Below are 114251 nucleotides of genomic sequence, written 5' to 3'. Positions count from 1 at the left end.
TCGCCGGAGCCGCCGCCCGCGGCCGGTCGTGCGGTGACCGTGGTGGTGGCTCTGACGGTCTTGGTGGCGGTGACCGTGGGAGCGGGTTCCGGCTTCTTCGCGAGCGGTGTCGCGGTAGCGGTGGCGGTGGTGGTCGCGGTGACCGTGACGGTCGGCTGCGGCTTGGCGGCCGCGGGCTTCGCGTCGGCCGTCGTGTCGCCGGAGGCGCCGATGCCGACGCCGATGAACCAGGCCAGACCGAGGGCGGGCAGCACGTAGCGCTTGCGGGCCCAGCGGGGCGCCGGGCGTGCGGGCTGCGGTGCGGGCGGGATGGGCGGCCCGGGATACGGGTTGGCGTTCGGGCCGGTGTACGGGTTGGTCATGGTCGTCCCCCCAGTGGTGACACGTGAGGGGACGACCGTAGGTCCGGGCGGCTCCGGATGGCGGAGGAGTGACTATTTTGTGATGGTCACGTGAAGCCTGGCGTGGCGGTTACGCGCGGAACGGGCCCTTCACCTCGTAGGTGATGCCCCCCGAGGAGCTGCCGCTGGTGCCGCGCTGGCTGGAGAAGTACAGGCGGGTGCCGTCCGGGGAGAAGGCAGGGCCCGTGATCTCCGAGCCGGACTGGCCGTCGATGCGGAGGAACGAGGCGACGACATCGGCGGGGGTGATGACGCAGATCTCCATGGTGCCGCCGTCCTCGGCGACGAAGAGGTCGCCGGAGGAGGCGCCGGTGATGTTGTCGACGCCGGTGAGGGGGGCCGTGCCGTTGACGAGGGAGTCGTCGTAGGCCAGTTCGTACGTGTTGTTCAGCAGGTTGAGCTGCCAGACCCGGTTGTCGCCCTTGGTGGTGAACCAGACCGTGTCGTTGGCGTAGTGGCAGCCCTCGCCACCGTTGAAGGACTTCGAACCGGAGACCTGGGAGCGGGTGGTGGTGGGCGAGCCGTCCGGGTCGGGGACGTCGGCCCAGGTGAACGAGCCGCTCGTGGCGCTGCCCGCGACCATCACCTGGAGCTTGCCGGAGGACAGGTTGCCCCAGGTCGTCGGGACGAAGCGGTAGAAGCGGCCATTCGTCTCGTCCTCGGTCAGGTAGATCACCTTGCGTACCGGGTCGGCGGCCGCCGCCTCGTGCTTGAAGCGGCCCATCGCCGCACGCTGCACCGCCGCGTTCGTGCCCCACGGGTCGGTCTCGTAGACGTAGCCGAGGGACACCTCCTCGCAGGACAGCCAGGTGTTCCACGGCGTCTTGCCGCCGGCGCAGTTCTGGCGGGTATTGGACAGGATGCGGTACGCGCCGGTGATCGCGCCGGTCGAGGAGAACCTGACCGCGCTCGCGCCGCCCGAGGGATTGACTTCGGAGTTGGAGACGTAGATCCACCCCGTGCCATCGGCGTAACAGGCGCCGCCGTCCGGGGCGTTGTGCCAGGTGTACGACGTGGTCCCGACCCGCTGGCCCGACCGGGCGATGACCCGGCTGGTGAAGCCGCTGGGGAGTCTGATGCCGTTGGCGTCCGGGGAGCCCAGCGGCCCGTAGGGGCCGGTGCCGGGCTGGGCCGGGGCCGCGTACGCGGCGCCGCGCCACAGGGTTCCGCCGAGGGCGGCCGAAGTGCCGCCGAGGACGGCCGCACGCAGGAGGCTACGACGTTCCACTCTCACTCCAAGAGGTGCCGTACCGCCCTGCCGCCGGTCGACGGCAGGGTTGTGCGTGGGGGGAGGCGGGAGGGACGCTAAACGGGCAGGGTTGACGGGGCATGGACAACTCGTGGCCGCGGGGCGGCGGGCTCACGCGGGCAGCGCCGGGGCCTCCCGTCTCCGGCCGCCCCTCGGCCGGTCCGTGCCCGGTCCGTGCCCCTCGGCCGGCGGTCGTACGGACGGCAGCCGGATCACCACGTCCAGGCCGCCCGTCGCCGCCGCGTGCAGGGTCGCCTCGCCGCCGCTGGCGTGGGCGAGGCGCTGCACCAGGGCGAGGCCGAGTCCCGAGCCGCCCTTGGGGGCGCCCGGGGCGCGCCAGAAACGGTCGAAGGCGCGGGCCCGCTGCTCCTCCGTCATGCCGGGGCCCTCGTCGGTGACGTGCAGGTCGACCCAGCGGGGGCGGCTGTCGCGCAGCGCGCGGCGGGGCGGGGCCGGCATCCGCAGCTCGATCGTGACGGTGCTGCCGGGCGGGGACGCCCGCAGGGCGTTGGACAGCAGGTTGTCCATGATCTGCTCGACGGCTCCCGGCACCGCCAGCACCGGGCCGACGCTGCCCGCGAAGAGCACGAGGGAGACGTCCTCCCGGGCGAACAGCGGCTGCCAGGTGCGGTGCCGTTCCGCGCAGACCGCGCCCAGGTCGACGGTGGCGGGGATCGCCGCGTGCTCCTCCAGCCGGGCCATCGCCAGCAGGTGCTCGACCATCCGGGCGAGCCGGTCCGTCTCCGTCATGGCCGCGGTGAGGCTGCCCCGGGCCCGGGCGGCGACGTCCGGCTCCATGTTCTCCAGGCGCAGCCGCAGCGCCGCGAGCGGGGTCTTCAGCTGGTGCGAGGCCTCGCCGGCGAACGCCCGCTGGGAGGCGAGCAGATGGGCGAAGCGGGCCGCGGTGCGGTTGAACGCCGCGGCCAGGCTCCGTACTTCCGGCGGGCCCTTCGTGATCGTCACCGGGGTGAACCGGCCGCCGCCCTCCGCCAGCTCGTGCGTCGCCCGCTCCAGTTCACGGATGGGGCGGCCGGCCCACCGGGCGAAGGCGAAGGCGACCACGGCCACCGCCGTCAGCACGGCCAGTCCGCCCAGGGCGAGCAGCAGCCACACGTGGTGGACCCGCTCGTGCACCGTCCGCGTGGGCACCGTCAGCCACACGGCACCCACCGGCCGCGCCTCCTGGCCGACCGGCGCGGCCACCGACAGGTACTCGACCCCGCCGATCGTGGAGGTGCGCACGTCGACCGTCGAGGTGCCCCGCAGCGCGGCTGCGATGCCCGGCCGGTCGGCCAGGGCGCCGGACACCGAGGGGTCCATGGGGTGCGAGGTGGCGAGCGGCGCGCCAGAGGTGCCGACGATCACCACCTTCCCGCCGATGCGCTGGGCGCAGTGCTCCACCCGTGCGGGCAGGTCCTGCTCGGCCCGCCCCGCCGCGAGGGACAGCGCGGCGTACGCGGAGACCGACTCGGCCTCGTCCTTCGCCGCGTTGACGACCTGCTCCCGCTCCCCGCGCGAGTAGACGAAGCCCAGCGGGATCTCCAGGCAGAGCAGCACCAGCGCGGCGAGACTGAGGTAGCTGAGCAGCAGCCGACGGGTCATGGAGAGGCCACCTGCGGGGCGTTCGGCCCCGTGTGCACCGCCAGCCGGAAGCCCACGCCCCGCAGTGTCCTGATCCACGCCGGGTGCCCCAACTTGCGGCGCAGTGCGGCCACATGGACGTCCAGCGTCTTGGTCGGGCCGTCGTAGTGCGGATCCCAGACCCGGTCGAGGATCTGCTGGCGCGAGTAGACCGCGCCCGGGTCCTCGCTGAGGAGCGCCAGCAGGTCGAACTCCTTGGGGGTGAGCGGCACGGGGGAGTCGCCCACCCAGACCTGGCGGGTACGGCGGTCCACCACGAGCGGGCCCGGGTCGTGCGGGGGATCGGGGGCCGGATCGTACGACGGTGTGGCAGGGGGGTCGTAGGAGAGGGCCGGGGCCGGCTCGTACGTGGGGGAGGGGGCCGCTTCGTAGGGCGGCGGTGGCTCGGAGGTGCCGGGCGCGGCCGGCGAGTTCGATGTGCCCGGGGTCTCGGGGAACGGCTGCTGGGTGCGCTGCGTGCGGCGGGTCACCGCCCGGACCCGGGCCACCAGCTCCCGCACGCTGAAAGGTTTCGCCAGGTAGTCGTCGGCGCCCAGCTCCAGGCCCAGTACGCGGTCGGCCTCCTCGCCGCGGGCGCTGAGGATGACGATGGGTACGTCCGAGACCTGCCGGATACCGCGGCAGACGTCGATGCCGTCCATGTCCGGCAGGCCCAGGTCGAGCAGCACGACGTCGTTGTACGGGCCTCTCAGTCCGTCCGCGCCGGTGGCGACGTGGTCGACCGTCAGTCCGAAGTGGCCGAGCCCTTCGGTGAGCGGCTCCGCGATCGTCTCGTCGTCCTCGATGAGCAGCACTCGTAGGCCCATACGTCCTGTCTCTCCGTGAGCCGGCATGAATCCGGGCAGCGTGAATTCGCGTTATCTGCCCTGGAGTTCACACGCTACAAGATGACCGTTGGTAAGGGTATCCCGACAAAGAATGTTCAATTCCTGGCCGGGCTCTGGAGTTCGCTTAACCTTCCGCTGTAGGTCGTCCGTCTACGGTGGGGCGCATCGAAGGAAACCGCAGCTCAGGAGGGTAAGTTGAAGGCATTGCTGGACCGTGCCCGCACATTCAGGACGCGCGTCGATTTCGATAGCGGCGAATACCGGAAACTGGCCGAAGGGCAATATCCGGAGGCGCTGTTCATCACCTGCTCGGACTCCCGGGTCATACCGGCACTGATCACCGGAGCCCGGCCCGGTGAGATATTCGAGCTGCGTAACGCGGGCAATATCGTGCCGCCCTACGGACGGCCCGGGGCCTCGGGAGAGGCGGCCACCATCGAGTACGCACTGGAGGTGCTCGGGGTTCAGGACATCGTGGTGTGCGGTCACTCACACTGCGGCGCGATGGGCGCGCTGAAGTCCGGCGACGACCTGTCCGCCCTGCCCGGCGTGGACGCCTGGCTCCACATCGCCCGCCCCGGACTGGCCCCCGTCCTCGCATCCGCACCGGACGACCCGTCGCTGCCGGAGGTGTCCCAGGGCAACGTCGTCAACCAGCTTGCCGCCCTGCGGAGTTACCCGGTCGTGAGGCAACGGCTCGACGCGGGCCGGCTGCGCCTGCACGGCTGGTACTACGAGGTCGACACGGCGTTCGTCTACGAACTCGGTGACGACGGCGCCTTCCGGGTGCATGCCGCGTGAGCGGGGCGCATGCGCGGGGGCGGGTACGGGGTGGCGCCGCGCGGGGTGGCCGGGCGGCCGGCCCGGCGGGAGACGCGGCGGCGGGCCGGGGCACGGCTGGTTCCGGCGGGGGTGCCGCGGAATGGGGCTCGGGCGGCTCCGCTGAGGGCTCGGGCGACTGGGGAGCGGATGGCTTCGCAGGGGGCTCGGGGGACTGGGGAGCGGGCGGTCGCGGTGAGGGCGCGGCGGGTTGGGGGTCGGCTGGTTCCGAGGGAGGTGCTTCGGCCCGGGGGTCGGGCGGCTCCGCGGAGGGCTCGGGGGGCTGGGAGTCGGGCGGCTTCCCAGGGGGCTCGGGGGACTGGGGGCCGGGCGGTCGTGGTGAGGGCGCGGCGGGTTGGGGGTCGGCTGGTTCCGGCGGGGGTGCTGCGGAGTGGCGGACGGGCGGCTCCGGGGAGGGTGCGGCGGACTGGGACTCCGGCGGCTTCGCGCGGAGCTCGGGGGACTGGCAGGCGGGTGGGCCGGTGGGTGGTTCGGCCGAAGGTGCCGCGGGCCGGGGGCCGGGCGGACCGCGGGACGGTCTCATGGAGAGCCGGTCGGGCGGTCCCGGCGGTGGCCTGGTCGGGGACCGGCCGGGGGGCGCTGCGGGCCGGCGATCGGGCGGACCGCCGGGCGGTTTCATGGGCGGCCGGGCGGGTGGCCCGGGTGACGGCCTGGCGGGGGGCCCGGCGGGAGGTGCTGCGCGTCGGTGGTCGGATGGACCGGCGGGCGGTTTCATGGGCGGCCGGTCGGGCGGCCCGGCGGGGACTGCTAGTGGGCGATCGGCCGGCCCGTCCGGCGAACCGGCCGGCGGTTCGGCCGGAGGTGCCGCGGCCGGTGTGCTGGGCGGGCTGATGAGCCGTGTGACGGGTGGTGCCAAGGGCGGCGGGGGTGGCAAGGCCCGGACCAAGGCTGACCTCGTCACCGACATCACCGCCTCGCTCGTCGTCTTCCTCGTCGCCCTGCCACTGTGCATCGGTGTCGCCGTCGCCTCCGGCGTGCCCGCCGAGCTCGGGATCATCTCCGGGGTGATCGGCGGTCTGGTCGTCGGCGCGGCCCGCGGCAGTACGCTCCAGGTCAGCGGGCCGGCCGCCGGTCTCGCCGCGCTCGTCGCGGAGACCGTCGCCGAGGTCGGCGTGGCCATGCTCGGCGTGATCGTGCTGTTCGCCGGCCTCCTCCAGATCATCCTGGGACTGGTGCGGCTCGGCCGGATGTTCCAGGCCATCTCGGTCGCCGTCGTCCAGGGCATGCTGGCCGGCATCGGCGTGCCGCTGATGTTCAGCCAGGCCTATCCGATGGCCGACGCCAAGGCCCCCGGCACGGCGATCGAGAACATGGCCGGCATCCCCGGACTGCTGGCCGGGATCCTGACCGACCCTCAGGCGATGATCGCCACGCTGCTCGGCGTCGTCACGGTCGTGCTCAGCTTCGTGTGGAAGAAGGTGCCGGGCCCGGCCGGGAAGATACCGGCCGCGCTGGTCGCCGTGGGCATCGGCATCGTGGTCGCCGCGCTGCCGGGCGTGGACGTGAAGACGCTCCAGGTGGGCAACCTGCTCGCGTCCGTGTCGGTGCCCGGGCCCGAGCAGTTCGCCCGGCTCGCGGACGGGGCGATCATCACCGCCATCCTCACCTTCACGGTCATCGCGTCCGCCGAGAGCCTGTTCACGGCCGCCGCGGTGGATCGTATGCACAGCGGCCCGCGCACCCGCTACAACACCGAGCTGATCGCCCAGGGCGCCGGGAACACCGTCGCCGGCCTCCTCGGCGCGCTCCCGATCACCGCGGTCGTGGCCCGCAGTTCGGCCAACGTCCAGGCGGGGGCCAAGACCCGGCTCTCCCGCACCCTGCACGGCCTGTGGCTGCTCGCCTTCGCGCTGCTGCTGCCGCAGGTGCTCGCGCTGATCCCGATCTCGGTGCTCGCCGGTGTCCTCGTGCACAGCGGCTGGAAGCTGTTCGGGCCCGCCGAGTTCCCGAAGATGTGGCGGCAGGACAAGGGCGAGTTCGCGGTGATGACGCTGACCACGCTGGTCATCGTGGTGACCGCGCTGCTCGAGGGCGTGCTGATCGGCCTCGCCGCGGGGATCGTGCTGGCCGCGCTGCGGATGTCCCAGACCGCGATCCGCCAGCACGTCGAGGACGACACGGCGAAGGTCGTCATGGCCGGCAACGCGACGTTCCTGCGGCTGCCGAAGGTGATCGAGGCGCTGGAGGCCGCCGCCGCGGCCGGGAAGCCGAGGATCCGGCTCGACCTGACCGGCGTGACCCACCTGGACCATGCCTGCCGCAACCAGGTCGAGGAGTTCACCGCCCAGCAACGGGGGTTGGGGCTGCGGGTGGAGCTGCTGATGCCGGGAGAGCCGAAGCAGGCCGGTGGGCGGGCCGCGGCGCCCGTGGGAGAGGCCCAGGCACTGCTGCCCAAGCGGCCGGTCACGGCCATGGCCGAGGAACCGTGGGGCGAAGCGGTGGCGGAGCCCACCCCCTGGCCCACCGCCGACGCCGAGTGGTTCTACCTCGACACCCGGCCCCTCCCGGACGACCAGCGGTCGAGCCCGGTGGGCTGACGGCGGCCCCGGGTCCAGCGGCCCGGGGCCTCCTCGCCGTACCTGGCCGGGGGCGTGCACGCCCGAGTACGCGTGCACGCCCCCCGTTCGCTCAGGCGGCGCGCGGCCCCTCGTAGGGTGGATCGCGGCCACCGACGGAGGGAGCCTGCCATGCCAGGCTGGAACACACAGGACATCCCGGACCAGAGCGGCCGCGTCGCCGTCGTCACCGGCGCGAACAGCGGGATCGGGCTCGTCACGGCACGGGAACTCGCCCGCAAGGGCGCGCGGGTGGTGCTCGCGTGCCGCAGCGAGGCCCGGGGCAAGGCGGCCCTGGACCGGCTCCGTGCGGAACTGCCGGGCGCCCGGGTCGAGCTGGGCCGGCTCGACCTCGGCGACCTCGCCTCCGTACGCGAGTTCGCGGCCGGGTTCCCGTACGAGCGGCTGGACGTGCTCGTCGACAACGCCGGGGTGATGGCGCTGCCGTACGGGACGACGGCGGACGGCTTCGAGACGCAGTTCGGGGTCAACCACCTGGGGCACTTCGCGCTCACCGGCCTGCTGCTGCCCGCGCTGCTGGCGGCGCCGGAGGCCCGGGTCGTGGTCGTCTCCAGCGGGATGCACGCTCTCGCCAACATCGACATCAACGACCTCAACAGCGAGCGGCGCTACCGGCGCTGGATCGCCTACGCCCGTTCCAAGACGGCCAACCTGCTGTTCACGCACGAGCTGGCGCGCCGGGCGGCGGGCCACGGCTCGGACCTGGTGGTGGCCGCGGCCCACCCCGGGTACGCGGCCACCAACCTCCAGACCACCGGACCGCTCGCCGAGGGGCGCCCGGCCGCCGAGCGGCTCGTACGGATCGCCAACCGGGTCGTCGCGCAGCCGGCCGAGGCGGGCGCGCTGCCGATCCTGTACGCCGCGACAGAACCCGGCGTACGGCCCGACTCCTTCACCGGCCCGCACATCGCCATGTGGCGCGGCGCCCCCGCACCGTCCTGGCGGGCGCCCTGGACCCTCAACGACGCGGCGGGGCAGCGGCTGTGGGCCGCGTCCGAGGAGCTGACCGGGGTGACGTACGGCGCGCTGAAGGCATGACGCTCACAGGGAGACGGCCACCGCGTTGAACGTCGTCTGAGGCGTCTGCGGGCTGGTGAAGCGGGCGTTGACCAGATAGAGGCGGTCGCCGTAGCGGGCGGCGGTGGTGGGGACGTCGAAGCGGGGGTCGGTGATCGTCCTGGTCAGGGTGGCGCTGGTGGCCTTCCTGCCGAGGTCCCAGACGGTGATCTTGTTGAGGCGGTTCTGGACGACGTACAGGGTGCGGCCGAGACGGACCAGGCCGTCGCCGCCCGCCACGTCCGACGCGCCCTTCAGTGTGACCTTGGTTGCGTGGCCGGACCTGAGGTCCACGGTGTACAGCTGACCCGCGTTGACGACGATCAGACCGCGGCCGTCGGGGGTGGCGACCAGGCCGTTGGCGCTGTTGGTCCCGGCGGGAGCCTGCACCCACTCGCCGGTGAGCGGGAGGGCGCGGACCTCGCCGCGCCGGCCGCGCGGGACGCCGTGGAGGACCGCGGCACGGGAGTCGGTGAACCAGGCGCGGTCCTCGTGCAGGACGACGTCGTTGATGAACGGGGCTGCGTCCCGGGTGAGCTGATAGGTGGTGAGGAGCTCGCCGGTGCGCGCGTCGACGATCCTCGCGGTGCCTCCGGCGCCGCCGGCCATGTACAGCAGGCCGTCCCGGTCAAGTTTCAGGCCGATGGACGCGAGACCGGCGGTGCCCTCGTGCAGGACACCGCCCCTGCCGGTGCGCAGGTCGGTGCGGTAGATCGCGCCGTCGGCGCGCGAGCCCATGTACGCGTACGGCCTGCTGCCTATGGTGATTCCCTCGGGGAGCCAGCCGTCGGGCAGCGGGAACTCGGTCGGCCAGCCGCTGGCGGGAGCGGCCTGCGCCGTGCCGGTGCCGGCGGCCACCGCGAGCGCCGCGACCGCCCCGCCGAGCACGGTCCGCCGGGACGGCTGGGGGTGGTTCCGAGTCATGGTGGGCCTCCGTGGAAGGAAGGGGGGATGTGACTCGACAAAACGCTGTGACTCGATGAAATGCTGTGACTCGATGAAACGCGAAGTACCCCCGGCACGGCAGCCGAGTCGGCGAACTCGACAGCAACTCGACAGCCCCGCCCGTCAGTTGATCAGTAGACGATCGAAACGATCCGGCACACGGCCTCGGCGAACCGCCGGTCCCCGTCGACCCGGGCCCGGGCGAGAGCGCCGGCCGGCTGGACACCCCGCGTGCACAGCCGCCAGGCGGTCTCCGTGTCCAGCTCCACGATGGCTGCCGGCCGGCCGTCGGAGCCCTCTGCCAGAGACCACCCCTCCGGCCCGGCGGTCACGGTCCAGGTGCCCCCTCCGGGGCCGGTGACCGTCAGCGTCACCCGTGTGCCGGCCGGCGCGGCGGTGTCCCGCAAGGTGTGGGGCAGGGCCCGCATGAACGTGTCCAGGACCACGGACAGGGCCCCCGGCTCGGGGTCGGTGTCCAGCCCGGCCGCGTGCCGGATCTGCTGGCGGTGCGTCCAGTACTCGGTGAACTCCCGGGCGCAGTCCAGCCACATCGGCGCCGGGTCCACCCCGGCCCAGGACACGCCCAGGGACGGCGCGTCCAGGTGGGCGCGCGCGAAGCGGCGGGCCAGTTCGGTGCCGGCCTCTTCCAGGGCGTCGACGAGCGAGGGAGGGTCCATGTCCCGGTGGCGGTCGACCCACTCCTGGTTGGCGCGGTGGATGAACGCCTCCAGGGTCTCTCCCGGCGCGAAGGGGCCGAACTCCCGGCGGCCGAGGCGGGCGTTGTAGTCACCGAGGACGTGAGCGGCGACGTCGTGCACGGTCCAGCCCGGCACGGCCGTCTCGTTCCACTGGCCGGGCCGCAGGCGCCGCAACAGCCCCAGCAGCGCTTCGAGTTCCGGTTCGAACCGCGGACGGGCGTCGATCGGAGGGCCGAGCCAGGAGAGGCCGGCCCTGTCGTTCGGCTGCGCAACCATGACCCCAGTTTGCCGGGCGCAACGGAAACACCCCTCCGGGGAGGGGTGTTTCCGAGCCGGGCGTTCGCCTCGTTGCTACGCGGTGCGCACCTTGTACGTCGCCACCTGTACCTCCTCGTCGTCCAGGCACTGCCCGGACGCCAGGTCGAAGCGCTGCTTGAGCAGGGGCGAGGCGACGAACGGGCGGCCCTGGTGGGTGCCGGTCAGGCCGCGGGAGAGGACCGCCGCGCCGGTGAACGGGTCGCGGTTGTCGACGGCGAACAGCTCACCGGAGCGGTCCCGGAAGATCGCCGCCTGGCGGCCGTCCGGCAGGAGTGCCGCCACCCCGCGGCCCGGGAGCAGCATGCTCAGGTCGCAGACCGCGAACCAGTCGCCGTCCAGAGCGAGTTCGACCTTCAGATCAGTGGTCTCGGGTGCCAGGGTCATCGCTGGGCGCTTCCTTCCAGTACGTCTTCGGCGGGTCGCATACCGATGGACAGCAGCGGCAGGTCGGGCTTCATCTGGTCGCGCTCGGGCACGAACGCGACGACCGGGTCGGGGGTGTCCGGCGCGTTCACGAAGGACACGAACCGGGCCAGCTTCTCGGGGTCGTTGATGGTCTCGGCCCACTCGTCGCGGTAGTGCGCGACGTGCGCCTGCATCAGCTTCTCCAGCTCGTCGCAGATGCCGAGCGAGTCATGGACGACGACGTCCCGTACGTGCTCCAGGCCGCCGGGGATCCGCTCCAGCCAGGTCGAGGTGCGCTCCAGGCGGTCGGCCGTACGGATGTAGAACATCAGGAACCGGTCGATCAGGCGGACCAGTTCGGCGTCCGACAGGTCCTGCGCGAGCAGGTCCGCGTGGCGCGGCGTGGCGCCGCCGTTGCCGCCGACGTACAGGTTCCAGCCGTTGGCGGTGGCGATCACGCCGAAGTCCTTCGACTGGGCCTCGGCGCACTCGCGCTGGCAGCCGGAGACGGCCGACTTCAGCTTGTGCGGGGAGCGCAGGCCCCGGTAGCGCAGCTCCAGGTCGATCGCCATGCGGACGGAGTCCTGGACGCCGTAGCGGCACCAGGTCTGGCCGACGCAGGACTTCACCGTGCGCAGCGACTTGCCGTAGGCGTGGCCGGACTCGAAGCCGGCGTCGACCAGGCGGGCCCAGATCAGGGGCAACTGCTCGACGCGGGCGCCGAACATGTCGATCCGCTGGCCACCGGTGATCTTCGTGTAGAGGCCGAAGTCGCGGGCGATCTCGCCGATCACGATCAGCTTCTCCGGGGCGATCTCACCGCCGGGGATGCGCGGGACGACCGAGTACGAGCCGTTCTTCTGGAGGTTGGCCAGGAAGTGGTCGTTGGTGTCCTGGAGGGCGGCCTGCTCACCGTCGAGGACGTAGCCGCTCGCGCCGATCGTCGGAGCGAGGGAGGCGATGATCGAGCCGACGGCCGGCTTGCAGATCTCGCAGCCGTTGCCGCCCCTGGCCTCCTCGCGGCCGTGGCGGTCCAGCAGGTCCTGGTAGGTGTTGATGCGAAGGGCGAGGACGATCTCGTACAGCTCCTCGCGGGTCTGCGAGAAGCAGCCGCACAGGCCCTTGTCGACCTCGACGCCGCTGGCCTCCAGCTCGGCGGTGACGAGCTGGCCGAGGACCTTGACGCAGGAGCCGCAGCCGGTGCCGGCCTTGGTGCACTTCTTCACCTCGGGCACGGTCGTGCACTGGTGGTCGGTGACCGCGCCGCGGATCGTGCCCTTGGAGACGTTGTGGCAGGAGCAGATGATCGCGTCGTCCGGCAGCGCGGACGGGCCGAGCTGCGCCGGGGCGCCCGCACCGGCGGGCAGGACGAGGGCCTCGGGCGCGACCGGCGGGACCGAGCCGGTGAACGCCTTCAGCGTGCCGTAGGCCTCCGCGTCGCCGACCAGGATGCCGCCGAGCAGCGTGCCGTCGCGGCCGATGACCAGCTTCTTGTACAGGCCGGCGCGGGAGTCGGAGTAGACGACGTCGAGGCAGTCCTCGGCGGTGCCGTGCGCGTCGCCGAAGGACGCCACGTCCACGCCGAGCAGCTTCAGCTTGGTGGACAGGTCGGCGCCGGTGAAGGCGGCCTCGTCCGCCGCGATCGTCGCGGCCGCGGTCTCGGCCTGCTCGTAACCGGGCGCGACCAGGCCGTACACCCGGCCGTCGGCGGCCAGCGCGCACTCGCCGATCGCGAACACGTGCGGGTCGTTCACCGTGCGGCACTGCTCGTCGACCGCGATGCCGCCGCGCTCGCCGACCGTCAGGCCGCAGTCGCGGGCGAGCTGGTCGCGGGGGCGGACACCGGCGGAGAACACCACCAGGTCGGTGGAGAGTTCGGAGCCGTCGGACAGCTTCATGCCGGTCACGGCGCCGTCCTCGCCGACGACGATCTCCTGCGTGCCGACGCCCGTGTGGACGCTCAGGCCCATCTCCTCGATGGTGCGCAGCAGTGCGGCGCCGCCGCCCTCGTCGACCTGGACGGGCATCAGGCGGGGCGCGAACTCCACGATGTGGGAGGTGAGTCCGAGACCCTTCAGCGCGCCCGCGGCCTCCAGACCGAGCAGACCGCCGCCGACCACGGCACCCGTCGTCGCCTTCTTGGCGTACTCCTCGATGGCGAGGAGGTCCTCGATCGTGCGGTAGACGAAGCAGCCCTCGGCGTCCTTGTTGGGGACCGGCGGCACGAAGGGGTACGAGCCGGTGGCCAGGACGAGCACGTCGTAGTCGACGACGAGACCGGAGCGGGCGGTCACCCTGCGCGCCTCGCGGTCGATCGTCTCCGCCGGGTCACCGACGCGCAGCTCGATGCCGTGGTCCTCGATGAACCGCAGGTCCGTCATGGACAGGTCCTCGGGCGTCTTGCCCGAGAAGTACGAGGTGAGCTGCACGCGGTCGTAGGCAGGACGCGGCTCCTCACAGAGCACGACCACGCGGTGCGTGGCGGTCAGGCCGCGCTCGGCGAGCGCTTCGAGGAAGCGCTGGCCGACCATGCCATGGCCGACGAGCACGATCGTGGGGGTGTCCGTGGACATCAGGAGCCTCCATCATTGGTAAGCAGGTGGAGCAGGGGGCCACCGTCGGAGGGGAGCGGCTCTGCTCCCTCCCAGGCGCGCGCCAGCGCGCCGACGGTGCCGAGTTCGCCGACGAGGACCCCGCCGACCAGGCGGTCGTCGCGGACGACGACCTTGCGGTACGTGCCGCGGGTGGCGTCGGCGAGCTGGACGACGTCGTCGCCCGGGAGCGCCTCCGTCTCGCCGAACGCGGCGAGGTCGAAGGGGCTGTCGTGCCCGTTCAGGGTGAGTCGCGTCAGGGAGCGGGTGCCGGTGTAGCGGGCGTCCGCGTCGCCGGCGAGCAGCTCCGCGAGCGCGTCGGCCTGTTCGAGTGCGGGAGCGGCGAGGCCGTAGAGGACGCCGTCGTGCTGGGCGCAGTCCCCGATGGCGTGGATGTACGGGTCGGAGGTGCGCAGCTCGTCGTCGACGACGACGCCCTTGCGGACGTCGAGGCCGGCGGCCTGCGCGAGACCCACCCGGGGGCGGACCCCGCAGGCCACGACGACGAGGTCGGCGTCGAGCGCGAACCCGTCGGCCATCTCCACGGAGCGGACGGCGCCGCCGACGCAGCGCACGTCCCGGACGCGGCACTCGGTGTGCACCTCGACGCCCAGGTCGGTCAGGTGCCGCTTGACCAGCTTGGAGGCGGCCGGGTCGAGCTGGCGCTCCATCAGCCGCTCGGACTGCTGGGCGAGGACGACCTGGGCGCCGCGCAGGGCGAGCGCGCGGGCCGCGGAGACCCCGAGGAGCCCGCCGCCGATGACGACCGCCTTCGCCCCCGGCCGGACCGCCTTGGACAGGCCCAGGCAGTCGTCCATGGTCCGGAAGGCGTGGACGCCCTCCGGCAGCACGTGGTCGGGGGTGAACAGGCCCCGCAGGGGCGGCAGGACGGGGTTGGATCCGGTGGCGAGGACGAGCCGGTCGTATGCGATCACCGTGCCGTCGTCGCACTCGACGGTCCGTCCGTCGCGGTCGATGCCGACGACCCGGCCGCGCGTGGCCTGCGCGGGCGCGGGCAGGGCGATCACCTCGGGGCTGTAACGTCCGGCCAGCACCTCGGCGAGCAGCACCCGGTTGTAGGGCCGGTGCTCCTCCTCGCCGATCAGCAACGCGGGCGTGCCGAGCTCACCGAGCCGCCGGGCGAGCCGTACGCCCGCGAGGCCGGTGCCGATCACCACCACACGCTCATTCGAGGTCATGTACTCGAGCGTGCGGTGCCGGTGTTACCCGGCAGCATCACGACTGTTTCCCACGGGGAACGCTGCCCTCAGCGGGGGCCGGGGCCGGATGTGAGGGTTCCTGGAGTGCGGCGACGGCGGCCTGTGAGGACAGGGTCGCACAGCCGTCGCATAAGCTCCCGATCATGCCCGACATATCGCTGACCATGATCGCCGTGCTCTGCGTCGCGGCTCTCGCCGCCGGGTGGATCGACGCCGTGGTCGGCGGCGGCGGGCTCCTGCTGCTGCCGGTGCTGCTGCTCGGGCTGCCGTCGCACACCCCCGCCGCGCACGCCCTGGGCACCAACAAGGCGGTGGCCATCGTCGGCACGACGGGCGCGGCGGTGACATACGCCCGCAAGGCCCCGGTGGATGTCCGTACGGCGGTGCGCATCGGGCTGGCCGCGCTCGCCGGATCGTCCGCCGGGGCCTTCTTCGCCGCCGGGATGAGCACCGACGTCCTCAAGCCGGTGATCATGGTGGTGCTGCTCGGGGTCGCCGCGTTCGTGATCCTGCGGCCCGCCTTCGGCACGGCCCCCGCGACCGGCCCGGCCTCCCGGCGCCGGATCCTCGCGGCGATCGGCCTCGCGGGCCTCGGCATCGGCTTCTACGACGGTCTCATCGGCCCCGGCACCGGCACCTTCCTGGTCCTCGCCCTGACCGCCGTGCTCCACCTCGACCTCGTCACGGCCTCCGCCACCGCCAAGATCGTCAACTGCTGCACCAACGCCGGCGCCCTCGCGACCTTCGCCTGGCAGGGCGCGGTCCTGTGGCAACTGGCCGCCCTGATGGCCGTGTTCAACCTGGCGGGCGGCACCCTCGGCGCCCACACCGCCCTGAAGCGGGGCAGCGGCTTCGTCCGCGTCGTGCTGCTGACGGTGGTGTTCGCGCTGGTGGCGAACCTGGCGTACGAGCAGTGGCTGGCCTAGTGCCGCGGTACTAGGGCGTGTCCGCAAAGTCCCGCCTGCCCCGCGACGCCCGGCACGCACTCTCGCCGCACCGGTCGAACACCCGCGTACAACCAGTACGCGGGCGTCCGCCCGGCACGCCGAGAGCACGCACCGGACGCCGCGGGGCCCGCCCTCCGGGCGAACGACGGGACTTTACGGACACGCCCTAGGCGGTACTAGGAGGACGCCCCCGCCCGCAGGTCCAGCAGCTCGATGATCCCCGTGCCGTCCTCGTCGCCGCGTCCCTGGGCGAGGCGCCGCTCCATCAGCGCCATGTACGGCGTCAGCAGCTCCGGGCTCACCCGCTGCTCCCCGGCCGTGCGCAGCAGCGTGGCGTTGCCCGCGACCTGCATGGCGAGGTTGGAGACGACGTTCCTGGTGTAGTCGCCGCTCTGGAGCTGGTCGGCGGTCTGGTGCACGGCGGGGGCCATCGCGGTCAGCCAGTCCACGAGCAGCGGCGCGAAGTCCTTCGGGGCGATGTCCTCCGGGCGGATCAGCGCGAAGGCGTGCGTGACACCCGCGAACATGCCGCTCATCGCGCTGAGCAGCGCCACGTCGTGCAGCGCGGCGAAGCCCGGGTCGGCCCCGACGTACCGGGTGCCGGCCGGGACGGCGAGGGTGTCCCGGTGCTCCTCGAACAGCTCGGGGGAGCCGCTGTAGAACACGTACCCGCCGGACTCCGGGGCTCCGATCATCGGCGGGACGGCCATGATCCCGCCGTCCAGGAAGCGGGCGCCGCGCGCTTCGGCCCAGGCGGCGCGGCTGCGGCCCTCGCCGGGCGTGCCCGTGGTGAGGTTCACCAGGTCCCGCCCCGCGAGAGCGGCCCCGTCGAGGGCCTCGCCCACGGAGACGTCGTCGAGCAGACAGACGACCACGAGCCGGTTCGCGGCCACCGCCTCAGCTGCTGTCCGGGCGAGGGTGGCGCCCTCGGCGGCGAGGGGTTCGGCCCGGGAGGCGGTGCGGTTCCAGACGGTCACCGGGTGTCCTGCGGCCAGCCAGGCGCGGGCCAGGGCCGTGCCCATGTCGCCGGTGCCGAGGACGGTGAGAGGGGTGCGGGAAACAACTGCGTTGTCGGTCATGGCGTTTAGGCTCGTCCGAGGGGAGCGCCCGCTCAAGTACGTACTTGGAAGTGGGTGGTTACCCCGGGGGAAGGGTCCAGGCAGGAGAAGGGGAGGGTTCGGGCATGGAGACGACGGGGCGGCGGCCGGGGGCGTACGTCTGCGGGATCGACGCGGCGATGGACGTGATCGGCGGCAAGTGGAAGGTGCTGATCCTCTGGGCGCTGAACGAACGGCCGTGCCGCTTCGGCGAGCTGCGCCGAGAGCTGCCGGGGATCACCGAGAAGGTGCTCGCCTCGCACCTGCGGGAGATGGAGGCCGACGGGCTGGTGCACCGCGAGGCGTACGACGAGGTGCCGCCCCGCGTGGAGTACTCGCTGACACCCCGGGGCGTCTCCCTGAACGAGGCACTGGAACCGCTGGGGGCCTGGGGGAGGGGCAACGTCCTGGGAGGATCACCGGCTGCCGGTCAGATGCGCGAAGACCACGACGTTCCCCTGGTATCCGGAGCCGCGTGAGTAGCCGCCGCCGCAGGTGATGACCCGCAGTTCGGGGCGGTGGGCGGCGCCGTAGACCTTCTCGTCGGGGAAGTCCTTCGCCGCGTACACCTCGACGGCGTCCACGGTGAACACCGCGACGCTGCCGTCCCGCCGGTCCACCTCGATCGTGCGGCCCTTGGTCAGGGAGCCGAGGCGGTAGAAGACGGCCGGGCCGTCGGCGTTGTCGACGTGGCCGGCGACGATCGCGGTGCCCCGCTCGCCGGGCGTGGTGCCGGCCTCGTACCAGCCGGCGAGGTTCTTCCGCTCGGCGGGCGGTACGTCGAGACTGCCGGTCCTCGTCAGACCGAGCCCGGTCAGGGGCGCGTCCACCCGGATCGCCGGGATGCGGATGCGGTCGGGCGGCGAGGGCGGCAGCGCGGGCACGCCGGGCCGCTCACGGGCCCGGCCGTCCTGTCCCGCCCGGCCGTCCTGTCCCGCCCGGCCGTCCTGCCCGGCGCGGGCCTGCGCGGCGGAGGGCTGCGGCGGGGCGGGCGTCTCGGCGCCGTTGCGCAGCAGCCATGTCCCGGAGCACAGGGCGAACACCGTGACGGCCGCCATGGCGGCGTCGGCCGGATTGCCGAACCAGCCGCCGCCGTACCTGGGGAACCTGCGCATGCCCGACCCTTTCCTGATCCCCGATAGCCGTCCGGTTTCCGGCCCCCGACCCCCGACCCCCGACCCCCGACCTCCGACCCCTGACCCCCGATCCCCGATCCCATCGGTCCCGGAGGCCGCCCCGTACCCCCCTCCGGGCCGCGAGGGGCGTCGGACCCGGAGGGGGAGGGGACATGCGGTACCGGCGACGGACAGCGGAGGGTGTCCGTCAGATCCCGTCGCCTCTCGCCCGGCGATGCAGGAGCCAGGTACCGCCCGCGGCGGCGACGGCGAGAGCCGCCACACCGGCCGCGGTCTGCACGGGATCGGGGCCAAGGGCACCGCCGACCCCCGTCTTCACACTCCCTCTGGGATGGACCTGCCGGCCTTCGGACGTCAGCGTGACCACCAGGTCACCGGTGATCCGCCGGCCGCTCCCGGTGCACGTCGCCGTGATCTCGTACGTCCCCGGCTGCGCGCTCGGCGGCACCCTGAACCGCCCTGTCGCGTCCTGTTCGTGCGGGCCCGGCGCGAGGCTGAGGGAACCGGCCCCGACCGCGCTGGCGTCGCCCGTCGCCGTGCCGCCGTCGCCGCAGGCCGCCGTGCGCAGTGTGACCTGTCCGCCCGGGACGACCGAGGCCGGGGACACCTCCACGTCACCGGTGGGCGCGCCGTACGCGGGTGCGGCGGCGAGAGCCGCGGCGGCGACGGCGAGCGCGGTACCGGTCAGCGGCCGGGCGGTACGTCGCATCGGTGCTCCTCCGAGCTGTTCGTTCGTGCACCTGCCCTTCCGAGGTAACGGGCAGCGGGGCGACCGCGCTTTCTGATGGGGCGTCAGAATTGGGGTGAATGGGTGTCAGGGGGAGGCGGACGGGCTGCTCATGAGAGGCGTTTGGGCAGGTCACGGGCGTTCCGTGGACGGGGTGCGGAAAAGCCCGGGACGCGCGTGTGAACGGGTGACCCGGATGCCGCGCCCCTCGGCGCTTGACCTCAAGAAAGGTTGAGGTATGAGGCTGTGCCGCATGAACACAGCCGTTACGAACGCACCCGCCCCTGCCCAGCCCGCGACCGAGCCCCTCCGGGTGACCCTCGTCGTCGGCAGCAACCGCCACGGCCGCTTCGGCCCGGTCGTCGCCGACTGGCTCCTCGACCGTCTCCGGGACCGGGACGACCTGGTCGCCGAGGTCGTGGACGTCGCCGACGTCGATCTGCCGACGACCTTCGAACCGACCCCCGAGGCGACCGCCGCGCTGTCCGGCGTCACCCCGAAGCTGGCCCGCGCGGACGCCTTCGTGGTCCTCACGCCCGAGTACAACCACTCCTTCCCGGCGGGCCTGAAGAACCTCGTCGACTGGCACTTCGGCGAGTGGCGGGCCAAGCCCGTCGCCCTCGTCTCCTACGGCGGACTGGCCGGCGGCCTGCGCGCCGTCGAGCACCTGCGTCAGGTCTTCGCCGAGCTCCACGCCGTGACGGTCCGCGACACCGTCTCCTTCCACAACGCCGGCGCCTCCTTCGACGACGCGGGCGCCCTGCACGACCCGTCCGGCCCGGACGCGGCGGCCAAGACCATGCTGGACCAACTGGTGTGGTGGGGCCGGGCGTTGCGCGAGGCGAGGGTGAAGACGCCGTACGCGGGCTGAGCCCCGGCCGCACCCTGCCCGACCCCTCTCACCCCCGCACCCGCCAGTCCCCGCCCGCGATCGGCCTCCCCCGGGTCCGCAGCCGTGCGGCGACGGCGGGTGCGGCGACGTACACCCAGGCCCGGACAGCCGCCCCGTCCGCCTCGCGCACGACCTTCCGCTCGACGCGTTCGTACAGGCTGCGCGGGTCGCCCGGCACGTAGTCCTCAAGCCGGTCCAGCTCGGCGAGAAGCTCCGCGTAGGTCTCCGGATGCGCGGTCACCAGTTCCCCGCACACGACCCCGCCGCCCGGCTCCTCGACCGCGTAGGGATAGCCCGGCCCCTCGTACAGCACCGCGCCCGAGAGTCGCCCTGGTACCTCGGAGCGGGTGCGGCCGCGCAGGAAGAGGTCGTGGTTGACCTCACCGGGGCGGAGGGTGCCGTAGACGAAGAAGGGGAGGGTCACAGGAACGATTCTCCACCCTCACACTCCTGCACAGCGGGCCTATGGACATGACATGTCCGGCCCGACTTGACTCGCGGTCAACATCAACGCCGCACCCGGTCGACCCCACGCGACCGGGTGCGCCCGTATGAGGAGACCGATGAGCCGGATACGTCACGTCCGAGGGTCCCGTCCCGTCATCGCAGGGGTGGCCGTCACCGGCACCGCCGCCCTGCTGGCCGCCGCGCTCTCGCCCACCGCCCTGGCGGAGGACCGGCCGACCCGGTCCGACGCGATCGAGAGTGCCGGGACGGTCCTCTCCGAGCGGTCCGCGGAACTGGGCCTCACCACAGCCCAGGAGACGAAGGTCCGGGACGTGGTCGTCGACGAGGACGGCACCCGGCACGTCCGCTACGACCGCACGTACCACCGACTCCCGGTCCTGGGCGGCGACTTCGTACTCCACCTGAACCCGGACGGCACCTACCGCGGCGCGAGCCGGGCATCGAAGTCCGCGCTCTCCCTGTCGAGCGTCACTCCGAAGGTGACCGCCCCCAAGGCCGCCGACCTCGCCGCGAGCCTGCTGCGCGCCGCGCACCTCGGCGAGACCCTGAAGAAGCTGACCGCCAAGCCGCGACTGGTCGTCGACGCCCTGCACGGCGCCCCGAAGCTGGCCTGGCAGACCGACGCGGTGGCGCACGACGGGCTCGGCAACCCGGTCGGGCGCACGGTGCTGACCGACGCCACGACCGGCGACCGGATCGACGCCTGGGACACCCTGGAATCGGCCTCGGGCGACGGCGAGTCCCTCTACGGCGGCACGGTTCCGCTGGAGACGACGCGGTCCGGGTCGTCGTACCGGCTGAAGGACGCGACCCGGGGCGGCACGTACACGGGCGACGCGGCGAACAAGACGGACCAGTGCCTGCTGACCGTCTGCCTGACCCGCGCCCCCGCGACGGTCTTCTCGGACGCCGACAACCACTGGGCCACGGGCACGGACTCCGGCCGGGCGACGGTGGCGGTGGACGCCCAGTACGGCACGGACGTCACCTGGGACTACTTCAAGAACCTGCACGGCCGCAACGGCATCGCCGGCGACGGCAAGGGCTCGTACAACCGCGTCCACTACGGCAAGGACTACAACAACGCCTTCTGGGACGACAACTGCTTCTGCATGACGTACGGCGACGGCGACGGCAAGCAGCTCGGACCGCTGGTGTCGCTGGACGTGGCCGGGCACGAGATGTCCCACGGCGTGACGTCGAAGACGGCGGCGCTGACGTACTCGGGCGAGTCCGGCGGCCTGAACGAGGCCACGTCGGACATCTTCGGCACGCTCGTGGAGTTCTACGCGGACAACGCCGAGGACCCCGGTGACTGGCTCATCGGCGAGAAGGTCGTCCGCTCCGGGCTCGGCCGGGAGGCCCTGCGCCGCATGGACGAGCCGTCGAAGGACGGCAAGTCCGCCGACTGCTGGAGCGAGGGTCTCGCCGACCTCGACGTGCACTACTCCTCGGGCGTCGGCAACCACTTCGCGTACCTGCTCGCGGAGGGCAGCGGCGCGAAGACGATCAACGGCGTCAGCCACACCTCCCCGACCTGCGACGGCTCCACGGTGAACGGCATCGGCCGGGCGAAGCTGGGCAAGATCTGGTACCGCGCCCTGACCGTCTACATGACGTCCTCGACGGACTACGCGGGCGCCCGGACGGCGACCCTGAACGCGGCGAAGGACCTTTACGGCGGCGCCGGCACGGAGCAGAAGGCCGTGGCGGCGGCCTGGAGTGCGGTCAACGTGAAATGAGCTGCACCAGTACGGAACTCAGGGCCGCACCGCCTCCAGCCGCACCGCGCACGCCTTGAACTCCGGCATCCGGGAAGTCGGGTCGAGCGCGGGGTTGGTCAGGGAGTTGGCGCGGCCCTCGCCCGGCCAGTGGAACGGCATGAAGACCGTGTCGGGCCGGATGGTGTCGGTGATCCGGGCGGGCGCCACGGCCCGGCCCCGCCGGGACACGACGGCCACCGGATCGCCCTCGGCCGCCCCGAGCCGGGCCGCCAGCCGCGGATGCAGCTCCACGAACGGTCCGGGCGCGGCGGCGTTCAGCTCCGCCACACGCCGGGTCTGCGCCCCGGACTGGTACTGCGCCACGACCCGCCCGGTGGTGAGCAGCACCGGGTACTCGTCGTCCGGCTCCTCGGCGATGGCCCGGTGCGAGACGGGGACGAAGCGGGCGCGTCCGTCGGGGGTGGCGAAACGGTCGAGGAAGAGGCGCGGGGTGCCGGGGTGGGCAACGCCCACCGTTTCCTCCCTCTCGGTGGAGGCCGGGCGGCCCGCCGCGCCCCGTTGCGCGGCAGGGCCACCCGCCCCGTCCTGGTCCCCCGTCAGGCCCTCCGGCTCCACCGCCGGACAAGGCCAGAACACCCCGTTCTCCTCCACGATCCTGCGGTACGTGATCCCCGAGTAGTCCGCGGGGCCGCCCGCGCTCGCCCGGCGGAGTTCCTCGAAGATCTCCTCCGGGTCGGTCGGGAAGCCCTTCTCCACGCCGAGGCGGGCGGCCAGTTCGTGCATGACCTCCAGGTCGCTGCGGACGCCGTCGGGCGGGGTGATGGCCTGGCGGCGGAGCAGGACCCTGCCCTCCAGGCTGGTCGTCGTGCCCGTCTCCTCGGCCCACTGGGTGACCGGCAGGACCACGTCCGCGAGCGCCGCCGTCTCCGACAGCACCACGTCACAGACGGCCAGGAAGTCCAGGGACTTGATGCGTTCCTCGATGTGCGCGGCACGCGGGGCCGACACCACCGGGTTGGACGCCATCAGCAGCAGGGATTTGATGTCGGTGCCCAGCGCGTCCAGCAGCTCGTAGGCACTGCGCCCCGGGCCGGGAAGGCTGTCCGGGTCCACGCCCCACACGTCGGCGACGTGCCGCCGCGCCGCCGGGTCGTCGAGCTTGCGGTAGCCCGGCAACTGGTCGGCCTTCTGGCCGTGTTCGCGCCCGCCCTGCCCGTTGCCCTGCCCGGTCAGGCAGCCGTACCCGGACAGCGGGCGGCCCGCCCGGCCGGTCGCCAGGCACAGGTTGATCCACGCGCCCACCGTGTCGGTGCCCTTGGACTGCTGCTCGGGCCCACGTGCCGTGAGCACCATCGCCGACTCGGGCTCGCAGAACAGCCGTACCGTCTCCCGCAGTTCGGGAACGGACACCCCCGTGATCCGCTCCACGTACTCCGGCCAGTGCGCCATCGCGGCGGCCCTGGCGTCCTCCCAGCCCGCGGTCCGCTCCCGGACGTACTCCTCGTTCACCCGCCCCTCGGCGATCACCAGGTGCAGCAGGCCCAGGGCGAGCGCCAGGTCCGTGCCCGGCCGGGGCGCCAGGTGCAGGTCCGCCTGCTCGGCGGTCTTCGTGCGGCGCGGGTCGATGACGATCAGCGTGCCGCCGTTCTCCTTCAGCTCGGTGAGGAAACGCAGGGACGGCGGCATGGTCTCCGCGAGGTTCGACCCGACCAGGATCACGCAGCCGGTCTTCGGGATGTCCTCCAGCGGGAACGGCAGCCCCCGGTCGAGACCGAACGCCTTGATCCCGGCCGCCGCGGCGGACGACATGCAGAAACGGCCGTTGTAGTCGATCTGGGACGTGCCGAGCACGACCCGCGCGAACTTGCCGAGCGTGTAGGCCTTCTCGTTCGTCAGACCGCCCCCGCCGAACACTCCGACCCCGTCCGGCCCGTACTCCGCACGCGTCCGGCGCAGCCCCTCGGCGATCCGGTCCAGCGCCTCGTCCCAGGAGGCCGGCACCAGCTCGCCCCCGTCGCGCACCAGCGGCGACGTCAGCCGCACGTTCGAGGCCAGCACCGCCGGCGCCGTACGGCCCTTGCCGCACAGCGCGCCCCGGTTCACCGGGAAGTCCGTACGCTCGCTCACCTCGACGGTCCCGTCCGGCGCGGGCGTCAGGTTCATCCCGCACTGCAAGGCGCAGTACGGGCAGTGCGTGGGCGTGGCGGTGGTCTGCATACCGTTCAGCGTGCTTCGGCCGTGTTACGCCCGGGACGGTTCCCTGTTACGCGGCAGGGACGGCAACCTCCCCGCCGCCGCCCCGCCCGCGTGAGGCACACGCCTGCCCACCTTCACGTCGCCGCCGACCGGCACGGACGTTGCCCTTGTGACGAAAAACGCCACATGTGGCTCATTGCTCTCCTTTCTTGGCTGATCCGACCTAGTTGAGTGTTGAAGCAGCGCCACTACGCTCTCGCTACGCGCAGCGCTCGCACGACTCCGAACGGCGTTCGACTCCCACACTCGAAACAGCCAGGAGGCCAACCGATCATGCCTCTGCGCCATCTGACCCCCCAGGACCGGCAACTGTTCCGGCAGTACGGCCGGGGCCCCACCGTCCCCGTGCCCGACCCGCTCCTGCACCACGCCGTCGCGCGGCACGCCGCTGCCGCCCCGCACGCCCTGGCCGCCGAACACCAGGGCGCGCACCTCACCTACGGCGAGCTCGACCGGTACGCCGACGCCCTCGCCGCCCGCCTCGTCCGCGAGGGCGTACGCCCCGGCGACCACGTCGGCCTCTTCGTCCGCCGCTCGATCCCGATGCTCGTCGGCCTGCTCGGCATCCTGAAGGCCGGCGCCGCCTACGTCCCGCAGGACGTCGGTCTCGCGCCCCCGGCCCAGCTCACCCACGTCATCCGCACCGCCCGGACCCGAATCGTCCTCACGGTCGCCGAACACGCCCACCGCGTGCCGCTGCCCAACGGCCACTTGCTGCTCGCGCTCGACGAGCCGCAGCCGTACGCCCCGGCCCCGCGCCCGCGCGTCACCGGTGACGACGGCGCTTACGTCCTGTTCACCTCCGGCACCACCGGCCGCCCCAACGGCGTGAAGGTCACCCACCGCAACGTCGCCAACCTCCTGCTCACCGAGCCGGGCGGCCTCGGCATCCGCCCCGGCGACCGGGTCGCCCAGCTCCTCAACATCGCCTTCGACATGGCCGCCTGGGAGATCCTCGGCTGCCTCGCCCACGGCGGCACCCTCGTCATCCGCGGCCAGGACATCGCCGCGGCGGCCCGAACCGCCGACGTGCTCATCGCCACACCGACCGTGCTGTCCGGCCTCGACCCCGCCGCGTGCCCGCGCGTGCGCACGGTCGCCGTCGCGGGGGAGCCCTGCCCGCGCCCGCTGGCCGACCGCTGGGCCCGGCAGGCCGCCTTCCACAACTGCTGCGGCCCCACCGAGACCACGATCGTCAACACGATGAGCCGCCACGATCCGGCCGCGCCGCTGCTCACCATCGGCCGCCCCACCCCCAACAACACGGTCTACGTCCTCGACGCCGACCGGCGCGCCCTGCCCGTCGGCGAGGCCGGCGAGATGTGGGCGGGCGGCGACTGCGTCTCCGCGGGCTACCTCGGCAACGACGCCCTCAACGCGGAGCGTTACGCCCCCGACCCCTTCCTCGGCGGCGGCCGGCGCATGTTCCGCACCCGGGACCTCGGCCGCTGGACCCCCGGCGGCGAGCTGGAGCACCTCGGGCGCACCGACGACCAGGTCAAGGTGCGCGGCTTCCGCGTCGAGCTGGACTCGGTCTCCTCCGTCCTGGAGACGGCCGCCGGCTGCACCCGCGCCGTCACCCTGAAACGCGACGCCCGCACGCTGGTGTCCTTCGTCTGCCCGGCCGACGTCGACCCGGACACGGCCCGCCGCGCGGTCGCGGACGCCCTGCCCTACTACTGCGTCCCCGAGCAGGTCCTGCCCCTGGCGTTCCTCCCCGAGACCGACCGCGGCAAGGTCGACAAACAGGCCCTGCTGGGCATGCTCGACGAACGCGTGGCGGTGGCCCGATGACCACGTCACCCGCCCGGACCCACCAGGACACGGGCGAGCTCCCGCCGCTCCTGCCCGGCCCCCGCCGCCTGCTCAAACACCCCCGCCTGATGCACTACAACCGCCTCGCGGCCCTCGTGCTCCTGGCCAACGCGGCGTTCCTGTGGGCCGCCGGACCCCCGGCCACGCCGACCCTCGGGCACGCCGCCCTCGCCAACCTCGCCCTCGCCGTCCTCGTACGCCAGCAGTACGTCATCAACCTGCTGTTCCGGCTGGCGACCTCGGCCCCGGTGAGCTGGCCGCTGAAGGTCCGCTGGACGCTCGGCAAGGTGTACCACTTCGGCGGACTGCACGTGGGCGGGGCACTGGCCGGGGCGGCCTGGTTCCTGGCCCTGACGGTCGCGGTGACCCGCACCGGAACGGACCTGCCGCTGATCACGGTGAGCTGGACCCTGGTGGCCCTCCTCGCCCTGATCGTCGCCACCGCCCTGCCACCCTTCCGCTCCCGCCACCACGACCACTTCGAGAAGATCCACCGCTTCGGCGGCTGGAGCGCCCTCGCGCTCTTCTGGACCCACACCCTGCTCTCCGGCCAGGGACCGGCGCCGCTCGCGGTCCTCGCCGTCGTCACGTTCAGCGTGGCCCTGCCCTGGCTGCGGCTGCGCAAGGTGGACGTCCGCACCGACCGCCCCTCCCCGCACGTGACACTGGCTCACTTCGACTACGGGGAGACACCCTTCGCGGGCTCCTCGACCGCGATCAGCCGCAGCCCGCTGAAGGAGTGGCACTCCTTCGCCAACGTCCCGGCCCCCGGCCGCTCCGGCTTCCGGCTCACCATCTCCCGCGCCGGTGACTGGACCGGCTCCTTCATCGACGACCAGCCCTCGCGGGTGTGGGTGAAGGGCATCACCACGGCCGGAGTCGCCAACATCGAGGTCCTGTTCAGGAAGGTGGTCTACGTGGCGACCGGCAGCGGCATCGGCCCCTGCCTGCCCCACCTGCTCGCCGCCGAGGTCCCCTCGCGCCTGGTCTGGGCGACCCGCGACCCCCGCGCCACCTACGGCGACGCCCTCGTCGACGAGATCCTCGCCGTCCAGCCGCACGCCCTGGTCTGGGACACCTCACGGAACGGCAAGCCCGACATGGTGCGGCTCGCCCACGCCGCGTACCGCGACTTCGGTGCGGAGGCGGTCATCTGCATCTCCAACAAGCGGCTGACCTGGCAGGTGGTGCACGGCCTGGAACGGCGGGGGATTCCGGCGTACGGCGCGATCTGGGACTCGTGACCCACCTTCCAGGGAGGAAAGATGAACCACCTGAAAGTCGAACGGGACGGCCGCGTGGTGACCGTCCGCCTGCACCGCCCGCACGCCCTGAACGCGCTCAGCTCCGAGCTGCTCGCCGAACTCCTCGGCGTCCTCGGCCCGCTGGACCGGGACCCGGAGGTGGGCTGCTTCGTCGTCACCGGCTCGGAGAAGGTCTTCGCGGCCGGCGCGGACATCAGGGAGATGGCCGGCAGGTCGGCCGTGGACATGATGGCCGAGGACTACTTCGCGGCCTGGGAGGACTTCGCGGACCTGCGCACCCCGAAGATCGCCGCCGTGGCCGGCTACGCGCTCGGCGGCGGCTGTGAGCTGGCCATGATGTGCGACCTGGTCGTCGCGGGCGAGTCGGCCCTGTTCGGCCAGCCGGAGATCAAGCTGGGCGTGATACCCGGCATCGGCGGCACCCAGCGGCTGACCCGTCTGGTGGGCCGGGCCAAGGCCATGGACCTGGTGCTCACCGGCCGCACGATGGACGCCCGGGAGGCCGAGCGCTGCGGCTTGGTCTCCCGCGTGGTCCCCGACGACCGGGTCCTCGCCGAGGCCCTGGAAGCGGCGGCGGCCATCGCCTCGTACGGCCGTACGGCGGTCAGGGCGGCCCGCGAGTGCGTCGACCGGTCCCTGGAGACGGGCCTGCGGGACGGCCTCCGCTTCGAACGGCGGGTGTTCCACGCCCTGTTCGCCACCGACGACCAGAAGGAGGGGATGACGGCGTTCCTGGAGAAGCGCCCACCAGTCTTCCGCGGGCTCTGACAGCCGGGAGCGGGACGCGCGGAGCGCGCCGGCCGCGCGCCCGCCCCCGGCCAGGTTCAGGGGGCTGTGTCTGGTCAGGACACGGCCCCGGTCAGCACGCGTACGCCGTGGTCAGCACTCGTACGCGTAATACGGGTCGTCGCCCGCCTCCAGACCGATCCTGCCGGTCCCGTGGGGGCCGATCTGGATGCACGACGGGTCCCAGCCGTCGACTTCCACGCTGGCGGAGATGGTGTGCCCGCACACGTTGTGGATGTCCGCCCACCCGGGGCCGTAGGCGCCGAGCTTGGCACAGCCCGGCTCCATGGCCTCGACCGGCGCGGCGGCCACGGGTTCCGCCGCGGCGGTTCCCATGGCGGCCGTCCCGGCCAGCAGCGCGACCGCGGCGACCGTGACCAGCGCGGAGCGAAGTCGAGTCATCAGCTGTCCTTTCCCCCAGTTCGCGGCGGACGGCCCGATCCGCCGCCGCACGACGAAAACGCTAAGCGTGATCGCACGGCTACGGAGAGCATCCAAGCTGTATTCCACACTCCGGGGTGAAATGAGCGCGTCAAACCCGCAAGGGGAGAAAGTCCGGATTCATTCGAGCGTCTCCTCGGCCGTGGCCAACGCCCGCTCCACACCCGGTTCCCGGGGCCCCAGGAACCGGGGATCCGGCCGGAACACCGCGTCCAGAGCCGCCTTCCCGGCGGCGAGGATCTCCCGCGCGCCCCCGTAGTACCAGGTCGCGTCATGCACGGCGTCCACCCCCACCCCGTACGACTCGACCCCCGCCGCCTGGCACAGAGCCACCGCCCGCCGGATGTGGAACCCCTGGCTGATCAGCACGGCCTCGTCCACCCCGAAGATCTTCTTCGCGCGCACGCAGGAGTCCCAGGTGTCGAACCCGGCGTAGTCGCTGACGATCCGCCCGTCGGGCACCCCGTGCCGCGTCAGATACACCCGCATCGCGTCCGGCTCGTCGTAGTCCTCGCGGCTGTTGTCCCCGGTGACGAGCACCACCTCGACCCGCCCCGCGCGGTACAGCGAGGCCGCCGCGTCCAGCCGGTGCGCGAGGTACGGCGACGGCTCCCCGTCCCACAGCCCGGCACCGAACACCACGGCCACATCGGTACGCGGCACGTCCGCCGGCGTCCGCAGCCGGTCATCCGCGGCCACGTACATCCAGGCCGCCGGAAGCAGCGCGAGCACGCACCCGGCCATCACGGCCTGCACGAGCCGCCGCTGCCCCCGCCGGGTACGCGGCAGCCGTGGTCTGCGGAACGTCACACGACGCATCGGCGGTCCCTCCCCGGGTCGGCCCCTCGACAGTCAGGGACGCCCGCCCGGGCCGCCCGGTTCATCCGCGTACGCGTGACCAGCTTCACTCGTTACACGGAAACTCCAGGTCAAACGACCTCACACCCCCACTGTCCCGCATGGTGAACCGCCGGAAAACACCCGTGACGCCCACGCAACGGGAAGGCAACGTGCGGCGGCGACCATCGGTTGCATGCCCAGTCAGCTCAGCCTCGTCCCGCAGCCCGCCACGCGCCGCCCGGCCCCGCCCGCCCTCGTGGTCGTGGCGCACGGCAGCCGCGACCCCCGTGCGCTGAGCACCGTACGCGCGCTCCTGGACCGGGTCCGCGCGCTGCGCCCCGACGTGCCGGTGCACCTCGGGCACATCGAACTGAACGCCCCCCTGCTCCCCGACACGCTCGCCGCCCTGGGAGACACGGAGGCCGTCCTGGTACCCCTCCTCCTCAGCCGCGGCTACCACGTCAAGCAGGACATCCCCGAGATGGCCGCGGCCTCCCCGGCCCGCACCCACGTGGCGGCCCCCCTGGGCCCGCACCCCCTCCTGGTGGACGCCCTCCAGGCCCGCCTGACGGAGGCCGGCTGGGGCGGGACGCCCCGCCGCACCAGCGCGGTGGTACTCGCCGCGGCCGGCTCCCGCGACCCGGACGCCAAGACGGACACCACCCGCACGGCCCACCTCCTCGCCGCTCGCCTGGGCGTCCCCGTCATCCCGGCCTACGCCTCGGCGGCGACCCCGACGGTCGATTCGGCCGTCCGCACCCTGCTCGCAAGGGGCCGCCGCCACATAGCCCTGGCCTCCTACTTCACGGCCCCCGGCCGCTTCGCCACGGAGTGCGCCCAGTCGGCCCCCTGGATAGCGGCGGCCCCCCTCGGCACGCACCCCTCCATGGCCCACCTCCTCCTCCACCGCTACGACGAGACTTTGGCGGCGGCGTCCCCGGCTGTGCCCGAATTGGCCTCGGCTTGAAGCGCAGGTTGGTGCAGGTACCCAAGGGGCGCGGGGAACTGCGCGACCGGCCACCCCCGACCCGCACCCGCCACACAACCGAACCCGGCAAACGCTCCGGCACACAACACACCCATGCCCGTACTGTCGACCCATGGCAGGCACCTCACAAACCCCCCCGGCCTACGACCCGGCGTCAGCCGACCGCTGGGCCCCGGAACCAGACAAACGCCCCGGCCGCACCGCCTTCCAACGCGACCGGGCCCGAGTCCTGCACAGTGCCGCCCTGAGAAGACTCGCCGGCAAAACCCAAGTGGTGACGCCCGGCACCATGGGCCCGGCCTGGGACGCCAGCCCCCGCACCCGCCTCACCCACTCCCTCGAATGCGCCCAGGTCGGCCGCGAGCTGGGCCTGGCCCTCGGCTGTGACCCGGACCTCGTGGAAGCCGCCTGCCTCTCCCACGACCTCGGCCACCCGCCCTTCGGCCACAACGGCGAACAGGCCCTCAACGAGTTCGCGGCGGACTGCGGCGGCTTCGAGGGCAACGCCCAGTCCCTCAGACTCCTCACCCGCATCGAGCCCAAACGGTTCACCCCCGAAGGCTCCGTCGGCCTCAACCTCACCCGCGCCGCCCTCGACGCCGCCACCAAGTACCCCTGGCCCCGCGGCGCCCACCCCACCGACCCGGCGTCCCGCAAGTTCGGCGTCTACGACGACGACCGCCCGGTCTTCGACTGGGTCCGCAAAGACGCCCCCGGCACCCGTATCTGCTTCGAGGCGCAGGTCATGGACTGGTCCGACGACGTCGCCTACTCGGTGCACGACGTGGAGGACGGCCTGCACGCCGGCCACATCGACCCGAACTGCCTGCACGCGGAACCCGAACGGCAGGACGTCTTCCAGGTCGCCCGCGGCCGGTACGTACCGGCGGACACCGACCCCGCCGAACTCGCCGAAGCCCTGGACCGGCTCCTCGCCCAGGAGTGGTGGCCGCACGGCTACGACGGCACCGCCGTCGCCCAGGCCCGGCTGAAGGACGCCACCAGCCAGCTCATCGGCCGCTTCTGCCTGGCCGCCGAGAGCGCGACCCGCACCGCGTACGGCACCGGACGGCTCACCCGGTACGCCGCCGAGCTGGTCGTCCCGCACGGGACCCGGATGGAGTGCGCCGTCCTCAAGGCCGTCGCCGACCTCTACGTCATGCAGCGCGCCGAGCAGGAACGCCTGCGCGCCGACCAGCGCATCGTCGTCGCCGAACTGGCCGAGGCGCTCACCGCCCGCGCCCCGGACGGCCTGGACCCGCAGTTCCGCGCCCTGTTCGACCGGGCGCCGGACGACCGGGCCCGCAAGCGAGTGATCGTCGACCAGATCGCCTCCCTCACCGACACCTCCGCCCGTTCGCTTCACGCCCGTCTGACAGGGCACGCATGAGACTGACCGGAAAACCGACGGGAAAAACGACGGGAAACAGAGGACAACACCCGGGAACCAGGGAAACACGGCACGCCCGATCGTGACCCTCCGTGGCCTGATCGGGTCACTCCCTCTTCCCGCATCACGCTCCGTGCGGGACGCTCGCAAGTGGCGACACCCTTACGAGGAGGCACCAAGTGGTCGACGCGGATCAGACATTCGTCATCGTCGGAGGCGGACTCGCCGGCGCCAAGGCGGCCGAGACGCTCCGGGCGGAGGGCTTCACCGGCCGCGTGATACTGATCTGCGACGAACGTGACCACCCCTACGAGCGGCCGCCGCTGTCCAAGGGATACCTCCTCGGCAAGGAGGAACGCGACAGCGTCTTCGTGCACGAGCCCGCCTGGTACGCGGCGAACGACATCGAGCTGCACCTCGGCCAGACCGTCGACGCGATCGACCGCACGGCGAAGACGGTCCGCTTCGGCGAGGACGGCACCGTCGTCCGCTACGACAAGCTGCTCCTGGCGACCGGCGCCGAGCCCCGCCGTCTCGACATCCCGGGCACGGACCTGGCCGGTGTCCACCACCTGCGCCGCCTCGCCCACGCCGAGCGGCTCAAACACGTGCTGACCAACCTCGGGCGGGACAACGGCCACCTCGTGATCGCGGGCGCCGGCTGGATCGGCCTGGAGGTCGCGGCGGCGGCCCGCGAGTACGGCGCGGAGGTCACCGTGATCCACCGCGGGCCGACCCCGCTGCACTCGGTCCTCGGCCCCGAACTCGGCCAGCTCTTCGCCGACCTGCACCGCGACCACGGCGTCCGCTTCCAGTTCGGCACCCGGCTCACCGAGATCGTCGGCCAGGACGGCATGGTCCTCGCGGCCCGCACGGACGACGGCGAGGAACACCCGGCGCACGACGTCCTGGCCGCGATCGGCGCGGCCCCGCGGGTCGCCCTCGCGGAGGCGGCCGGGCTGGAGATCGCCGACCGGGCGCGGGGCGGCGGCGTCGTGGTCGACGAGCGGCTGCGCACCTCCGACCCCGACATCTACGCGGCCGGCGACGTGGCCTCCTTCCACCACGCCCTCTTCGAGACCAGCATGCGGGTGGAGCACTGGGCCAACGCGCTGAACGGCGGCCCGGCCGCCGCCCGCTGCATGCTCGGCCGGGACGTGACGTACGACCGTGTGCCGTACTTCTTCTCCGACCAGTACGACCTCGGCATGGAGTACTCGGGCTGGGCGCCGCCGGGGACGTACGACCAGGTGGTGATCCGGGGGGACGCGAGCCGGCGCGAGTTCGTCGCCTTCTGGGTGAAGGAGGGCCGGGTGCTGGCCGGGATGAACGTGAACGTGTGGGACGTCACAGACAAGATCCAGCACCTGATCCGCTCCAAGGCCAGGGTGAACACGGAGGCACTGGCGGACCCGAACGCGCCGCTGGACAGCCTCGCCTCCTAGCCGTCAGGACTGTCACTCCACCACCGTAGAATCGCTGCGTGGCTGGACGGATCAACGACGAGGACGTGAAGGCGGTACGGGACGCGGTCCCGATCGACGCCGTGGTGTCCGAGTACCTCCAGCTGCGCAACGCGGGCGGCGGCAACCTCAAGGGTCTCTGCCCGTTCCACGACGAGAAGTCGCCGTCCTTCCAGGTCAGCCCCAGCAAGGGACTGTTCCACTGCTTCGGCTGCCAGGAGGGCGGCGACACCATCACGTTCGTGATGAAGATCGACCACCTCTCCTTCTCGGAGGCGGTCGAGCGCCTGGCCGGTCAGGCGGGCATCACCCTGCGCTACGAGGAGGGCGGGTACAACCCCTCCCACCAGCGCGGCGAACGGATCCGCCTGGTCGAGGCCCACAAGATCGCGGCCGAGTGGTACGCGGAACAGCTCGCGACCTCCCCCGAGGCCGACACCGGCCGGGTCTTCCTCGCCGAGCGCGGCTTCGACCAGGCCGCCGCCGTCCACTTCGGCGTCGGCTACAGCCCCCAGGGCTGGGACCACCTCACGCGCTATCTGCGCGGCAAGGGCTTCACGGACAAGGAGCTCATCCTCTCCGGCCTCGCCCAGGAGGGCCGCCGCGGCCCCATCGACCGCTTCCGCGGCCGCCTGATGTGGCCCATCCGCGACATCGGCGGCGAGGTCGTCGGCTTCGGCGCCCGCAAGCTGTACGAGGCGGACAACGGCCCCAAGTACCTCAACACGCCCGACACGGCGATCTACCGGAAGTCCCAGGTGCTGTACGGCATCGACCTGGCGAAGAAGGAGATCGCGAAGACGAGCCGCGCGGTGGTCGTCGAGGGCTACACGGACGTGATGGCCTGCCACCTGGCCGGGGTGACGACCGCCATCGCCACCTGCGGCACGGCCTTCGGCGGCGACCACATCAAGATCCTCCGCCGGCTGCTGATGGACAACGGCTCGGCCCGCGTCATCTTCACCTTCGACGGCGACGCGGCCGGCCAGAAGGCGGCCCTGCGCGCGTTCGAGGACGACCAGAAGTTCGCCGCCGAGACGTACATCGCCATCGCCCCCGACGGCATGGACCCCTGCGACCTGCGCCTCGCCAAGGGCGACGAGGCGGTGGCGGACCTGGTCGAACCCCGCACCCCGCTCTTCGAGTTCGCCCTCCGCCAGATCGTCGTCCGCTACGACCTCGACACGCCCGCGGGCCGCGCCGCCGCCCTGGACGAGGCGGCCCCCATCGTCGCCCGCATCAAGAACAGCGGCGCCCAGCACGAGGTCGCCGTCCAGCTCGCCGGCATGCTCGGCATCCTCGACACCCAGTTCGTGGTCAAGCGCGTGGCGCAGCTCGCCCGCTGGGCCCGCGACCGCGGCGGCAAGGGCCCGGCCCCGGACCGCCACCGGCACGGGTCGCAGCAGTACGCCTCCGCCCAGCCGTCCGCCGGCCCCCGCGGCCCGGCCCTCAACCTGCGCAACCCCGTCTACGCCACCGAACGCGAGCTCCTCAAACTCGCCCTTCAGCGCCCCGAGTTGGTCTCCCCGGCCTTCGACGCGTACGGCGTCGACGAGTTCACCGCCCCGCCCTATGCCGCCGTACGCCAGGCCATCATGGACGCCGGCGGCGCCGAACTGGGCGTCGTGGATCCCCAGGACTACCTGGTCAAGGTCCGTGAGGCCGCACCGGACGACGCGGTCCGCGCGATGGTGACGGAACTGGCCGTCGAGGCGATCCTGCTGCACAAGGGCGTGAAGGGCGTCGACGAGACCTACGCGGGCGCCCAGTTGGTCACCGTCCGCCGCCGCGCCGTCGAGCGCCGCATCCGCGACATCACGAGCCAGCTCACCCGCCTCGGCAGCCACGGCGACCCGGCCCAGCTCGCCGCCGTGCAGAACGAACTCTGGGTCCTCCAGCAGTACGACCAGGCCCTGCGGGAACACGGCGCCGCCGCGCTCTGAGGTCACCGCGCGGTCACGGACCGGAAGCAAAAAGTCATCGCACGCCCCTCGTGGCGACGATGTGTCTTACCCCACACTGGGTTCCGGTGCCTGAGTCCTCGGAGCGCGGCCGATCCGTCCCCGACGGGTCCCAGACCCCCGCGGTTCCGCTCATCGCGTACGGGACGGACAGCGGCGAGGCCGCCGACTCCGCCCCCGAAGTACCGCTGCCGTACTCCTTGGCAGCGATCATCCTGGAGGTCGCCCCCGTGCAGACCCAGACCCTCACCCAGACCGACGTCAGCGCTGCCCCCGGCGCCGGCGGCACCGCACCGGACGCGGAGGACGACGTCCTTCCCGCGGTCCCGGCGCGGGGCCGCGTCGTGCTCCGCCCCGAGCCGGAACCGGAGGAGCCGCCCGCCGGGGCCATCGAGACGGCCGAGGCTCCCGAAGCCGTCGAACCGCCGCCGGCCCGCGCCGACACCAGCGGCCCCTCCTCGGACCTGTTCCGCCAGTACCTGCGGGAGATCGGCCGCATCCCCCTGCTGACCGCCGCCGAGGAGGTCGAGCTCGCCCGCCGCGTCGAGGCCGGCCTGTTCGCGGAGGAGAAGCTGCGGCTCGCCCCCGACCTGGACAGCCAGTTGGCGCTGGATCTCGACCGTCTCGTCGTCATGGGCCGGATGGCCAAGCGGCGGCTCATCGAGGCCAACCTGCGCCTGGTCGTCTCCGTCGCCAAGCGCTACGTCGGGCGCGGGCTGACCATGCTCGACCTCGTCCAGGAGGGAAACCTCGGGCTCATCCGGGCCGTCGAGAAGTTCGACTACGCCCGCGGCTACAAGTTCTCCACCTACGCCACCTGGTGGATCCGCCAGGCCATGTCCCGCGCCCTGGCCGACCAGGCCCGCACCATCCGGGTGCCCGTGCACGTCGTGGAGCTCATCAACCGCGTCGTCCGCGTCCAGCGCCGCATGCTCCAGGAACGGGGCTACGAGCCGACGCCGGAAGAGGTCGCCGCCCACCTCGACCTGCCCCCGGAGCGCGTCAGCGAAGTGCTGCGCCTCGCCCAGGAGCCGGTGTCGTTGCACGCGCCCGTGGGCGAGGAGGACGACGTCGCCCTCGGCGACCTCATCGAGGACGGCGACGCCACCAGCCCCGTCGAATCCGCCGCGTTCCTCCTCCTCAAGGAGCACCTGGAAGCGGTCCTGTCGACGCTGGGGGAGCGGGAGCGCAAGGTCGTCCAGCTCCGCTACGGCCTCGCCGACGGCCGCCCCCGCACGCTGGAGGAGATCGGCCGCATCTTCGGCGTCACCAGGGAGCGGATAAGGCAGATCGAGTCCAAGACCCTCAACAAGCTGAGAGACCACGCTTTCGCGGACCAGTTGAGGGGCTATCTGGACTGAGCGCCGGGTGCCGCTGACGCGGCCTGGCTGCGGGCAGTCGTGCCGCCGAGGGCGGCACGGGTGGGCGCAGCGGCACCCCGCAGCGCCGGGTTGCGCACCCACCCGCGCCCAGCCCCAACGGCGGGCAACCCGTCAGTCGACCTCCGCCACCGCCTGCGCGAACTGCGCCTTGTACAGCCGGGCATACGCACCGTCCGCCGCCAGCAGCTCCCCGTGCGTGCCCTGCTCCACGATCGCCCCGCTCTCCATCACCAGAATCGCGTCGGCGTCCCGGATCGTCGACAGCCGGTGCGCGATGACGAACGACGTCCGTCCATGGGCGAGTTTCGCCATGGCCTTCTGGATCAGCACCTCGGTCCGCGTGTCGACCGAACTCGTCGCCTCGTCCAGCACCAGGATCACCGGATCGGACAGGAACGCCCGGGCGATGGTGATCAGCTGCTTCTCACCCGCGCTGACCCCCGTCCCCTCGTCGTCGATCACCGTGTCGTACCCGTCCGGCAGCGTACGGACGAACCGGTCCGCGTGCGCGGCCCGGGCCGCCTCCTCGACTTCCCCGCGGGTCACCTGCCGGGACGCCCCGTACGCGATGTTCTCCGCGATCGTGCCGCCGAACAGCCACGTGTCCTGGAGCACCATGCCGATCCCGGCGCGCAGTTCGTCCCGGGACATCCGCGCGATGTCGACCCCGTCGAGGGTGATGCGCCCGCCGGTGACGTCGTAGAACCGCATCAGCAGGTTCACCAGCGTCGTCTTGCCGGCACCTGTCGGGCCGACGATGGCCACCGTCTGCCCCGGCTCGACCTTCAGCGACAGGTCTTCGATCAGCGGCTTCTCCGGGTCGTAGCGGAACGACACGTGCTCCAGCGCCACCTGCCCGCGCAGTTCCTCGGGCCGCACGCCCGGCACCGGATCGGCACTCTGCTCCTCCGCGTCCAGCAGCTCGAAGACCCGCTCCGCCGAGGCGACACCCGACTGCACCAGGTTCGCCATGGACGCGACCTGCGTCAGCGGCATGGAGAACTGCCGCGAGTACTGGATGAAGGCCTGCACGTCACCGATGGACAGCGAGCCCGAGGCGACCCGCAGCCCGCCGACGACCGCGACCAGCACGTAGTTGAGGTTCGACACGAAGAACATCAGCGGCTGCATGACCCCGCTGTTGAACTGCGCCCGGAACCCGGCCTCGTACAGCGCCTCGTTCTGCTCGGCGAACTGCTGCGCCGACTCCTCCTGCCGCCCGAACACCTTCACGAGCGCGTGCCCGGTGTACATCTCCTCGATGTGCGCGTTGAGCTTGCCCGTCGAGCGCCACTGCTGCACGAAGTGCGGCTGCGACCGCTTGCCCACGCGCGTGGCGACGACGAACGACAGCGGCACGGTCACCAGCGCGACCAGCGCCAGGATCCAGGAGACGTAGAACATCATGGCGAGGACGCCGATGATGGTCAGCACCGAGTTGATGAGCTGCCCCATCGACTGCTGGAGCGTCTGCCCGATGTTGTCGATGTCGTTCGTCGCGCGGGACAGCACCTCACCGCGCTGGCGCTTGTCGAAGTACGACAGCGGCAGCCGCGACAGCTTCGTCTGCACGTCCTCGCGCATCCGGAACATCGTCCGGTTCACAGCCCGGTTCACCAGCCGCGTCGCCACCGCCATCAGCAGCCCGGCCACCGCGAACACGCCCAGCGCGAGCAGCAGCACGTGCCCGACGGCGGTGAAGTCGATGCCCTCGCCGGGCGTGAAGTCGGTGCTGCGCAGCATGTCGGCGACGTCACCGTCCCCGCGCTGCCGCATCTGGTCGAGGACCTGCTCCTTGCTCGCCCCCTCCGGCATGTCCCGCCCGACGATGCCCGCGAAGACCAGGTCGGTCGCCTTGCCGAGGATCTTCGGCCCGACGACGCTGAGGCCGACGCTGAGCACCACGAACAGCAGCAGCACGTAGATGGTGACGCGCTCCGGCCGGAACTGCGCGACGAGCCGTTTGCCCGACCCCTTGAAGTCCAGCGAGCGCTGGTCGGGCCCGCCCCCGGCCATCATCCGCCCCATGGGCCCTGCCATCAGGCAGCCTCCGCTTCCGTGAGCTGGGAGAGCACGATCTCCCGGTAGGTCTCGTTGTCCGCCATCAGCTCGTGGTGCCTGCCGGTGCCGACGACCCGGCCCTCGTCCAGGACGACGATCCGGTCGGCGTCCCGGATGGTCGCCACCCGCTGGGCGACGATCACGACGGTCGCCTCGGCGGTCTCCTGCCCCAGCGCGGCCCGCAGGGCGGCGTCCGTGGCGTAGTCGAGCGCGGAGAAGGAGTCGTCGAAGAGGTAGATCTCCGGGCGCTGTACGAGGGTCCTGGCGATGGCGAGCCGCTGCCGCTGACCACCCGAGACGTTCGTCCCGCCCTGCGCGATCGGCGCGTCCAGCCGGCCCTCCAGCCGCTCCACGAAGTCCCTGGCCTGCGCCACCTCCAGCGCGTGCCACAGCTCCTCGTCGGTGGCGTCCGGGTTGCCGTAGCGCAGGTTGGTCGCCACCGTGCCCGCGAACAGATACGGCTTCTGCGGCACCATCCCGACGGTCTTCGCGAGCAGCTCCGGTTCGATCCGCGCCACCTCGACGCCGTCCACGAGTACCTGCCCGTCGGTCGCATCGAACAGCCGCGGGACCAGCCCGAGCAGCGTGGACTTGCCGCTGCCGGTCGAGCCGATGACGGCGGTCGTCTCGCCCGGCCGGGCCACCAGGTCCACCGCCCGCAGCACCGGCTCCTCGGCACCCGGATAGCGGAAGCCCGCCCCGCGCAGCTCCAGATGACCGTGCCGGCGCAGCTCCCGCACGGGCGCCGAGGGCGGCACGACGCTCGACGAGGTGTCCAGCACCTCCTGGATGCGCTCGGCACACACCTCCGCGCGCGGCACCATCATGAACATGAAGGTGGCCATCATCACGGACATGACGATCTGCATCAGATAGGCGAGGAACGCGGTCAGGTCCCCGATCTGCATCCCGCCGCTGTCGATGCGGTGCGCGCCGAACCACACCACGGCGATCGACGACAGGTTCACCACCGTCATCACGATCGGGAACATCAGCGCGAGCAGGTTGCCGGTGCCCAGCGCGAAGTCCGTGAGATCGGTGTTGGCCTTCCGGAAGCGCTGCTGCTCGTGCTCGTCCCGGACGAAGGCACGGATGACGCGGTTGCCGGTGATCTGCTCGCGCAGCACCCGGTTCACGGTGTCCAGTCGCTCTTGCATCGACCGGAACAGCGGCCGCAGCCGCCGCACGATCAGCGTCACGCAGATGCCCAGCACCGGCACGACCGCCACCAGCACGCCGGACAGCGGCACGTCAAGACCGAGCGCCAGCACGATGCCGCCCACGCACATGATCGGCGCCGACACCATCAGCGTGAACGTCATCAGCGCCAGCATCTGCACCTGCTGGACGTCGTTCGTCGTACGGGTGATCAGCGACGGCGCTCCGAAGTGACCGACCTCACGCGCGGAGAACGACTGCACGCGGTCGAACACGGCAGCCCGCACGTCCCGCCCGAGCGCCGACGCCGTACGGGCGCCGTAGTACACGGCACCGATGTTGCACACGACCTGGACCAGCGAGATGCCGATCATCAGGGCGCCGTAGCCCAGGATGTAGCCGGTGTCACCGTTCACGACACCCTGGTCGATGATGTCCGCGTTGAGTGTGGGCAGGTAGAGCGTGGCGCAGGTCTGCAGGAACTGCAGCAGCACCAGCAGGGTGATGGGCCTCTTGTAGGGCCTGAGATGGGTGCGCAGGAGTCGTATGAGCACGCTGCTTCTCTCAGAGTGGACGACGGGGCGGTTGGTTGCCCCTGGCCCCTATCGTCGAACACTCCACCCGCGTTACCTCAACCGAATTAACCCAACAGGCGGTCAAAAGGCCCCGGGGTGCGTCTGCTCCCGCACCGCCACGAACTGCTGCCGCACCGCCTGCCCCACGGCCAGCTCCTCCCCGGGCTCCAGTACCTGCGCGACCGCACCCTGCCAGACCGGCGGGGTCCGTGCGTCGAGCGAGCCCTGGGACATCCCGAGCGCCCAGGCCGCCTGCCGGGCGGCGCCGATCGCCGCGTAGTCCGCCGGCTGCGGCACCACGACCTGCGTCCCGAACAGCGCGGGCGCGGCGGCCTGCACGGCGGGCAGTTCGGCGGCCGGACCGAGCAGGAACACCCGCCGCACCTCCACGCCCCGGGCGCGCAGCACGTCCAGCGCGTCCGCGAGCCCGCACAGCATGCCCTCGAACGCGGCCCGCGCCAGGTGCTCCGCCTTCATCGACTCGCGCCGCAGGCCCGCCAGGGTCCCGGCGGTGTGCGGCAGGTTCGGCGTCCGCTCACCCTCCAGATAGGGCAGCAGCACCAGCCCGTGTGCCCCCGGCGTCGACTTCATCGCCAGCTCGGACAGGCTCTCCAGATCGGGCAGCCCCAGCAGCTCGGCGGTCCCGCGCAGCGTCCGTACGGCGTTCAGCGTGGTGACGACGGGCAGGTGCATGCCGGTCGCGTCGGCGAGAGCGGTGATCATCCCGGAGCCGTCGACCAGCGCCTCGGGGTGCACGGCCATCACGGACCCGGACGCGCCCAGCGACACGACCGCGTCCCCGAGACCGATGCCGAGCCCGAACGCCGCCGCCATGGTCTCGCCGGTCCCCACGGAGATCAGCAGCCCCTCCGGGGTCCTGCCGGCCGCGTCCGCCGGGCCGATCACCTCCGGCAGCATGGCCTGGTGCCCGAGCGCCAGCTCGACGAGGTCGGGCCGGTAGGCGCCGGTCGCCGCCGACCAGTACCCCGTGCTGGACGCCCCGCCCCGGTCGGTGGTCCTGCGGATCGGGCGGCCCAGCAACTGCCACACCAGCCAGTCGTGCGCCTGGAGCAGGATCGCCGTGCGCTGCGCGTTCTCCGGCTCGGTCCGGGCCAGCCAGCGCAGCTTCGTCACCGGCTGCGCGGCCTGCGGCACACACCCCACCGCCTGCGCCCACGCCTCGCGCCCGCCGAGCGCGTCGATCAGGTCGGCCGCCGCGACCTGCGTGCGCTTGTCGCCGCCGACCATCGCCGGCCGGACGGTGTTGCCCTGCGCGTCCAGCGGCACGACGGCGTTCTGCTGCGCCGAGACGCCGATGGCCTGCACGCCCTCCAGCAGTCCGCCGCCCGCGGCCTCGCCCAGGGACAGCAGCCAGGCCTGCGGGTCGACGTCGGACGGCCGGCCGCCGTCGGGGCTCTCCACCGGATGCGGTGCATATCCCTGCCTGAGCACGGCTCCGGTGTCCGAGTCACAGACGACGATGCGAGTGAAATCGGGTGAACTGTCCAACCCGGCGACTATCCCCATGGCCAAAATTCTGCCGTACCGCTGCGCCGGCTTCAGCCGTGGGCGCCGTGGGGGATGTCGCCGGGTTCCGGGTGCGGGCCTCGTCGTGGCTGGTCGCGCAGTTCCCCGCGCCCCTTGAGGGCGTGGCTGTGCCCGGCGCCTGACAAGGAACTGTTACGTATTGCTCGTACCCCAGTCGTCCTCGCCGCCGTTGTGGGTGGCGCGCTCCTTGAGGTGGCGGACTCGTTCGGCCACCGAGTCGGGGACGCGGTCGCCGACTTTGTCGCTCACCACGTGGTACGCCTTGCCCGCGAACTCGCGGCCCTGGTGGGCCGCCGACTCCGCGGTGTTGCGGACGGCGGGGTTCTGCGCGAACTGGCGGGCCGACTTCTTCAGCTGTTCGTAGCGCTCCCGTCCGGCCCTCGTGCCCAGCACGTAACCCAGGACGACTCCGGCGACGAACGTGAGCCGGTAACGCATGGCGGTCACCCTTCCCTTGCGTGGGTCTCCGGTGCGGCGCGGGCGCCGGGGAGTACCGATTGGCGAAGCACCCCCCTGCTTGCGCTAATGTATGTGTCGCAGCGAGCGCGCGCCCCCTGGCGAATACCCAGGTAGGTGCGTTCGATGCAAAACGAGACCTTCCTCGGTAGCTCAATTGGCAGAGCAGCCGGCTGTTAACCGGCAGGTTACTGGTTCGAGTCCAGTCCGGGGAGCTCGGTCCTCCGTAGCTCAATTGGCAGAGCAGCCGGCTGTTAACCGGCAGGTTACTGGTTCGAGTCCAGTCGGGGGAGCATGTTGAACGAGGGCCCCGCAGGGGTCCTTTTTCATGTCCGTTCCGATCTCCTGGGAACCGTGCGGCGCTGGTCGCAGTCCTCATGGTCACGAAGGCCGTGCGAAGCCGACCACACGAAGCAGGAGATCGTATGAGCGGCTATGCTGCGGCAGACGGCGCGCACACATGTACGCGACACGCCGCTATGGGGCGGTAGCTCAGCCGGTTAGAGCAGCGGACTCATAATCCGTCGGCCGTGGGTTCGAGTCCCACCCGCCCCACTCGCGGTTCTCGCCAGCAGAACCGTTTCTACCGAGTCAGCGCAGCAGGAGCTGCACCATCGCGATGATGCCGACGGCGACGATGACGGCCCGGAGCGCGGTGGGCGGGAGGCGGCGGCCGACCTTGGCGCCGATCTGTCCGCCGAGGGTGGAGCCGGCGGCGATCAGCAGGACCGCCGTCCAGTCGAACTCGGCGACGAAGAGGAAGAAGCAGGCGGCGACGCCGTTGACGACGGCTCCGAGGATGTTCTTGACGGCGTTGACGCGTTGCAGGTCCTCGTCGAGGAGCAGGCCCATCAAGGAGAGGTACAGGACGCCTTGGGCGGCGCCGAAGTAGCCGCCGTACCCGCTCGCGAGGAGCAGTCCGACGAGGAGGACGGGGCCGCCGTGCGGGCGGCCGGTGGTGCCGTTGTCCGCGCGGCGGCGCTGTACGGCTCTGGCGAGGCGTGGCTGGAGCAGTACGAGCACGAGCGCGAGAGCGATCAGTACGGGGACGATCGTGTCGAAGGCCTCCGAGGGCAGGGTGAGGAGCAGGACGGCGCCGCCGAGTCCGCCGACGAGAGCGGTGATACCGAGGACGAGCGCGCGGCGGCCCTGTCCGCGGAGTTCGGCGCGGTAGCCGATGGCTCCGCTGATGGAGCCCGGGACGAGGCCGAGGGCGTTGGAGACGTTGGCTGTGATCGGCGGCAGCCCGGTGGCGAGCAGTACCGGGAAGGTGATCAGGGTGCCGGAACCGACGATGGTGTTGATCGTGCCCGCTCCGATGCCGGCTGCGAGGACGGCCAGTGCTTCCCAGATGGACAACGCCATCTCCTTACATGATCAATGTGTCGCCTCCCCGCCGCGCGGCAGGCGGTCGAGGGGCTCGCACTGATCATGCACGATCAAGTCGCTGGGCCGGGGGTGGCCCTCTGTATCGCTGCGATGCGCCTGCTCAGTTCGTCGGCCGTCAGGCTGCCCGGCTCCCGGCTCACGCTCTCCCTGGCGGCGTGCTGGAGGGTCGCGTTCACCGGCGTGGGCACGTCGTGCTCCCGGCCGAGCAGCACGATCTCCCCGTTGAGGTAGTCCGTCTCGATCGAACCCGCGCCCCGCGCCAGGCTCTGCCACGACGAGCCGCGCGTGCGCTCGCCGGCGATCGGCTGCGGGTCGACCGTTCCGCTGCGCAGCTCGGTGATCTCGGCCTCGCTCGCGTAGGCGATGCCCGCGGCGTCGAGGACCGCGGCGCCCTCGGCCTGCGCCCGGGCGATCAGATCCCGCGCGGCGGCGTCCGAGGCGGAGCCGCACACGGCCTCGACCACGTTGGCGAGGTTGCCGAGGAGCTTGCCGTACTTCCAGCGCATCACGTCCGTCACCACCGGAGCCAGGAAGCAGGCCTTCTCCAGGTCGTCCGCGATCCGCCGGGCGGTCGCGTCCGGGCCCGTCCCGTACCGGCCGATGACCAGGGCGCCGGTGTACGGGCCGCAGGGCGCGACGACCTCGCCCGGGTTCAGGTAGCTGCTGGGCAGGACGACGCACATGCCGTACACCTCACGGAAGCGGCGCAGTGCCAGGCGCTCGTTCTCCACTCCGTTCTGGGCGCACACCAGAGGCAGACGTTCGCCCGCCGTGCCGCCGCCCGCCACCGGCCGCGCGGCCCAGGTGTCCAGAGCGGCCACGGTGTCCTGGGTCTTGACGGCGAGGACGAGCACGTCGTCCTCGCGCAGTTCGACGTCCTCGGGCCGTGCCGCCACGGGCACGTCGAGGGTGAGCGTGCCGGTGGGGACCTTCAGCCGCAGCCCGTTGTCGCGCAGCGCCTCGAAGTGCGCGCCGCGGGCGACCAGGACGACGGACCGGCCACTTTCGTGCAACCGCCCCCCGACCGAACCGCCGACTGCCCCGGACCCGATGATGATGTAGCGCATTCCGCTCCCCCTCGGTACGACGTCGCCACCGTACCCGCAGGCGTTCTTCCCCGGCCGGGCCTGCGTGATCACTGGCTGGAACCAAGTGGCGTCGGTTGATGCCTTGTTGCTTGGATCGCCGGTGTGACTTCTCCCTTCCAGGACGTTCCTCCCACCACCCTCGCCGACCTGCTGGGCCGCGCACAGGTCATGGACACCGGCATCCGCCCGCTGTGGAACTCGCCCCGCGTCGCGGGTCCCGCGTACACCGTGCGGTGCGTGCCCGGCGACAACCTGATGCTGCACGCCGCGATCTACCGCGCCGAGCCCGGCTCGGTCATCGTCGTGGAGTCGGGCGACGTGGACTACGCGCTGGCCGGCGGCAACGTGTGCGCCGTCGCCCAGCGCCGGGGGGTCGCGGCCTTCGTGGTCGACGGTGTCATCCGCGACCTCGGCGAGGTGCGCGAGGCGGGCTTTCCCGTCTTCTCACGCGGTGTCATACCGATCCCCGGAACCAAGGAGAAGGCCGGCGCGCTCGGTGAGCCGGCCCGCGTCGGCGGCGTGCTCGTGCACCCCGGCGACATCGTGGTCGCCGACGAGGAAGGCGTCGTCGTCACCCCCGCCGCCCGCCGGGAGGAGATCCTCGCGGCGGCTCGGGCGAAGCTGGCCAAGGAGGCCGCGGAGTCCCTCGGCGCCTGGGAGGCCAACCACCGTGCCCGTGTCGAGAAGGCGCTGAGCGACCAGGGCTTCGCCGGCTGACCGGACTCCCTCATGCGCCCGCGGGGACGGTGCCGTGGCGGCGCTGGCGGCGGGTGTACGTGGTGATCGCCTGCCACAGGTGGCGGCGGTCCGTGTCGGGCCAGAGGTCCGGCGTGAAGTGCAGCTCGGCGTAGGCGGTGTGCCAGGGCAGGAAGTTGGAGATGCGCTGCTCGTCACCGGTGCGCCAGAGCAGGTCGACGTCCGGCATGTCCGGGCGGGGCAGGTGCCGGGCGAAGTCCTCCTCGCCGATCAGGTCGGGATCGAGGTGACCGGCCCGGGCCCGGCGGGCGAGGGCGGCGGCGGTGCGGGTGAGCTCGTCGCGGCCGCCGTAGTCGATGCACATCGTCAGCGTCAGGCCGGTGCGGGTGCGGGTACCGCGCTCCCGCAGGTCGAGGAGGTCGGACAGGTCGGGTGGCAGGCGGCCGGTGCGGCCGTGCCAGCGCAGCCGGACGTCGAGGTCGCGGAAGGGGTCGTCGACGACCTCGCGGCGCACGAGGTCGAGGATCGCGTCGACCTCCTCGGGATCGCGGTGCCAGTTCTCGGTGGAGAAGGTGTAGAGCGTCAGGTGCCGCAGGCCGATCTCCAGGGCGCCGTGCACCACCTCGCGGACGGCGGTGGCGCCGGCCCGGTGCCCCTCGTGCCGGGGCAGGCCGCGCTGCTCGGCCCAGCGGCCGTTGCCGTCCATGATCACGGCGACGTGGGCGGGAAGCCGGTCCGGCGGGATGTCCGGGGGCCGATGGCCGTCGGGGTGCGGTGGCGGGGGCCGGAAGGTCCGGGTGCGTGCCGTCCGGTCGGCCGGGGGCGGGCTGCCGTGCCCGGCGGGCCGTGCGGGCGGCACCGTCAGCGGGGTCAGGCTCCAGGCCAGGGCGGCGCGGGCCCGGGCGGGGACGAGGATGCGGGCCCGGGTGCCGAGCGTGGGCCGGGGCGGGCGCCGCAGGAGGGCCGGGCCGGCGGAGCCGATCGCGTCGAGCTGGGCGCGCAGCAGGGCGGCCATGGTGTGCAGGACGGTGGCGGGCCCGGGGTGCATCCCGCGGCTGAGACCGTCCTGGCTCACCCACCGGCGGGCCTGGCCGGTCAGCTCTGTGACCAGGGCGGCGACGGCGGGGCTCCAGCGCCGCTGCGCCAGGTCGTCCGCGGCCCCGGGGTGGGGCCGCAGGGCCTCCTCGGGCAGGAGGAGATCGCCCTGGGCGAGGTCGGCGGACAGATCGGTGAGGATGTCCGTGAGCCGGACGCCGTCCAGGAACTCCTCGTAGATCTCCCGGGTGTCCAGCCGCAGTGCCACCGGGACGCCGACCCGGTCGAAGAGGGTACGGACCTGGCCGAACCAGGGCAGCAGGTTGTCCCGGCCCCAGGTGCGCCACGCGGCCCAGTCGGCGAAGTGCCTGCCGTCGGTGTCGTCCCGGACCTGGACCATGGCGCCGTGCAGTTCAGACAGGTCCAGCCGCCAGCGCGCCGCGGTGTCGACGAGCGCGCGGCGGATCGGGTCCGGGCTCGTGCCGGTGGGCAGTTCGCGGTGCAGGGCGGTGATCCACTCCTCGACCCGGGCAGCCCGTTCGGCGGCGGGCGCGGTGCGGTCGTCGCCCAGGTCGTCGAGCGCGTTGGCCGCCGCCCACAGGGCCCAGCAGGCCGGGCGCAGCGCCGCGGGCACCAGCTCGATCAGCGCGTACTCCGCCGGGTCCTGCTCCCTGGTCCGGCGCCGGCACAGCCCGTAGGCCGCCCGCAGCGCCGGATCGTCGCCGATCACCGCACGCACGGAGTCCGCTCGCCTGACTGCCCGTCGGGGGTTCGCGGGAGGTACATCGCTCACAACGAGGACGGTACGTCAGGTTGCGCGGTGGCCCGTGCATGTGGGCCGGGGCCGCGTCGGACCAGCGCCTAGGAGTTGCTGTCGTCCTCCTCCTCGGCGGCGGTGGTGTCGTCGCGGTCGCCCTCCGCCTGGGACGGGGTCGGGGTCGGGGTGGGGGTCGTGTTCTGGTCGTCCTCGCGGTCGCCTTCGGCCTGGGACGGGGTCTGGTCGCTCATCGTGTGTCTCCTCATGCCGGTGCAGGCTGCCGGGTACCCCGGTGGGACCGGAGTGACCGGCCCTGCGCGCGGTACCACTGGGACGCCAGCAACAGGGCCAGGGCGATCTCCACCGCGTCACCGCCGTAGTACATGAGCTGCGAGGCGAGGCGCAGGTCGGCGGGAGTGAAGGCCGTGCCGGGCGGGCCCGTCGCCCACAGGCTCTTCGCCAGGACGGCGTGGGCCGCGGCGGCCGCCAGGAGGGTGCCGGCGCGCACGGCGAGGCCCGGCCGGTGGCGGACCGGGTCCACGGCGAGCAGGGCGAAGGTGAAGAGCGTTCCGGCGAGGAAGAGGTGCAGCAAGAGCAGGGGGCTGTGGTGCAGGGACGGCGGCAGGGGAGCGCGGTGGAGGAGCCACAGGCCGCCGATGTCCAGGGCAGCGGCCACCGGTGGGTAGAGCAGGGCCGTGACGAGGCGGGAGCGGGTCAGGGAGACCAGGGCGCGGCGGGCCGGGAGGGGGAGGACGCGCAGGGCCAGGGTGACGGGGCGGGAGAGGACGACCGGGATCGGTGCCGCCATGCCGGCCGTGAGGTGGGCGGCCATGTGCGCGGTGAACGGCGGCAGCCACGACTCCCACGGCACGGCGAACGCCGCCACCAGCAGGCCGCCGCCCAGCCAGAGCCCCGCGTCGCGCCGCAGCGGCCAGCGGTCCCCGCGGTGCCGCAGCCGGGCGGCGGCCGCCGTGTAGAGCAGGCAGCACAGGAGTACCAGGACGGGCAGGGGAGCCGGCGTGGGCGTCATCGCGACCGCTCCCGCACGGCGCGCCGCGCCCGGTGCCACAGGAGCAGGCCGGCCAGCAGGAACAGGACGGCGATCACGTTCCAGGTCCAGTCGTACGGGCGCGGATCGACGTCGTAGCGGATCTGGTGCAGGCGCAGCAGTTTGTGCTGGACGGTGCCGTCGTAGAGCTGGAAGCCGCCGATGCCCAGGCAGACGCCGGACCACCAGGCCGGGCGCAGCGGGCCGCCCCGGCGGCGCAGGTCGGCGTAGAGGAACAGCCCCGCCACCATGGCCAGCCAGCCACCGGCGTGGAACAGGCCGTCGGAGACCAGTCCCACGTCGGGGGTGGATCTGTCGTAGAAGTGGTGCCAGTGGAGCAGCTGGTGGAAGACGGTCTCGTCGACGAACGCGGCGATGCCGAGTCCCGACAGCGCCCCACCGGTCAGGGAGCGGCGGTAACTCACCCGTCCTTGCCCATGGCCTTGCGGACGGCGTCCCGGGTGCGGTCGACGACGGCCGCGAGCGGGCCCAGCATGAGGTTCTTGGCCGCGGACTCCGTGCCGGGGTGCGGGTGGGTCGGGGCCATGGCCTCGGCGGCCTTCACGGCCGAAGCCATCGACGCCAGACGCGCCTGGTCCGCGTGGCGGCGGATGTGGTTGAACTCGTAGCGTTCCTCGGCGCGGGCGTGTGCCATCACGTCCAGGCGCAGCGAGAGGAGCTCGGGCAGGAACTTGGGGTCGTCCGGGTCCATGCCGTCCAGGCGGGACAGGAGCTCCTTCGCCTCCCGCTCCTCGTTCAGGCGGTCCTCGACCACCTGCTCGCCGCCCGGCACGTTCGCCCGGGTGAACGGGCGGACGACCTCCTCCTCGGCGGTCTCGTGCACGGCCAGCAGCCGGACCAGCCGGCGGAACGCCGCGCGGCGCTCGTCCCCGGTGGTCTGCTCGACCTCGTCGAAGAGGTTGCGGATGTCGCCGTGCTGGCGCATGAGCAGGGCTACGACATCGGCGTCCGAATCGGCGATTCCGGCCATGTCAGTCCCTCTCCCGGGAGGCGAGGTCGGGGTGGCCGCCCTCGGTCTCGATGCGGTACTCGCGGCCGAACATCTCGCGGTGCTGGGCCATCACGCGCTCGCTGGGCGGCTCCTCGCCGCCGTGGATCTGCTCCTGCATCCGCTCGAACCGCTCGTGCGCGTCCTGCACGTAGCCGGTGCCCAGCGTGGTCACGTCGATCTGGGTGTCCAGGAGGTCGCGTACGAACACCTTGTTCTGCTCGAACGTCAGGACGTTCGGCAGCTCCGGAGCGAGGATCTCCTGCGGTTCGCGGCCGTCATGACGGCGCATCAGGTCGCAGGCGATCCGCAGGTGTTCGAGCTCCATGTTCAGGTGCAGCTCCCAGATGGCTTTCACCTTCGGGTCCGGCTCCTGCTCCATGAAGGAGTGGTAGAGGTAGCACTCGTTGTACTCGTGGTTGACGAGTTGTTCCCACCAGGTCTCGCCCGGGTCGACCAGGGACTCGTAGTGGGTGACGTGCTCCTCCTCGATCAGGCCGATCTCCTGGTAGAGCTGCCGTGCGATCGGCTCCATGTACTGGGGGCCGACGTTCATGTAGAAGTTCATGGTCTGCTGCTCGGCCGACATGATCGTCAGGGCGTGCAGCTTGGACAGCGGGTTGGTGGTCGAGCGGTCGTACGGCTCGCGCACGTTGTCGTGCGGGTGGCGGTGGTGGAACTTCGTCGGCCGGCCCGGCATCACCTCGGTGAGGCCGTCGACGATCGACTCCGCCTTGCGGTGCTCGATCATCTCGTAGAGGTTGGCGTACCGGTACAGGTGGTCGAAGTCCTCCAGGACGCCGAACTCGTACGCCTGCTTCAGGTACGGGTCGGGCTCGTGGCGGGCGATCCAGCCGGTGAGGTCCACCGCGACCTGTTCGTAGGCGATGGTCGTCTCCAGGACGGAGGCCAGGCCCGGCAGCAGCCAGTTGACGGTCTTCTGCTGCTGGTGCTCGATGTAGCGGACCTCCGCGAGCTGCCGTTTGACGTCCGGGTCGGGGCAGTGGCGGGCGAACTGGTGGCTGAAGAGGATCGCCTCGACCTCGATGCCGTTCATGGTGATGATCCGGCAGCGGGTGTACGGATCGGCGTGATCGGGATCCACCGGCTCGACGTCCAGCTCCCGCCAGCTTCGAAGCTGGCGGTCCAGGGGGATGCCTTGGTGCTCGAGAGGGTTGAAACCCATGGAGTTCTCCTCGGCAGGGGGACCGGAAGAGGCTGCCGCCGGGTACCCGCCGGGTGTGGGGGCAAACGGGGCGCGGGGCCCTTGAGCCACTGCCGGTCGGCGGGCCGGGAGCCGGCGGGCCCGGGCGGGCGGACCGGTCGTTCCCGGTGCGGTGGCCGGTCGGCCGAGGAGGAACAGCCGGGCGGTCGCGCAGCGGCACTCGCGCGGCCCGCGAGAGGTTGCGGGGTTGGCTCCGAGGAGATAGCCGGTTGGCCGGGGTGGTGACGGTTGGGGGGAAGGGCTCGCGGCTCGCAGATCGGCGGAGAGACCGTCGGGGTGTGCCGCGGACCGCGACAGCCGGTCGGTCCGGGGGGAACAGCCGGTCGGCCGTGGCCGGGAGGGACCCGATGGTGTCCAGGGACCGGTGGGGCGGGGCGGCGTCAGCCGTTGGGCCTGCCGGGTGGCCGGTGCGGGGAGGGAGGGCGGTCGGGTCTGGTTCGGGTGCGCTACGCCCGGGGGCGGCGGGTGCGAGAAGGACCGGTGGGGTGGTGTGGCCTCGGCCGTTGGGTTTGTCCGGGGTGGTGTCTGGGCGGTCCGGGGGGACGGTCGGTCGGTCGTGGCCGGTGTCCGGTCGGTCCTGGGCGCGGAGGGGCGTGGGTGAGACCGGTGGGGTGGATTCGCGCAGGAGGTCGGGGCCGCCGCGGGTGGGGCCGGGCGGCTCAGGCCGAAGTCCTGGGCTCGGTCTCAGGTCGGGCGGCGGCGGGCGATGGCTCGACGCAAGGCCTCGCGGAGTTCGTGGGACGGACGGGGGCCGTCGGGCTTGGCGCCGGCCGTCACGGCGGCGGCCACGTCGCGGAGCTTGGTGTTGGACAGCTGGGAGGTCTCGCGCAGGATGTGCCAGGCCTCGTCGGACGTGCAGCCGTGGCTGGCCATGAGGATGCCCCGGGCCTGGTCGATGACCGGCCGGGAGGCGATGGCCTGGCGGAGCTGCTCGACCTCCTCCTGGAGGACGTGCAGACGCTCCGAGCGTTCCAGGGCGACCGCGGAGGAGGCCGGGGCCGACGGCTGGGCGGGCTCGGGCTCGGGGTGGGGCGCGGGACGCAGGGGGTCGGTCGTGTCCAGGCCCGCCAGCTCCAGGATCCGGCGCGGCTGGCCGTTCCAGTTGGTGGTCGTGACCGTCACGAACCGCTGCCGGGCGAATTCGCCCAGCACGTCGAGGAACTGCAGACCCGCCGTGTCCATGAAGTGCACGCCCTCCATGTCCAGGTCCACCCGCGTGATCGTGGGCGGTAGCTCGGACAGGGTCCTGGTCAGAGTTTCCGCGCAGCCGTGAACCAGCTCACCGCACGGGGTGAGCTCGGCCCGGTCCGCACCCACGCGGCCACTGATGACCAGTGTGTTCGACCCTCCTGTGCGATGTGGTGATGCCGCTGACGTCATGTCACCGCCTTTTCGGTCCTGGTCGGTCGTGTTCCTCCTCGCGGGAACTGCCCGGCGTCACTCGCCCCCGTCGACGCCGCTGTGAGATGCGCCTGCCCGCCGTACGGCGTACTACACACCACTACGGGGAATGAAATTGCCCCGGGCGGGTACCAGCGCCGTGGTCCACAAACGTGGGGAGAGGGCTTGAACACTCAGTATCGGGTGCCGGCCGCCGGGGCCCGTGGTCCCGTGCCGGGCCTGGAGGTGTTCCCGTTGCCCGGGCAGCAGGGTGTCCGGGCGGCGGGCGAGGTCGTCCTGACGACACGTGCGATCTGGGAAGGCGTACTGGAGCAGGCCGTTCGCGAGGATGAGGACGTGTACTACCTGGAGTTGTCCGACGTGACGTTCGTCGACGTCGCGGGCGCGGGCGCGCTCGCGGCCGCCGCCGGGCAGCTCGGGGACGGCCGGCGGTTCGTCGTGCGACGTCCGCCCGCGGCCCTGCGGCGGACGCTGGACCTGCTGTGGCCCGACCATGCCGGGATCGAGGTAACGGTGTCATGACCGCTGCCGTGACCGAACCCTTCGGTCCCCTGGAGCCCTTCGTCCATCCCGCGCTCTTCTACCGCGACGTGGACGAGTACCTCGACGTCACCGTGCCCTTCGTGCGCGAGGGCCTGGCGGCCGGCGACCCCGTGGCGGTCGCGGTGCCCGGCAAGAACCTCGCGCTGATCCGGGACGCGCTGGGCGAGGCCGCCGAGGCGGTGCGGCTGCTGGACATGTGCGAGGCCGGCCGGAATCCCGGGCGGATCATTCCCGGCGTGCTACGCGCGTTCGCCGACGCCCAGCCGCCCGGACGCCGGGTGCGGATCATCGGCGAGCCCATCTGGGCCGGGCGCTCCGACACCGAGTACCCCGCGTGCGTCCAGCACGAGGCGCTCATCAACGCGGCCTTCCGGGGCCGTACGGCGACCATCCTGTGTCCGTACGACGTAGAGCGGCTCCCCGAGCACGTCCTCGCCGACGCCTACGCCACCCACCCGACCGTCATCCCCTCCGGCTCCCGGCTGGAGCAGGGCAGTGACGCGTACGCCCCCGGGGATGTCGTCGCCCGCTACAACGAGGCGCTGCCGCCCGTACCGGATGCGCTGACGTTCGCCTTCGACTCCGGCTCGCTCTCCCAGGCCCGGCACGTGGCCGTCGGGGAGGGCGCGCGGCTCGGACTCACCGGCGTCAAGCTGGACGACCTGGCCCTCGCCATGGCCGAGCTCACCACCAACAGCGTGGTGCACGGCGGCGGTTCCGGGGTGATGCGGGTGTGGACCGAGGACGGGTACGTGGTGTGCGAGGTGCGCGACGAAGGGCGGCTCGCGGACCCGCTGGCCGGACGCCGGCCCGTGCCCCGCGACCAGCGCGGCGGGCGCGGACTGCTGCTGGTGAACCTCATCGCCGACCTGGTGCGGGTGCACCGGGGGGACGACGGGACGACCGTGCGCTGCTGGTTCGCCCGCTGAGGGCTTCGCCCCGCCGGCCCCTCAGGATCCCAGCGGATCCAGCGCCAGCGGTTCGATCCTGCCCTCCAGCATCGCGCCGAGGCCCTGCACGGCGCACACGTCCGGCCGCTCGGCGATGTGCACCGGCATGCCGGTCGCCTGACGCAGCATCTGGTCCAGGCCCGGCAGCAGCGCACTGCCGCCGACCATCATGATTCCCCGGTCGGCGAGGTCGGCGACCAGGTCGGGAGGGCAGGAGCGCAGCACCTTGCCGATGCCGTCCAGGATCGCGGTGAGCGGCGTCTGGATGGCGTCCCGCACGGCCGCGGTGTCGACCTGGACGGAGCGGGCCAGGCCGGTGGCGACGTCCCGCCCGTGGATCTCCGTCGAGGCCGGGCCCTGCGGGGTGAGGCCGTTGCCGGACAGGGCGAGCTGCAACGGCCGTACCGACTGGCTGGGCAGCATCAGCTCGTGCTCGTGCCGCAGGTGCTGCACGATCGCGTTGTCGACGGCCTCGCCGCCCACCGGGATGCGCTCGGCGGTGACGATCGAGCCGAGGGACAGCACCGCCACCTGCGTGGCAGCGGCACCGCACACCATGACCATCGTGGCCTCGGGCTGCTCCACGGGCAGTCCGCAGCCCACGGCGGCGGCGATCAGCGTGTCGACCAGCTCCACGCGGCGGGCCCCGAGACCGACCAGCGTCTCGATGGCGGCGCGCTGGGCGAGCGGGTCGGCGTCGTGCGGGGTGCAGGCCGCGGCGCGCAGGATCGGCTTGCGGCGCAGGCTGCGGCGCATCTTGTCGCCGAGCAGGTGCCGCAGCATGCGCTGCGCCATCTCGATGTCGACTACGGTGCCGCCGGAGACCGGCCGTACCACCCGGATGTAGTCCGGTGTGCGGCCCGTCATCTTCTCCGCGAGCTCGCCGACCGCGATCAGCGCGCCGGTGCGGGTGTTCACGGCGGCGGCGGACGGCTGGTCGACGACGAGCCCGGCGCCCTTGACGTAGACGCGTGTGCGGGCCGCCCCCAGGTCGACGGCGAAGTGGCAGCGGCGCAACTGCTCCAGACTGGCGGTCATGGCAGGTCCTCCCGAGAGCACAGACCGTGGGAGGCCGCCAGGTGGCGGGCCTCGCGATGTGGGACCGCCGGGCGGCGGGCCTCCCTCGCATCGTGCGCGGGAGAGGGCGGGGGCGCCTTTCTGAGGGGGCCGGGCGGGGCGCCGCCGAACGGGCGGTTGTCCCTCACCGGGCCTGGAGGGAGCGCGCCGCCTCCAGGAGCGGTGCCAGCGAGGTGACGGTGGTCTCGCAGCCCGCCTCGTCGAGCTGCCGGGCGGCGGTGGTGTTGCGGGCGAGGCCGACGAAGCGCACTCCGGCCTGCTGGGCGGCGGTGAGTTCGGCGACCGTGGAGCCGATGAGCACGCCGGTCGCGGCGGCGCCGCCCGAGGAGTGCATCGCGCGCAGGAGGCAGTCGGGATGCGGGGTCAGCAGGGTGAGGTCCTCGCCGCGGGCGTGGATGCCGGCCAGGGGGAGGCGGTAGGGCTCCAGGTAGCGGTGCACGGCCGGTGCGCCGGCGTCCGTGACCACGCTGACGCGGCGGCCGGAGCCGTGCAGGGCCCGGACCAGCGGCACGGAGTTGTGGGTCGTCGGAGCGTCGGGGACCGCGCGCAGTTCGATGGCGCCGAGACGGTCGCGGAGCAGCGGTCCGAGCCGGTCCTGGGCGAACGCCCGCAGGACGTCGAGCGGATGGACGAACGTCTCCCGTGCCGCGGCGGCGGCCAGGGGCCGGCCCGTCAGGGCGTCCTGCGGGTCGCGGTGCTCGGTGACGAGGGCGAGCAGGTCGAGCGCGGCCTCGCGGGCGGCGGCCGCCGAGAACAGGCGGGCCATGGGGCCGTCGAAGCCGAGCAGGACGGTCTCGGCCTCGCCGAGGAGGGCGGACAGCGGGCGGGCCGACCGGGCCGGGTCCTGCGGAATGCCGGGCAGAGCCGCCCCCTCCGGTGCCAGCTGCACCGACGCCGCCACCGACAGCCCCGGCACCGGCCACCTGCGCAGCCCGGCGTTGACCGCGCGCTGGGCCGCGCCAGCCCGGCGCAGCGGATGGCGGCGGGTGATCCGGGCCGCCTCCTCCAGCAGATGCCCGAGCAGCGGCTCGGAGACCCGGCTGACCTCGGCGCGCACGAAGGCGACCGGGTCGTCCACGTGCCAGGACAGCTCGACCGCGGCGGTGAACGCGCCCTTGCCGGAGCTCGGCAGGGAGACCCGGTGGTGGGACTGGTGGGTGGTGAGATCCACCTTGAAGTACGTCACGAACCGCGACGGCCGGTCGCCGTGCGGCTGGGCGGGGTCGAGCAGGGTGAGCGGGCCGTCGGGCCGGGTGTGGACGACGGCCGTGCGGCCGGGGGCCGGTATCCCGAGGCGGCGCAGGTCGTGCGTGATGAAGGGGCCCTGCACCAGGTCGCGGGTCTCGGGCTGCGGGGCGGCGGGCGGGGACAGCGGGCAGGACCAGGCGACCGGCGGGGTGTCCGTCGCGCCGTCCCGGAACAGGGGCTGGAAGCGCTGGGGTCCCTGGGCGGCCGAGCTGGCGGCGAACTCCTCGTACACGGCCGGGGCGACGACCACCTGGATGCCGCCGGGCACCGGCGGTACCTCCGGCGGCGGGGCGGGCCGGTCCCAGAAGGTGACGGTCAGGGACGGCGGGTCCACGAGCCCGGTGAGGACCTCGGGCAGGCCGCGCAGGACGGCGACCAGGACGGGGAGGACGTAGGTGCCGGGTTCGGTGTGGACGACGTAACCGTCGGGGCGGACGCGTACGTCGAACTGGTGGGCGGCCAGGGCGCCGCGCGCGAGCATCTCGTGCACCGCGTACTCGAGGGTGATCCGGGCCTCCGGCCGGTTCAGGTCGTCGGCCTCGAAGAGGATCGTGGGGCGGGTGTGGTGGCCCAGCCGTCGTACCGTCTCCTCGCTCACCGTCGCGAACGCCGGGCCGGAGCCGTCGCGTTCGTCCGTCGTCTCGGCCTGGAACTCCCCGGCCGCGAGCCCCGCCCGCTCGTCGATCAGGCTGCCGATCCGCGCGAGGAACTCCTGGGTCCGGCCGCGGGCCGTGCGGGGCAGGGAGCGCAGGAGCAACTCCCGTACGCCGGGCCGGAACGCGTAGGAGCCGGGCGGGCCCGGGACGGCGGTGAGCATGCCGCTGAGGATCACCTCGGCCAGGTGCTGGGGGCGCGGGTCGCGGTCCACGGCGCGCTGCACGAGGCGCATCACCGGGACCGAGGGGACCGCCAGCGCGAGGTGCCCGGCGAGCCGGAAGGCCTCCGGGGACGCGGTCGCGCGGAAGCGCAGCACCAGGTCCTCGGGGGAGGAGCCGGCGATGTCCTGGGCCGGTTCCGCGGGCGGTGCGGGAGCGGGCGGCAGCCAGGCCGCCGCGCCCTGGGTGCGGGCGCCGCCCGGGCCGGCGATCAGGGCCGCCCAGTGGGCGAGCCAGGGCGCGCCCGGTTCCAGGACCGGGACGGGCAGGGCCCGGTCCGGGGGTGGTGCGGCTTCGTAGGGGGTGAAGGACAGGGCCGCCGAGGGCGCCGCCGTGGCCGGGGACGTCAGCAGGCCCGGCTCGGCGGGCAGCGCGGTCGAGGACCACAGGTGCTCCGGCAGGGGCTGCACCACGGCGAGGGGCATGCGGTGCGCCCAGTGGCGCAGGGTGCGGTACCAGCGGTCGCCCGCCTCGCCCGGACGCCACTGCGGGCCCATGCAGTCGCTGATCACGAGGGTGACGGTGCGGCCGTCGTCGAGGACGGGGACGTGGCGGGCACGGCCGTCCGGGGTCGCCGGGTGCAGGGTGACCGCACGGAAGATGCCCGACTGGGCGAGGGCGGTGTGCAGTTCGCTCACCAGGGGGCGCCAGACCGGCATGGTGGGGCCGGTGTCGTGCACGAGGTTCAGGCGCAGCCAGCGGTCGGGGGCCGGGCGCAGCACCGGGAACCACACGTCGGGGTGGGCGCCGAGCCGGGCGATGCGGTCGGCCGTCGCCCGCTCGTCCAGCACCCATGCATGCGGGGAGGGCACCCTGCGCTTCAGCGGGCGCAGGGCGCGCTGGAGCGTGAGGGGGTGGGGCAGCATCGGGGGTGCGGGGGCGAGGAGGGGCGATCCGCCGCCCGGCGAGTCGTGCCGGTGGTGCGGGGAGCGTGCGGCTGGCAGCGACAGCGGGACGCGGTCGGGGGTGGGACGGACCGGCTCCGGCTCCGGTTGCGGCGGCACGGGGGCGGGGGTTTCCGCCTCCGCAGGGGTGTTTCCCTCGGGTGCGGACGGGGTGTCGCCGTCGCCGGGCTTCCCCGAAGGCTCCTGCTCCCACCGGTCCTGGTCCAACTGGCCGGCCATCCACAGCAGTTCGGCCAGTTCCCGCGGCGTCGGCGACGCGCCGGCCGCGGACAGGGCCGCGGCCAGCCGGGCGACCGGGGACGGCCCGGTGCCGTGGTCAGAAGCCATCGCCGTCGGCCGTCGCGCTGAGGTACGGCATCAGCTGCTCGGCGAGGTCGTCCAGGGACTCGGCGTCGAGGCCCGCCACTCCGGTGAGGTAGAGGGCGTTCAGCAACTGGTCGGTGGCGAGTTCGCCGCCGCCCGCCCGCTCCAGGAAGCGGGTGATCAGACGGTCCGCGTGACCGTCCGGGGTGTCGAGGTGGGCGCGGACGATGTCGGTGAGCTGGTCCCGGTCGGGGCGGCGCAGCTTGAGCCGCACGCAGCGGCGCAGGAAGGCGGGCGGGAACTCGCGTTCGCCGTTGCTGGTCATCACGACGAACGGGAAGGCCCGGCAGCGAACCCGGCCGCGGTGGACGGTGACCGGGGTGTCCGTGCCGTCCGCGAGGACCTCGGCCGCGCCGTCGCCGGAGTGGCGGGCGGCACGGACCAGTTCCGGGATCTCGTACTGGCCCTCCTCCAGGACGTTCAGCAGGTCGTTCGGCAGGTCGAGGTCGCTCTTGTCGATCTCGTCGACGAGCAGGGCGCGGGGCCGGCCGTAGGGGAGCAGGGCCGTGCCGAGCGGACCGAGGCGGAGGTGGTCCTCGACGTCACCGGCGGCCGGGCCGGGCCCGTCCAGCCGCTCCCGGGCCGCGTACAGGCGGGACAGCGGGTCGTACTGGTAGAGGCCGTCGGCGAGGGTGCTGCGGCTGGTGATGTTCCAGCGCAGGACCGGGCCGAGGCGCAGCTCGCGCGCCACCGCGTACGCGAGCGAGGACTTGCCGGTGCCCGGCGGGCCGGTGACGAGCAGGGGGCGGCGCAGGCAGAGCGCGGCGTTGACGAGCCGGACGCTCTCCGGGGTGGCCACGTACGACTTCGCCCGGTGCACGCGGTCGGGGGAGACGGCCGTCGCGTCCTCGCCGTCCCCGGGTGGCGGCAGGGCGGGCCCGCCGTCGAAGGCACGCCAGGGCGGTGGGGCGGGGAGGTCGTCGATGCCGTCGTGCGGCTCGTTCCTGCCGGTGTAGACGGACCAGTGCGGCATGGGGGATGGTCTCCGCTCTCCGTTTTCGAGCTGGTGGTTCTTAAGGGCGCCGGGCCGGTCCGCGGTGGGTCAGGCCACCGGGGTCCGGGCGTGGGCCGCGGCGACTGCGTGCGGGTCGGTGAAGACGCGCGGGTCGTCCCACAGCAGCTGGATGCCGTGGGCCCAGTGCTCCTCCTCGGCGTCGGCCTCCTCGCGCAGGGCCAGGATCTGCCGGGGCAGTTCGGCGGGCGGTACGGCCGTGAGGCAGACGTCGAGCGCGTCGAGGAAGGCCTTGCCGGTGCAGCCGTCCGCTCCGGAGCAGTCCTCCTGCCCCGAGCCGCAGCCGTCGCGCGACCACACGATCACCGGGGCCGGCGCCGTGAGCGAGGTGTCGAAGTGCGGCCGGGTGCGGGAGGCGGCCGGGGCGGTGCCGAACCCGGCGAGGCAGGCGTCGGGTCGTCGCAGCCGCATCCGCAGCCGCCCGGGCTCCTCCGGCCCGCCGCACTCCACACGGTGCATCCGCGCGCCCGGCAAGGAGTCCAGGCGCTTCCAGGCCCGGGTCAGGACATGCCGGGTGCTGGCCTTGCGCCGGGCGTGGTCGGTGACGACCAGCGGGTAGACGCAGCCGAGCGGGGTGTCGTCGTCGGGGGCGCTCTCCCAGCGGTCGACGGGCCAGTCCAGCCAGTCCCGGGGCAGCGCGAAGGCGACCAACTCGTCGGCGCCGGGCGTCAGATACCGGAAGGCCGCCTCGATACGGTCCCGCACGTACGCGGGCAGCCGGTGCTGCTCGACCGTGCCGGAGTCCACCGGGTGCCGCCGCCCCTCGCTGTACGCGGACACCTCGACGCGGACCAGGCCGTCGCCCGCGCCGCTGTGCCCGAGTTCGACGAGGATGGGCGACCAGTCGGGTCTCGACGGCTCCACGGCCGGGGTGTGCAGCAGGGCCTGAAGCCGGTCGGCGAACCGTGACACCGTCCGTGCCGCGCCCGGGCCGTCCAGTTCGCACAGCACGAACAGGGCCGCCGACCACAGCGAGTCGAACCCCTCCTCGGGCGCCGGCGGATCGAACGGGTCGGCCGCCGCGGTGTAGAGCCGGACCGGGTCGCAGTCCACCCCGGCGCGTTCCGCCTTCTCGACGAGGGCACGCAGCCGGGCCCGGTCGGCGGTGGTGTGGTCCGAGGTGGGGACCAGGCTCTGGAGCGCGGGCCAGTAGCGGGCCATCACCTGGGTGGGCATCATCCGGCCGTTGCGCACGTCCCGGGTGCCTGCCGCCGCCGTGACCATGCCGACCACCTCCCCGGTGTCGGCGAGGGTGACGGCGGCCCCGCTGAAGCCGGGGGCCAGGGGCTGGCCGCCCGGGTGCCAGGCCTCCAGCTGGATCCACTCCCGTTTGATCAACTGGGGTGCGGTGACGCGGTATTCGGCGAGGGTGCCCTCGTCGAAGCCGGCCGGGAAGCCGTAGACGACGAGCTTGCGCGGCGCCCGGCCGTGCGCGGCGTCGACCGGGGCCAGCGCGGCCGGGGCGATGGCCATCTCCCGTTCGAGTTCCAGCACGGCGAGGTCGCCGAGGTCGGTGCTGGAGCCGGTCCAGCCGCCGTGGGCGACCACCCGGGCGGGCACGGGCGCGGACCCGGGCCGCTCCGTGAAGGTCACCGTCAGGCCCTCGCCGTCCCCGACGACGTGGGCGCACGTCAGCACCGTGCCCGGCGCGACCAGGAAACCCGCTCCGGCCACCCGGCCCCGTAACTCGATCCGGGCGTGCCACTCGGCGCTGTTCATGAGACGGGGCTTGCCTCCGGGCCGGCCGGAGACCAGGTCAGTCTGACCACCAGGTGGCCCTCGGCGGTGCCCTTGGCGATGAACGCGCCCGTCTCGGCGGACAGTTTGACCCCGAACTCTATCTCCACGCCGTCCGGCTTCAGGGACCCGTCGCGGAACACCCGCAGCGCGGATTCGGCGGCGGCCCGGACCCCGTCCAGGGCGCCCTCGAACGTGCGGGTCGCCTGGACCGTACCGTCGCCCCTGGAGACCAGGCGGGAGCCGGACCGCTCCTCCGCCGCCTCGACCGTGACCACCGCACCGTCACCGGTTCTGAACTCGACCAACCCGTCCACGGCACCCCCGTCGTCCTTGCGTTGGGCATTCCCATTGTGACGGACGGTACTTGATGATGTGAGGGGCAGCCACCGGGAACTCACGGTCCGACGGTCCCCCGGATCACCCCCAGCTCCACCAGATCCTGCGGCCGGATGCGCAACTGGTCCGCCGTCGCCTCCACCTCGCGCGGCGGCCGCTTGAGGATGGCCGCCGCGAGCTCCGGCGCGATCACCGAGAAGTAACTGTCCGGGGTGGCCCAGGTGTTGCCGGGCGCGGCCAGCGCCAGCGCGCCCCCTGAGCCGCCCTCGCCGATCACCAGCGTCGTCACCGGGGTGCGGGCACCCGCCACCGCGACGAACAGGTCGGCGATCGCGGCGCCCGCGCCCTGCCGCTCCGCCTCCGCGTCGTTAGCGGCGCCCGGGGTGTCCACGAGGGTCAGCACCGGGATGCCCAGCCGGTCCGCGAGGCGGATCAGACGGGCGGCGGTGCGGTAGCCGGCGGGGCGGGTCGCGGTCCCGGTCTGCGCGGCGTACGCGACCGTACGGCCCTGGTGCGTGCCGAAGCCGCACAGCATGCCGTCCGGGTCCGTGCCGCCGCAGCGGTCGCCGCTGATCGCGGCCCGGTCGGAGAAGTAGGCGTCCAAGTAGGCGGCGGCGCGCGGGCGCCGGGGCGAGCGGGCGCGCCGGACGGCGTCCCAGCCGGTGGTGGGCAGGCCCGCGTCGTCACCGAGCGGCTCGGGCGGCGGGGCCGGTGTGCCGGACGGGCACGTCAGCAGCCGCAGCCACCGGCCCAGCGTCTCCCGCAGTTCCTCCGGCCGTACGACCGCGTCCGCCGCCCCCGCCGCGACCTGCGCCTCGGCCGTGTACGCCGCCGGGTCCGCGTCCGCCGGGCGCACCCGGGAGCCGGCGAAACCGACCTGGGCCCCGGGCAGCGCGAGGACCACGTCGGCGCCCGCGCCCAGGGTGGCCCAGCCGCCCCCCGTGGTCGGGTCGCGCAGCACGGCGATCTGCGCGAGCCCCGCCTCCCTGGTGAGTGCCGACTGACGGGCCACCCGCTGGAGTTGGGTGAGGGCGAGCATGCCCTCCTGCATCCGGCTGCCGCCGGTGGCGACCAGCGGCACGACCGGGAGACGGTGCTCACGGGCGTAGGTGTACGCCGCCTCCAGCCGGTCGCCGGTGCGCTCGCCCAGGGAGCCGCCGAGGAAGCCGAACTCGAACGCGATCAGCACGGCCCGGGTGCCGCCGACGCGGGCGGTGCCGCAGACCACGGACTCCTGCTCGCCGGTGCGTTCGGCGGCACGGGCGCGGGAGGCGTCGTAGCCGGGCCAGGCGAGCGGGCCGTCCGGCCTGGGCTCCCTTGTGGCGAAGGGCAGTTCGGTGAAGGTGGCATCGTCGGCGAGGGCGTCGACGACCGCGCGGGCCGAGAGGCGCTCAGTCGCGGAGGCGCGTTCAGTGGCGGGGAGGCGCTCAGTCATGGGGAGGCGCTCAGTCATGGGGCAGCGCCCGCTTCATGATCTTCCCCATGTCGTTGCGGGGCAGGGCCTCGAGGTGGTGGACGACCCGCGGGCGCTTGTGCGGGGCGAGGCGCCTGGCCACGTGATCCGCCAACTCGTCGAGCGACGGCGGGGACCGGTGCTCCGCCGGCACGATCCACGCCACGATCCGCTCGCCCAGGTCGGCGTCCGGCTCCCCGTTGACGGCGGCCTCCCGCACCCCGGGGTGTTCCAGGAGCGCGTTCTCGATCTCACCCGCCCCGATCTTGTAACCGCCGCTCTTGATCAGGTCGGTGGCCTTGCGGCCGACGATCCGGACATAGCCGTCGGGATCGCGCACCGCCATGTCGCCGGTGCGGAACCAGCCGTCGGTGGTGAAGGCGGCGGCGGTGGCGTCGGGCCGGTTCAGATACTCGGTGAACAGGTTCGGGCCGCGCACCTGGATCTCGCCTACGGTCTCACCGTCCGACGCGGTGACCTCCGAGCCGTCCTCCTCGACCAGCCGCAGCTCCACGCCCGGCAGCGGCACGCCGACCGTGCCCGGGCGGGCCTCACCGTCGGCACGGACGCTGGTGTTCATCAGCGTCTCCGTCATGCCGTACCGCTCGATCACCCGCCGCCCGGTCGCGGTCGCGATCCGCCCGTGGTCGTGCACGGGCAGCGCGGCGGAACCGGACACCAGCAGCCGCGCCCCGGTCAGCGCCTTCACCAGTTCCGGGTCGCCGGTCACCGACTCCGCGATCCGGTGGTACATCGTCGGCACGCCGAACAGCATGGTCGCCCCGGCGTTCAGCTCCCGGGCGACGCCCTGCGTGCTGAAGCGGCCCAGGTGCCGCAGCGAGCCGCCGCGCCGCAGCGGGCCGAGGGTGCCCAGGACCAGGCCGTGCACATGGAACAGCGGCAGTCCGTGGACGAGTACGTCGTCGCCGGTCCACTGCCACGCGTCGGCCAGCGCGTCCAGGGTCGAGGCGATCGCCCGGCGCGGGATGACGGCGCCCTTGGGCGGGCCGGTGGTGCCGGAGGTGTAGACGATCAGCGCCGGGTCGGACTCGTCGGCGTGCTCCTCGGGCACCGGCCCGGTGCCGTGCACGTCGACGTCGAGGCGGGGCAGGTCCCGTACGGGGGCGGGGAGTTGGTCGTCCGGTGCCGTGAGCACCAGGTCGGGCGCGCTGTCCGACAGGATGTGCCCGAGCTCCTTCTCGCCCGACTTCGGGTTGAGCGGCACGGCGGGCACGCCGGCCAGCAGGGCGGCGACGACGGCGACGGCGGTCTCCATGGTGGGGGTCGCCCATACGGCGACCCGCGTGGCCTCGCCGATGCGGCCCGTGAGTGCGCCGGCCGCGGCGGCGAGCTGCGCGTAGGTCAGGGAGCGCTCGCCGAAGCGGAGGGCGGGGCGGTCGGCCGAGCCGTCGGCCGGGGTTTCGGTCAGGGCCGGGAAGAGAGGGGTCACGCGTCACATCTCCTTAGCTGTTTTCTGTCGGACCGGTCAGCGGCCGGCTATCCCCAGCCGGGGACGACCATGACCAGCCACGCCGCCGCCGGTACGACCGCCACCACGATCCCTCCGTACACCATCAGCTGCCGGAAGAAACGCTCGCGGTCTACGTCCGGGGCGGCGGCCAGGACCAGTGCGCCGTTCGTGGAGAACGGGCTCACGTCCACGACCGTCGCCGACACGGCCAGTGCGGCCACCATGCCGATCGCGCCGATCTCGCCTCGTTCCAGGAACGGCACGGCCAGGGGGATCAGGGCGCCCATGATTCCCACGGAGGAGGCGAACGCGGAGACGAGTGCGCCGATGTAGCAGAGCAGGACGGCTGCCAGCAGGGGGACGCCGATGTTTCCTACGCCCTCGCCGGCCCAGGTGATGGTGCCCATCTCGTCGAGGACGCCTACGTAGGTGAGGACGCCACAGATGAGGAGGACTGTCGGCCAGGCGATCTCGCCCACGGCCTTGCGGCTGTCATCCGGCCACAGCGTGCTGAGGATGACGGCGAGGGTGATGGCGGTGAGGCCGGCGTCGAGGTCGAAGACGAGGACGGCGACCACCAGGGCCAGGAGGGAGGTGAGGGTGGCTATGCGGGAGGGGGTGAGGTTCGTTGTTTCCGTGCTCGGCGTGGGTCCTGGGGTCGGATCGGTCCGCAGCCCGGCGTCGCGGGGTGCCGCTTTCTGTGGGACGGGTGCCGCCCCAGCGGCACGACTGCCCGCAGCTATGTCCCCCCGCAGTTTCAGGCCGCCGCACACCACGAACACCACCCCCGCGATCACCAGGTTCGCGGCGAGGGACGACAGGAACAGGACCACCTCGTTGCCGGGGAGGTTCTCGCGTTCGACGATGCCGTTGACGATCGAGCCGTAGATGCTGATCGGGGAGAAGCCGCCGGCCTGGGCGCCATGGACCACCATCGCGCCCATCAGCAGCGGGCTGATCCCGTACCGGGCGGCGAAACTCAGCGCGATCGGCGCGACGATCGCCACCGCGGCCGGGCTGACCGCGCCGATCGCCGTGAGGGCGCCGGTCAGCGCGAACATCACCCAGGGGATGAGCGCCACCCGGCCCCGCACGAGCCGGACGGCGGCGTGCACCAGCCAGTCGGTGGTGCCGTTGGCGCGGGCGATGGCGAAGAGGTACGTGACGCCGACCAGGACGACGAACAGGTCGCCGGGGAAGCCGGCGAAGATGCCGTCCGCGTCGAGATCGGCGACGAGCCCGCCGACCCCGAAGGCGGCGGCGAAGGCGAGCGCGCCCATGTTGACGGAACGGGTGGTGGCGATGACGAACACCACGACGAGGACGAGGATCGAGATGAGTTCGGGGGACATACGGGCTCCCGTCTTTGGGCCCCGGAGCGGCTGGGAGCACCCAGGAGAGTGGCCGAGTGGCTGAACCACTTGAGGTGCGTTGGCTGAACAGCGTGGGTCCGGCCCGGGCGCCCGTCAAGGGGTTGCGCGAGAATTGGTTCAGCCACTCCGCCACTGAGAGGTGCCGGTGTTACGCTCCCGGCGAGAGGGGGACCCCGTGACCGACGCCCTGCGCCCCATGACGAAACAGCGCCTCTACGAACAGGTGCTGGAGCGGCTGCGTCAGTACGTCGCCGAGGGCGGCCTGCGCGCCGGCGACCGGCTGCCGCCCGAGCGGGATCTGGCCCAGCGGCTCGGGGTGAGCCGCGCCTCGGTGAAGCAGGCGATCGTGGTGCTGGAGGTCCAGGGCCTGGTGGAGGCCCGGCACGGGGGCGGCACGTACCTCGTGCGCGACAGCCTCGACACCGAGCCGGTCGAGCGGATGGTGGAACGCCGCCGGCGCCTGCCCGACGTACTGGAGGCCCGGGAGGCGCTGGAGACGAAGCTCGCCGAACTGGCCGCGGAGCGGCGCTCGGAGGAGGACCTGGACGCGATGCGCTCGGCGCTCGCGCACATGGCGGAGGAGATCGAGGCGGGCGGTCACGGCGTCGAGGGCGACCGGCTGTTCCACGCGGCCGTGACGGCGGCGGCCCACAGCGCTCTGCTCGCGGAGTTCATGCGCTCCATCACCGAACAGATCGCCGAGAGCCGCACCGAGTCACTCCGCCAGCCAGGCCGCCCGTCCCGCTCCCTCTCCCAGCACCAGGCCATCCTCGACGCGATCGCCGCACAGCAGCCCCGCCAGGCGGCCACGGCCATGCGACGCCACGTCCGCACGGTGGCGAAGGTGCGGTTGCTGGACTGGGAGCCGGAGGAGTCCTAGGAGGAGTTCTCACCCTTGTCGTCCGCGCGCTCTCCCCTCCGCACCACGTCCGCCACCACACAGCTGACGTTGTCCGGGCCGCCGGCCTCGTTCGCCGCCGTGACCAGGGCCCGGACCGTCTCGTCGGGGGCGGTGGGCGGGGTGAGGAGTTCCCGGATCCGGTCCTCGGGGACCACGCTCGACAGGCCGTCGGAGCACAGCAGGTAGCGGTCGCCCGGGCGGGCGTCGTGCAGGCGGAGGTCCGGGATCGTGGGCGTGCCGTCGCCCGTCAGGGCCTTGAGCAGGAAGGCCCGCTGGGGGTGGGAGACGGCCTCCTCGGGCGTCAGACGCCCCTCGTCGATCATCGACTGGACGACCGTGTGGTCGTGGGTGATGAGGAACAGTTCGCCGTCGCGCAGCAGATAGGCGCGGGAGTCGCCGATGTGCACCAGGGCCAGCCGCGAGCCGGTCCACAGCAGGGCGGTCAGGGTCGTGCCGATGTCGTCGGCGCCGTCGGCCACGTCCCGGACGGCCTGGACCGCGCCCCGCACGGCGTCCTCCAGGAGGTTCAGGACCCCGCCGGCCGGGATCTCGTCCGTGTCCAGGAAGCGCAGTGCCTCCACGGCGGCGCTGCTCGCGGGCGCGCCCGCCGGTCCGAAGCCGTCGGCGACGGCGAGCAGCCGGGTGCCCGCGTACGCGGTGTCCTGGTTGGCGGGGCGGACGCGACCGGTGTCCGAATGGGCGGAGTAACGCAGTTCCAGCATGGCGGTGTCCTTTCGGGACTCCGGTGAGTCCTCTGTCAGGTGAGCGACCAGGAACGCGGCGAGGTCCCGCCGTACCGCCGTCTCCGCCTCGACACGCGCCCAGTAGGCGCGGATCTCGCGGGCGGCGGCCGTGGAGTCGCGGTCGTGGAGCCGGCACACCTGGCGGATCTCCGCCAGCGGCATGCCCAGCCGCCGCAGCCACGCCACCAGCCGGGCCTGCTCCAGCTGCCCGACCGCGTAGTACCGGTATCCGGTGTCCGGGTCCACCCGGGCGGGCCGCAGCAGGTCCAGCTCGTCGTACAGGCGCAGTGCCTTCGGCGAGAGCCGGCATGCCTTCGCGAACGCGCCGATCGTCAGCATGTCCCGGTGCACCTCGCCACCTCCTCCGGTTCCGCCACCGATGCTGGGGCTTCACCGAAGGTGAAGGTCAAGCGGGCTGTTCTGGTTCCCGCAGCGGTTGTTAGCCTGCCGGTCGATCGTCCGATCACCGGAAGAGGGAGCCCTTGGTGCCCCGTATCGCACTCGTCACCTACGACTCCGGTCCTGAGCCCAGCAAGGACCAGGACCTTCCCCTGCTGGTACGGGCGCTGCGGGACGCCGGTGCCGAGGCCGTCGCTGTGCCCTGGGACGCCCCCGGCGCCGACTGGGGCGGCTTCGACCTCGCCGTGATCCGGTCGACCTGGGACTACAGCTGGCGGACGGAGGAGTTCGCGGCGTGGGTGGAGCGGTGCGGAACGCTGACGCGGCTCGCCAACCCGCCCGCGGTCGTGCGGTGGAACACGGACAAGCGGTACCTCGGGGACCTGGCGGCTGCCGGCGTGCCCGTCGTCCCCACCCGGTACATAGCGCCCGGCGAGCCCGCCGACCTCCCTGACCACCAGGAATACGTCGTCAAGCCCACCTCCGGCGCCGGCGCCCGTTTCGCCGCCCGCTACACCCACGACGAGCACGAAACGGCCGTACGACAGCTCAAGCGGATGCACGCCGAGGGCTTCACGGCGATGGTGCAGCCGTACATGCGCAGCATCGACTCCGCCGGCGAGCGGGCCCTGCAGTTCTTCGGCGGACGCCTGCTGCACGCCAGCCGCAAGGGCGCGGTCCTCGCGCCCGGCACGCCGTACGACGCCGACAAGGTCGCCCACCCCGACCTCGAACCCTGGAAGCCGACCGCCGCCGAACTCGACGTCGCCGAGCGGGCGCTGGCCGCCGTGCCCGGGCAGCCGGAGCTGCTGTACGCGCGCGTGGACCTCGTCACCGGCCCGGACGGGGAGCCGTGCGTGATGGAACTGGAGCTGGTCGAGCCGAACCTGTTCCTGTGGCTGCACCCGGAGTCCGTGCCGGGGGTGGTCGAGGCGGTCCTGGCCGCCGCCGGCTGATCACCCGCGGACATACGTCCCTCGGTGAGGCTTTTGGTGTAGGGGTAGGCCATGCCCTCCCCGCGACGGTCCTGGGCACCGCTGCTCGCGGTGTGCGCCGGGTACTTCATGGTGATCCTCGACGTGACGGTCATCAACGTCGCCGTGCCGGTGATCGGGCGGGAGCTGTCGGCCTCGCTCACCGGCATCCAGTGGATCACCGACGGGTACACCCTGGTCCTCGCCGGGTTCCTGCTGACCGGCGGTGCGCTCGGGGACCGGCTGGGCAACCGCCGGGTGTTCTGCTCGGGCGTGGCGGTGTTCACCGTGTCCTCCGCCGCGTGCGCGCTCGCGCCCACCGCGCCCTTGCTGGTGGCGGCCCGGCTGGTGGAGGGGCTCGGCGCGGCGCTGATCGTGCCCGGTTCCCTGGCCCTGCTCCAGCAGGCCTATCCCGAGCGGGCCGCACGCTCCCGGGCCTTCGGGCTGTGGGGTTCCATGGCGGGCATCGCGGCCTCCGCCGGGCCGCTGCTGGGCGGGCTGCTCGTCTCCACGGTGGGCTGGCGCTGGGTGTTCCTCATCAACCTGCCCGTCGGCGTGGCCTGCCTGGTGCTGACGCTGCGGCACGTGGCCCGCTCGCCCCGGCGCGCCGGCCGGGCCCTGGACTGGCCGGCGCAGTGCGCGGTCGTGGCGGCGGTGGCGCTGCTGACCGCGGCGCTCAACGAGGCCGGGCGGCGGGGCTGGACCGATCCGGCCGTGCTCGCCGGTGCGGGCCTGGCCGTACTGGCCGCCGTGGCGTTCGTGGTGCGTGAGCGGTTCGCCCGGTCCCCGGTCCTCCCGCTCGGCCTGCTGCGTTCCCCCGCCATGAGCGGCGGGGCCGGCATCGGCCTGCTGTTCAACTTCGGCTTCTACGGCATGGTGTTCACCGCCAGTCTGGAGTTCCAGCACCAGCGCGGCTACAGCGCCCTCGGCACCGGTCTCGCCCTGTTCCCGGCGGTGGCGATGACCATGTTCGCCTCCGTCCTGTCCGGGCGGCTCACCCGCCGCACCGGCGACCGTCCCCTGGTGGTCTCCGGGATGCTGCTTGCCGCCCTGGGGCTGGCCGGCTGGGCCGCGGCCGGCGCCGACGCCGCCTACGCGCTGCTGGTGGTCCCGATGATGGCCGCGGGGTTCGGTACGTCCTTCGCCCTGACCGGCTCGACCGCGACCGTGATGGGCGCCGCTCCCGAGGCGTACTCGGGGGCGGCCTCCGCCCTGTTCAACACCACCCGCCAGATCGGCAGCGCCACCGGCGTCGCCCTCGGCGGCAGCCTGCTCGCATCCGCCGGCGACTACGGCACGGGGATCCGCACCAGCATGCTCATCGGCGCGCTCGCCTACCTGGCCGCCGCGGGCCTGGCCTGGCGCCGCGTGCCCGCGAAGGCCCGGCGGTCCGACGAGGAGACCTCGGAGCGCCCTCAGCCCTGACGGCCGGTGACGGCCACCCGCTGCACCAGCCCCCACGTGAACTCCGCGACGACCTCCCACCGCACGCCCTGCCCGTCCGGCGCGGTGAACGCCAGTCCCCAGCGGGTCGGGGCCGTGCCCTCCAGGGGACGGGCCGGGGCGAAGGCGCGGGCCGCCTCGTCGACCGTGCAGGACCAGGGGGTGAGGTCGTCGAGCGTGCGCAGCCCCGGCCCCTCGGCGCCCGGGGCGCGGACCAGCCACTCGTTCCACACCACGCCGTTCGGGGCCGTCAGGACCTCGAAGCGCAGATCGGGCCAGAGGGGCACGGGCCAGAGCCAGGCCTCGCAGTCCAGGTCGCCGATCCGGCGGGCGGCACGGGACTCGGGTTCGCCCAGCACCGAGCGGTAGCGGGAGAGGGATGCGCGGGACCGCGGGGAACGGACCATCGCCTGCCAGCGCTTGTTGGCCTCGCGCATGTCCGCGAGGGAGACCCCCAGCTCGTGACGGGCCTCCTCCACCAGATCCGGGTTGTGGTCGGCCATGCGGCGCAGCAGCACCAGCTGGAAGTCGAGCGGTGTGAAGGGGCTAGCGGGGCGCTTTCCGGAGGGCATGGGAACCATCGTCGCCCACCGGCGCGGTGCCCGGGCGGCGGCCGTCCGGGAGGAAGAGCACGGAGTTGACGTAGCGCGGGCCGCGCAGCACGTTGTACGGCAGGACGCGGCGGAGCAGGCCGTGCGAGACCACGTAGGAGGCGTCCGCCTGGTGCGCCTCCAGGGGGAACTTCGCCAGCGGCACCCACCTGTCGCCGGGCAGGACCCAGCCGTCGTAGCCGAGCAGCGACAGATACGTCACCACCGGGCTGATCGGCTGGATGCGGGACTCCAGCTCCACGAACAGGGCCGGGCGGTCGCGGGCCAGCAGGCCCGTCGCACCCCGCAGGACCGCCGACTCGTTGCCGTCCACGTCGATCTTGATGAAGCCGACGTTCCGCAGGCTTAGCTCGTCCAGCGTGACGCAGGGGACGTCCAGCGCCCGGCCGTGGATGTCGCGCCGCACCAGCGACGACACGCCCCGGTCACCGGAGTCGTCCGACGGCAGCCACAGGCGGGCGATGCCCGGGCGGTCCGAGGCCGCGGCACGGATCACCCGTACGTTCGGCGGGACGGCGGCGGCCAGCAGGCGGGCCAGATGGGGCACCGGTTCGATCGTCACGACGTGCTCGGCCAGGCCGGACAGCCGGTGCGTCCAGGGCCCGTACCAGCCGCCGACGTCCACCGCCGTACCGCAGTCCGGCGGGCACAGCTCGGCGAGCCGGGCCAGCTCCGGTTCGAACCGGGGGTAGAGCGCCCGGGCCGTCGCGGCCACCAGGCGGGTGGGCAGGAAGGGAGCGAGGCGGGCTGCCAGGCTGGTCATGGGGCCATCCTCTGGAGAAGTTCCTCGTGCTCGTCGTCCGAGACCTGCTCGCCCGAGGACGGCAGCAACTGCGGAATGCCGTCGACGATCGGATAGCGGCGGCGCAACCGCGGGTTGTACAGCGCCTCCTCCTGCCCGGTCTCCTCGGCCAGCAGATGCAGCGGGCCCTTGTCGAGCGGGCAGGCAAGGATCTTCAGCAGCGGGTCGTCGGGCTTCATGGGGAGGCCAACTCCTTGGCTGGTGCGGTGGGTTGGGGAGCAGGATCGTGCTTCGGCATGGTCAGCAGCACGGCGACCGCCAGGGCCGTGCCCGCCACCCGCAGCGCGAGCCGCAGCGGCTCGTCCGGCAGGGCCTCGCCGAACGACAGCGTGCCGAGCACCGCCGTGAACAGGGACGTCACGGTCGTGCACACCGGCACGATCAGCGAGGCCCGGCAGCGCTGGAGCGCCGCCTGCGACATCACCAGGCCGAACACACCGGTGAACAGCAGCAGATACGGATAAGGGGAGCTCAGCAGGTCCAGCACCGCACCGCCGATCCCGCTGGTCGTCAGATGGCTCGACACACCTTTGATCGCCAGCGAGCTGACGCCGTACAGCAGCCCCACGGCCACCCCGTACTCGACGCCGGTCGTCGGCCGCCGGTGCCGGTTGCGGGCCCGCCGCTCGGCGGAGCCGTACAGCCACAACCCGGCCGCCAGCGACGGCACGCACACCAGCAGGATCAACTGGTACGGCGCGTCCTGGCTGACGGTGTCCGAGCCCTCGCGCAGCGACAGCACCACCATCAGCAGCGCGAGCAGGATCGCACCCAGCGCGTACCGCTCCCGGCCGCTCGTCTCCTCCCCGAGCAGCCGGGCCGACAGCAGCACGAGCAGCACCAGGCCGGAGACGAAGATGCCCTGCGCGGCGGCGATCGGGAGAGTGCGGTAGACGACGAGCTGCGCGGCGAAACCGGCGGCCAGGGCGAGGGAGCCGCCGACCCACAGGGGGCTGCCGAGGACGAGGCGCAACAGCCGGGCCGGCTGCCGGATGCTCACCTCGGGGAGCGAGGTGAGCGCCCGCTTCTCCAGCACGAAGCCCAGGCTGTACAGGGTGTTCGCCAGCAGGGCCGCGGCCACTCCCCACCACATGGGCTACGTCCTCCTGGCGTGCAGCAGCAGGATCGACGCGAGCTGCGGCCGGGCACAGGCCAGCCGGTCCAGCGGCCGCAGCGGGCGCGGTACGCCGTGGAAGGGAGCGCCTTCGAGCGTCACGACCGTGAACCCGGACGCGGCGACGAACTCCCGCAGCGCCCGGGCGGTGTAGAGGCGCAGGTGTCCTACGACCTCCCGGCCCGGGCGGCCGTGGATGCCGCGCAGGCTGACCTCCGAGAAGACCGGCTGGACGCCGGCGAGCAGCAACGCGCGGTTGTACCACGCGGCCAGGTTCGGCGTGGACAGCATCAGGTGCCCGCCGGGCCGCAGGATCCTGCGGATCTCGTCGAGCGCCGCGTCCGGGTCGACGAGGTGCTCGATCACCTCGCTGAACAGCACGGCGTCGGCCGACTCCGGCGCGAACGGCAGTCCGCCGCCGGTGAGTTCACCACGGACCGCGTACGGGATGCGGGTGCGGGCACGCCTCAGGGCGTCCTGCGACCAGTCGACGCCGATGACGCGGTGGCCGGGCAGGAGCGGGGCGGCGGTGGCGGCGGCGGTGCCGTCACCGCAGCCGATGTCGAGGACTGTCCGTGCGTGACCGGTCGTGGCCGGTCCGAGGGCCGCGGCCAGCATGCGGGCCTGGCGGATGCTGCGCGGGGTGCCGGAGGCGACGGGGACGGCCGGGTTCTCGTAGAAGTCACGCAACTCGGGGGGCCGGGCGGGGGCGCTCGTCACGGGGTCACCTCCGTGGTGTGCAGATAGTGCTCGAACAGGTCGCGGAGGTGGGCGCCGTCGCCGTGGCTGAGCAGGGCACGGGACCAGCGCAGGGCCAGGTGGAGACGGCCGGCGGTGGAGGCGGTGGTCACGGTGAGGCCGCGCGGCATCCGGGCCGGCGCCGAGAACCAGACCGCGTGCGCGCGGCCCGCCTCCTCCCCGAAGTCCAGGGGGTACGGGATACGGCCGATGTTGCTGAGCAGGGTGGTCGACGTCCAGGGCGCGGCGGCCCGGCGCAGGGTGCGGGTGAGGGCGGCGCGGGCGGCGACCGGGGCCCAGGGGGCGGTGAGGAGGGCGGCGCCGTGGCCCAGTTGGGGGCGGGGGAGGGCCTTCAGCGCCCGGGTCCGCTCCGCGGTGCGCCGGAGGAGGGCGGACATGTCCGGGTGGTCCAGCTCGGCCGGAGCGAAGGGGACTTCCACCAGGCGGGTGCCGTTGCCGATGGGCATCGTGGTGTCGCGGGGGCGGTCGTCCACGGGCATGGTGATGCGCAGGGGGCGGGGCCGGGCACCGTGCTCCCTGTTCCAGTGGGCGATGGTCAGGGCCGTGGTGACCATGAGCTGGTCGTTGACGGTGTAGGGGGAGCCCTTGGGGCGGTGGGGGAGGGGGAGTTCCGTCACCAGCATGCCGTTGCCGGGGGAGGGGTCCGGAGTGCCGGGCGCCACCCGTGCGGGGGGTGACCAGGTGGTCGGGGTGTCCGGGGGATCTTGGCGGGGCTCCGCGGGCCGGACGGGGGGTGCCGCGGGGGCGTTGTCCCTGCCTCCGTAGAGTTCGGCGGCCGTGGCCAGGACGCGGAGGCAGGCCGGGCCGTCGAGGGCGGTGTGGTTGATGGTGAGGAAGAGGACCGAGTCCACCACTTCGAGCCGTATGGGCGGGGACACCGACAGCGGTGGCGCCTCCGTCAGGGCCCGGGTCCTGGCGTCCTGGAGCGCCCGCGGCCCCGGCGGGGCGAAGGTCACCACCTCCACATCGGGCTCCGGCGTCAGCTCCCACTCGTACCGCCGCCGGTACCACGGCCCCCGTGCCTCCCGCATCAGGATCCGCGGATGCCGGTGCAGGGCCTCCGTGAACGCCTTGCGCAGGCGCATCTGGTCGACGGGGCCGGGGAGGTGGACCTCGATGTGGACCGTCTCCGGTTCCTCCTCCTGGAGGCAGTGCCGGGACACCTCGTCCACCACCGGGAACGGGATGCGTACCGGTGCCGTCATGCGGGCTCGCCCTTCCCCGTGTCCGTCGTCCTGGGCAGCTGCTGCGTCGGCGCCTCGGAGGAGGGCCCCTCCCGCAGACTCACCAGTGACGCGAACAGGCCGATCAGAGCCAGCAGTTGGGCCGTACGGCCGAACGCCCCCCCGCCCGCGCCCACCGGCTCCCCGGCCCCGAACGCGGCAGCGATGCCCGCCCCCGCCAGCGCCGCGAACGCGATCGGCACCAGCAGCGCGTGCCGCCTGGCCGCGAGCAACGCCAGCGCCGGGACCAGCAGCGCGAGCCAGCCCGCGATCACCGCCCCGACCAGCGTCAGCGCCACCGTGCCGAGCCACAGGCCGGGAAGCGGCGGGGCCGGCTGCGGTGCGTCGGGGCTGGGTGCGCGGCGGCGCCAGAGCGCCAGGCCCAGCAGCACCGCGATGCCGGCGCCGCTGCCGATCAGCCCGGCGTCGTACGTGGTGGCCGGTTCGTAGGACAGCTTGACCGCGCCGCCCGCCCCGGCCGGGATCCGCCAGCCCTGCTGCCAGCCGTCCAGCCGCAACGGGGTGAGCTCCTTGCCGTTCAGGGTGGCCTTCCAGCCGTCGTTGAAGTTCTCGTACGTCGTCAGGTACGAGGCCGCGCCCGAGCCGACCGTCACCTCGCGCCGGTCGCCCAGCCAGTCCCGGACCCGCAGCTCACGCCCGGCCGCGGCGGCCTCCGGGACCGTCCCGCGGGTCAGGGTGACGTCCGTCAGCGTGAGGGGGCCGGCGTCGCCGCCCTCCAGCCGGTGGTCGCCCGAGGACAGCTGCACCTCGCCGTCGCTGCGGCCCTCCTGGCAGAGCGTCACCTCGACGGACCGCCGTTCCACCAGGTCACGCACGGTGCCCTTCGCGCCCGTCTGGTACAGCTCGCCGTCCAGCGCCACGTCGGGGCCCTTGCCGCACGGCAGGGAGAACTTCCGGGCGCCGTCCGGCTGCGGGGTGCGGTACTGGTCGAGGGAGGGGATGTACGCCTCCGTGAGGCCCACCGGGAGGCGCAGCTTCTCGTCGGCGACCGGGTTGTGCAGGGTCAGCGGGGCCGTCTCGGTGATCGTGATGTCGAGCCGGTCGGTGGTGATCGGCGGGAAGCGTACCCAGCCGTTCTCGTCGACGCCGGCGATCGTCGCACCGTCCGGGGAGCTGATGTGCACCTGGGAGGCGCGGGTGGACAGGCCGCCCGCGGGGGCCAGGACGAGTTCGCCGACCGGCTGCTTGCCCTCCCAGCTCAGGTGGATCGTCGGCCGGCCGCCCGCGACCCACGCCGTCGTCAGGTCGCCGTCGGTGAGGTTGCGTGCCGCGAGGCCCGCGCCGAGGCTCGCCGTGGAGTCGGCGGTGGCGACGATCCGGGACTGCTGCTCGGGCGCGACCTCGTACAGCAGCCGATCGAGTTCCTCGCCCGGCACCGGCACCGCGCTCGCCTTCACCTCGTACGTCCCGGCGGCCGGTGTCGTGAAGCGGCGGTGCAGGCCGGCCTCGGTGCCGGTCGCGGAGAGGCCGGTCGGGTCGGAGGCACGGTGCAGGGAGACGACCGTGGCGGCAGCGGTCGCGTCGGCCGCGTCCGCCGGGAGCCGCAGCAGCCGCGTCACCTGCACGTCCGGCAGGTCGATCTCGGAGAAGCCCGCCCCGGTGAGCCCGGCCCGGCGCTCCACCGAGTCCACGATCGTCAGCTTCATCCACCGCGTGCCGCCCTCGGGCGCCTTGACGCTCTGCGCCGTGCCGTTCGGCCGGAGCAAGCTCGTCCGCTCGCCCTTCTCCGTCTCCACCCGCACCCTCGTCGCCGCCGCCCGCACGCTGTCCTGCGGCAGCGGCGTGACCTTGAAGGAGGACGGCATGTCGTAGGAGCCGGTGAAGCCGATGCGCAGCCACTGCCCGTCCGGCGTGTCCGGCGAGCCCTCCGTCCACGCGGTGTCCGGGTTGCCGTCGAAGGCGTTCACCGGGTCGAACTGCGGCAGGTGGAAGAGCCAGTTGCCGTACGAGGAGGCCGTCACCGAGCGGGCGCCGCGCAGTTCGGCCACCGTCTGGTGCTCCGCGCCCTCGGTCGGCAGGATCTGGCGCGGCTTCTCGCCCGGGTCCTGCTGCGCGTCGGGCGCGTTGCGCTCGTCGCGCGTGTACGTGTACGACGTACCGGCGTTGACCACGCCGAACCGGGTGTCGGCGCGCCGCATGCCGTCGCCCACCACCTGCACCGCCGGGGTGCCGAGCCCCGGGTGGTTGTCGCCGGTGAGCACGGTCGCCCGCCCGCGCAGCCGGGACGCCAGCGGCAGCAGCGCCTCCGGGCCGCCGGACACCACGGCCGTGTCGGAGACCGGCATGAGTCCCGCCTGCCCGGGCCGGACCACGTCCTGGCCGGCCGGCCGGTAGATCTCCACCGCCCGCTGCCGCGCGTACAGTCCCTCGACCTGGAGCGGCGCGTCCTGCGCGATCCGGCCGCCGGTCATCACCGGCCCCAGCCCCGTCACCCGCTCGTACCCCGACTGTTCGAGGGTGCGCTTGACGGTCGCGGTCGGCACATGGCCGATCTGGTCGGGGTCGAGATCGTTGCGTACGACGACGTAGTACAGCCCGGCCCGGCTCAAGTAGTCGGCCAGACCCGGGACTTCAGCACCGGAGAGCAGGGCCTGCTCGACCGCGTCCATGGCGCGCCGGTTGCCGGGCGTGCCGAAGGGGACGTAGTCGCGCTGCGCCCACCGCGACTCGGCGAGCACGTCGAGCGGCTGGTCGATGGGCGAGCCCCAGGTGTAGACACCGTGCGCGGTCGCCGGGACGACCAGGGCGCGCGAGTCGGGCGAGTACTTCTCCAGCCAGTCGGCCGTGGCCTGCCAGTAGGTGGGGAGCTTCTGGAAGGAACCCGGGTTGAGGATCGAGCCGTTGAGGTACGGCCACAGCAGCCCCGGCAGGATCAGCACCGCCGCGACCAGCGGGGCGAAGCGCCGGCCGCGCACCGGGCGCGCCCCGCGCGGCTCGGCGGCCACACCCACCAGATGGGCCAGGCCCAGCACGAACGCCAGCGCCAGACCCGTCTGGAACTTGTAGATGTTCCGGAACGGCGACAGCCAGCCGTCCAGCCAGCCCTGCACGACCCCGTGGAACGGCGCCCCGAACGCGCCGCCGTACCCGGCGAGCAGCACCAGCGCCGCCACGAGCACCGTCAGCACGAGCCACCGTCGCTCGGGCATGTCCCGCCGGGCGAGCCCGGCGAGACCGAGCCCGGCCGCGAACGCCGAGCACACGATCACGACGACGGAGGAGGCCACGGCCCACCCCGCGGGCAGCCACGCCTCACCGAAGTGCAGGTAGGCCACCCAGTTCCCGGCGCCGCGCAGCGCCTCGGTCGCCGCCATGGTGTCCGTCGTCGTCTGCGACGTCTCTATGTAGGGCAGGAAGTTCTCGCCGTAGACGCCGAGCAGCAGCAGCGGCACCCACCACCAGGCCGTCACGACGATCACGGCCGGAGCCCACCAGGCGATCAGCTTGCGCTGCCGCGGCCCGGGCGGCCGGGACAGCAGGTACAGCCCGACCGGCAGCAGGGACGCCAGCGTCGCCGAGGCGTTGACGCCGCCCATGAACGGCACGAGCAGCGCCGACCGCAGGGCCGCGACCCGGGCCGCGTACCGCCCGTTGGTCAGCGGCAGCAGCACCCACGGCAGGAACGCGCCGGGCAGCGCGGCGGCCGACGTGGAGCCGATGACGGTGGTGAAAACCGGCCACAGCGCGTACGCCACGGCACCCAGCAGCCGGGAGGCACCACTGCCCACCCGCAGCCGTTCGGCCAGCCGCAGCGCGCCCCAGAAGGCGACGGACACGATCAGCGACATCCACAGCCGCTCCGCCAGCCACACCGGCAGTTGTACGAGGTCGCACAGCCAGTAGAACGGCAGCATCGGCCACAGATAGCCGACGTACTGGTCCTGGATCCCGCCGAACCCGGCCCGGTCGTGCCACAACTGCCCCAGGTCGGCGAGGAACTGGCCCGGGTCGACCGTCACACCGAGCTTGGTGTCGAACGTCTGCCGTCCCGGCTGCACCGCCAGGAACAGCACGAACACCACGGCCCAGAAACCCAGCAGCCAGCGCCGCGACCGCGGGCCCTCGGGCGGGCCCGCCGCGGTCGCGGTGGTGGGGACGGCTGCCGGTGGAGGAGCCTGGACCGTGGTTGTCATGTAGGACACCGCCGCAGGATGAGGAGGAGGTTCCAGGTGGCGAATTCACGGATGCCGGGCGCCTTGACGACGGCCTCCGCGAGGAACGGCCAGTAGCGGGAGCGCGCCGAGACGACCGTGACGTCGTCCCGGGCGCGCACCTGCCGCAGGGTGGATCCGATGTGCACCGCGAAGAGGTTCTCGCCGAGCGTGTGCTTGGCGGGCCTGCCGGTCCGCCGCAGATAGCGGGCCCGGGCCCGCTCGGCACCGAAGTAGTGCCACGGGGCCCACTCGTGCCCGCCCCACGGCGACAGCCAGTTGGTGAACGACACGTAGATCAGCCCGCCCGGCCGTGTCACCCGGGCCAGCTCACTCAGGAACGTCTCCGGGTCGGCCACGTGCTCCAGCACGTTGGAGGAGAACGTGACGTCCGCGACGCCGTCCCGCAGGGGCAGCAGGTATCCGTCGGCGACGACGGCCGAGTCGGGGGGCTTCTCGCCGAGTTCGGCCATGTCCGGCTCGAAGAGGAACGCGTGCGCTCCGCGTCGCCGGAACTCCTCGGTGAAGTAGCCGCTGCCGCCGCCGACGTCGACGACGGTACGCCCGGCGACGGGCCCGTCGTAGGCCTCGACCTGATCGGCGGCGTCCCGGGCGAGCAGCGAGTAGCAGCTCTCGGGATCGTCCTGTTCGTGGAGGAAGGCACGGAACAGGGCGAGGGACCGGCGCAGCGAGGGGTCGCTCCCATGGGGGCGCGCGGCTGTGACATGTGCGGGTCCGCCGCGTGGGCGCTCGGGCGGTGTCACGGGGCCCAGCCCCTCACCGCCTCCGCGGCCACCGCCCGGAACTGCCGCACGGTCCGGTCCCACCGGAACTGCGCCGCCCGCTCCCGGGCCGCCTTGCCCATCAGCTCCCGCCGCGACCCGGACAGGCCGAGCGCACACCACGCGGCGGCGAACGAGGACTCACCGCGCGCGAGGACTCCGGTCTCACCATCCACCACGGAGTCCTTGAGCCCCGGCACGTCGAAGGCCACGGTGGGCGTCTCCCGCGCCGCTGCCTCCGTCACGACCAGGCCCCATCCCTCCACGGCGGAGGGATGCAGCAGCAACCAGGCCGCGCACAGCAGCCGGTGCTTCTCGGCCTCCGAGACATAGCCGGTGAACTCCACACCGGGCCCGGCGAGTTGTTCCAGTCTTCCGCGCTCGGGGCCGTCTCCGACGATGACGAGCCGCCCGCCGGTGACCGGCCGCACCCGCTCCCACAACCGCAGCAGCAGATCGATCCGCTTGTACTCGACCAGCCGGCCGACGGCGACGAACAACGGCTCGGGGGAACGCTCGGCCCGCGGCGCCGGCTCCTCGACGCCGTTGTGCACGACCCGGATACGGTCCCGCTCGACGCCGATCGCGCGCAGCGCGTGGGCCGTGGAGGAGGAGACCGCGACCAGCAGACTCCGCTGCTGCGCCCCGGTCAGGGCCCAGTGTTCGAGTCTTCGGCCGATCCGCGCGGCCGGCGCCAGCGGCCCGCCGAAGCGCATCTTCCACAGGTCGGTGTGGACGTGGTTGACCAGGCACAGCGTGGGCCCGGAGTGCCACAGCGGCGCCAGGTACGGCATGCCGTTGCACACCTCGACCAGCAGATCGCAGTCACCGACCTGGCGGGCGAAGGCCGACCGGGCGCGCAGGTAGTGCCCGTAGGGGCCGCCCGCCGACACGACCCGGTAGTCCCGGAAGGCCGCGGGGCCCCCGCACAGCAGGGTCACCTGGTGGCCGAGCCGGGTCAGGCCGTCGGCGAGCTTGTCGACCAGCAGCTCGGAGCCGCCGGCGGACGGGTTGTCCAGATCTCGATGGGCGAGGAAGACGATCCGGCGCGGATGTGGGGGAAGCGCCGGAAGGTGCTGCGGCGCGCTGGGGGACGCGGCACGCAGCTGGGAGGGCACGTGCTGGGGCATGTGTGCTCCAACTCGTCTCGGGGTGCGGAACTCAGCGTGGGGGCAGGTCTGGCTCTGGGGGTCTTGCTGTGGGGGGCCTGAGCCCTTCCTGGGAGGGGAGTGTGGACGGCTTGTGCTGGGGTGGGGTTGGACAGTTTTCGCCCGGACGTTCTCCACGGCTACTCACCGACGTGACAATTTCGGGCTTTGTTAGAGCTGACGTCACATCACATCGTGAGGGTGGGCTGGGGCGTACTGGACGTATCGGACGGAGTGGGCTGCTCCGGCTCCTTCCGCCCACGCGCCACCAGAACGCCACCCGCCACCGCGAGCAGCACACCCGCCACACCGGCTCCGATCGGCAACGTCGTGCCCACCAGGCGCAGTTGACCGCTGTCCCGCTTCGCCTGCCGCACGGCCTCCTTCTGCGTCGCGGTCGTGAACGAGACCTTCCGGCTGTCCAGCAGCACCGCCGCGTCCTTCTTCCCGCCCGGCGCCCGCAGGGTCCGCTTGGGTCCGGTCTGCGCGTAGATCACCCGGCCGGTGGCCTGGTCGACGACCAGCTCGAAGCCGTGGTTGGAGTACCACTCCTCGGCCAGCACCTGCGGCCGCTCGGGCTGGTCGACGAGGCTGCCGGGCACCATCCGCGTGCCGGTCCTCGTCGGCGGCACGGAGCCGGTGAACTTGTAGCCCGTGTAGCCCTGGACCTTCTCGGTGCCCTGGTAGCGCAGCACGACCGTGTCGCCGAGGGTGTTGTCCCACCACTGGTACGAGCGTTTCTGCACGTCGAAGGGGAACTTCAGATAAGCCTCACCCTCGATGTACGGCTTCTCGCCGCAGCAGTGCACGGGCCGGGTGGTCTTCCGGTCCATCACCCAGCGGTGCGGTGTGAAGTCGAGGGCGTCGTGCGGGTCGGCGGCCGGCAGCGACTTGTCGGTGTCGACCGTGGTCGTCACGTCCCAGACGGCCTTGCCGCTGCGTTCGCTGTCCTCGACGTTGCCCCGCACCCGCTGGGTCACCGTGATCTTCCGGTCGGGCACCGTCTCGATCCGGTCAGTGTCGAAGACGCTGCCCCGGCCGGTGTAGACGGCGGTCGTGTCGATGTCGATCGGGTTCACCGCTGCACGCGGCTGCACGTACCAGGCGAGCAGTGGCGCCAGCACCAGCAGGAACGTGCCGAGACCCAGCAGGATCAGGGAAAAGGGAGAGGTTGTACGGCGCATCCGGGCACTCCAGTGGCTTGGGACGGCTCGACGTACGAGAGGGCCGGCACGGCGGCGGAATGCGCGCGTGCGGCTGGGCCGGGAACCGTAGGCGGCTCTTGACGGGGTGTCAATGCTTGTCGAGACTGGGGCCCGACAAGCAGGGACGGGGTGCCGGGGTGGGGCAACCTCCGGACGATCTCCGGACGAATCCGGACAGAGAGGCTGACCCTGCGATGTCGAGACTGCTCGCTGCCACGCTGACCGTCGCGCTCGCCGCCGCCCTGGCCGTGGGCGCCGCGCTGGGCGTCGTCGCGCTGCTCGAAGCCACACCCGACCAGCCCAACACCCCCCTGATCACCTACGAGCAGACCGGGCAGGGGAGTTGACGGTGACGGCCGCCCGCACCGGAACCGTCACCACGCGCTCCGCCTGGCACGACGTACCGCGCTTCCAGGTGCGCAGGTTCGCGGCGATCGCCATGGCCGAGGCGCCCGCGCTCGCCGAGGAGATCCTCTGCGAGATCCAGCGCGAGTACCCGCACCTGCCCGTCGTCCTCGACGACTCCGGCGAGCCCATGGCCCTGGTCGGCATCCGCCGCGCCATCGAGGTCTTCGTGCAGCACCTGGAGCACTCGGAGGGCCGGCCCACCGTCCCGCCCGGCGTCTTCCAGGACTTCGGCCGCGGCGAGGGCCTCAACGGCCGCTCGCTCGACTCGCTCCAGGCCATCTACCGCATGGGCGTACGCCTGGCCTGGCGCCGCTTCGCCGACATCGGCCAGCGCGTGGAGATCCCGCCCCCGGCGATGTACGAACTCGTCGACGCGGGTTACGAGTACCTGGACGGCCTGGTCGACCAGTCCGTACGCGGCTACGCCGAGGCCGCGGCCCGCCAGGCCGGCGAACGCCTGCGCCTGCAACGCCGCCTGATGGAACTCCTGCTGGCCGAGCACCACCGCGGCGACCCCACCGAGGCCTTCACCGAACGCGCCGCCCGGATCGGCTGGCCCCTGCCGGAGAAGGTCGCGGTCGGCGTGCTGCTGCGACCCGCCCGGGAGGCCATGGCCCCCGCGGTCGGCCAGGGGGTGCTGCTCGACATGGAGTACGAGCAGCCCCGCATGGTCGTGCCCGAGCCGGACGCGGCAGGACGCCCCGAACTCCTGCACCGGGCCCTGGCCGGCTGGTCCGGCGCGATCGGCCCGCCCGTCCCGCTCGCCGACGCGGCGAAGTCGCTGCGCTGGGCCGAGGCAGCCGTACGCCTCATGGAACGGGACCTGCTCCCCTCGGGCGAGGTCCTCTACTGCACCGAGCACACCGAGGCGCTGGTCCTCCTCCAGCCCGAGGAACTGATCGACGACCTGGCCCTCAGATGCCTGGCCCCCCTCACCCACTGCGGCCCCACGCACGGCCGCCGCCTCGCGGAAACCCTCCTGGCCTGGCTGGAAACCCGGGGCGGAGCACCGGAGGTCGCGACCCGCCTCGGCGTCCACCCCCAGACCGTCCGCTACCGGCTCCGCCAGATCCGCGAACTGTGGGGCGACGAGATCGACGACCCCGACCGGCGCTTCGAACTGGAGCTGGTGCTGCGGGCGCAGCGGTTGCGGGGGGAGCTGGGGGCGGTGCGTCCGCGGCGGTGAGCCGGGCTGCACACCCGGCGATGATCACCGCCGCCCTGGTGTCACACCGCGGCCCGCTCCTTCGCCGTGGCCCGCCCGGATGCCGGAGCGTCCAGATGGGCCACCACCGAGGTGTGGAACCGTTGGACGGCGTCGTCGACGCTGCGGATGAAGCCGGACTCGGCGTTGCCGCGCCCGCTGCCCATGCCCTTGAAGAGGGACAGGCGGAAACCGGTGATGCGGGTGGCGCGGTCCTTCGGAAGCAGGTCCGCCGGTTCGGGCCGCAGCCGCTCCAGCGTGCCCCGGGGGCCGCCTGTCCCGCCTTCCACGAGCGTCTCGACGTGCAGATCCGCCGGTGCCTCGGCGAGGCGCCGGACCAGACGCTTGGCCCAGGTCAGGGGGTAGCCCTGCTCGGGTGCCGGGATCTCCACGGACGTACGCAGCTTGGCGGTCCGCAGATCCGCGCAGACGGTGAGCAGGCCGGGCGCGCCCTCGACGCGCAGCTCCGCCTGGAGCCTGCCCTCCGCGCACAACTGGTCGGCCAGGCGGGCGCGGCGGGCCCCGGGATCGATCCCGCGCCGGGTGCGCTGGGCGGGCAGTACCTTCTGCCCGAGCTCACCGCCGAGCCGCAGGCACACCTGGCGGATGAGCCGCTCCCAGCTCTCGACGACCTCCAGGGCGCGGGGGTCGCCCTGGCAGAGCGTCTCGTCACTGATGCCGTTGCGGACCGGTACCCAGGCCGAGCCCATGTTCTGGAACCCGTGGCAACCGGAGTTCTCGTGCTGGAGGTAGTGCAGGAGATCCTGGAGCAGCCAGGTGCGGGCCGCGTTCCCGACACCCTCGTGGCGGATCAACATCTGGGCCTGATGGGCCACTTCGGCCCACGACAGGTGCCAGAGAGCCACCTGGTGCTTGCGCCGCCGGTCGATCTTGACGTCGACGAGGGGGCTGCCCTCCAGCGCGACGTCGTTCGACAGCGTGATCACGGCCTCGTAGCCGCGGCGGGCCGCGATGTCCATGTAGGCCTGCACCTGATCGGACTTCAGGGAATTGCCGTTGGTCTTGGTCTCCACGAGCGCCGTCCACAGCTTCCCGGCGCGCTCCACGCGGATCACTCCGTCGGGGCGCCGAGGTGTGTCGCCGTGCGGCAGGGACACCTCGGTGAAGGTCTCCATACGGCCGGACGGCGCACCGAAGGGAGCGGTGATCCGCCTGCCGAACCGAGGTACCTGGGCCATCACCGACAACAGCACCGAGGTGGAGCGCATCTCCCGGTCCCGGTCGCTCTTGAGCGCCGACACCGGGAAGAGCCGGGCCTGCTTCCAGGACTCGTTCTCCGCCAGGCTCTTCACGGGCGCCCTGGGCGGCGTGACCTTCTTCTTCGCGGTCCGGGGCCGGGTCGTCCGCTTCTTCGGGGCAGCTTCCTCGTCGGCCGGCGGGCGCGGTGCCGGCACGGCCTCCAGTGTCGTCCGCGGCTCGGCGTCGGGAGGGACGACGGCGGATGATTCCTCCGCGACGGCCGCCGCGGAGTCGGCTTCGTCGTCCTCGATGTCGACCCCGAAGTCCGTCGCCAGCCCCGCCAGCCCGCTCTCGTACCCCTGCCCGACGGCCCGGAACTTCCACTCCTCACCGCGCCGGTACAGCTCGCCGAAGATGATCGCGCTCACCGGGCCGGCGTCGTCGATGACGAACCGGAGAAGACTCTCGCCGCCGGCGTCCGCCAGCGTCACCTCTTCAGATCGTCCAGCTCGCCGAAGCGCGCCCCCTCATACCGGCTCGCGGCCACGACGATCCGCTCCACATCGGCCGGGACCGCGGTCAGGTCGAAACTGATCCGGTCCTCGCTGCCGTCGCCCGTCGGCTCCTTGCCGAGGAGCTGCACGCTGCCGTCGGCGGCCACCGGGTTGTTGTAGAAGTAGAAGTCGGCGTCGCTGCGTACCTTGCCGTCCGCGTTCAGCAGCAGGACGGACACGTCGGCGTCGCCCTCACCGGTCGGGCTGGACCAGCCCAGACTGACGATCGCGGATTCGATGTTCTCGCTCAGGGCCGTCAGAGACACGTTCGAGCCCATGGTCATATCGCGCACAGAGATCCCCCCACCCTTGCGACACCTGTGACGTGTCGCACACAGGGCACTTTAATGTGCACTGAACGTGTCTGTGGCGTGCTCGTGGGTTTCCGCTCGCCGGTCCTCTGCCCATTGCCCGGGCAAACCTCTATGGCTAGCCTGTGTTCGTCATGCCGATCGCCTGTTGATATCTCGAACGTTGATATCGCGAACACAGGCGCCTGAGACATATAGGGAGGGGGCCGGTCGTGGGACGCCTCGTACCAGCCGTGACCCGGGCTCTCGACATTCTGGAGCTCTTTCTCGACGGGGACGGGACGCTCTCCGCCCCCGACATCGTGCGCAAGCTCCAGCTTCCGCGCACGACCGTGCACGAGCTGGTGACCACGCTCGCCGCCCGGAAGTACATCGTCCCCGTGCCCGGCCAGCCCGGACGCTACCGGCTCGGTGTGCGCCCGTACCAGCTCGGCGCCCGCTACGCCGAGCAGCTCGACCTCGCCGCCGAGGGGCAGCAGGTCGCCCGGTCCGTCGCCGAGACCTGCGACGAGACGGTGCACGTGGCGATCCTGGAGGACACGGACGTCATCTACATCGCCAAGGTCGACTCCACGCACGCCGTGCGGATGGTGTCGGCGGCCGGCCGCAGGCTGCCCGCCCACTGCACCTCCGTCGGCAAGATGCTGCTGGCCTCCCTTCCCGAGCACGAGCTCGCCGCGCGGTTCCCCGACGGCGCCGAGCTGGTCGCGATGACCCCCAACAGCATCACCGACCCGGCCGCTCTGCGCGAGACCCTGGCCGAGATCCGTGAGCGGGGCATCGCGGTGGAGAACCGCGAGTCCAACCCGGACGTGAGCTGCGTGGCCGCACCGGTCCGCGACCGCGCCGGCCAGGTCGTCGCCGCCCTGTCGATCTCCGTGCCCATGATCCGCTGGAGCGAGGACCGCCGCGCCGAGCTGGAGCAGCTCGCCGCGAAGGGCGCCGCCGAGCTGTCCGAGCACCTCGGTCACCGGAGCCTGGCATGACGACGACGCCGTACGAGGTCGCGGTACGGGCCGAGGCCGAGCTCGGCGAGGGGCCGACCTGGGACGCGGCGGCCGGCCGGCTCCTCTGGATCGACATCCTCGGCTGCCGGGTGCACACGTACGACCCGGTCACCGGGCGCCGCACGGTCCGCCGGACGGAACAGCACGTGGGTGCGGTCAAGCCGCGGGCCGGGGGCGGGCTGGTGCTCAACCTGCGCGACGGCATCGGTCTCCTCGACCCCGACGGCGACTCCCACGGCGACGCCCACGGCGGCTTCCGCTGGCTGCACCGCGAGCCCGTCCCCGGCCGCCGCGCCAACGACGCCGCCGTCGCGCCGGACGGCTCGTTGTGGGCCGGCACGATGCGGTACGACGAGGCGCCCGGGGGTGGGACGCTGTCCCGCGTCACCGGTGACGGCTCGGTCGATGTCGTGCTCGACGACGTGGCCGTCAGCAACGGCACGGGGTGGAGTCCCGACGGCCGGCTCATGTACTACATCGACACCCCGACCCGGCGGGTCGAGGTGTTCGACCACGCCGACGGGCGGCTGTCCGGGCGGCGGACCCTCGCCGTGATCGAGGACGGCGCGGGGCTTCCCGACGGGCTGACGGTGGATGCCGACGGATGTGTGTGGGTGGCGCTGTGGCAGGGGGCGGCGGTGCGCAGGTACACGCCGGAGGGGCGGCTGGATCGGGTGATCGAGTTGCCTGTGCCGTTGGTGACGGCGTGTGCGTTCGGTGGGGCCGGGCTGAGTGATCTGTACATCACGACGGCTCGGACGGGGCTGACGGAGCCGCCCGCGTTGGCGGGGTCGGTGTTCGTGGTGCCGGGGGCGGGGAAGGGACTGGCGCAGCCCGCGTTCGCAGGCTGACCGAGCTGCGGGCAGTCGTGCCGCTCGCAGTCGTGCCGCTCCAGCTAATCCAGCCCGGCGGCCTTCCGCTCCTCCGCCGTCAGCGGCGGAACCGTCAGCGCCGGCTTCAGCGGGCCCACCGCCGCCGCCAGCATCACCGAGGGCGTCAGCAGCACCCCCGCCCCCCGCTCCAGCGACGTCACGTCCGTCACCCGGCGGGCGATGCGGCCGTTGCCCGTCGCCGTGTGCATCAGCCGGTCGACGTACGCCGTCACGAGCCGGTCCCGGAGCGTGGGGCCCTGCTCCGTCGCGCCCGGGTAGAAGACGTCCTGCCCGATCGCCAGGTCCCAGGCCGCGCCGACCGGGCGGGACACCGCCTTCTGGATCAGCCGGGACAGTCCGGGAGCCGCCCAGCCGTGCCGCCGTACCGTGTCCCGCAGGAGCAGGGCGCTCTGCGCGGCGACGGCCAGGCCGTGCCCGTAGACCGGGTTGAACGCGGCGAGGGCGTCACCGAGGACGGCGAAGTTCGCGGGCCACACCGGCATCCGCTCGTAGAAGTGCCGGCGGTTGACGGTGGTGCGGGTGAAGGCCACGTCGGACAGCGGCTCGGCCCCTTCGAGCAGCTCGCCGATGACCGGGTGCCGCAGGTCCTCGCGAGCGAAGCGGACGAAGTCGTCGTTCTCCGGGGACGGCCGGCCGCCCCGGGTGCCGCACAGGGTGACGATCCACCGGCCCTCCTCGATGGGCAGCAGGAACCCGGCCCGGCCGGGCCCGCCCTCGCGCCGGTCGGGCTGCACGTTGACGACGGGGAAGCCGTCGCGGGCCGCGGCGGGGGCGAGGTAGAGGCGGCTGGCGTACGCCAGGCCCGCGTCGACCTCACGTCGCTCCGCCGGCGGCAGGCCGAGGGCGGTCAGCCACCGGGCGGCCTGGGAGCCGCGGCCCGAGGCGTCGACGACCAGGTCCGCGTGGACGGTCCGCTCCGGGCCGTCGTGGGGCCGGATCCGCACGCCCGTGATGGCCGCCTCCGTGCCGGTGAGTCCCACCGCCTCCGCCCGTTCGACGACCTCGATCCGCCGGTCGGCGAGGACCCGGGCGCGGACCGTGGCGTCGAGCAGGTCCCGGCCGGCGAGGATCACGTGGTGGGACTCGGCCCAGCGCCGGAACCAGCCCCGCGAACCCAGGGCCACGATGTCCGTCGTGACCGGCCGCCGGTTGGCCCCGGCCTCCCGGAGCACCCCGGTGATCCCCGGCAGCAGTTCCTCCATGGCCAGCACCCCGCCCGACCACAGCATGTGGGCGTGCCGGGCCTGCGGCAGTCCCTTGCGGGGGCCGGGGGAGGCGGGCAGCGCGTCGCGCTCCACGACGACGACCCGGTCGGCGACGTCGGCCAGGGCGCGGGCCGCGAGCATGCCGGAGTGGGATCCCCCCAGGACGACGGCGGTTCTGGCGGGGGTGGGACGGTCAGTCATGCGCGGGCGTTCTCTCTCCCGGGGGCGGCCGCGCGTGAGCGTACCGCCTCGATGTGGTCGCGGTGACGCAGGGCCAGGGACACGGCCTGGATCTCCTGGAGCAGGTAGGCGGTGTCGGGGCCGGACGGGGCGGCGGCGCTGTCGGTCTGCGGGGCACGCTCCCGCGCGGCGACGGCGTCCAGGATCGTGACGGCGGCGGCCAGGGCCTTCGCGCGGCCGGGCTCGAAGCCGAGGCCCAGGGCGGCGTCGTAGGAGCGCTCCCGCAGCTCCTCGTCGAGGTGCCGGGAGAGCTGGAGGAGCACGTCGCGGATGTACGTCTCGCGGCGGATCAGGCGCAGTTCGCCGGTGGCGCGCGGGGTGAAGGGGGCGCCGCCGCCGTTCACGGTGCGCATCAGCAGGTAGAGGGGGCGCAGCTGCCAGTGGGCGAGCCGGATGCGCCAGCGCTCGTGCAGGTACTGGCCGCCGTGCGGGATGATGAAGCCGATCGCGACCATCGTGGCCGACAGGCAGGCGGCCGAGGGTGCGACGTAGGTGCTCAGCCAGTCCAGGTCGTGGCCCGTCATCCGGGCGATGACGGCGGTGAGTTTGGCGACGTCGAAGAGCAGGTTCGTCGCGTAGCCGACGCCCAGGAACCTGAGGCCCCAGCGCAGCCAGGCGTCGAGGCCGTCGGTGCGGACCCAGTTCCAGATCAGCCGGGCCGTGACCGAGCAGGCCACGGTGTGCGCGAGCAGGTAGAGCAGGATCTCCTCGCGCATGAAGGGCGTGTTGGCGTAGTACGTGTCCAGGTCCCGGCGGCGTTCCACGGGGACGTCCGCGAGCCAGAACAGCACCCACAGGGTGACGACCACACCCGCGTAGGCGAAGACGACCCACCGGGCGGCGCGGCGCGTCGAGCCCGAGCGGTCGGACAGGCCGTTGCGCCAGGCGACGATCAGCAGCAGCCAGGACGCGCACAGCGCGGTGAGCAGCGAGTAGACCAGCGGTGCCGCGATGTTCGGCACGCCGGTGACGCGGTTGGTCCAGCCGATGACCGACGGGGACGCGAAGACGAACACGGCACAGGCGAACAGCAGCAGCCCGCCGACGGCCCGCAGCATCGGGTCCCGCCACATCCTCACCAGGCTGGGCAGCTTCATCACCAGGGCGATGGTCAGCGCCCCGATCGGCAGCCAGAAGGAGACGGAGAAGGCGTCGAGGACGTCCCGTGCGTGGGTCATCGCGCGCCGCCTCCACGTCCGCGGTAACCCATCGACCGCCGCACCGGATCGAGGGCGGGATACGGCTCATCGGGGACAGTGCCGTCCGCGAAGGCGCGGAACGCGGCCGCCAGCCGGTGCCCGAACTCGTCGGCCTCGGCCTCGTCCCGCTCGCGCGAGCCGTCCCGGGCCGCCACCGTCAGCGCCACGGACTTCCAGCCGGGCTCGCGGTCCAGGGCCCGGGCCGCCGCCGTACCGGCGGCATGGTGATGCCCATGCCCCGCGTGCAGATGCCACAACTCATGCCCGAGGATGACCAGTTGCTGCACGGCCTCGGCCCGCTCCTCGACGATGACCAGGTCGAAGTCCTGGAACTCCACCCACAGTCCGGTCACTTCGATCTCGTCGGGGAACCGCTCGAAGCGCAGCTCGACGGGACGCCCGCCCCGCCGCGCGCTCATCTCCTCGCACAGCGCCCGGCACAACGACCGTACGTCGGCGGGGACCTGCTCCCGCGCCCGCACCGCGGCGGCGAGCCCGGCGGCCAGGCCGCGCATGGCGGACCCGCGCCGCGACCGCCTGAGCGCGGCGGTGACCCGGGCTGCTCCAGCGCCCGCGATGCCCATCGCTCCCCCTTCTCACCGCCGGCCGACGGCTTGGCCGCGGGTCCGAGACTACGCGCCCGAAAGCTTTCGCGTCAGGCGATCCGAAGCCGGTAGTTCAGCGGAGAACGACCGTTCCTGCCCGAAAGTCGTGCCCGAAGTTCCGGACCGGCCATTGACGCGCAAGCGCTTCGAACTTACGGTCCCGTTCGAAGTCACGAGCACCTTCCGATATATCGAACACGACAGCAAGGGCAGGGCATGGGACGACCTGACCTGAATCGCAGGCAGCTTCTCGGCGGGCTCGGAGGACTCTTCGTCGCGAGCAGCTTCGGCTTCGCCGCGCTCGGCACGGGCGCCGACGCACTCGCCGCCGACGCCGACACCCGCGTGCGCTACTGGAACCTCTTCAGCGGCGGCGACGGGTCCAACATGATCGCGATGCTGGACGCCTTCCGTAAGGCCAACCCGGACATCGCGGTGAAGGACTCCACCCTCCAGTGGGGCAGCCCCTTCTACACCAAGCTCGCCATGGCCGCCGCGGGCAACCGCGCCCCCGACCTCGGCGTCATGCACCTGGGCCGGGTCACCGGCTTCTCACCCGGCCGCTTCCTCGACCCCTGGGACGTGGACCTGCTCGCCGAGTACGGCGTACGCGAAGCCGACTTCAACCCCGCGCTGTGGAAGCGCGCCGTCATCGACGGCAAGCTCTACGCCCTCCCGCTCGACATCCACGTCCAGCTCTGCTTCTACCGCAAGGACGTGCTGAAGAAGGCGGGCCTGCTCGGCGACGACGGCCGCATCGTGCCCGTCACCTCCGCCGACGAATGGTTCGGCGTGCTGAAGGAGGCGAAGAAGGCCACGAAGAAGGGGCTCCAGACCATCGGTCTGTGGCACAACGACCAGAACTTCCAGTGGTGGTTCTTCGTCGCCTTCTACACCCAGCTCGGCGGCACCTGGTTCAACGCCGCCGGCACCGAGGTCACCTTCGACACCGACAAGGCCACCCAGGTCCTTCAGTTCCTGCGCCGGCACCTCACGGACGGATACGCCGACCCGGGCTTCGGGGGCGCCGCGGGCGCCGAGCAGTTCCTCAACGGCTCCCCCTTCGTCTGGGAGGGCAACTGGTCGGTGCCGGTCTACTCCGGAGCGAAGCTCGACTACGGCGCCACCCCGCTGCCGCCCGTCTTCGGCAAGCCGGCCACCCACGCCGAGTCGCACGCCTTCGTCCTGCCGCACCAGTCCGACCGCGGCGGCGCCACCAACGAGGCCGCGCACCGACTCGCCGCCTACGTCGTCCGGCACGCTCAGCAGTGGGCCGCCGGCGGCCACATCCCCGCCTACACGCCGACCCTCTCCACCGCCGCGTACAAGGAGCTGAACCCGCAGAGCGAGTACGTGTCGGCCATGGACCACCAGGCCACCGAGCCGAAGGTGTGGTTCGCGGGCTCCACCGGCATCCTCGCCCAGCGCGTCGGCCCGATCGTCGCCGCCTCGACGATGGGCTCCGCCAAACCGGAGACCGCCGCCCGCCGGATGCAGGGCGCGCTCACCCAACTGCTCGCCATGAAGAACCCCATGGACGGCCACACAGCCGCGGAAGGAGGTGCGGCCGCGTGATGGCGACCAGCGCCCAGACCATCGCCGCACCCGCCCGTGCCAGGACCGTCGCCGACAGCGCCACCCTCCGCAGGCGTCAGGGCTTCCAGCACGGCGGCTGGTTCGTGGCCCCGTTCCTCGTCCTGTTCACGCTCTTCGTGATCTGGCCGCTGCTGCGCGGCGTCTACCTCAGCTTCACGGACGCCAACATCTCGGGCGAGGGCGCGAGCTTCGTCGGCCTCGACAACTACCGCGAGGCCCTCGACGACCCGCTGGTGTGGGACTCCCTCGGCCACAGCGCGTACTTCACGCTCCTGGTCGTCCCCTGCATCACGGTCCTCGCCTTCCTCCTCGCGATGCTCGCCCACCACATCGAGCGCGGCAAGTGGCTGTGGCGGCTGTGCTTCTTCGCCCCGTTCCTGCTGCCGTCGACCGTCGCCGCCAACCTGTGGCAGTGGCTCTTCAACCCCGGCACAGGAATGATCAACCACGTCTTCGGCATCGAGACGCCGTGGCTGATCGACAAGTCGTACGCGATGCTCGCCATCGTCATCCAGACCCTGTGGTGGACGGTCGGCTTCAGCTTCCTGCTCTACCTGGCCGCGCTCCAGGGCATCCCGGGCCACCTCTACGAGGCCGCCAAGCTCGACGGCGCGAACGCCTGGCACCGCATGGTCCACATCACCCTGCCGATGCTGCGCAACATCACCGGCCTCGTCGTCGCCCTGCAGATCCTCGCCTCGCTCCAGGTCTTCGACCAGGCCGTCGTGATGATGGACTTCCTCCCCGGGCCCGAGGGATCGACCCGCACCTTCGTGCAGTACACCCTCGAAGAGGGCTTCACCAGCTACCGCGTGGGCTACGCCTCCGCCATCTCCGTCATCTTCTTCGTGATCATCGCGGCCGTCGCCCTCGCCCGGATGTGGCTGCTGCGCACCCGTGAGGAGACCGCCCGATGACCACCGCCGTACCGGTGAAGCCCCGCAAGGCGTGGACCCCCAGCCAGATCGTGCTGACGCTGCTCGGTGCGGCCGTCTCGGTCGTCTTCCTCGCCCCGTTCGCATGGGGCCTGTTCACGTCCCTCAAGTCGGAGACCGAGGCCGTCGAAGTTCCGCCGCACTGGCTCCCGGAGGACTGGACGGGCCAGGCCTGGAAGGCCCTCTTCGAGACCGGCAACATCACCAACTGGTTCGTCAACTCCGTGGTCGTCTCGGTCTGCGTGACGTCTGTGGTGCTGCTGGTGAGCGCACTGGCCGGATACGGCTTCGCCCGCACCGAGTTCCGCGGCAAGAAGCCCCTGATGGGCCTGGTCATGGCCGGCCTGATGATCTCGCCCGCCGTCCTCGGCGTGCCGCTGTTCACCACCGTCCAGCAGATGGGCATGGTCGACACCTACTGGGGCATGATCCTGCCGCAGTGCGCACCCGCCGCGATGGTCTACATCCTCTACAAGTTCTTCCAGGGCATCCCGCGCGAACTGGAGGAGGCCGCCTTCATCGACGGCGCGGGCCGCTGGCGCGTCTTCTTCACCATCGTCCTCCCGCTCTCCCGCCCCTCCCTCGCCGCGGTCGGCATCTTCACGTTCATCGCCTCGTGGAACAACTTCCTCTGGCCGTACATGGTGACCAACAACCCCGACCTGATGACCATGCCGAACGGCATCGCGACCGTCATGAACTCCTACGGCATCCAATGGGCCCAGCTCATGGCCGGCGGCCTGATGGCGGGCCTGCCCCTGATCATCGTCTTTGTGTTCTTCCAACGCCAGATAGTGGCTGGCGTCGCGCACACGGGCCTGGCAGGCCAGTAGTAGACGAACCCAGGGGCGCGGGGAACTGCGCGAACGACCCCCACGACCCGCAGCCGCCACTGAACAGAACCACCCACCCCGAAAGGCGAACATGCACACCGCCCGCTTCACCCTCGACCCAGCCTTCGTAGTCGGCGAGGTCAACCCCCGCCTCTTCGGCAGCTTCGTGGAACACCTCGGCCGCTGCGTCTACACCGGCATCTTCGAACCCGACCACCCCGCAGCCGACGCCAACGGCCTCCGCACAGACGTCCTCGACCTGGTCCGCGAACTCGGCGTAACAACCATCCGCTACCCCGGCGGCAACTTCGTCTCCGGCTACAAGTGGGAAGACTCCGTCGGCCCCGCAGAGAACCGCCCCCGCCGCCTCGACCTCGCCTGGCACTCGACGGAGTCGAACCGTTTCGGCCTCTCCGAGTACATCGACTTCCTCCGCAAGATCGGCCCCCAGGCCGAACCCATGATGGCCATCAACCTCGGCACCCGAGGCGTCGCCGAAGCCCTCGAACTCCAGGAGTACGCCAACCACGCCGAGGGCACCGCCCTGTCCGACCTCCGCGCCGCCCACGGCGACAAGGACCCCTTCGGCATCAGGCTGTGGTGCCTCGGCAACGAGATGGACGGCCCCTGGCAGACCGGCCACAAGACCGCCGAGGAGTACGGCCGGGTCGCCGCCGAGACGGCCCGGGCCATGCGCCAGATGGACCCCGGCGTCGAACTCGTCGCCTGCGGTTCCTCCAGCCAGTCCATGCCGACGTTCGCCGAGTGGGAGGCGACCGTCCTGGAGGAGACGTACGACCTCGTCGACTACATCTCCCTGCACGCCTACTACTGGCCCGAGAACGGCGACATCGACTCCTTCCTGGCCTCCGCCGTCGACATGGAGTCCTTCATCGACAACGTCGTCGCGACCGCCGACCACGTGGGCGCGAAGCTCAAGTCGAAGAAGCGGATCAACCTCTCCTTCGACGAGTGGAACGTCTGGTACCTGCCCGAGTGGGAGGCCCGCGCGAAGACCTTCGAGCAGGACGACTGGCCCGAGGCCCCGCGCCTCCTGGAGGACAACTACAGCGTCACCGACGCCGTCGTCTTCGGCTCGCTCCTCATCGCCCTGCTCCGGCACGCCGACCGCGTCACGGTCGCCTGCCTCGCCCAGCTCGTCAACGTCATCGCGCCGATCATGACAGAGCCGGGTGGCCCGGCCTGGCGGCAGACGACGTTCTTCCCCTTCGCCCAGGCCGCCCGGTACGGCCGCGGCCAGGTCCTCGACGTCCGCGTGGACTCGCCGAGGTACGAGACGAAGAAGTTCGGCGAGACGGACCTGCTGCACGCCACCGCCGTACGCGCCGAGGACGGCACGGTCACGGTCTTCGCGGTGAACCGCAGCCGCACCGAGTCGCTGCCGCTGGAGGTCGCGCTGAACGGGCTCGACCTGTCGTCGGTGGTCGAGCACAGCGCCCTCGCCGACGCCGACCCGGACGCCCGCAACACCCTCGACGACCCCGAGCGGGTGGCCCCGCACGCGGTCGACGGCACGGCCCTCCAGGACGGCATGCTGAGCGCCGTCCTGGAGCCGCTGTCCTGGAACGTGATCCGGCTGGCGTGACAGCCGGTGCGACGCGTCAGCGTTCGATGCGCGGCTGGCCTGTCGGGGACGGCGGGGGCGAGGTGGTGCCGACCGCCCAGTAGCCGTCCGAGCCCGGCACCGTCGCAAGGGCGTTGATGACGACGGGGGTCGTGGCCACCGGCCCCCGCTCGCTCACCCACGCCGTGCCGTCCCAGCGCAGGTAGTGGGCCCGGGTCTGGTCCCAGAAGTCCCACCCGGAGATACGGTCGGGACGCCCCTGCGCGTCGCCCACGATGCCGGTCAGCACTCCGACGCCGAACGGTGCCTTGAGGTACTCCCAGCCGGTGCCGTCCCCGTGCAGCAGCCGGACGGCGGGGGGTTTGCCGGGCGGGCCGCCGATGCCGTAGTCGTAGCCGGTCATCCAGATGTCGTCGCGGGTGACCGGGAGCAGACCGGTGAAGCCGGCACGGATCCCGCCGGGCGCCGGCAGCATGGTCCAGGCCGCTCCGTCCCAGCGGGCGACGAGCTCGCTGCCGTAGACCCAGACGTCGCCGCAGGGCGCGCGGTGGATGCCGTACGGCGGGATGGTCGTCGTGGCCGGGGGTGCCTCCAGCCAGGTCCACTTGCCCCGGTGGCCGTGCAGCAGCACCGAGCCGTCGCTGTTCCGGCCGGAGACCCAGACGTGGCCCCGGGGGCCGGTCGTGACGGCGGCGAGGGACGTGCCGGGCGCCCCGCGACCGGGGAAGTCGACCTCCCGCCACGTCGGTCCGTCCCCGGCGAGCAGCCGGGCGGTGCCGGACGTGTCGGTGCCGACGGCCCAGGCGCGGCCGTCTAACGCGGCGGCGACGGAGCCCAGATAGCCGCTGAGGCCGGGGTCGGTGCGCTGCCAGGCCGTGCCGTCCCACACGAGCGCCAGCGCCGTTCCCCGGGCGCTGCCGCTGCGGCCCTCCTCGCCCACGGCCCAGGCGAGGTCCGGACCCGCGGCCGCCACGTCGAGCAACTGCGCGGCCGGGCCGGCCTCCGGGGCGGCGACGGCCTGCCACTCGCGGGCCTCACCCAGGAGACCGGGAGCCGCCCAGGCCGCCCCGCCCCGCATCGAGGCGAGCCCGAGCCCGGCCCCGACCAGTCCGCCTAATCCACCGATGAAACGCCGTCTTCGCACGAGGTTCCCCTCCCTGTCGGCAGCCCTGAAAGGCCGAACGGTGGCCCAGCCTGCCGGAGAAGGCAATGCACGGGGACGGCTCGATCCGGTCACACCGGTGTGACCGGCACCCCTCCGGCGGCGGCCCCCAGCAGCGTCAGCCGCACCTCCCCCGGCCCCGCCGGTGTGGTCCCGTCCGACAGCACCGCCAGCGCCAGTGTGTTGGCACCACGTGTGCGCAGGATCCCGTTCGGCAGTACGAACGTGTGCTGCGGCCCTACGTCGTTGATGTACTGGCCCATGTTCCAGCCGTTGAGGAAGATCTGGACGCGGTAGGCCCGCTCCGGGTCGTCGTCGAGGACGAGCCCGACGGAGGCGTCGACACCCGGGTCGACGTCCAGCCGGAAGTCCGTCCGGTACCAGGTGACGCCCTGCCGCCGGTCGGCACGCGGCAGTCGGGCGTCCTTCCAGTCCCCGTCGTCGTACTCGGGCAGATGCCAGCCCTCGCGCTCCCCGTACAGCCCGCCGTTGTTCATCGGCCCGCGCACCGGGTCGGACGTGGCGGCGCCCTGGATCCGCCAGGTCACCTCGGGGGAGGCGCCCTCGAAGGTGACGGCGGTCAGTCCGCGCGCGGCCTTGTGCGTGTCGAGCGCCTTGCCGTCCATGTCGTGCTGCATCCGCCGGACGAGCACGGACAGCACGTGCCGCTCGCCGCCCTCGCGACGGTCCTCACGGAATCTCTTCCGCAGCTCCTCCGGCAGGGCGAAGGCGGCCTTCGCGGTCCATGTCCCCTGCCGCGCCCGGTCCTTGTCCGGCACCGGCATCCGGTGCGTGCCCAGCGGTTCGCCGTCCAGCCAGGCCATCAGCAGCCCCTGGGTGCCCGTGCTGTAGGCGAGGGAGACCGACTCGATGCCGCCCTCGCCGGTCCACTCGCCCCGGTACCAGACGTCGCCGTAGTGGAAGCCGTAGTCGTCGGCGAACAGGACTGGCTGCCCGTCGGGCACGGGCGTCGTGCTGAACGACGTCTTCTTGTCGGCCGCCGTCCAGCCGGAGTCGTCGAAGCCGGGCTCGGCCTCCGGGTTCTCGGTCCGCCGCCGCCAGCCGTCGAGGGCGGGCAGGGCCGGCCGGGTCACGCCGGGGAGCGGCCGCAGCGCGAGCAGACTGCCGGAGGCGCTGATCCGGGTGGGCACCGGACGCCCGTTCCACGTGACATGGGTGATCCCGCGCGGCCCCCACACCTCCAGGCCGGTCTGCGCGGTGGTGTCGCCGGTGAGGTGGACGGTGGAGCCGCGCAGCTCGGCCGACCGCAGCAGGGCCGGGCCGTAGACGAGGAGCGGACCGGACGGCGTCTCGTACGGCCACAGCCGCAGGGCCGTCGCGTCGTCCGCGAACAGCAGCAGCATCGTCGTGTCCACGCCGTCGCCCTCGACCCGCACCCGGCTCAGCCCGCCGGCGCCGAGCGGAGCGGTGACGTTGAGCTTGCCGAGGTTCCAGGACCACGCGGGCTCCACGTCCAGCCGCATGGGCGTCGGCTCGTCCGCGCAGTCCAGTACGACCTGCGCCAGGTCGCCTCGCCGGCCCGCGAACACCGCGATCTCCTGGCGCCCGGCGGTCAGGCTCAGCATGGGCTGCACGGTGGCGTGCACCAGCGTCCGCTTCCCGAGCTTCAGCCCGGCGGCGATCAGCTTGGCGTCCCGCGCCGGGACCGTGACCGGCACGTCGATCCCGGCGTCGGGCAGCGTCGAGGTGACGGCCTCCTCGGAGTCGTTGCGCAGGACGTAGAAGTGGGCGCCGGTGTCCGGGTTGGCCAGGTGGTAGACCTTGATCCGCTCATCGGTGGCGCGCACGGCCTTCGCCCGGTTCAGCTTGGCGAGGTCCGGCACGTGGCGCAGCAACTGACCGATCTGGTGCATCGGGGCGAGCTTCGGGGTGGCGTTGCGGGCCTCGTCGAACGCGGCCCCGTAGTCGTACGACGTGTAGACGACCGGCGCGGGCAGCCAGCCCCAGGAGGTGCCGCCGTACGTCATGTAGACGTTGTGCAGCGTGATGCCGTTGGCGAGGTTGGTGAGGTAGAAGCGCCGCTCGTACGCCGCGTCCCGGGTCCGGCGCGACTCGGCGTACCCCTTCCCGCCGAACCAGTACCCGCCCCACGGGTCGAACCAGCCCCCGCCGAACTCGGGCACGAACCCGGGTGTGCGCGGACTGGCCGTGGCCCCGCCCTTCGCCCCGCCGGTCCCGAAGTGCCCCCAGTCGGGCGGCACCTCGTCCGGCTCCGGGTAACCGTCGAACCCGTACAGCCAGCGCCCCTTCTCCCCGCCGGTGGCGAACGACCCCGGGGCCCAGGCCCCGTTGCGCCCCTTGTCGTTGTGGAACAGCGGCACGTCGATGCCGTCGGCGCGGATCTTCTCGTACAGGTACGACATGTAGGCGCGCCCGGTCGGTTCGCCGACGTGGGCGTCGTACTCGTTCTCGAGCTGGTACAGCAGGACCGTGCCCGTGCCCCGGGTGAACAGGCGCTTCGCGACGATGGCGTTGACGGCGGACAGCCACTCGTCGACGTACCGCAGATACGTCGGGTCGGAGGTCCGGGCCGTGCCCTCGGTCGCGGTCAGCCAGCCGGGGAAGCCGCCGGCGTCGACCTCCGCGTTGATGTACGGGCCGGGCCGCAGGATCACGTACAGACCGGTCTCGGCGGCGATCCGCAGGAACAGGTCCAGGTCGCGCACACCGGTGAAGTCGTACCGGCCGGGGGCGGGGGAGTGGTAGTTCCAGGCGACGTACACGCTGACGGCGTTGTAGCCGTGGGCACGCATCTTCTCCAGCACGTCCCGCCACAGGGACGGGCTCGGCAGCCGGAAGGGGTGCAGCTCGCCCGACCAGAGGACCAGGCGGCGGCCGTCGACCAGCAGTGAGTACCGGTCGAAGCCGACCTCGTGCCGCCGGCCGTCCGCGCCCGGCACCGGTGGCGGCGGGCCCGTGGGTACGCTCCGTGCCGTGTTCGCGGAGGTCGGCGACCCGCTGCCGGTCAGCGCGAAGCCGAGCGCGGCCGTGCCGGCGATAGCGTGGAAGGTACGCCTGCTGAGCTCCAAGGGAGCGCCTCCTGTTGTGCTGCCGTGCCGTACGTGGTGCTTACGTGGTGCTGGTGCGTCATTGTCCACAGGCCGACCGCGACAATGGCCCTATGAGGATCTCGGCACGTGCGGACTACGCGGTACGAGCGGTCGTGGAGCTGGCCGTCCGGCAGGGCGAGGGGCCGGTCAAGGCGGAGGCCGTCGCCATCGCGCAGGACATCCCCCACAAGTTTCTGGAAGGGATCCTCGGCGATCTGCGGCGCGGCGGTGTCGTCGACAGCCGGCGCGGCGGTGGCGGCGGCTACCGGCTGGCCCGGGAGGCCGCGGAGATCACGGTCGCGGACGTGATCCGGGCCGTGGACGGACCGATCGTCTCGGTGCGCGGCGAACGTCCGACCGGCCTCGCCTACACCGGTACCGCCGAGCCGCTGCTGCCGCTGTGGATCGCCCTGCGGGCCAATGTGCGCAGGATCCTGGAGGGCGTGACGATCGCCGACCTCGCGGCCGGCGCGCTGCCCGAGCCGGTGGAGCGGCTGGCGGCGGAACCGGCGGCCTGGGAGAACCCGTGACGGGCCGCGGCCTGGGAGAACCCGTGACGGGCCGCGTCCACGGGGGAGCCGGTGGGTGATCCTCATCGCGTCCTCGGGGTGTCCTGGTCCGACGCACTGCTAACGCACCTTATGCGCCCGCCGGTACCGCTGGTGCGGACGGGGCCCGCGTGGACGGGCCGCGCGCCCCTTCCCCTGGTGTGATCCCGCCATTGTGAATGGCCGGAGAGCGCCCTGGCCGACCCCTCGCGCCCTGCGTACGATGCGACCGCTCCCGGCCTTCACAGCTCCTCCATGGAATGGTCACAGGCCGGGCGCGCATGCGCTGTCATCTTGACATGCCCATGTCCACTCCATGCTCCACCCCCCACGTACGGATGGGAGAACCATGGCCGGTGGCCTGCTTCTGAGCGGCGCGATCGCCGCCCTCCTCACCAGCGCACTCCCCGCACCATCCCCGTCCTCCGGGTTCGTCGACCCGCCCCCGGACAAGATCGTCATCAAGGTCGCCACGGTGAACGGCTCCGGCTGCCCGCAGGGCACGGCGGCGGTCGCCGTCTCCGAGGACAACACGGCGTTCACGGTCACCTACAGCGACTACCTCGCTCAGGCCGGCGGCGGCTCCGACCCGACCGCGTTCCGCAAGAACTGCCAGCTCAGCCTGATCGTCCACGTGCCCCAGGGCTTCACGTACGCCATCGCCAGCGCCGACTACCGAGGCTTCGCCTCACTCCAGCGCGGAGCGAGCGCCACCCAGCGGGCCTCGTACTACTTCCAGGGCTCCCCGAGCACGGCGCACCGGAGCCACCCCTTCAGCGGCCCGTACAACGACAACTGGCAGGCCACCGACGAAACGGACTGGGCCCAACTCGTCTACGCGCCCTGCGGTGTCCAGCGCAACTTCAACATCAACACCGAGATCCGGGTCAACGCCGGTACGCAGTCGGCCGACAAGGTCAGCTTCATGACGATGGACTCGACGGACGGGGACATCAGCACGGTGTACCACATGGCGTGGAAGGAGTGCCCCGGGAAGTCCTGACGCAAGTGAGGGGCGGCCCACCCGGCCCACCGGGTCGTCGGGCCGGGCGGGCCGCCCCGTTCATGTGCTGCTGCTCAGCTGCCGGGCGAACCGGCGAACCGCATCGCTGAAGGCGTCCGGATCGTCGAAGTTCGCCAGATGCCTGGCTCTCGGGATCAGCTCGACGCGGGCCCGCGGATGCGCACGGGCGAACTCCGCCTCGCCGGACCGGAAGACGCTGTCCTTCTCGCCGTTCAGGATGAGCACCGGAGCCGCCACATGACGCATCGCACCCGCGTCGAAACGCCCCAGCACCTCGCCCCAGGCGGCGGGCAGGGCGTGGAAGGCGTATCCGGACCGGATCGTGGCCTCGACCACCTCGGCCGGATACGTCCTGCGCAGCAACCAGTCGTTCCACTCGGCCAGCCGATCCGCGGGCAGCCGCGGCACGAGCCCGGCGACCCACCGGTACGGCGCCGCCCACGCCCCGCGAGTCGAGGCACTGGCCCCCGCGAGCACCAGCCCGCGCAACCGCTCCGGTCGGACCCGCGCGAACTCCAGCGAGGCGTACCCCCCCGAGCGAGTGCCCCACGACCAGGGCGGGCCCACCCCCGAGCGACTCCACGGCGTCGTCGATGACCTCCACGGCCGCCTTCAGACTCCAGGCCTCGGCGGAACGGGACCCGTGCCCCGGCAGATCGACCGCCGCCACGGGGAACTCGTCCCGCAGCGCGATGAGTTGCGGGCTCCACTGTCCCGCGCTGAACCGCGTCCCGTGCACGAAGACGATGGGCGTCCTGTCAACTGCCTTCATGATCCCCCCGAATCGAAGCGGCGCCGCTGCCGGACCGACTTTACGCCGACGCTCAACCCGGAAACCGGCTTGAGCTGCTGCCGACCGTGGGGAAGGGTCTGCGTGCATGGAGTTCTTCTGCTACCACCGCGATCGCCCCGGCTCACTGCCACTGCGCAGCGAGCTACTGGAGCGGCACTGGTCCTACATGGACCAGTACGCGGCCGAAATGATCGCCCGTGGCCCGACCTTCGCCGATGACGGTGAAACCCCCACCGGCAGCGTCCACATCCTCGACCTGCCGGACCCCGCCGCCGCCCGTGCCTTCGCCTTCGACGAGCCCAACTACCAGGCGGGTGCGTACCGGGACGTCCTGCTGCGCCGCTGGCACAACGTCCTGGGCCGCACCATGTGGGACTTCCCCGGCGGCCCGACGACCGGCAACCGCTACCTCGTTCTCGGGCTGGGCCCGGCCCCGGCGGCGGCCGACCTCGACACGCCACCCGACTCGAACGACCTGATCGCCTACGGCCCCCTGCTCTCCGACGACGGCTCCGCCTGGCTGGGCACGGCAGCGCTGGTCCGGGCCCCGGACAGAGAGACGGCGCGCGGTGTTCTGACGCGGGAGCGGTATGCCGAGGTCGAGGTGCATGCGTGGGAGTTCGGGGGGCGGCGGTGACGAGCGGGGCCGGAGGCTACGGAGAGGCCTGACGGCTCCCCGGTTCAGCGAGCCGTCACCACGCACCCCCGTCCGGTGGCTAGGTGACCGGAGGGGGCGCGTGGTGACGGGGAGGCGGCCGGCTCCGTCAGGAGATCGCCTTGATCGCCTGCCAGCCCCCCTTACCGACCACTACGGGCGGACCGTGCAGGCCACTCTTGCGTCCCGGGACGAACTCCAGTCCCGCCGTGGTGCTGGACGTGGTGGTCCACAGGTCCGGAACACCATCGCCGTTGGAGTCGCCGGACCCGGCGAGCAGCGGGCGCGTGGCCGGCGTCCAGCCGGTGGCGTACGCCGTGCGGTTGGCGGGCGATGCCAGCGACGCCGGGTCGGTGCCACCGTCCGGGACCCCGTCGGCGTCCGCGTCACCGGCGCTGAGGCCGTGATACAGCCAGACCTGCCCGGTGCCGCTGTCGCGGGCGATCAGGTCGGTGAAGCCGTCGCCGTCGACGTCGCCGGGCGAGGCGAGGTGCATCTTCCCCCACCCTGACGCACCGATCAGATAGCCCGATTCGAGGGTCTGGCCGAAGTACCCCGGCAGGAACCAGAGTTGGTCCCCGATGACCGCGACGAAGTCGGGGTAGTCCGCCTCGGAGTCGTTCGTGATGTTCCCGACCGAGACGATCTGGTCGATGTCCGCGGTGCTGGTGACTCCGCCCGCCTCGGACTCGCCGAGGATCGACACCTCCTGCCGGGTGTCGTCGGTGAACTCGCCTTGGCCGTCGTTCGGGTAGAACCACAGCTTGCCGCCGCGCAGGGCTACCAGATCCTCATACAGGTCCTCGTCCCAGTCGCCCCTGTGGGTCAGCCGCGCGCCGTTCCAGCCACCGCCGGAGGAGAGGGGCACCATCGTCGCCACCGCGCCATTGCCGGTGCCGCCGTACAGGCGCAGGTTGTCGGAACCGTCGACGGCGAGCATGTCGGGCTGGCCGTCACCGTTCAGGTCGCCGGGCTTGTCGGTGACTCCCGGGCTCTTGACGTAGAAGCGGTAGGGGTGGATCGGCCCGGGGTTGCCGCCCACGTCGTAGGCCCGGACGTAGAGCGTGTGCGGGCCGGGGGTGAGCGGCCATCCAGGCAGCTGCCGAGTCAGAGACCGACCCGGTGAGGCAGCGGTCGATGCGTTCCCTTCCTGAGGACATCGGCTTGGTGGACGAGGACTGACGTTCTGGCGCCTCGATGCGGTGGTCCGTTCCTATGGAGCGGGCGCCCTCGGTGGTCACCACATAGACAGGTTCGGTCCTCGATGCCGCCGCACGCAGGCGGATGACGAGTCGGCGACAGGCAGGACGCGCAGCGACAGGGCCGCGGCCACGCGAGCACGCTCCTCGGCGATGTTCGGATTGTCCCTGGCCAGGTACCTTTCGAGATGCCGGGCGGAGATCTGCATGACCTTCACATCGCCGCCGCGCGAAAAGCTGAGGCAGTCCTGCCATGCCAGTCCGATGATGATTTCCAGTGCACCCGCCAGGTTGTCGGCGAGCAGCCCGCCTTCCCCCTCGGAGTTCGCGAACACCACCGGCCGACGGCCGCCTTCCTCAGCGCACAGGAAGAACGCCCCACCGGCAAAATCCCCTGCGATCGCCTCCAGCGGTGCACCCGAGGCAAGCCTCAAGCCGTCACCGCACTGCTTCCGCCCGATGTCGAACCCGAAGGATGCCCGCAGCAGGCCACGGATGTCCGACGTGTTCTGGATCAGATCGAGCAGGGGATCCCTGGAGGTCATGACCTGGACGATAACCAGGGCCCACCCACAACGGATCTCCCGTGCCGCTCACAGTTGTTGCTGCGCGAACCATTGACGCGCAAGAGGTTCGATTCTACGGTCCGTTCGAACTTGCGATCGTTGTTCGAAATGTCGAGCAGCCGTCACCCCCACCGCAAGGAGGACCGTATGAGCCGCTCCATCCTGCGCAAGAGAACCGCCCTGCTCGCCCTCCCCACCGCCGTACTGCTCGCCCTGATGCCGAGTGCGGCGTCGGCGTACCCCAACCCCGGCCGGGTCACCGGCGACATCGTCACCCACGACCCGTCGATGATCCGCACTTCGTCCGGTCAGTACCTGCTCTACGCCACCGGCGGGGGCATCGCGAGCAAGACGTCCGGCGACCGCACGGCCTTCCGGAACGGCGGTGACGCCTTCTCCAGCAGGCCCGGCTGGTGGCGGAACTACTCCTCCGTGCCGGAGGCCTGGGCGCCGGACATCTCGTACCACGGCGGCAAGTACCTGATGTACTACTCCGTCTCGAAGTTCGGCTCGAACACCTCCGCCATCGGCCTCGCGACCTCCAGTACCGGGCAGCCGGGCAGCTGGACCGACCAGGGCACGGTCTACACGTCGAACTCCTCCAGCGACTTCAACGCCATCGACCCGAACCTCTTCGTGAACGACGACGGCAAGTGGTGGCTGTCCTTCGGCAGTTGGTGGACCGGGATCAAGATGATCCAGATCAATCCGTCCACCGGGAAGCAGCTCTCCTCCAACACCACCCGCTACTCGCTCGCCTCCCGCCCCACCGGGACGAAGGCCGTCGAGGCGCCCTTCATCGTGAAGCGGGGCGGGTACTACTACCTCTTCGCCTCCTACGACACCTGCTGCGCCGGCACCAGCTCGACGTACAAGGTCAAGGTCGGCCGGGCGTCCAGTGTCACCGGGCCGTACCGCGACAAGAACGGCGTCGACCTGCGGAACAACGGCGGCACGCCCGTCCTGGAGTCGCACGGCAGCGTCATCGGCCCGGGCGGCCAGTCGATCATGAACGACGCCGACGGCGACCTGATCGTCTACCACTACTACGACGGCAACGACAACGGCACGCCCAAGCTCGGCGTCAACCTCCTGAACTGGAGCAGCGGATGGCCCGTCGCCTACTGACCCTGCTGGCCGTCCTGCTGCTCGCCCTCACTCTCGGCCAGCCCACCGCGAGCGCCGCCTCCTTCGCCAACCCGGTCAAGTCCGTCAAGGGCGCCGACCCCTGGATCTCGTACCACGACGGCAACTACTACCTGGTGACGACGAGTTGGACCGACGTCATCACCATCCGCAAGTCCGCCACCCTCGCCGGGCTCTCCACCGCCCCCAGCGTCCAGGTGTGGAAGGGCGACGCCGCCTCCCGGTGCTGCAACATCTGGGCACCGGAGCTGCACTTCGTCAATGGCCGCTGGTACCTGTACTACGTCGCCGGGCAGAACGCGTCCGACTACAACCCCACGCAGCGCAGTCATGTGCTGGAGAGCGCCGGGTCCGACCCCATGGGCCCCTACACCTACAAGGGGCAGCTCAACTCCGCCTGGATGCTGGACCCGAGCCTGATGAACGTGGGCGGCCGGCTGTACATGCTGGGCAGCGCGATCACCGGCGGGACGCAGAACCTCGTCATCGCGCCGATGTCCAACCCGTACACCGTCAGCGGCTCCTACTCGACGATCTCGACGCCGACGCACGCCTGGGAACGGCAGGGCGGCACCGTCAACGAGGGCGCGGAGGTGCTGCAACGCGGCGGCCGGACCTTCCTGATCTACTCGGCGAGCGGCTGCTGGACGCCCGACTACAAACTCGGGCAACTGGAGCTCACCGGCTCCAATCCGCTGTCCGCCTCCTCCTGGACGAAGAAGTCCACGCCCGTCTTCCAGCGCAGTGACGCGAACGGGGTGTACGGGCCAGGTCACAATGGCTTCTTCACCTCACCGGACGGCCGCGAGAACTGGATCGTCTACCACGCCAACGACTCCGCCTCCGAGGGCTGCGACAACGGCCGTACGACCCGGGCCCAGAAGCTCACCTGGAACTCCGACGGCACCCCGAACCTCGGCACGCCCGTCCGGCTCGGGGCGAGCATGCCCGGGCCGTCCGGCGAACCGGCGTCCGCCGCCACGACCTACACCGTCTCCAACCGCAACAGCAGCAAGTGCCTGGAGGTCGCGGGGAGTTCGTCCGCCGACGGTGCCAACGTGCAGCAGTACGCCTGCAACGGGGGCGCCAACCAGCGCTGGCGGCTGGAGGACCTCGGGGACGACACCCACCGCCTGGTGAACGTCGCCACCGGCAAGGTCCTCGACACAGCCGACTGCTCGTCCGCCGACGGCGCCGACCTGCGCCAGTGGTCCTGGCTGAACAACACCTGCCAGCGGTCCCGGTTCATAGCCACCGACAGCGGTTACGTCCGCATCACCAACCAGGCCACCGGCAAGGTGGCCGACGTGGCCAACTGCTCGACGGCGGACAGCGCAGATGTACGCCAGTGGTCGTGGCTCAACAACAACTGCCAACAGTGGAGGCTGAACCCGGTTCAGTGAGACGTCCTTAGGGGCGCGGGGAACTGCGCGATCAACCACAACGAACCCGCACCCGCCCACCTACAGAATCCACCTACGACGAGAACGCGCTACCCGGCCTGCCCCATCCCCGCCGCGTTGGGCCACGCCTGCGCCCCCGGCCACCCCGTAGCCGGCGCGGGCGACAACCCGTTCGTCCCCCTGACCTGCGCGGCGGTCAACCCGCCCCGCGCGGGAACACCCGGCGGGGTGGGCCCGGTAGCGGCAGGCACAGGCGCAGGCACAGGCGTGGGCATGGGGGCCGGTGCCGGGGCGGGAACCGGTGCCTGCGCCGCAGGCGCCAGCGGCGGCGACGGCGCGGCCATGGGCTGCGGCGCCGGCTGCGGCATGGGCTGGGGCGCCGGCTGCGGCACGGCCTGCGGCACCGGCTGAGGGACAGGTTGGGGCACAGCCTGCGGCATCTGCTGCTGCCCCATCTGCCCGACGTGACCCATCTGCCCGACCTGCCCAACCTGCCCAACCTGCCCGACCTGCCCAAGCTGCGCAGCCGCCGGCATCGGCATGCCGGTACCGGTGCCCGGGGCCGACGGCCCCGGGCCACCCGCACCGACGGCCTGCGCGGCAAGGCCCCGCATGCCGGATCCGTTGGTCTCGCTCACCAGACGGTCCACTGCCGCCGTACCCGAGCTGTAGCTGGTCCCATTGCCCAGCTCGGGTACGGCGGCTCCCCTCCTGGACGTCCCGTAGAGCACCTGTTCCAGGCCGGACACCAGGCGACGCACGTCCACCTGGGGGCGCACCACGAGACGCAGGAAGCGGCTGGACGAACCGATCTTGTTTCCGCACTCGCGGACCAGGATCCGGTGCTCGGTGAGCATGCGGTCCCGGACCACGGTGCCCTCGGCGCCCACGGGGAGGCGCACGAAGAGGAAGTTGCCCTGCGACGGGTAGACCGTGAGCCCGGGCAGGGAGGAGAGCTGGCTGGCCATGTCGAGGCGGTCGCGCCGCACCTGCTGGAGGCTCTGCGCGTACTCGGAACCGTGCTCCTTGAGCATGAAGACGACATGCTCGGCGAAGGAGTTGAGGTTCCACTTCGGGAGCATCGACCGCACCCGCCCGGCGAGCGCCGGGTTGGCGACCAGGTAGCCGAAGCGGATGCCGTGCAGGCCGAAGTTCTTGCCGAGGCTGCGCAGCACGATGACGTTGGGCCGCAGCATCGCCTCCTGGACGACGGACGGTTCGGCCTCGGCGTCCGCGAACTCCAGGAACGACTCGTCGATGACGATCAGGTCGAGATCGGCCATCGCGTCCATGAACTGGACGATGGCGTGCTTGTGCAGGAAACCGCCGTCGGGGTTGTTGGGGTTGCAGATGACGGCGACGCGCGTGCCCCGGGCGCGGATGAACTCGGCGTACTGCGCGAGGTCGAGGGCGAAGCCGCTGGACTCCTGGAGCGGGAACATGTCGACCCGCTTGCCGGTCTCCATGGGCTGGTCGGTCCAGCGGCCGAAGGTGGGGACGGGGATGGCGAGGGACTCGCGGACGAGCAGGTGGTCGATCCAGGTGATGAGCTCGGTGGAGCCGTTGCCCATCGCAACGCACTGCGGCGGCAGTTGGAGCAGGCTGCACAGCTCGGCCGTGATGGTGTCGGCGCTGCTCGGGTAGTACGTGATGATGTCGCGCAGTCTGGCCGACATGTCGTCGAACATGGCCGGGGTGGGGAAGTACGGGTTGCACGGGATACAGAAGTCCACCGGCCCGGCGCCGTCGCCGCCCTCACGTGTCAACGCCGCCATCGACGGGCTGTGCGCCGCGGTGCTGCGGAACAGCGACGTGACGTTGTCGGCCATGGAACCTCCGTATAGGGCGGGTCCGTTGGGGACGGCCGGACCCGACGTTTAAGGGCGGCCCGCGCGGGGGAGCGCGGGCCGCCCTTACATACGGAGGCTTCGGTGGCGCTGTTCAACCACTGAGGTTTCCCTCAGAAAATTGTGTGCCACCTGTGAAGACGGTCAGCGACCGGCCGGCAGCAGGTCAGCAGCCGAACGTGTGGACCGTCGTCGTGCGGTACGTCTGCCCGGGCCGCAGCACGGTCGACGGGAACGACGGCTTGTTCGGCGAGTCCGGGAAGTGCTGCGTCTCCAGGCAGAGCGCGTCGCCCTGCCGGTAGGTGCGGCCGGACGGGCCGGTGAGCGTGCCGTCGAGGAAGTTGCCGGAGTAGAACTGCAGGCCCGGCTCGTTCGTGGCGATCTTCATCGTGCGGCCGGAGGCCGGGTCGCGCAGGGTGGCGATGTGCTCGGGGCGGGCGGTGATGCCCTTGTCGAGGACCCAGTTGTGGTCGAAGCCCTTGGCGGTCACCAGCTGCGGGTGGGAGACGCGGATGTCCCGGCCGATCGGCTTGGCCTTGCGGAAGTCGAAGGGGGTGCCCGCGACCTTGGCCAGCTCGCCCGTGGGGATCAGGCCCGAGTCGGTGGGCGTGTAGCGGGAGGCCGCGATCTGGAGCTCGTGGTCCTCGATCGTGCCGCTGCCCTCGCCGGCCAGGTTGAAGTAGACATGGCTGGTGAGGTTGACGACGGTGGCCTTGTCCGTGGTGGCCTCGTAGTCGACGCGCCAGTCGCCGTGCTTGGTGAGGGTGTACGTCACCTTCGTCTTGAGCGTGCCCGGGTAGCCCATCTCGCCGTCGACGCTCGTGTAGTACAGGTGCAGGCCGACGTCGGAGCCCTTGGTGAACGGCTCGATGTCCCACACGCGCTTGTCGAAGCCCTTTGCGCCGCCGTGCAGGCTCTGCTCGCCGTCGTTGACGGAGAGCTGGTAGTTCTTGCCGTCGAGGGTGAACTTGCCCTGGCCGATGCGGTTGCCGTAGCGGCCGATCAGCGCGCCGAAGTACGGACTCTCGGCGACGTAGTCCTCGATGTTGTCGAAGCCCGCGGAGACGTTGGCGTAGCGGCCGCGGCGGTCGGGGATCTCCAGCGACTGGACGATGCCGCCGTAGGAGAGCACCTTCAGGCGGGTGCCGCCGTTCTCCAGCGACCAGATGTAGACCTTGGTGCCGTCGGCGAGCTTGCCGAAGAGCTTCTTCACCGGCTTCCTGCCTCCCGTGGCGTGCGCCGTGCCGCCGAGTGTGGTGGCGGCTATACCCGCCGCCGCGGCTCCCGCGATAACCGTGCGTCTGTTCAATTCCATGTGCGGCTCCGCTTCATTGGGAAACTGCGTGGGAAAGACCGGAGCCCCGCCTTCCGGCGGGGCCCCGGTCCGACTTACGAACCGACCTTGCGCTTGTTCCACACGTCGAACCCGACCGCCGCCAGCAGCACCAGGCCCTTGATGACCTGCTGCCAGTCGGTGCCGATGCCGACGAGGTTCATACCGTTGTTCAGCACGCCCAGGACCAGGCCACCGATGATCGCGCCGAGGACGGTGCCGACACCGCCGCTCATCGACGCGCCGCCGATGAACGAGGCCGCGATGGCCTCCAGCTCGAAGTTGAGGCCGGCCTTGGGAGAGGCCGCGTTGAAGCGGGCGGCGAAGACCAGACCCGCCAGGGCCGCGAGCATGCCCATGTTCAGGAAGACCAGGAAGGTGACCTTCTTGTCCTTCACACCCGACAGCTTGGCCGCCGGGAGGTTGCCGCCGATCGCGTAGATGTGGCGGCCGACGATCGCGTTGCGCATCACGTAGCCGAAGCCGACGAGCAGCACGCCCAGGACGAGCAGCACGATCGGGGCGCCCTTGTAGCTGGCCAGCAGCATGGTCAGCGTCAGCACGGCGGCGGAGATCGCGACCAGCTTCAGCAGGAACAGCTTGGCGGGCGGGACGTCCAGGTCGAACTCCTGCTGCCGCCTGCGGTCACGGACCTCCTGGAAGATCACCAGAGCGATCATCGCGAAGCCCAGCAGCAGCGTGAGGTTGTGGTAGTTGGTGTTCGGGCCGACCTCGGGCAGGAAGCCGTTGGCGGCCTTCTGGAGGCCCTCCGGGAACGGGCCGAGGGTCTGACCCTCCAGGAAGATCTCGGTCAGACCGCGGAAGATCAGCATGCCCGCCAGGGTCACGATGAACGACGGTATGCCGCCGTACGCGATGAAGAACCCTTGGACGGCACCCGCGGCCGCTCCCACCGCCAGGCACAGCACCACGGCCAGCGGCCACGGTATGTCTTGTTTGACCATGAACACGGCGGCCATCGACCCGACGAACGCCGTCAGCGAGCCGACCGACAGGTCGATGTGGCCCGCGATGATGACCAGCATCATGCCGATCGCGAGGATCAGGATGTAGCTGTTCTGGAGGACCAGGTTGGAGACGTTGCGCGGCAGCAGCAGGTCGCCATCGGTCCACACGGCGAACAGCACCACGATCAGACCCAGCGCGATCAGCATGCCGTACTGCCGCATGTTGCGGCGCATGCCGTCCAGCACCAGTTGCAGGAGTCCGTCGCCGGTGGCCGCCCCTCCCTTGCCGGGCGGCGCGGGGGCCGGCGTCTTGGCGGTCACGTCCGTGCTCATCGGGTTACCTCTTTGTCCTTCGTCATCTGACGCATCAGCGATTCCTGTGAGGCCTCGGCCCGCGAGAACTCACCGGTCAGCCGCCCCGCGGCCATCGTGTAGATGCGGTCGCACATTCCGAGCAGTTCGGGCAGCTCGGAGGAGATGAAGACGACCGCCTTGCCCTGGGCGGCCAGCTGGTCGATGACCGTGTAGATCTCGTACTTGGCACCGACGTCGATCCCGCGCGTCGGCTCGTCCAGGATCAGCACGTCCGGACCCGAGAAGATCCACTTGCTGAGGACGACCTTCTGCTGGTTGCCGCCGGACAGCTTGCCCACCGGCTCGAAGACGGTCGGCGCCTTGATGTTCATGGACTTGCGGAAGCCCTCGGCGACCTGCCGCTCCTCGTGCTCGTCGACCACACCGCGCTTGGCGACCTTGCCCAGGGCGGTCAGCGAGATGTTCCGGTTGATGGTGTCGATGAGGTTGAGGCCGTAGTGCTTGCGGTCCTCGGTGACGTACGCGATCCCGTGCTTGACCGCCTCGGGGACGGACTTCGTACGGATCTCCGTGCCGTCCTTGAGGACCGAGCCGGCGGCGTACCGGCCGTACGTCCGCCCGAAGACGCTCATCGCGAGCTCGGTGCGGCCGGCGCCCATCAGGCCCGCGATGCCGACGATCTCCCCGCGCCGCACCTGGAGGGACACGTCGTCGACGACCTTGCGCTGCTGGTCGATCGGGTGGAACACGGTCCAGTCCCGGATCTCCAGGGCGGGCGCCACGCCCTCCTCCGGCTCGTGCGGCGACCGCTCCGGGAAGCGGTGCTCCAGGTCGCGGCCGACCATGCCGCTGATGATCCGGTCCTCGGTGGTCTCCGGGGCCTTCACATCGAGGGTCTCGATGGTCTGGCCGTCGCGGAGGATCGTCACCGAGTCGGCGACCTTGCGGATCTCGTTGAGCTTGTGGGAGATGATGATCGAGGTGATGCCCTGCTTCTTCAACTCCAGGATGAGATCCAGGAGTTTGTCGCTGTCCTCGTCGTTCAGGGCCGCGGTCGGCTCATCCAGGATGAGCAGCTTCACCTTCTTCGACAGGGCCTTGGCGATCTCCACGAGCTGCTGCTTGCCCACGCCGATGTCGGCGACGCGGGTGTCGGGGTGGTCGCTGAGCCCGACCCGCCGCAGCAGCTCGGTGGCGTGCCGCAGCGTCTCCCTCCAGTCGATGAACCCGCCCTTGGCGTGCTCATTGCCGAGGAAGATGTTCTCCGCGAGGGAGAGGTACGGCGACAGCGCCAGTTCCTGGTGGATGATGACGATGCCGCGCTGCTCGCTCGCCCGGATGTCCTTGAACTCACAGACCTCGCCCTCGAAGAGGATGTCCCCCTCGTAGGTGCCGTGCGGGTGGACGCCGGAGAGGACCTTCATCAAGGTCGACTTACCGGCGCCGTTCTCCCCGCAGATGGCGTGGACCTCGCCCTGCTGGACGGTCAGCGTGACGTCCGACAGCGCCTTGACGCCGGGAAAGGTCTTGACGATCGAGCGCATTTCCAGGACGGGTCCCGCCATGGTCGTGCCTTCCAATCAGAGTGTGCCGGCGGTTTTTAGAGGTCGCTTGCCTTGATGTAGCCGGAGTCGACGACTTCCTTCTGGTAGTTGGTCTTGTCGACGGCGACCGGCTCCAGCAGGTAGGCCGGGACGACCTTCGAGCCGTTGTCGTAGGTCTTGGTGTCGTTGACCTCGGGCTTCTTGTCGTTCAGGAGCGCGTCGACCATGTTCGAGGCGACCTTGGCGAGCTGGCGGGTGTCCTTGTAGACGGTCATCGACTGCTGGTTGGCGATGATCGACTTCACCGAGGCGAGCTCGGCGTCCTGGCCGGTGACGATCGGCAGCGGCTTGCTCTTGGAGCCGTAGTCGTCCGACTTCAGCGCCGAGAGGATGCCGATGGAGATGCCGTCGTAGGGGGAGAGGACCGCGTCGACCCGCTCGCGCTTGTAGGCCGAGGTCAGGATGTCGTCCATGCGCTTCTGGGCGGTGCCGCCGTCCCAGCGCAGGGTGGTGACCTGGTTGAGCTTGGTCTGGCCGGAGCGGACGACGAGCTGCTTCTTGTCGATGTAGGGCTGGAGGACGTTCATCGCGCCCTGGAAGAAGTAGCGGGTGTTGTTGTCGTCGTTGGAGCCGGCGAACAGCTCGATGTTGAAGGGGCCGTTCTTGGAGCCGTCCTTCAGGCCGAGCTTCTCGACGATGTAGGTGCCCTGGAGTTCGCCGACCTTCTCGTTGTCGAAGGAGGCGTAGTAGTCGACGTTCGGCGAGCCGAGGATCAGGCGGTCGTAGGAGATGACCGGGATGTTCGCGTCCTTGGCCTGCTGGAGCACGTTGTTCATCGACTTGTTGTCGATGGCCGCGACGATCAGCGCCTTGACACCCTGGGTGATCAGGTTCTCGATCTGCGAGACCTGCTGGTCCGGGTCGTCCTCGCCGTAGACGAGCTGGGTCTTGTAGCCCTTGGACTCCAGGTCCTTCTTGACGTTGTTGCCGTCGGCGATCCAGCGCTCGGAGGACTTGGTCGGCATCGCGATGCCGATGGTGCCGCCCTTGGCGCTGTCCCCGCTCTCCTCGCTGCCGCCCTCGCTGTTCTGCCCGCAGGCGGACAGGGTCAGGGCGAGGGACGCGGCTCCGGCTATGGCGGCGAGTGCGGCTCTGCGGTTACGCATGATCATCATCCTTGATGTGTGTGCAGGGCTCGGTCTGGGAGGCGCGAAGTCGCTCCGGGGGGTCGGGCCGGAAAGACCGAGAAGAGATGTGTCGGATTGTGGTCGGCTGTGTCTTCTTTTGTGAAGGCGAGTATCCGGAACGTTATGACGAGATTTCGAACCGTTGCAGATCGCCCGGCAGCCGCGACCCGAGCGGCGCCATGTCGCCGTCGGCTCCGTGGCGGGCCAGAAGATCCAGGGCGAGCCGACCGCGCCGTACGCGTTCCTTGGCCGTGGCCAGGGTCAGCTCCCGCATGTGGTGCCCGTAGGGGTAGATCCCGGGC

General features: G+C 72.1%; 95 protein-coding genes, 3 tRNA genes and 2 pseudogenes (2 of these 100 only partly in view). 37 read left to right on the top strand and 63 right to left on the bottom strand.

Features of this window, described 5'->3' with window-relative positions; all coding sequences use genetic code 11:
• From CP976_RS14490 to CP976_RS14475, 4 genes are all read right to left on the bottom strand, one after another.
• A protein-coding gene (locus CP976_RS14490; protein ID WP_150480738.1) for an excalibur calcium-binding domain-containing protein crosses the window boundary here: on the bottom strand, positions 1-362 show its 5' portion. The gene continues 163 nt to the left of window position 1, outside the view; the window shows 362 of its 525 coding nt (coding positions 1-362); the start codon lies at positions 360-362; the stop codon falls past the left edge of the window.
• A 109-nt stretch (positions 363-471) separates the two neighbouring features.
• The gene (locus tag CP976_RS14485; RefSeq protein ID WP_150480737.1) at positions 472-1629 is read right to left on the bottom strand and encodes an alkaline phosphatase PhoX; all 1158 of its coding nucleotides are present in this window, start codon (positions 1627-1629) and stop codon (positions 472-474) included.
• A gap of 132 nt (positions 1630-1761) precedes the next feature.
• Positions 1762-3252 carry a sensor histidine kinase gene (locus CP976_RS14480; RefSeq protein WP_150480736.1) on the bottom strand — a complete coding sequence of 497 codons (1491 nt, stop codon included), beginning with the start codon at positions 3250-3252 and terminating at the stop codon, positions 1762-1764.
• Positions 3249-4097, bottom strand: coding sequence for a response regulator transcription factor (locus CP976_RS14475; RefSeq protein ID WP_150480735.1), 849 nt, complete (start codon positions 4095-4097; stop codon positions 3249-3251). Before CP976_RS14475 ends, CP976_RS14480 begins: the two co-directional genes overlap by 4 nt.
• Positions 4098-4313: 216 nt before the next feature.
• Here CP976_RS14475 and CP976_RS14470 point away from each other — a divergent pair, with 216 nt between their 5' ends.
• The 3 genes from CP976_RS14470 (at position 4314) to CP976_RS14460 (ending at position 8572) form a co-directional block, all read left to right on the top strand.
• Positions 4314-4919 (top strand): carbonic anhydrase, encoded by a 606-nt coding sequence (locus CP976_RS14470; RefSeq protein WP_150480734.1) that lies wholly within the window; start codon positions 4314-4316, stop codon positions 4917-4919.
• 869 nt (positions 4920-5788) lie between these two features.
• Positions 5789-7495, top strand: coding sequence for a SulP family inorganic anion transporter (locus CP976_RS14465; RefSeq protein ID WP_229875223.1), 1707 nt, complete (start codon positions 5789-5791; stop codon positions 7493-7495).
• Between the two features lie 150 nt (positions 7496-7645).
• Positions 7646-8572 carry an oxidoreductase gene (locus CP976_RS14460; protein WP_150480732.1) on the top strand — a complete coding sequence of 309 codons (927 nt, stop codon included), beginning with the start codon at positions 7646-7648 and terminating at the stop codon, positions 8570-8572.
• Between the two features lie 3 nt (positions 8573-8575).
• Here CP976_RS14460 and CP976_RS14455 read toward each other — a convergent pair whose 3' ends face one another.
• From CP976_RS14455 to CP976_RS14435, 5 genes are all read right to left on the bottom strand, one after another.
• Positions 8576-9514 (bottom strand): SMP-30/gluconolactonase/LRE family protein, encoded by a 939-nt coding sequence (locus tag CP976_RS14455; protein WP_150480731.1) that lies wholly within the window; start codon positions 9512-9514, stop codon positions 8576-8578.
• A 152-nt stretch (positions 9515-9666) separates the two neighbouring features.
• Positions 9667-10509 (bottom strand): maleylpyruvate isomerase family mycothiol-dependent enzyme, encoded by an 843-nt coding sequence (locus CP976_RS14450; RefSeq protein ID WP_150480730.1) that lies wholly within the window; start codon positions 10507-10509, stop codon positions 9667-9669.
• Between the two features lie 75 nt (positions 10510-10584).
• Positions 10585-10935, bottom strand: a complete 351-nt coding sequence (nirD, locus tag CP976_RS14445) for a nitrite reductase small subunit NirD (protein WP_150480729.1) — start codon at positions 10933-10935, stop codon at positions 10585-10587.
• Positions 10932-13529, bottom strand: a complete 2598-nt coding sequence (gene nirB, locus CP976_RS14440; protein ID WP_167537337.1) for a nitrite reductase large subunit NirB — start codon at positions 13527-13529, stop codon at positions 10932-10934. Before nirB ends, nirD begins: the two co-directional genes overlap by 4 nt.
• A complete protein-coding gene (locus CP976_RS14435; RefSeq protein ID WP_150480727.1) occupies positions 13529-14746 on the bottom strand; it encodes an NAD(P)/FAD-dependent oxidoreductase in 1218 nt (405 codons plus the stop codon). Before CP976_RS14435 ends, nirB begins: the two co-directional genes overlap by 1 nt.
• 164 nt (positions 14747-14910) lie before the next feature.
• On the opposite strand from CP976_RS14435, the gene CP976_RS14430 reads away from it, so the two are divergent.
• Positions 14911-15693, top strand: a complete 783-nt coding sequence (locus CP976_RS14430; RefSeq protein WP_150480726.1) for a sulfite exporter TauE/SafE family protein — start codon at positions 14911-14913, stop codon at positions 15691-15693.
• A gap of 197 nt (positions 15694-15890) precedes the next feature.
• Here CP976_RS14430 and CP976_RS14420 read toward each other — a convergent pair whose 3' ends face one another.
• Positions 15891-16793 carry an NAD(P)-dependent oxidoreductase gene (locus tag CP976_RS14420; protein WP_150480725.1) on the bottom strand — a complete coding sequence of 301 codons (903 nt, stop codon included), beginning with the start codon at positions 16791-16793 and terminating at the stop codon, positions 15891-15893.
• A gap of 104 nt (positions 16794-16897) precedes the next feature.
• On the opposite strand from CP976_RS14420, the gene CP976_RS14415 reads away from it, so the two are divergent.
• On the top strand, positions 16898-17290 hold the full coding sequence (locus CP976_RS14415; RefSeq protein ID WP_150480724.1) for a winged helix-turn-helix transcriptional regulator: 393 nt from the start codon (positions 16898-16900) through the stop codon (positions 17288-17290).
• Here CP976_RS14415 and CP976_RS14410 read toward each other — a convergent pair.
• Entirely contained in the window at positions 17228-17926 is a 699-nt protein-coding gene (locus tag CP976_RS14410; protein ID WP_150480723.1) for a class F sortase, read from the bottom strand. The genes CP976_RS14415 and CP976_RS14410 overlap by 63 nt on opposite strands.
• A 208-nt stretch (positions 17927-18134) precedes the next feature.
• Positions 18135-18656, bottom strand: coding sequence for a hypothetical protein (locus CP976_RS14405; RefSeq protein WP_150480722.1), 522 nt, complete (start codon positions 18654-18656; stop codon positions 18135-18137).
• Between the two features lie 271 nt (positions 18657-18927).
• On the opposite strand from CP976_RS14405, the gene CP976_RS14400 reads away from it, so the two are divergent.
• On the top strand, positions 18928-19545 hold the full coding sequence (locus CP976_RS14400) for an NADPH-dependent FMN reductase (protein WP_150480721.1): 618 nt from the start codon (positions 18928-18930) through the stop codon (positions 19543-19545).
• A gap of 28 nt (positions 19546-19573) precedes the next feature.
• Here CP976_RS14400 and CP976_RS14395 read toward each other — a convergent pair whose 3' ends face one another.
• On the bottom strand, positions 19574-19990 hold the full coding sequence (locus CP976_RS14395) for a gamma-glutamylcyclotransferase family protein (protein ID WP_150480720.1): 417 nt from the start codon (positions 19988-19990) through the stop codon (positions 19574-19576).
• A gap of 139 nt (positions 19991-20129) precedes the next feature.
• Between CP976_RS14395 and CP976_RS14390 the strand changes: the two genes are divergently transcribed.
• Entirely contained in the window at positions 20130-21776 is a 1647-nt protein-coding gene (locus CP976_RS14390) for a M4 family metallopeptidase (RefSeq protein WP_150480719.1), read from the top strand.
• Between the two features lie 18 nt (positions 21777-21794).
• Here CP976_RS14390 and CP976_RS14385 read toward each other — a convergent pair whose 3' ends face one another.
• Positions 21795-23975 (bottom strand): molybdopterin oxidoreductase family protein, encoded by a 2181-nt coding sequence (locus CP976_RS14385; protein WP_150480718.1) that lies wholly within the window; start codon positions 23973-23975, stop codon positions 21795-21797.
• A gap of 312 nt (positions 23976-24287) precedes the next feature.
• Here CP976_RS14385 and CP976_RS14380 point away from each other — a divergent pair, with 312 nt between their 5' ends.
• The 3 genes from CP976_RS14380 to CP976_RS14370 are packed head-to-tail and all read left to right on the top strand — an operon-like array spanning position 24288 to position 27862.
• Positions 24288-25808, top strand: a complete 1521-nt coding sequence (locus tag CP976_RS14380) for an amino acid adenylation domain-containing protein (protein WP_150480717.1) — start codon at positions 24288-24290, stop codon at positions 25806-25808.
• A complete protein-coding gene (locus CP976_RS14375) occupies positions 25805-27073 on the top strand; it encodes a ferredoxin reductase domain-containing protein (RefSeq protein WP_150480716.1) in 1269 nt (422 codons plus the stop codon). The genes CP976_RS14380 and CP976_RS14375 overlap by 4 nt, the downstream gene beginning before the upstream one ends.
• A 21-nt stretch (positions 27074-27094) precedes the next feature.
• Complete coding sequence (locus tag CP976_RS14370) at positions 27095-27862, top strand: enoyl-CoA hydratase-related protein (protein WP_150480715.1); 768 nt, start codon at positions 27095-27097, stop codon at positions 27860-27862.
• A 111-nt stretch (positions 27863-27973) separates the two neighbouring features.
• Here CP976_RS14370 and CP976_RS14365 read toward each other — a convergent pair whose 3' ends face one another.
• Positions 27974-28282 carry a hypothetical protein gene (locus CP976_RS14365; RefSeq protein WP_150480714.1) on the bottom strand — a complete coding sequence of 103 codons (309 nt, stop codon included), beginning with the start codon at positions 28280-28282 and terminating at the stop codon, positions 27974-27976.
• Between the two features lie 159 nt (positions 28283-28441).
• The gene (locus tag CP976_RS14360) at positions 28442-29140 is read right to left on the bottom strand and encodes a SanA/YdcF family protein (RefSeq protein WP_150480713.1); all 699 of its coding nucleotides are present in this window, start codon (positions 29138-29140) and stop codon (positions 28442-28444) included.
• A 214-nt stretch (positions 29141-29354) separates the two neighbouring features.
• Between CP976_RS14360 and CP976_RS14355 the strand changes: the two genes are divergently transcribed.
• The 5 genes from CP976_RS14355 (at position 29355) to CP976_RS14335 (ending at position 36324) form a co-directional block, all read left to right on the top strand.
• Positions 29355-30128 (top strand): sirohydrochlorin chelatase, encoded by a 774-nt coding sequence (locus CP976_RS14355; protein WP_150480712.1) that lies wholly within the window; start codon positions 29355-29357, stop codon positions 30126-30128.
• Between the two features lie 133 nt (positions 30129-30261).
• A complete protein-coding gene (locus CP976_RS14350) occupies positions 30262-31539 on the top strand; it encodes a deoxyguanosinetriphosphate triphosphohydrolase (protein ID WP_150480711.1) in 1278 nt (425 codons plus the stop codon).
• Between the two features lie 179 nt (positions 31540-31718).
• The gene (locus CP976_RS14345) at positions 31719-32984 is read left to right on the top strand and encodes an NAD(P)/FAD-dependent oxidoreductase (RefSeq protein WP_150480710.1); all 1266 of its coding nucleotides are present in this window, start codon (positions 31719-31721) and stop codon (positions 32982-32984) included.
• Between the two features lie 38 nt (positions 32985-33022).
• Positions 33023-34945 (top strand): DNA primase, encoded by a 1923-nt coding sequence (dnaG, locus tag CP976_RS14340; RefSeq protein WP_150480709.1) that lies wholly within the window; start codon positions 33023-33025, stop codon positions 34943-34945.
• Between the two features lie 86 nt (positions 34946-35031).
• The gene (locus CP976_RS14335) at positions 35032-36324 is read left to right on the top strand and encodes an RNA polymerase sigma factor (RefSeq protein ID WP_150480708.1); all 1293 of its coding nucleotides are present in this window, start codon (positions 35032-35034) and stop codon (positions 36322-36324) included.
• Positions 36325-36456: 132 nt separating this feature from the next.
• Here the strand turns inward: CP976_RS14335 and CP976_RS14330 are convergent, their stop codons facing one another.
• The 4 genes from CP976_RS14330 to CP976_RS14315 all read right to left on the bottom strand — a co-directional run bounded on the left by CP976_RS14330 (position 36457) and on the right by CP976_RS14315 (position 42125).
• Positions 36457-38385 carry an ABC transporter ATP-binding protein gene (locus tag CP976_RS14330; protein ID WP_150480707.1) on the bottom strand — a complete coding sequence of 643 codons (1929 nt, stop codon included), beginning with the start codon at positions 38383-38385 and terminating at the stop codon, positions 36457-36459.
• Complete coding sequence (locus CP976_RS14325; protein WP_150480706.1) at positions 38385-40118, bottom strand: ABC transporter ATP-binding protein; 1734 nt, start codon at positions 40116-40118, stop codon at positions 38385-38387. The genes CP976_RS14330 and CP976_RS14325 overlap by 1 nt, the downstream gene beginning before the upstream one ends.
• A gap of 102 nt (positions 40119-40220) precedes the next feature.
• Positions 40221-41666, bottom strand: a complete 1446-nt coding sequence (locus CP976_RS14320) for an FGGY family carbohydrate kinase (RefSeq protein WP_150480705.1) — start codon at positions 41664-41666, stop codon at positions 40221-40223.
• A gap of 153 nt (positions 41667-41819) precedes the next feature.
• Entirely contained in the window at positions 41820-42125 is a 306-nt protein-coding gene (locus tag CP976_RS14315) for a YtxH domain-containing protein (RefSeq protein WP_037671666.1), read from the bottom strand.
• 160 nt (positions 42126-42285) lie between these two features.
• Between CP976_RS14315 and CP976_RS14310 the strand changes: the two genes are divergently transcribed.
• The 3 genes from CP976_RS14310 to CP976_RS14300 all read left to right on the top strand — a co-directional run bounded on the left by CP976_RS14310 (position 42286) and on the right by CP976_RS14300 (position 42698).
• Positions 42286-42358: transfer RNA gene (locus tag CP976_RS14310), tRNA-Asn, on the top strand.
• 5 nt (positions 42359-42363) lie between these two features.
• A tRNA-Asn gene (locus tag CP976_RS14305) sits at positions 42364-42436 on the top strand.
• Positions 42437-42624: 188 nt separating this feature from the next.
• Positions 42625-42698: transfer RNA gene (locus tag CP976_RS14300), tRNA-Ile, on the top strand.
• A 36-nt stretch (positions 42699-42734) separates the two neighbouring features.
• On the opposite strand, the gene CP976_RS14295 is transcribed toward CP976_RS14300, so the two are convergent.
• Both CP976_RS14295 and CP976_RS14290 read right to left on the bottom strand, forming a co-directional pair.
• Positions 42735-43508 (bottom strand): sulfite exporter TauE/SafE family protein, encoded by a 774-nt coding sequence (locus CP976_RS14295; protein WP_167537336.1) that lies wholly within the window; start codon positions 43506-43508, stop codon positions 42735-42737.
• Positions 43509-43582: 74 nt separating this feature from the next.
• A complete protein-coding gene (locus tag CP976_RS14290; protein WP_150480703.1) occupies positions 43583-44599 on the bottom strand; it encodes a ketopantoate reductase family protein in 1017 nt (338 codons plus the stop codon).
• 123 nt (positions 44600-44722) lie between these two features.
• On the opposite strand from CP976_RS14290, the gene CP976_RS14285 reads away from it, so the two are divergent.
• Positions 44723-45337: an RraA family protein gene (locus tag CP976_RS14285; protein ID WP_373304843.1), complete on the top strand. Its 615-nt coding sequence runs from the start codon at positions 44723-44725 to the stop codon at positions 45335-45337.
• Between the two features lie 10 nt (positions 45338-45347).
• On the opposite strand, the gene uppS is transcribed toward CP976_RS14285, so the two are convergent.
• From uppS to CP976_RS14255, 7 genes are all read right to left on the bottom strand, one after another.
• Complete coding sequence (gene uppS, locus CP976_RS14280; RefSeq protein WP_373304844.1) at positions 45348-47090, bottom strand: polyprenyl diphosphate synthase; 1743 nt, start codon at positions 47088-47090, stop codon at positions 45348-45350.
• A gap of 122 nt (positions 47091-47212) precedes the next feature.
• Positions 47213-47359 carry a hypothetical protein gene (locus CP976_RS42905; protein WP_167537228.1) on the bottom strand — a complete coding sequence of 49 codons (147 nt, stop codon included), beginning with the start codon at positions 47357-47359 and terminating at the stop codon, positions 47213-47215.
• Positions 47360-47370: 11 nt separating this feature from the next.
• Complete coding sequence (locus CP976_RS14275) at positions 47371-48138, bottom strand: cytochrome c oxidase assembly protein (RefSeq protein WP_150480702.1); 768 nt, start codon at positions 48136-48138, stop codon at positions 47371-47373.
• Positions 48135-48581 carry a DUF2243 domain-containing protein gene (locus tag CP976_RS14270; RefSeq protein WP_208838935.1) on the bottom strand — a complete coding sequence of 149 codons (447 nt, stop codon included), beginning with the start codon at positions 48579-48581 and terminating at the stop codon, positions 48135-48137. Before CP976_RS14270 ends, CP976_RS14275 begins: the two co-directional genes overlap by 4 nt.
• On the bottom strand, positions 48578-49147 hold the full coding sequence (locus tag CP976_RS14265) for a hemerythrin domain-containing protein (protein WP_150480701.1): 570 nt from the start codon (positions 49145-49147) through the stop codon (positions 48578-48580). Before CP976_RS14265 ends, CP976_RS14270 begins: the two co-directional genes overlap by 4 nt.
• Position 49148: 1 nt before the next feature.
• Positions 49149-50351 carry a hypothetical protein gene (locus tag CP976_RS14260; RefSeq protein ID WP_150480700.1) on the bottom strand — a complete coding sequence of 401 codons (1203 nt, stop codon included), beginning with the start codon at positions 50349-50351 and terminating at the stop codon, positions 49149-49151.
• A 723-nt stretch (positions 50352-51074) separates the two neighbouring features.
• Positions 51075-51770: an ANTAR domain-containing response regulator gene (locus CP976_RS14255; protein WP_150480699.1), complete on the bottom strand. Its 696-nt coding sequence runs from the start codon at positions 51768-51770 to the stop codon at positions 51075-51077.
• Positions 51771-51956: 186 nt separating this feature from the next.
• Between CP976_RS14255 and CP976_RS14250 the strand changes: the two genes are divergently transcribed.
• The gene (locus CP976_RS14250; protein WP_150480698.1) at positions 51957-52313 is read left to right on the top strand and encodes an STAS domain-containing protein; all 357 of its coding nucleotides are present in this window, start codon (positions 51957-51959) and stop codon (positions 52311-52313) included.
• Positions 52310-53263, top strand: coding sequence for a sensor histidine kinase (locus CP976_RS14245; protein WP_150480697.1), 954 nt, complete (start codon positions 52310-52312; stop codon positions 53261-53263). The genes CP976_RS14250 and CP976_RS14245 overlap by 4 nt, the downstream gene beginning before the upstream one ends.
• Positions 53264-53284: 21 nt before the next feature.
• Here CP976_RS14245 and CP976_RS14240 read toward each other — a convergent pair whose 3' ends face one another.
• The 8 genes from CP976_RS14240 to CP976_RS14205 all read right to left on the bottom strand — a co-directional run bounded on the left by CP976_RS14240 (position 53285) and on the right by CP976_RS14205 (position 65116).
• On the bottom strand, positions 53285-54322 hold the full coding sequence (locus tag CP976_RS14240) for a rod shape-determining protein (RefSeq protein ID WP_150480696.1): 1038 nt from the start codon (positions 54320-54322) through the stop codon (positions 53285-53287).
• A gap of 163 nt (positions 54323-54485) precedes the next feature.
• Entirely contained in the window at positions 54486-57716 is a 3231-nt protein-coding gene (locus tag CP976_RS14235; protein WP_150480695.1) for an SAV_2336 N-terminal domain-related protein, read from the bottom strand.
• The gene (locus CP976_RS14230) at positions 57706-58725 is read right to left on the bottom strand and encodes an AAA family ATPase (RefSeq protein ID WP_150480694.1); all 1020 of its coding nucleotides are present in this window, start codon (positions 58723-58725) and stop codon (positions 57706-57708) included. Before CP976_RS14230 ends, CP976_RS14235 begins: the two co-directional genes overlap by 11 nt.
• A gap of 69 nt (positions 58726-58794) precedes the next feature.
• Entirely contained in the window at positions 58795-60483 is a 1689-nt protein-coding gene (locus CP976_RS14225; protein WP_150480693.1) for a VMAP-C domain-containing protein, read from the bottom strand.
• Positions 60480-60818, bottom strand: a complete 339-nt coding sequence (locus tag CP976_RS14220; protein WP_086846968.1) for a CU044_2847 family protein — start codon at positions 60816-60818, stop codon at positions 60480-60482. Before CP976_RS14220 ends, CP976_RS14225 begins: the two co-directional genes overlap by 4 nt.
• Before the next feature lie 80 nt (positions 60819-60898).
• Positions 60899-62275, bottom strand: coding sequence for a carboxyl transferase domain-containing protein (locus CP976_RS14215; protein WP_150480692.1), 1377 nt, complete (start codon positions 62273-62275; stop codon positions 60899-60901).
• A gap of 10 nt (positions 62276-62285) precedes the next feature.
• A complete protein-coding gene (locus tag CP976_RS14210; protein ID WP_150480691.1) occupies positions 62286-63743 on the bottom strand; it encodes an acyl-CoA synthetase in 1458 nt (485 codons plus the stop codon).
• A 47-nt stretch (positions 63744-63790) separates the two neighbouring features.
• Positions 63791-65116, bottom strand: coding sequence for an SLC13 family permease (locus CP976_RS14205; RefSeq protein WP_150480690.1), 1326 nt, complete (start codon positions 65114-65116; stop codon positions 63791-63793).
• Between the two features lie 196 nt (positions 65117-65312).
• On the opposite strand from CP976_RS14205, the gene CP976_RS14200 reads away from it, so the two are divergent.
• Complete coding sequence (locus tag CP976_RS14200) at positions 65313-66017, top strand: FadR/GntR family transcriptional regulator (protein ID WP_150480689.1); 705 nt, start codon at positions 65313-65315, stop codon at positions 66015-66017.
• Here the strand turns inward: CP976_RS14200 and CP976_RS14195 are convergent.
• Positions 66014-67120, bottom strand: coding sequence for a MerR family transcriptional regulator (locus CP976_RS14195; protein ID WP_150480688.1), 1107 nt, complete (start codon positions 67118-67120; stop codon positions 66014-66016). The two genes, CP976_RS14200 and CP976_RS14195, sit on opposite strands and share 4 nt — an antisense overlap.
• 146 nt (positions 67121-67266) lie before the next feature.
• Here CP976_RS14195 and CP976_RS14190 point away from each other — a divergent pair, with 146 nt between their 5' ends.
• On the top strand, positions 67267-68136 hold the full coding sequence (locus CP976_RS14190) for an ATP-grasp domain-containing protein (RefSeq protein ID WP_150480687.1): 870 nt from the start codon (positions 67267-67269) through the stop codon (positions 68134-68136).
• A gap of 51 nt (positions 68137-68187) precedes the next feature.
• Positions 68188-69579 carry an MFS transporter gene (locus CP976_RS14185; RefSeq protein WP_150480686.1) on the top strand — a complete coding sequence of 464 codons (1392 nt, stop codon included), beginning with the start codon at positions 68188-68190 and terminating at the stop codon, positions 69577-69579.
• On the opposite strand, the gene CP976_RS14180 is transcribed toward CP976_RS14185, so the two are convergent.
• The 10 genes from CP976_RS14180 to pgfA form a co-directional block, all read right to left on the bottom strand.
• Positions 69570-70178 carry a hypothetical protein gene (locus CP976_RS14180; protein WP_150480685.1) on the bottom strand — a complete coding sequence of 203 codons (609 nt, stop codon included), beginning with the start codon at positions 70176-70178 and terminating at the stop codon, positions 69570-69572. The two genes, CP976_RS14185 and CP976_RS14180, sit on opposite strands and share 10 nt — an antisense overlap.
• Positions 70144-70971: an FkbM family methyltransferase gene (locus tag CP976_RS14175; protein WP_150480684.1), complete on the bottom strand. Its 828-nt coding sequence runs from the start codon at positions 70969-70971 to the stop codon at positions 70144-70146. The genes CP976_RS14180 and CP976_RS14175 overlap by 35 nt, the downstream gene beginning before the upstream one ends.
• The gene (locus CP976_RS14170) at positions 70968-71189 is read right to left on the bottom strand and encodes a Trm112 family protein (RefSeq protein ID WP_086605849.1); all 222 of its coding nucleotides are present in this window, start codon (positions 71187-71189) and stop codon (positions 70968-70970) included. The genes CP976_RS14175 and CP976_RS14170 overlap by 4 nt, the downstream gene beginning before the upstream one ends.
• Positions 71186-72091 (bottom strand): hypothetical protein, encoded by a 906-nt coding sequence (locus CP976_RS14165; protein ID WP_150485347.1) that lies wholly within the window; start codon positions 72089-72091, stop codon positions 71186-71188. Before CP976_RS14165 ends, CP976_RS14170 begins: the two co-directional genes overlap by 4 nt.
• Before the next feature lie 15 nt (positions 72092-72106).
• Positions 72107-72844 carry a class I SAM-dependent methyltransferase gene (locus CP976_RS14160; protein ID WP_150480683.1) on the bottom strand — a complete coding sequence of 246 codons (738 nt, stop codon included), beginning with the start codon at positions 72842-72844 and terminating at the stop codon, positions 72107-72109.
• A complete protein-coding gene (locus CP976_RS14155; protein WP_150480682.1) occupies positions 72841-74088 on the bottom strand; it encodes a condensation protein in 1248 nt (415 codons plus the stop codon). Before CP976_RS14155 ends, CP976_RS14160 begins: the two co-directional genes overlap by 4 nt.
• Positions 74085-78260 carry an alpha-(1->3)-arabinofuranosyltransferase gene (locus CP976_RS14150; RefSeq protein WP_150480681.1) on the bottom strand — a complete coding sequence of 1392 codons (4176 nt, stop codon included), beginning with the start codon at positions 78258-78260 and terminating at the stop codon, positions 74085-74087. The genes CP976_RS14155 and CP976_RS14150 overlap by 4 nt, the downstream gene beginning before the upstream one ends.
• A complete protein-coding gene (locus tag CP976_RS14145; RefSeq protein WP_150485346.1) occupies positions 78257-78967 on the bottom strand; it encodes a class I SAM-dependent methyltransferase in 711 nt (236 codons plus the stop codon). The genes CP976_RS14150 and CP976_RS14145 overlap by 4 nt, the downstream gene beginning before the upstream one ends.
• A gap of 71 nt (positions 78968-79038) precedes the next feature.
• A complete protein-coding gene (locus tag CP976_RS14140; protein ID WP_150480680.1) occupies positions 79039-80190 on the bottom strand; it encodes a glycosyltransferase family 4 protein in 1152 nt (383 codons plus the stop codon).
• A gap of 206 nt (positions 80191-80396) precedes the next feature.
• On the bottom strand, positions 80397-81392 hold the full coding sequence (gene pgfA, locus CP976_RS14135; RefSeq protein WP_150480679.1) for a cell envelope lipid trafficking protein PgfA: 996 nt from the start codon (positions 81390-81392) through the stop codon (positions 80397-80399).
• 215 nt (positions 81393-81607) lie between these two features.
• On the opposite strand from pgfA, the gene CP976_RS42900 reads away from it, so the two are divergent.
• Together CP976_RS42900 and CP976_RS14130 are read left to right on the top strand one after the other, a co-directional pair.
• A complete protein-coding gene (locus CP976_RS42900; protein ID WP_167537335.1) occupies positions 81608-81760 on the top strand; it encodes a hypothetical protein in 153 nt (50 codons plus the stop codon).
• Positions 81761-81762: 2 nt separating this feature from the next.
• Positions 81763-83007 carry a PucR family transcriptional regulator gene (locus CP976_RS14130; protein WP_150480678.1) on the top strand — a complete coding sequence of 415 codons (1245 nt, stop codon included), beginning with the start codon at positions 81763-81765 and terminating at the stop codon, positions 83005-83007.
• Between the two features lie 41 nt (positions 83008-83048).
• Here the strand turns inward: CP976_RS14130 and CP976_RS14125 are convergent.
• Positions 83049-85063: pseudogene (locus CP976_RS14125) on the bottom strand (TerD family protein).
• A 239-nt stretch (positions 85064-85302) separates the two neighbouring features.
• On the opposite strand from CP976_RS14125, the gene CP976_RS14120 reads away from it, so the two are divergent.
• Positions 85303-86076 (top strand): IclR family transcriptional regulator, encoded by a 774-nt coding sequence (locus tag CP976_RS14120; RefSeq protein ID WP_150480677.1) that lies wholly within the window; start codon positions 85303-85305, stop codon positions 86074-86076.
• A complete protein-coding gene (locus tag CP976_RS14115) occupies positions 86073-86948 on the top strand; it encodes an SMP-30/gluconolactonase/LRE family protein (RefSeq protein WP_150480676.1) in 876 nt (291 codons plus the stop codon). The genes CP976_RS14120 and CP976_RS14115 overlap by 4 nt, the downstream gene beginning before the upstream one ends.
• Positions 86949-86992: 44 nt before the next feature.
• On the opposite strand, the gene CP976_RS14110 is transcribed toward CP976_RS14115, so the two are convergent.
• The 3 genes from CP976_RS14110 to CP976_RS14100 are packed head-to-tail and all read right to left on the bottom strand — an operon-like array spanning position 86993 to position 90218.
• Positions 86993-88396, bottom strand: a complete 1404-nt coding sequence (locus CP976_RS14110; RefSeq protein ID WP_190146797.1) for an NAD(P)/FAD-dependent oxidoreductase — start codon at positions 88394-88396, stop codon at positions 86993-86995.
• The gene (locus CP976_RS14105) at positions 88393-89613 is read right to left on the bottom strand and encodes an MAB_1171c family putative transporter (RefSeq protein WP_150480675.1); all 1221 of its coding nucleotides are present in this window, start codon (positions 89611-89613) and stop codon (positions 88393-88395) included. The genes CP976_RS14110 and CP976_RS14105 overlap by 4 nt, the downstream gene beginning before the upstream one ends.
• Positions 89610-90218 (bottom strand): toxin-antitoxin system, toxin component family protein, encoded by a 609-nt coding sequence (locus tag CP976_RS14100; protein WP_190146798.1) that lies wholly within the window; start codon positions 90216-90218, stop codon positions 89610-89612. The genes CP976_RS14105 and CP976_RS14100 overlap by 4 nt, the downstream gene beginning before the upstream one ends.
• A gap of 237 nt (positions 90219-90455) precedes the next feature.
• Here CP976_RS14100 and CP976_RS14095 point away from each other — a divergent pair, with 237 nt between their 5' ends.
• From CP976_RS14095 to arfA, 4 genes are all read left to right on the top strand, one after another.
• Positions 90456-91814 carry an extracellular solute-binding protein gene (locus CP976_RS14095; RefSeq protein ID WP_150480674.1) on the top strand — a complete coding sequence of 453 codons (1359 nt, stop codon included), beginning with the start codon at positions 90456-90458 and terminating at the stop codon, positions 91812-91814.
• Positions 91814-92752 (top strand): carbohydrate ABC transporter permease, encoded by a 939-nt coding sequence (locus CP976_RS14090; RefSeq protein ID WP_167537334.1) that lies wholly within the window; start codon positions 91814-91816, stop codon positions 92750-92752. Before CP976_RS14095 ends, CP976_RS14090 begins: the two co-directional genes overlap by 1 nt.
• Complete coding sequence (locus CP976_RS14085) at positions 92749-93603, top strand: carbohydrate ABC transporter permease (RefSeq protein WP_150480672.1); 855 nt, start codon at positions 92749-92751, stop codon at positions 93601-93603. The genes CP976_RS14090 and CP976_RS14085 overlap by 4 nt, the downstream gene beginning before the upstream one ends.
• Positions 93604-93694: 91 nt before the next feature.
• Positions 93695-95209, top strand: coding sequence for an arabinosylfuranosidase ArfA (gene arfA, locus CP976_RS14080; protein WP_150480671.1), 1515 nt, complete (start codon positions 93695-93697; stop codon positions 95207-95209).
• Positions 95210-95225: 16 nt separating this feature from the next.
• Here the strand turns inward: arfA and CP976_RS14075 are convergent, their stop codons facing one another.
• Both CP976_RS14075 and CP976_RS14070 read right to left on the bottom strand, forming a co-directional pair.
• On the bottom strand, positions 95226-96266 hold the full coding sequence (locus tag CP976_RS14075; protein WP_229875225.1) for a hypothetical protein: 1041 nt from the start codon (positions 96264-96266) through the stop codon (positions 95226-95228).
• 155 nt (positions 96267-96421) lie between these two features.
• Positions 96422-99400, bottom strand: coding sequence for a glycoside hydrolase family 35 protein (locus tag CP976_RS14070; protein WP_150480670.1), 2979 nt, complete (start codon positions 99398-99400; stop codon positions 96422-96424).
• A gap of 92 nt (positions 99401-99492) precedes the next feature.
• On the opposite strand from CP976_RS14070, the gene CP976_RS14065 reads away from it, so the two are divergent.
• The gene (locus CP976_RS14065; protein ID WP_150480669.1) at positions 99493-99951 is read left to right on the top strand and encodes an RrF2 family transcriptional regulator; all 459 of its coding nucleotides are present in this window, start codon (positions 99493-99495) and stop codon (positions 99949-99951) included.
• A gap of 367 nt (positions 99952-100318) precedes the next feature.
• Positions 100319-100972 carry a DUF4360 domain-containing protein gene (locus tag CP976_RS14060; protein WP_150480668.1) on the top strand — a complete coding sequence of 218 codons (654 nt, stop codon included), beginning with the start codon at positions 100319-100321 and terminating at the stop codon, positions 100970-100972.
• Positions 100973-101032: 60 nt separating this feature from the next.
• Here CP976_RS14060 and CP976_RS14055 read toward each other — a convergent pair.
• Positions 101033-101765, bottom strand: a pseudogene (locus CP976_RS14055) (alpha/beta fold hydrolase).
• Between the two features lie 106 nt (positions 101766-101871).
• Here CP976_RS14055 and CP976_RS14050 point away from each other — a divergent pair.
• A complete protein-coding gene (locus CP976_RS14050) occupies positions 101872-102423 on the top strand; it encodes a YciI family protein (protein WP_150480667.1) in 552 nt (183 codons plus the stop codon).
• Positions 102424-102550: 127 nt separating this feature from the next.
• Here CP976_RS14050 and CP976_RS14045 read toward each other — a convergent pair whose 3' ends face one another.
• The gene (locus CP976_RS14045) at positions 102551-103483 is read right to left on the bottom strand and encodes an FG-GAP repeat domain-containing protein (RefSeq protein WP_150480666.1); all 933 of its coding nucleotides are present in this window, start codon (positions 103481-103483) and stop codon (positions 102551-102553) included.
• Between the two features lie 195 nt (positions 103484-103678).
• Positions 103679-104185 (bottom strand): hypothetical protein, encoded by a 507-nt coding sequence (locus CP976_RS14040; protein WP_150480665.1) that lies wholly within the window; start codon positions 104183-104185, stop codon positions 103679-103681.
• A gap of 168 nt (positions 104186-104353) precedes the next feature.
• Between CP976_RS14040 and CP976_RS14035 the strand changes: the two genes are divergently transcribed.
• Together CP976_RS14035 and CP976_RS14030 are read left to right on the top strand one after the other, a co-directional pair.
• A complete protein-coding gene (locus tag CP976_RS14035; protein WP_190146799.1) occupies positions 104354-105334 on the top strand; it encodes an arabinan endo-1,5-alpha-L-arabinosidase in 981 nt (326 codons plus the stop codon).
• Complete coding sequence (locus CP976_RS14030) at positions 105316-106755, top strand: family 43 glycosylhydrolase (RefSeq protein WP_150480664.1); 1440 nt, start codon at positions 105316-105318, stop codon at positions 106753-106755. Before CP976_RS14035 ends, CP976_RS14030 begins: the two co-directional genes overlap by 19 nt.
• A gap of 89 nt (positions 106756-106844) precedes the next feature.
• Here CP976_RS14030 and CP976_RS14025 read toward each other — a convergent pair whose 3' ends face one another.
• From CP976_RS14025 to CP976_RS14000, 6 genes are all read right to left on the bottom strand, one after another.
• Positions 106845-108584: a pyridoxal phosphate-dependent aminotransferase gene (locus CP976_RS14025; RefSeq protein WP_150480663.1), complete on the bottom strand. Its 1740-nt coding sequence runs from the start codon at positions 108582-108584 to the stop codon at positions 106845-106847.
• Positions 108585-108768: 184 nt separating this feature from the next.
• Complete coding sequence (locus tag CP976_RS14020) at positions 108769-109917, bottom strand: aldose epimerase family protein (RefSeq protein ID WP_150480662.1); 1149 nt, start codon at positions 109915-109917, stop codon at positions 108769-108771.
• A gap of 74 nt (positions 109918-109991) precedes the next feature.
• A complete protein-coding gene (gene mmsB / locus CP976_RS14015) occupies positions 109992-111236 on the bottom strand; it encodes a multiple monosaccharide ABC transporter permease (protein ID WP_150480661.1) in 1245 nt (414 codons plus the stop codon).
• Complete coding sequence (gene mmsA, locus CP976_RS14010) at positions 111233-112783, bottom strand: multiple monosaccharide ABC transporter ATP-binding protein (RefSeq protein WP_150480660.1); 1551 nt, start codon at positions 112781-112783, stop codon at positions 111233-111235. The genes mmsB and mmsA overlap by 4 nt, the downstream gene beginning before the upstream one ends.
• 35 nt (positions 112784-112818) lie before the next feature.
• A complete protein-coding gene (chvE, locus tag CP976_RS14005; RefSeq protein WP_359029547.1) occupies positions 112819-113928 on the bottom strand; it encodes a multiple monosaccharide ABC transporter substrate-binding protein in 1110 nt (369 codons plus the stop codon).
• A gap of 142 nt (positions 113929-114070) precedes the next feature.
• On the bottom strand, positions 114071-114251 hold the final stretch of the coding sequence (locus tag CP976_RS14000) for a glycosyltransferase family protein (protein WP_150480658.1). It continues 788 nt past the right edge of the window; 181 of the gene's 969 nt are visible here — the last part of the coding sequence; its start codon lies off the right edge, out of view; it ends in the stop codon at positions 114071-114073.

Origin of the sequence: Streptomyces coeruleorubidus, assembly GCF_008705135.1 — a bacterium.
Lineage (GTDB): Bacteria > Actinomycetota > Actinomycetes > Streptomycetales > Streptomycetaceae > Streptomyces > Streptomyces coeruleofuscus.
Note: the sequence above shows the minus strand (reverse complement) of the source record. Positions and strands in the feature narration are given on the sequence as shown.

What these genes read in the sequence shown, in the direction of transcription:
- CP976_RS14480 (WP_150480736.1), bottom strand. Translation starts at nt 3,252, where the DNA reads ATGACCCGTCGGCTGCTGCTCAGCTACCTCAGTCTCGCCGCGCTGGTG.
- CP976_RS14475 (WP_150480735.1), bottom strand. Translation starts at nt 4,097, where the DNA reads ATGGGCCTACGAGTGCTGCTCATCGAGGACGACGAGACGATCGCGGAG.
- CP976_RS14465 (WP_229875223.1), top strand. Translation starts at nt 5,789, where the DNA reads ATGAGCCGTGTGACGGGTGGTGCCAAGGGCGGCGGGGGTGGCAAGGCC.
- CP976_RS14460 (WP_150480732.1), top strand. Translation starts at nt 7,646, where the DNA reads ATGCCAGGCTGGAACACACAGGACATCCCGGACCAGAGCGGCCGCGTC.
- CP976_RS14455 (WP_150480731.1), bottom strand. Translation starts at nt 9,514, where the DNA reads ATGACTCGGAACCACCCCCAGCCGTCCCGGCGGACCGTGCTCGGCGGG.
- CP976_RS14450 (WP_150480730.1), bottom strand. Translation starts at nt 10,509, where the DNA reads ATGGTTGCGCAGCCGAACGACAGGGCCGGCCTCTCCTGGCTCGGCCCT.
- nirD (WP_150480729.1), bottom strand. Translation starts at nt 10,935, where the DNA reads ATGACCCTGGCACCCGAGACCACTGATCTGAAGGTCGAACTCGCTCTG.
- nirB (WP_167537337.1), bottom strand. Translation starts at nt 13,529, where the DNA reads ATGTCCACGGACACCCCCACGATCGTGCTCGTCGGCCATGGCATGGTC.
- CP976_RS14435 (WP_150480727.1), bottom strand. Translation starts at nt 14,746, where the DNA reads ATGACCTCGAATGAGCGTGTGGTGGTGATCGGCACCGGCCTCGCGGGC.
- CP976_RS14430 (WP_150480726.1), top strand. Translation starts at nt 14,911, where the DNA reads ATGCCCGACATATCGCTGACCATGATCGCCGTGCTCTGCGTCGCGGCT.
- CP976_RS14420 (WP_150480725.1), bottom strand. Translation starts at nt 16,793, where the DNA reads ATGACCGACAACGCAGTTGTTTCCCGCACCCCTCTCACCGTCCTCGGC.
- CP976_RS14415 (WP_150480724.1), top strand. Translation starts at nt 16,898, where the DNA reads ATGGAGACGACGGGGCGGCGGCCGGGGGCGTACGTCTGCGGGATCGAC.
- CP976_RS14410 (WP_150480723.1), bottom strand. Translation starts at nt 17,926, where the DNA reads ATGCGCAGGTTCCCCAGGTACGGCGGCGGCTGGTTCGGCAATCCGGCC.
- CP976_RS14405 (WP_150480722.1), bottom strand. Translation starts at nt 18,656, where the DNA reads ATGCGACGTACCGCCCGGCCGCTGACCGGTACCGCGCTCGCCGTCGCC.
- CP976_RS14400 (WP_150480721.1), top strand. Translation starts at nt 18,928, where the DNA reads ATGAACACAGCCGTTACGAACGCACCCGCCCCTGCCCAGCCCGCGACC.
- CP976_RS14390 (WP_150480719.1), top strand. Translation starts at nt 20,130, where the DNA reads ATGAGCCGGATACGTCACGTCCGAGGGTCCCGTCCCGTCATCGCAGGG.
- CP976_RS14385 (WP_150480718.1), bottom strand. Translation starts at nt 23,975, where the DNA reads ATGCAGACCACCGCCACGCCCACGCACTGCCCGTACTGCGCCTTGCAG.
- CP976_RS14380 (WP_150480717.1), top strand. Translation starts at nt 24,288, where the DNA reads ATGCCTCTGCGCCATCTGACCCCCCAGGACCGGCAACTGTTCCGGCAG.
- CP976_RS14375 (WP_150480716.1), top strand. Translation starts at nt 25,805, where the DNA reads ATGACCACGTCACCCGCCCGGACCCACCAGGACACGGGCGAGCTCCCG.
- CP976_RS14370 (WP_150480715.1), top strand. Translation starts at nt 27,095, where the DNA reads ATGAACCACCTGAAAGTCGAACGGGACGGCCGCGTGGTGACCGTCCGC.
- CP976_RS14365 (WP_150480714.1), bottom strand. Translation starts at nt 28,282, where the DNA reads ATGACTCGACTTCGCTCCGCGCTGGTCACGGTCGCCGCGGTCGCGCTG.
- CP976_RS14360 (WP_150480713.1), bottom strand. Translation starts at nt 29,140, where the DNA reads ATGCGTCGTGTGACGTTCCGCAGACCACGGCTGCCGCGTACCCGGCGG.
- CP976_RS14355 (WP_150480712.1), top strand. Translation starts at nt 29,355, where the DNA reads ATGCCCAGTCAGCTCAGCCTCGTCCCGCAGCCCGCCACGCGCCGCCCG.
- CP976_RS14350 (WP_150480711.1), top strand. Translation starts at nt 30,262, where the DNA reads ATGGCAGGCACCTCACAAACCCCCCCGGCCTACGACCCGGCGTCAGCC.
- CP976_RS14330 (WP_150480707.1), bottom strand. Translation starts at nt 38,385, where the DNA reads ATGGCAGGGCCCATGGGGCGGATGATGGCCGGGGGCGGGCCCGACCAG.
- CP976_RS14320 (WP_150480705.1), bottom strand. Translation starts at nt 41,666, where the DNA reads ATGGGGATAGTCGCCGGGTTGGACAGTTCACCCGATTTCACTCGCATC.
- CP976_RS14315 (WP_037671666.1), bottom strand. Translation starts at nt 42,125, where the DNA reads ATGCGTTACCGGCTCACGTTCGTCGCCGGAGTCGTCCTGGGTTACGTG.
- CP976_RS14295 (WP_167537336.1), bottom strand. Translation starts at nt 43,508, where the DNA reads ATGGCGTTGTCCATCTGGGAAGCACTGGCCGTCCTCGCAGCCGGCATC.
- CP976_RS14290 (WP_150480703.1), bottom strand. Translation starts at nt 44,599, where the DNA reads ATGCGCTACATCATCATCGGGTCCGGGGCAGTCGGCGGTTCGGTCGGG.
- CP976_RS42905 (WP_167537228.1), bottom strand. Translation starts at nt 47,359, where the DNA reads ATGAGCGACCAGACCCCGTCCCAGGCCGAAGGCGACCGCGAGGACGAC.
- CP976_RS14275 (WP_150480702.1), bottom strand. Translation starts at nt 48,138, where the DNA reads ATGACGCCCACGCCGGCTCCCCTGCCCGTCCTGGTACTCCTGTGCTGC.
- CP976_RS14265 (WP_150480701.1), bottom strand. Translation starts at nt 49,147, where the DNA reads ATGGCCGGAATCGCCGATTCGGACGCCGATGTCGTAGCCCTGCTCATG.
- CP976_RS14260 (WP_150480700.1), bottom strand. Translation starts at nt 50,351, where the DNA reads ATGGGTTTCAACCCTCTCGAGCACCAAGGCATCCCCCTGGACCGCCAG.
- CP976_RS14255 (WP_150480699.1), bottom strand. Translation starts at nt 51,770, where the DNA reads ATGACGTCAGCGGCATCACCACATCGCACAGGAGGGTCGAACACACTG.
- CP976_RS14245 (WP_150480697.1), top strand. Translation starts at nt 52,310, where the DNA reads ATGACCGCTGCCGTGACCGAACCCTTCGGTCCCCTGGAGCCCTTCGTC.
- CP976_RS14240 (WP_150480696.1), bottom strand. Translation starts at nt 54,322, where the DNA reads ATGACCGCCAGTCTGGAGCAGTTGCGCCGCTGCCACTTCGCCGTCGAC.
- CP976_RS14235 (WP_150480695.1), bottom strand. Translation starts at nt 57,716, where the DNA reads ATGGCTTCTGACCACGGCACCGGGCCGTCCCCGGTCGCCCGGCTGGCC.
- CP976_RS14230 (WP_150480694.1), bottom strand. Translation starts at nt 58,725, where the DNA reads ATGCCGCACTGGTCCGTCTACACCGGCAGGAACGAGCCGCACGACGGC.
- CP976_RS14225 (WP_150480693.1), bottom strand. Translation starts at nt 60,483, where the DNA reads ATGAACAGCGCCGAGTGGCACGCCCGGATCGAGTTACGGGGCCGGGTG.
- CP976_RS14215 (WP_150480692.1), bottom strand. Translation starts at nt 62,275, where the DNA reads ATGACTGAGCGCCTCCCCGCCACTGAACGCGCCTCCGCGACTGAGCGC.
- CP976_RS14205 (WP_150480690.1), bottom strand. Translation starts at nt 65,116, where the DNA reads ATGTCCCCCGAACTCATCTCGATCCTCGTCCTCGTCGTGGTGTTCGTC.
- CP976_RS14195 (WP_150480688.1), bottom strand. Translation starts at nt 67,120, where the DNA reads ATGCTGACGATCGGCGCGTTCGCGAAGGCATGCCGGCTCTCGCCGAAG.
- CP976_RS14185 (WP_150480686.1), top strand. Translation starts at nt 68,188, where the DNA reads ATGCCCTCCCCGCGACGGTCCTGGGCACCGCTGCTCGCGGTGTGCGCC.
- CP976_RS14180 (WP_150480685.1), bottom strand. Translation starts at nt 70,178, where the DNA reads ATGGTTCCCATGCCCTCCGGAAAGCGCCCCGCTAGCCCCTTCACACCG.
- CP976_RS14175 (WP_150480684.1), bottom strand. Translation starts at nt 70,971, where the DNA reads ATGACCAGCCTGGCAGCCCGCCTCGCTCCCTTCCTGCCCACCCGCCTG.
- CP976_RS14170 (WP_086605849.1), bottom strand. Translation starts at nt 71,189, where the DNA reads ATGAAGCCCGACGACCCGCTGCTGAAGATCCTTGCCTGCCCGCTCGAC.
- CP976_RS14155 (WP_150480682.1), bottom strand. Translation starts at nt 74,088, where the DNA reads ATGACGGCACCGGTACGCATCCCGTTCCCGGTGGTGGACGAGGTGTCC.
- CP976_RS14150 (WP_150480681.1), bottom strand. Translation starts at nt 78,260, where the DNA reads ATGACAACCACGGTCCAGGCTCCTCCACCGGCAGCCGTCCCCACCACC.
- CP976_RS14140 (WP_150480680.1), bottom strand. Translation starts at nt 80,190, where the DNA reads ATGCCCCAGCACGTGCCCTCCCAGCTGCGTGCCGCGTCCCCCAGCGCG.
- pgfA (WP_150480679.1), bottom strand. Translation starts at nt 81,392, where the DNA reads ATGCGCCGTACAACCTCTCCCTTTTCCCTGATCCTGCTGGGTCTCGGC.
- CP976_RS42900 (WP_167537335.1), top strand. Translation starts at nt 81,608, where the DNA reads ATGTCGAGACTGCTCGCTGCCACGCTGACCGTCGCGCTCGCCGCCGCC.
- CP976_RS14115 (WP_150480676.1), top strand. Translation starts at nt 86,073, where the DNA reads ATGACGACGACGCCGTACGAGGTCGCGGTACGGGCCGAGGCCGAGCTC.
- CP976_RS14110 (WP_190146797.1), bottom strand. Translation starts at nt 88,396, where the DNA reads ATGACTGACCGTCCCACCCCCGCCAGAACCGCCGTCGTCCTGGGGGGA.
- CP976_RS14105 (WP_150480675.1), bottom strand. Translation starts at nt 89,613, where the DNA reads ATGACCCACGCACGGGACGTCCTCGACGCCTTCTCCGTCTCCTTCTGG.
- CP976_RS14100 (WP_190146798.1), bottom strand. Translation starts at nt 90,218, where the DNA reads ATGGGCATCGCGGGCGCTGGAGCAGCCCGGGTCACCGCCGCGCTCAGG.
- CP976_RS14095 (WP_150480674.1), top strand. Translation starts at nt 90,456, where the DNA reads ATGGGACGACCTGACCTGAATCGCAGGCAGCTTCTCGGCGGGCTCGGA.
- CP976_RS14090 (WP_167537334.1), top strand. Translation starts at nt 91,814, where the DNA reads ATGGCGACCAGCGCCCAGACCATCGCCGCACCCGCCCGTGCCAGGACC.
- CP976_RS14085 (WP_150480672.1), top strand. Translation starts at nt 92,749, where the DNA reads ATGACCACCGCCGTACCGGTGAAGCCCCGCAAGGCGTGGACCCCCAGC.
- arfA (WP_150480671.1), top strand. Translation starts at nt 93,695, where the DNA reads ATGCACACCGCCCGCTTCACCCTCGACCCAGCCTTCGTAGTCGGCGAG.
- CP976_RS14075 (WP_229875225.1), bottom strand. Translation starts at nt 96,266, where the DNA reads ATGCGGGGCGGGGCGGCCTGGGCGGCTCCCGGTCTCCTGGGTGAGGCC.
- CP976_RS14065 (WP_150480669.1), top strand. Translation starts at nt 99,493, where the DNA reads ATGAGGATCTCGGCACGTGCGGACTACGCGGTACGAGCGGTCGTGGAG.
- CP976_RS14060 (WP_150480668.1), top strand. Translation starts at nt 100,319, where the DNA reads ATGGCCGGTGGCCTGCTTCTGAGCGGCGCGATCGCCGCCCTCCTCACC.
- CP976_RS14050 (WP_150480667.1), top strand. Translation starts at nt 101,872, where the DNA reads ATGGAGTTCTTCTGCTACCACCGCGATCGCCCCGGCTCACTGCCACTG.
- CP976_RS14040 (WP_150480665.1), bottom strand. Translation starts at nt 104,185, where the DNA reads ATGACCTCCAGGGATCCCCTGCTCGATCTGATCCAGAACACGTCGGAC.
- CP976_RS14035 (WP_190146799.1), top strand. Translation starts at nt 104,354, where the DNA reads ATGAGCCGCTCCATCCTGCGCAAGAGAACCGCCCTGCTCGCCCTCCCC.
- CP976_RS14030 (WP_150480664.1), top strand. Translation starts at nt 105,316, where the DNA reads ATGGCCCGTCGCCTACTGACCCTGCTGGCCGTCCTGCTGCTCGCCCTC.
- CP976_RS14025 (WP_150480663.1), bottom strand. Translation starts at nt 108,584, where the DNA reads ATGGCCGACAACGTCACGTCGCTGTTCCGCAGCACCGCGGCGCACAGC.
- CP976_RS14020 (WP_150480662.1), bottom strand. Translation starts at nt 109,917, where the DNA reads ATGGAATTGAACAGACGCACGGTTATCGCGGGAGCCGCGGCGGCGGGT.
- mmsB (WP_150480661.1), bottom strand. Translation starts at nt 111,236, where the DNA reads ATGAGCACGGACGTGACCGCCAAGACGCCGGCCCCCGCGCCGCCCGGC.
- mmsA (WP_150480660.1), bottom strand. Translation starts at nt 112,783, where the DNA reads ATGGCGGGACCCGTCCTGGAAATGCGCTCGATCGTCAAGACCTTTCCC.
- chvE (WP_359029547.1), bottom strand. Translation starts at nt 113,928, where the DNA reads ATGCGTAACCGCAGAGCCGCACTCGCCGCCATAGCCGGAGCCGCGTCC.